At 42.4% G+C, this 102,792-nt stretch carries 73 protein-coding genes and 1 tRNA gene (1 of these 74 cut by a window edge); 20 read left to right on the top strand and 54 right to left on the bottom strand.

Annotated elements, in window-relative coordinates; translation table 11 throughout:
- Positions 1–209 precede the first annotated feature (209 nt).
- The 6 genes from mtaB to hisC form a co-directional block, all read right to left on the bottom strand.
- Positions 210–1,664, bottom strand: coding sequence for a tRNA (N(6)-L-threonylcarbamoyladenosine(37)-C(2))-methylthiotransferase MtaB (gene mtaB, locus Q0Q74_RS02545; protein WP_294428203.1), 1,455 nt, complete (start codon positions 1,662–1,664; stop codon positions 210–212).
- 6 nt (positions 1,665–1,670) lie between these two features.
- Entirely contained in the window at positions 1,671–2,291 is a 621-nt protein-coding gene (locus Q0Q74_RS02540) for a tetratricopeptide repeat protein (RefSeq protein ID WP_294428202.1), read from the bottom strand.
- Positions 2,288–2,656, bottom strand: a complete 369-nt coding sequence (locus Q0Q74_RS02535) for a polymer-forming cytoskeletal protein (RefSeq protein ID WP_294428200.1) — start codon at positions 2,654–2,656, stop codon at positions 2,288–2,290. Before Q0Q74_RS02535 ends, Q0Q74_RS02540 begins: the two co-directional genes overlap by 4 nt.
- Before the next feature lie 118 nt (positions 2,657–2,774).
- Entirely contained in the window at positions 2,775–6,791 is a 4,017-nt protein-coding gene (locus Q0Q74_RS02530; RefSeq protein ID WP_294428198.1) for an InlB B-repeat-containing protein, read from the bottom strand.
- Between the two features lie 11 nt (positions 6,792–6,802).
- On the bottom strand, positions 6,803–8,713 hold the full coding sequence (locus Q0Q74_RS02525) for a hypothetical protein (protein WP_294428197.1): 1,911 nt from the start codon (positions 8,711–8,713) through the stop codon (positions 6,803–6,805).
- A gap of 183 nt (positions 8,714–8,896) precedes the next feature.
- Complete coding sequence (gene hisC, locus Q0Q74_RS02520; protein WP_294428195.1) at positions 8,897–10,069, bottom strand: histidinol-phosphate transaminase; 1,173 nt, start codon at positions 10,067–10,069, stop codon at positions 8,897–8,899.
- A 68-nt stretch (positions 10,070–10,137) separates the two neighbouring features.
- Here hisC and Q0Q74_RS02515 point away from each other — a divergent pair, with 68 nt between their 5' ends.
- Both Q0Q74_RS02515 and Q0Q74_RS02510 read left to right on the top strand, forming a co-directional pair.
- Positions 10,138–12,075, top strand: coding sequence for a hypothetical protein (locus Q0Q74_RS02515; protein ID WP_294428193.1), 1,938 nt, complete (start codon positions 10,138–10,140; stop codon positions 12,073–12,075).
- A 343-nt stretch (positions 12,076–12,418) separates the two neighbouring features.
- Positions 12,419–12,874 (top strand): single-stranded DNA-binding protein, encoded by a 456-nt coding sequence (locus tag Q0Q74_RS02510; protein ID WP_294428191.1) that lies wholly within the window; start codon positions 12,419–12,421, stop codon positions 12,872–12,874.
- 165 nt (positions 12,875–13,039) lie between these two features.
- Here the strand turns inward: Q0Q74_RS02510 and Q0Q74_RS02505 are convergent, their stop codons facing one another.
- The 3 genes from Q0Q74_RS02505 to Q0Q74_RS02495 all read right to left on the bottom strand — a co-directional run bounded on the left by Q0Q74_RS02505 (position 13,040) and on the right by Q0Q74_RS02495 (position 17,446).
- Positions 13,040–15,361 (bottom strand): peptidase U32 family protein, encoded by a 2,322-nt coding sequence (locus Q0Q74_RS02505; protein WP_294428189.1) that lies wholly within the window; start codon positions 15,359–15,361, stop codon positions 13,040–13,042.
- A 35-nt stretch (positions 15,362–15,396) separates the two neighbouring features.
- Positions 15,397–16,581: a hypothetical protein gene (locus Q0Q74_RS02500; RefSeq protein ID WP_294428187.1), complete on the bottom strand. Its 1,185-nt coding sequence runs from the start codon at positions 16,579–16,581 to the stop codon at positions 15,397–15,399.
- 163 nt (positions 16,582–16,744) lie between these two features.
- Positions 16,745–17,446: a DUF2259 domain-containing protein gene (locus Q0Q74_RS02495; protein ID WP_294428186.1), complete on the bottom strand. Its 702-nt coding sequence runs from the start codon at positions 17,444–17,446 to the stop codon at positions 16,745–16,747.
- Between the two features lie 115 nt (positions 17,447–17,561).
- On the opposite strand from Q0Q74_RS02495, the gene Q0Q74_RS02490 reads away from it, so the two are divergent.
- Positions 17,562–18,386 carry a hypothetical protein gene (locus Q0Q74_RS02490; protein WP_294428183.1) on the top strand — a complete coding sequence of 275 codons (825 nt, stop codon included), beginning with the start codon at positions 17,562–17,564 and terminating at the stop codon, positions 18,384–18,386.
- Positions 18,387–18,392: 6 nt separating this feature from the next.
- Here the strand turns inward: Q0Q74_RS02490 and Q0Q74_RS02485 are convergent, their stop codons facing one another.
- The gene (locus tag Q0Q74_RS02485; RefSeq protein WP_294428181.1) at positions 18,393–19,010 is read right to left on the bottom strand and encodes a diacylglycerol/polyprenol kinase family protein; all 618 of its coding nucleotides are present in this window, start codon (positions 19,008–19,010) and stop codon (positions 18,393–18,395) included.
- The gene (locus Q0Q74_RS02480) at positions 19,010–22,777 is read right to left on the bottom strand and encodes a tetratricopeptide repeat protein (RefSeq protein WP_294428180.1); all 3,768 of its coding nucleotides are present in this window, start codon (positions 22,775–22,777) and stop codon (positions 19,010–19,012) included. The genes Q0Q74_RS02485 and Q0Q74_RS02480 overlap by 1 nt, the downstream gene beginning before the upstream one ends.
- Before the next feature lie 152 nt (positions 22,778–22,929).
- Here Q0Q74_RS02480 and Q0Q74_RS02475 point away from each other — a divergent pair, with 152 nt between their 5' ends.
- Positions 22,930–23,658 (top strand): isoamylase, encoded by a 729-nt coding sequence (locus tag Q0Q74_RS02475; RefSeq protein ID WP_294428177.1) that lies wholly within the window; start codon positions 22,930–22,932, stop codon positions 23,656–23,658.
- Here the strand turns inward: Q0Q74_RS02475 and ffh are convergent.
- From ffh to ndk, 3 genes are all read right to left on the bottom strand, one after another.
- Entirely contained in the window at positions 23,655–25,049 is a 1,395-nt protein-coding gene (gene ffh / locus Q0Q74_RS02470) for a signal recognition particle protein (protein ID WP_294428176.1), read from the bottom strand. The two genes, Q0Q74_RS02475 and ffh, sit on opposite strands and share 4 nt — an antisense overlap.
- A 13-nt stretch (positions 25,050–25,062) precedes the next feature.
- Positions 25,063–26,124 carry an NAD(P)H-dependent glycerol-3-phosphate dehydrogenase gene (locus tag Q0Q74_RS02465; protein ID WP_294428174.1) on the bottom strand — a complete coding sequence of 354 codons (1,062 nt, stop codon included), beginning with the start codon at positions 26,122–26,124 and terminating at the stop codon, positions 25,063–25,065.
- A gap of 64 nt (positions 26,125–26,188) precedes the next feature.
- A complete protein-coding gene (ndk, locus tag Q0Q74_RS02460) occupies positions 26,189–26,638 on the bottom strand; it encodes a nucleoside-diphosphate kinase (RefSeq protein WP_294428172.1) in 450 nt (149 codons plus the stop codon).
- Positions 26,639–26,775: 137 nt separating this feature from the next.
- Here ndk and Q0Q74_RS02455 point away from each other — a divergent pair, with 137 nt between their 5' ends.
- Positions 26,776–29,043, top strand: a complete 2,268-nt coding sequence (locus Q0Q74_RS02455) for a GGDEF domain-containing protein (RefSeq protein WP_294428170.1) — start codon at positions 26,776–26,778, stop codon at positions 29,041–29,043.
- Between the two features lie 31 nt (positions 29,044–29,074).
- Here Q0Q74_RS02455 and ispH read toward each other — a convergent pair whose 3' ends face one another.
- From ispH to Q0Q74_RS02425, 6 genes are all read right to left on the bottom strand, one after another.
- A complete protein-coding gene (ispH, locus tag Q0Q74_RS02450; RefSeq protein ID WP_294428168.1) occupies positions 29,075–29,989 on the bottom strand; it encodes a 4-hydroxy-3-methylbut-2-enyl diphosphate reductase in 915 nt (304 codons plus the stop codon).
- A 201-nt stretch (positions 29,990–30,190) separates the two neighbouring features.
- Positions 30,191–31,432, bottom strand: a complete 1,242-nt coding sequence (gene secF, locus Q0Q74_RS02445; RefSeq protein WP_294428167.1) for a protein translocase subunit SecF — start codon at positions 31,430–31,432, stop codon at positions 30,191–30,193.
- On the bottom strand, positions 31,432–33,222 hold the full coding sequence (gene secD, locus Q0Q74_RS02440; RefSeq protein ID WP_294428166.1) for a protein translocase subunit SecD: 1,791 nt from the start codon (positions 33,220–33,222) through the stop codon (positions 31,432–31,434). Before secD ends, secF begins: the two co-directional genes overlap by 1 nt.
- Positions 33,223–33,244: 22 nt before the next feature.
- Complete coding sequence (gene yajC / locus Q0Q74_RS02435) at positions 33,245–33,643, bottom strand: preprotein translocase subunit YajC (protein WP_294428164.1); 399 nt, start codon at positions 33,641–33,643, stop codon at positions 33,245–33,247.
- Positions 33,644–33,759: 116 nt separating this feature from the next.
- Positions 33,760–35,400 (bottom strand): tetratricopeptide repeat protein, encoded by a 1,641-nt coding sequence (locus tag Q0Q74_RS02430; RefSeq protein WP_294428163.1) that lies wholly within the window; start codon positions 35,398–35,400, stop codon positions 33,760–33,762.
- Positions 35,401–35,492: 92 nt separating this feature from the next.
- Positions 35,493–36,101: a hypothetical protein gene (locus Q0Q74_RS02425; protein ID WP_294428161.1), complete on the bottom strand. Its 609-nt coding sequence runs from the start codon at positions 36,099–36,101 to the stop codon at positions 35,493–35,495.
- 175 nt (positions 36,102–36,276) lie between these two features.
- On the opposite strand from Q0Q74_RS02425, the gene Q0Q74_RS02420 reads away from it, so the two are divergent.
- From Q0Q74_RS02420 to Q0Q74_RS02405, 4 genes are all read left to right on the top strand, one after another.
- A complete protein-coding gene (locus Q0Q74_RS02420; RefSeq protein WP_294428159.1) occupies positions 36,277–37,326 on the top strand; it encodes a tetratricopeptide repeat protein in 1,050 nt (349 codons plus the stop codon).
- The gene (locus tag Q0Q74_RS02415; RefSeq protein ID WP_294428158.1) at positions 37,313–38,359 is read left to right on the top strand and encodes a lytic transglycosylase domain-containing protein; all 1,047 of its coding nucleotides are present in this window, start codon (positions 37,313–37,315) and stop codon (positions 38,357–38,359) included. The genes Q0Q74_RS02420 and Q0Q74_RS02415 overlap by 14 nt, the downstream gene beginning before the upstream one ends.
- A gap of 132 nt (positions 38,360–38,491) precedes the next feature.
- Entirely contained in the window at positions 38,492–39,832 is a 1,341-nt protein-coding gene (locus Q0Q74_RS02410) for an OmpA family protein (protein ID WP_294428156.1), read from the top strand.
- Positions 39,833–39,843: 11 nt separating this feature from the next.
- Positions 39,844–41,067, top strand: coding sequence for a hypothetical protein (locus tag Q0Q74_RS02405; RefSeq protein WP_294428154.1), 1,224 nt, complete (start codon positions 39,844–39,846; stop codon positions 41,065–41,067).
- Positions 41,068–41,183: 116 nt separating this feature from the next.
- Here Q0Q74_RS02405 and Q0Q74_RS02400 read toward each other — a convergent pair whose 3' ends face one another.
- Both Q0Q74_RS02400 and Q0Q74_RS02395 read right to left on the bottom strand, forming a co-directional pair.
- Complete coding sequence (locus Q0Q74_RS02400) at positions 41,184–42,407, bottom strand: LL-diaminopimelate aminotransferase (RefSeq protein WP_294428152.1); 1,224 nt, start codon at positions 42,405–42,407, stop codon at positions 41,184–41,186.
- 90 nt (positions 42,408–42,497) lie between these two features.
- Positions 42,498–43,736: a SufS family cysteine desulfurase gene (locus tag Q0Q74_RS02395; protein ID WP_294428150.1), complete on the bottom strand. Its 1,239-nt coding sequence runs from the start codon at positions 43,734–43,736 to the stop codon at positions 42,498–42,500.
- A 125-nt stretch (positions 43,737–43,861) separates the two neighbouring features.
- Here Q0Q74_RS02395 and Q0Q74_RS02390 point away from each other — a divergent pair, with 125 nt between their 5' ends.
- On the top strand, positions 43,862–44,410 hold the full coding sequence (locus Q0Q74_RS02390) for a hypothetical protein (RefSeq protein WP_294428148.1): 549 nt from the start codon (positions 43,862–43,864) through the stop codon (positions 44,408–44,410).
- Between the two features lie 38 nt (positions 44,411–44,448).
- Here the strand turns inward: Q0Q74_RS02390 and Q0Q74_RS02385 are convergent, their stop codons facing one another.
- Positions 44,449–47,337 (bottom strand): hypothetical protein, encoded by a 2,889-nt coding sequence (locus Q0Q74_RS02385; RefSeq protein WP_294428145.1) that lies wholly within the window; start codon positions 47,335–47,337, stop codon positions 44,449–44,451.
- Positions 47,338–47,487: 150 nt separating this feature from the next.
- Between Q0Q74_RS02385 and Q0Q74_RS02380 the strand changes: the two genes are divergently transcribed.
- Entirely contained in the window at positions 47,488–49,578 is a 2,091-nt protein-coding gene (locus Q0Q74_RS02380) for an ATP-dependent helicase (protein WP_294428143.1), read from the top strand.
- Here the strand turns inward: Q0Q74_RS02380 and Q0Q74_RS02375 are convergent.
- The 7 genes from Q0Q74_RS02375 to ruvA form a co-directional block, all read right to left on the bottom strand.
- Positions 49,575–50,597, bottom strand: coding sequence for a glycosyl hydrolase family 18 protein (locus tag Q0Q74_RS02375; RefSeq protein ID WP_294428141.1), 1,023 nt, complete (start codon positions 50,595–50,597; stop codon positions 49,575–49,577). The two genes, Q0Q74_RS02380 and Q0Q74_RS02375, sit on opposite strands and share 4 nt — an antisense overlap.
- A 105-nt stretch (positions 50,598–50,702) precedes the next feature.
- Positions 50,703–51,350 carry a hypothetical protein gene (locus Q0Q74_RS02370; protein ID WP_294428139.1) on the bottom strand — a complete coding sequence of 216 codons (648 nt, stop codon included), beginning with the start codon at positions 51,348–51,350 and terminating at the stop codon, positions 50,703–50,705.
- An 86-nt stretch (positions 51,351–51,436) separates the two neighbouring features.
- Positions 51,437–51,511 (bottom strand) — tRNA-Arg (locus Q0Q74_RS02365).
- A gap of 46 nt (positions 51,512–51,557) precedes the next feature.
- On the bottom strand, positions 51,558–52,613 hold the full coding sequence (gene queA, locus Q0Q74_RS02360; protein ID WP_294428137.1) for a tRNA preQ1(34) S-adenosylmethionine ribosyltransferase-isomerase QueA: 1,056 nt from the start codon (positions 52,611–52,613) through the stop codon (positions 51,558–51,560).
- A gap of 47 nt (positions 52,614–52,660) precedes the next feature.
- Positions 52,661–54,748 (bottom strand): methyl-accepting chemotaxis protein, encoded by a 2,088-nt coding sequence (locus tag Q0Q74_RS02355; RefSeq protein ID WP_294428136.1) that lies wholly within the window; start codon positions 54,746–54,748, stop codon positions 52,661–52,663.
- A gap of 177 nt (positions 54,749–54,925) precedes the next feature.
- A complete protein-coding gene (ruvB, locus tag Q0Q74_RS02350; RefSeq protein WP_294428208.1) occupies positions 54,926–55,975 on the bottom strand; it encodes a Holliday junction branch migration DNA helicase RuvB in 1,050 nt (349 codons plus the stop codon).
- 81 nt (positions 55,976–56,056) lie between these two features.
- Positions 56,057–56,698 carry a Holliday junction branch migration protein RuvA gene (gene ruvA, locus Q0Q74_RS02345; RefSeq protein WP_294428134.1) on the bottom strand — a complete coding sequence of 214 codons (642 nt, stop codon included), beginning with the start codon at positions 56,696–56,698 and terminating at the stop codon, positions 56,057–56,059.
- Positions 56,699–56,858: 160 nt separating this feature from the next.
- Between ruvA and Q0Q74_RS02340 the strand changes: the two genes are divergently transcribed.
- A complete protein-coding gene (locus Q0Q74_RS02340; protein ID WP_294428133.1) occupies positions 56,859–57,026 on the top strand; it encodes a hypothetical protein in 168 nt (55 codons plus the stop codon).
- A gap of 18 nt (positions 57,027–57,044) precedes the next feature.
- On the opposite strand, the gene ruvC is transcribed toward Q0Q74_RS02340, so the two are convergent.
- The 6 genes from ruvC to rpsD all read right to left on the bottom strand — a co-directional run bounded on the left by ruvC (position 57,045) and on the right by rpsD (position 64,849).
- Complete coding sequence (ruvC, locus tag Q0Q74_RS02335) at positions 57,045–57,542, bottom strand: crossover junction endodeoxyribonuclease RuvC (RefSeq protein WP_294428131.1); 498 nt, start codon at positions 57,540–57,542, stop codon at positions 57,045–57,047.
- A gap of 125 nt (positions 57,543–57,667) precedes the next feature.
- The gene (locus Q0Q74_RS02330; protein WP_294428129.1) at positions 57,668–58,411 is read right to left on the bottom strand and encodes a YebC/PmpR family DNA-binding transcriptional regulator; all 744 of its coding nucleotides are present in this window, start codon (positions 58,409–58,411) and stop codon (positions 57,668–57,670) included.
- A 99-nt stretch (positions 58,412–58,510) separates the two neighbouring features.
- A complete protein-coding gene (locus Q0Q74_RS02325) occupies positions 58,511–60,799 on the bottom strand; it encodes a TIGR03545 family protein (RefSeq protein WP_294428127.1) in 2,289 nt (762 codons plus the stop codon).
- A 1-nt stretch (position 60,800) separates the two neighbouring features.
- A complete protein-coding gene (locus tag Q0Q74_RS02320) occupies positions 60,801–61,313 on the bottom strand; it encodes a TIGR03546 family protein (RefSeq protein WP_294428125.1) in 513 nt (170 codons plus the stop codon).
- 155 nt (positions 61,314–61,468) lie between these two features.
- Positions 61,469–64,063 (bottom strand): ATP-dependent chaperone ClpB, encoded by a 2,595-nt coding sequence (gene clpB, locus Q0Q74_RS02315; RefSeq protein WP_294428123.1) that lies wholly within the window; start codon positions 64,061–64,063, stop codon positions 61,469–61,471.
- Between the two features lie 192 nt (positions 64,064–64,255).
- Complete coding sequence (gene rpsD / locus Q0Q74_RS02310) at positions 64,256–64,849, bottom strand: 30S ribosomal protein S4 (protein ID WP_294428120.1); 594 nt, start codon at positions 64,847–64,849, stop codon at positions 64,256–64,258.
- Between the two features lie 236 nt (positions 64,850–65,085).
- Here rpsD and Q0Q74_RS02305 point away from each other — a divergent pair, with 236 nt between their 5' ends.
- The 7 genes from Q0Q74_RS02305 (at position 65,086) to Q0Q74_RS02275 (ending at position 73,790) form a co-directional block, all read left to right on the top strand.
- A complete protein-coding gene (locus Q0Q74_RS02305) occupies positions 65,086–66,099 on the top strand; it encodes a TRAP transporter substrate-binding protein (RefSeq protein ID WP_294428118.1) in 1,014 nt (337 codons plus the stop codon).
- Between the two features lie 72 nt (positions 66,100–66,171).
- A complete protein-coding gene (locus Q0Q74_RS02300) occupies positions 66,172–67,560 on the top strand; it encodes a GGDEF domain-containing protein (protein ID WP_294428117.1) in 1,389 nt (462 codons plus the stop codon).
- Entirely contained in the window at positions 67,544–69,046 is a 1,503-nt protein-coding gene (locus Q0Q74_RS02295) for a nucleoside-diphosphate sugar epimerase/dehydratase (protein WP_294428115.1), read from the top strand. The genes Q0Q74_RS02300 and Q0Q74_RS02295 overlap by 17 nt, the downstream gene beginning before the upstream one ends.
- Positions 69,047–69,109: 63 nt before the next feature.
- Entirely contained in the window at positions 69,110–70,300 is a 1,191-nt protein-coding gene (locus Q0Q74_RS02290) for a DegT/DnrJ/EryC1/StrS aminotransferase family protein (protein WP_294428113.1), read from the top strand.
- Positions 70,290–72,512 carry a xanthine dehydrogenase family protein gene (locus tag Q0Q74_RS02285; RefSeq protein WP_294428111.1) on the top strand — a complete coding sequence of 741 codons (2,223 nt, stop codon included), beginning with the start codon at positions 70,290–70,292 and terminating at the stop codon, positions 72,510–72,512. Before Q0Q74_RS02290 ends, Q0Q74_RS02285 begins: the two co-directional genes overlap by 11 nt.
- Positions 72,509–72,994 carry a (2Fe-2S)-binding protein gene (locus Q0Q74_RS02280; RefSeq protein ID WP_294428110.1) on the top strand — a complete coding sequence of 162 codons (486 nt, stop codon included), beginning with the start codon at positions 72,509–72,511 and terminating at the stop codon, positions 72,992–72,994. The genes Q0Q74_RS02285 and Q0Q74_RS02280 overlap by 4 nt, the downstream gene beginning before the upstream one ends.
- Positions 72,984–73,790, top strand: a complete 807-nt coding sequence (locus Q0Q74_RS02275; RefSeq protein WP_294428108.1) for an FAD binding domain-containing protein — start codon at positions 72,984–72,986, stop codon at positions 73,788–73,790. Before Q0Q74_RS02280 ends, Q0Q74_RS02275 begins: the two co-directional genes overlap by 11 nt.
- 96 nt (positions 73,791–73,886) lie before the next feature.
- Here the strand turns inward: Q0Q74_RS02275 and Q0Q74_RS02270 are convergent, their stop codons facing one another.
- From Q0Q74_RS02270 to Q0Q74_RS02230, 9 genes are all read right to left on the bottom strand, one after another.
- Positions 73,887–77,573 (bottom strand): alpha-amylase family glycosyl hydrolase, encoded by a 3,687-nt coding sequence (locus tag Q0Q74_RS02270; RefSeq protein WP_294428106.1) that lies wholly within the window; start codon positions 77,571–77,573, stop codon positions 73,887–73,889.
- A gap of 108 nt (positions 77,574–77,681) precedes the next feature.
- Positions 77,682–81,878 carry a hypothetical protein gene (locus Q0Q74_RS02265; RefSeq protein ID WP_294428104.1) on the bottom strand — a complete coding sequence of 1,399 codons (4,197 nt, stop codon included), beginning with the start codon at positions 81,876–81,878 and terminating at the stop codon, positions 77,682–77,684.
- Positions 81,879–82,006: 128 nt separating this feature from the next.
- Entirely contained in the window at positions 82,007–85,873 is a 3,867-nt protein-coding gene (locus Q0Q74_RS02260; RefSeq protein ID WP_294428103.1) for an alpha-amylase family glycosyl hydrolase, read from the bottom strand.
- 56 nt (positions 85,874–85,929) lie between these two features.
- A complete protein-coding gene (locus Q0Q74_RS02255; RefSeq protein ID WP_294428101.1) occupies positions 85,930–86,517 on the bottom strand; it encodes a hypothetical protein in 588 nt (195 codons plus the stop codon).
- A 209-nt stretch (positions 86,518–86,726) separates the two neighbouring features.
- Positions 86,727–87,320, bottom strand: a complete 594-nt coding sequence (locus Q0Q74_RS02250) for a hypothetical protein (protein WP_294428205.1) — start codon at positions 87,318–87,320, stop codon at positions 86,727–86,729.
- Positions 87,321–87,597: 277 nt separating this feature from the next.
- Complete coding sequence (locus tag Q0Q74_RS02245) at positions 87,598–90,315, bottom strand: valine--tRNA ligase (RefSeq protein WP_294428098.1); 2,718 nt, start codon at positions 90,313–90,315, stop codon at positions 87,598–87,600.
- Positions 90,316–90,445: 130 nt separating this feature from the next.
- Positions 90,446–90,766: a Trp family transcriptional regulator gene (locus tag Q0Q74_RS02240; RefSeq protein WP_294428096.1), complete on the bottom strand. Its 321-nt coding sequence runs from the start codon at positions 90,764–90,766 to the stop codon at positions 90,446–90,448.
- 96 nt (positions 90,767–90,862) lie between these two features.
- Positions 90,863–92,128, bottom strand: coding sequence for an argininosuccinate synthase (locus Q0Q74_RS02235; protein WP_294428094.1), 1,266 nt, complete (start codon positions 92,126–92,128; stop codon positions 90,863–90,865).
- Between the two features lie 111 nt (positions 92,129–92,239).
- The gene (locus Q0Q74_RS02230) at positions 92,240–93,484 is read right to left on the bottom strand and encodes an SLBB domain-containing protein (protein WP_294428092.1); all 1,245 of its coding nucleotides are present in this window, start codon (positions 93,482–93,484) and stop codon (positions 92,240–92,242) included.
- A gap of 95 nt (positions 93,485–93,579) precedes the next feature.
- Here Q0Q74_RS02230 and Q0Q74_RS02225 point away from each other — a divergent pair, with 95 nt between their 5' ends.
- Positions 93,580–93,978, top strand: coding sequence for a helix-turn-helix domain-containing protein (locus Q0Q74_RS02225; protein WP_294428089.1), 399 nt, complete (start codon positions 93,580–93,582; stop codon positions 93,976–93,978).
- Here the strand turns inward: Q0Q74_RS02225 and Q0Q74_RS02220 are convergent.
- The 9 genes from Q0Q74_RS02220 to Q0Q74_RS02180 all read right to left on the bottom strand — a co-directional run.
- Positions 93,956–94,540 (bottom strand): HD-GYP domain-containing protein, encoded by a 585-nt coding sequence (locus Q0Q74_RS02220; RefSeq protein ID WP_294428088.1) that lies wholly within the window; start codon positions 94,538–94,540, stop codon positions 93,956–93,958. The two genes, Q0Q74_RS02225 and Q0Q74_RS02220, sit on opposite strands and share 23 nt — an antisense overlap.
- Complete coding sequence (locus Q0Q74_RS02215; RefSeq protein ID WP_294428086.1) at positions 94,537–94,848, bottom strand: hypothetical protein; 312 nt, start codon at positions 94,846–94,848, stop codon at positions 94,537–94,539. The genes Q0Q74_RS02220 and Q0Q74_RS02215 overlap by 4 nt, the downstream gene beginning before the upstream one ends.
- A gap of 45 nt (positions 94,849–94,893) precedes the next feature.
- Positions 94,894–95,661, bottom strand: coding sequence for a hypothetical protein (locus Q0Q74_RS02210; RefSeq protein ID WP_294428083.1), 768 nt, complete (start codon positions 95,659–95,661; stop codon positions 94,894–94,896).
- 215 nt (positions 95,662–95,876) lie between these two features.
- On the bottom strand, positions 95,877–97,190 hold the full coding sequence (locus Q0Q74_RS02205) for an MATE family efflux transporter (RefSeq protein ID WP_294428081.1): 1,314 nt from the start codon (positions 97,188–97,190) through the stop codon (positions 95,877–95,879).
- Positions 97,191–97,307: 117 nt separating this feature from the next.
- On the bottom strand, positions 97,308–99,935 hold the full coding sequence (gene adhE, locus Q0Q74_RS02200; protein ID WP_294428079.1) for a bifunctional acetaldehyde-CoA/alcohol dehydrogenase: 2,628 nt from the start codon (positions 99,933–99,935) through the stop codon (positions 97,308–97,310).
- 42 nt (positions 99,936–99,977) lie between these two features.
- On the bottom strand, positions 99,978–100,901 hold the full coding sequence (locus tag Q0Q74_RS02195; protein ID WP_294428077.1) for a M28 family peptidase: 924 nt from the start codon (positions 100,899–100,901) through the stop codon (positions 99,978–99,980).
- Positions 100,902–101,110: 209 nt separating this feature from the next.
- On the bottom strand, positions 101,111–101,629 hold the full coding sequence (locus Q0Q74_RS02190) for a hypothetical protein (RefSeq protein ID WP_294428075.1): 519 nt from the start codon (positions 101,627–101,629) through the stop codon (positions 101,111–101,113).
- Positions 101,630–101,650: 21 nt separating this feature from the next.
- On the bottom strand, positions 101,651–102,148 hold the full coding sequence (locus Q0Q74_RS02185; RefSeq protein ID WP_294428073.1) for a hypothetical protein: 498 nt from the start codon (positions 102,146–102,148) through the stop codon (positions 101,651–101,653).
- A gap of 56 nt (positions 102,149–102,204) precedes the next feature.
- A protein-coding gene (locus Q0Q74_RS02180) for a zinc-ribbon domain-containing protein (RefSeq protein WP_294428071.1) crosses the window boundary here: on the bottom strand, positions 102,205–102,792 show its 3' portion. The gene runs 735 nt beyond the window's last position; only the last 588 of its 1,323 coding nucleotides appear in the window; its start codon lies off the right edge, out of view; it ends in the stop codon at positions 102,205–102,207.

Raw genomic sequence — 102,792 nt, 5'->3', positions numbered from 1 at the left:
TCCTTGATTGTCATTAGCGATTCTTTCAATGTCATTTTTCACCACCAGAAAGAATTCTAATGTTTTTTGAAATTTTTAAATACCATACATTTTAAAAGTCTTTAAAATGCGTTTGCCCTGCGTTCCCGCCGTAAACGGCGGTCGGGTCTTTCGGGGTTACGCGCTAATTGCGCTTCATTCTTTCGTTCCTTTCAGTCACTCCAGAACGGCTACGCCGCCCCTACACCCCCTAACGCAAGAACCGCTAGCGTATCACTCTCACCGGTTCTTTCCTTTTCTTCCAGAGGCCGGATTACCTTCACCAAAACAGAACTTCCGGCAACAGGAATATTTTTGTCATCCGGCGAAAATACGAGCTGGCAGTGCAGGAAATTTTCCGTAACTGCATGAATTATCACGCGGTCCTTTACAAGACGCGCTCTGTGTACGCTTTCACACACGGCAGGCAAAGTCTTTCCGACAAACGAATTTATGTAATCAGTCTTTGACTTTTTGTTGAATTCTTCAAGGCGGGCAATGCGCTTGTCCGTCTCATAATTCGGAACCATCGGACGCATTTTGAACGCCTCTGTTCCAGGACGCGGACTGAACGGAAAAGCATGAACATAGGTAAATCCACATTCAGAGAGCATCTTCATAGTCAAATCAAAATCTTCGTCCGTTTCACCAGGAAATCCGGCAATAATGTCACATGCAATGAACGGACTGCCCTTTGCCTTCCGTAACAGTTCTGTCGCCCGATAGACGGCTTCAATACGGTAGGGCCGTTTCATTCTTGCAAGCACCGAATCGCTTCCGCTCTGGACAGAAATATGGAAATACGGACAGACACGAGGATTTTCAAAAAGCCGCGCAAGATTTTCATCAACGATTTCAGGGTAAAGACTCGAAATTCTGATTTTAATCTTTTCGGTCTGCTCCAAAATCAAAGCCAGAAGTTCGGTAAAGCGGACTTTTTTTCCATTGTACTCACTTGAATACAGAGAAATGTTTACCGTCGTAATGACAACTTCGCTCTGCCCCGCTTTTTCCAATGCCTTTACCCGCTCCAAAACTTCGCTTGCCGCGAGAGAAACGGATTTGCCTCTTGCAAGACGAATTCGGCAGTAAGTGCACACACAGTTGCATCCGTCCTGAATTTTAAGCGAAGAGCGGGAATGATTCAAAAAAGTGTCGGTTGAAAGCCGGAACGGAGAAGTAATGACTCCTGGTACGGCAGAAGTATTTTCTTTATCAAAGAATTTCTGAATTTCAGAAGAAATCTTTTCACCGTCAGGATTTTCGCCAGATTCGAGGAGTTTTTTCAACAAAGGAGGCAGGTCGGCAAGAGAACCTTTGTGCTGACCGCCCAAAACACATACACGGCTATCAATCGCCATGATTTCTTTTTGATTAAGCTGAGCGTAACATCCAGTAACAGCTACGGCACAATTCGGACAGCTCTTCAAAAGCATACGAATGATTCTACGCGCTTTTTGCTCTGCTTTTGCCGTGACGGTACAAGTATTCACAATACAAAGCGCGACACTTTCATCAAAAGATTTTGCCGTAAATGGCTCCATACTGACAGGAAAACCTGCATCAGTAAAAAAACGGGCTGCCCCCTCACTCTCAACCTGATTGAGACGGCATCCCAATGTTTCAAAATGAATAGTTCTGTCCATCAGTTTTTATCGTAATCGGGCGGTAACACGCTCTTTTCCGCGTGCAGCATCAGCATTAGAAGATTTCAACTCAATTGCCTTGGAATAAGCGTCAAGTGCAGAAGCATAGCTGCCTGCCATTTCACGGGCATAACCACAACGAGTCCACCAGATATCAACGAGAGGTTCTGTATAAACGGCCGTAGTCATTGAAATGTCAGCATGCTGGTACTTTCCCTGACGGATGTAAATTTCACCCATATAATAGTAAGCATTTCCGATTCGGGCGGCATTTGAAGGGGCATTTGCGATGTAAGTTCTGAACATTTCAAGTGCCTCATTGTTTTTGCCCTGATAATATTTTGCTTCTGCAAGGATTTCCATAATGCGCACATCAGCAGGGGCAATTTTTCTGGCTTCATTAGCCCTCATTTCACCCTCGGCGTACTGCCTGTTTCGTACGAGCGACCAGCAGAGAACACAGTATGAGTCGATGTTTTTTGGATTTGAAATGATTTCCTGCTCACAGATTTTGATTGCCTCAGGATAATTGCCGTTGCGGTACAAAACGAGCGCATCCGGCTTTGACTGAGCAAAACTGAATGAAACAGAAAGAATGCAGGCAACAGTTAGGAATAGTTTTTTCATTTAGATTCTCCCGTCATAGTACATTTTCCTGAAAAATGAGCGCCAGGTTCAAGCACGACTTCTTTTGAAACAATGTCACCGTCAAGAGAGCCTGAAGCCGTAACGAAAACGACATCTTTCGCAAGGATATTTCCTTCTACTTTGCCGCGAACAAGCACTCTTGAAGCAGAAATTCCTGCATTTACAACAGCATTAGTGTCAACGACCAAATCGCTCGCAGCATCAATGGCACCAGTAATCGTACCACGAATCATGAACGGCTTTTTGACTTTTATATTTCCACGAAATTTAATATCCGGGGCGAGAATAGTATCAAAATCCTCTTCCTCGACATCAAAAAAATCCGAATCTTTAACATCAAACATATTCAAATATTCTACAGTCTATGGGATTTTTTTTCAATCATGTGATCTACAGCATAAAACTTGAAGCACATAAAAAAAACAGCACGGAACTAAGTCCATGCTGTTTTCATTTACTTTGTTAATCCTCCCACCACTTTAAGCCAAAGTGAACCTGAATGTAACCGTCATCGTCATGAATGCCCCAGCTGTGGTCATCAGTGCTGTTACTATACGGAATGCTATAGCTTTCGTCGCTACCACCAGGATTATGCCATTTGACATTCCAAGAGTTCGTTTTCGCAGAGTAATTGAAGTACATGGTGACAGTTCCCAGATGATCATCGCCAGAACCTACATCGTATTCCCATGCATCAAAGCCCAATGTGAAAGAATGATCTTTGGTAAGGCTGTATACTCCTTTGTATTCCTTACTGCAGCCACCGTATTTGCCAGGTTCGTTACGGTGGATGGTTTTCTCACCAAAGCAATAGAACTGCTCATCGTCAACATCAAAATCAGGACCTTTTGACCCCTGGTTGATTTCGTTTATTTTACTAAACATCGGTTCGGATGAGCTCCAGTTCCAGTAATACTGAGGATCACAGCTGCCGTCACAGTCCTCACAATCCTTTACAAAATGAGCCCAGAAATGCAGTGTTCCCGTGCTCTTCTTTTTTGTCGTGAATGTTTTTTGGGCAAGGCAAACCGATTTAAAGCTATCATACGAATTGCTACGGGTATATGCAAAGAGGAACATTGTGTACTCAGTTCTTGCAGCCAAATCCAAAGAAAGCCTTCCTTCATTAATCTTGTCCTGATCCAATTTAAGGTAAAATTCACTCTTTGAATCAAGATTAGCTGTTGAATCTGTTGCCTGTGCAAGATGTGTCTTGTCGAGTTCTTTTGACGAAATCGAGCCTTTAGAACCATACAGGATATAACCGCCGGCTTTTTCAGCTTTGGTTCGCTTATCTTCGTATGCGTTCCAAGAGACATAGGTTCTTCCGCCTTCATACTCTTTGTTCACAACATTTAAGCTGCCACTAAAATCCTTAAACTTAGACTCAATATGGAATTCATATTCCTTTTTAGTCGTTCCGTCAGGAGCCGTGCACTGAATATAGATAATATTTTCCCCGACATCAAGTTCAAACTCCGTTGACCTATCAAAATCAGAATATGACGGTCCTCCCCTCGTGCGGGAATATTTGACAGTGGCGAATGCAAGCTTAGGCTGAACATCAAGACAGACGGATTCTTTACAAGGAGTTTTTGTCGAATAGACCGTCTTGTTGCTGGATACATTGAAATCTGTAAGGCTTCCGCCGTTCTTCAAGGCATATTTTGCGACGCTCAGACTCGTGTCATTTTTCATTTTTGGCACGACAGGATCATTATCCCGCTTAGAGCTTGCAGAATCATAATCCAGCAAATCATCGCCATCGGAATCTTTGAGAACAGGATTTGAATAAACTTTATTCAAATTAGAATACTTTGACTCAAGTCCTATGCCGTCTTTGTACCAGCCGTAGATTTCCTCAAAATCACTAAGGCCGTCACCGTCATAATCAGTCTTGTCGTCACTTGTACCATAGATAAGCTCTTCGTTTAAAGGAACGCCGTCACCGTCATGATCTACGCTGAAGAAAATAGAAATCTCATCCCCCGCGCTTACTTTTATTTTATCCATAGACCAGTCATCGACATCTTCAGTATATGGAGCATACAGTGTCTGTTTGCGGGTACTGCCTTTTGTGAATTTATGAAGTATAAACCACGCCCCTTCGGTATATGAGCCTGTGTTTTCTACAGTCAGGAACTTTTGAAGACAGCCGTTTTTATTCAGAGTATAGTCCGTGCCTTTTGTATAATGGAGTACCGTCTGGAAGATATAATCCAATGTAGGGGTTTCATACAGTTCATCAATGCTCTGAGCACTGGTATTGTACTGGTTCTTTACCGAAACATTGAAAGTACGGGCTTTTATTCCGCTTGTGCTGCCCCAGTCAATATAGACAGCTGCCGTCTTTGACCTGACTTGCGTAAGAGCTTCCGTAAAATCATTTGCAGAACTGTCTTCTTTTTGCAGCGTGATTTTATAGCCGGAAACTTCAATCTCAAAACCGCTTGAATATTTTAAGAGTTCCTCTGTCTTAGCAATAGACAAATCAGCAGAAAGCTTAAAATCACCGCTTTCACTCTCAGCCTTAATTGTAAAAGCCTTGTCATTTGGAAGAGTCAGATTTGTTACAAAGCTCCTTGTTTCAGCCGAATTTGTTGGAAGACGATAGAGTGCAACCGTGACATGCTCTACAGTATAGGCAATATTGCTTGGATTCTTAAAACGAACGGGGATGGCAAGCGAACCGCCAGTTACAGTCCTGCCGTTTGACTTAGTGCTTGACTGACCGTTACTCCAGCTTTTTGACCAGCCTTCGCTTGCCGACTGTGAATAAGTGTAACTGTCACCGTTTGTAGTGCTTCCACTGTAGCCAGCCTCTCCGCTTATGGTGAGAGTGTTTTGATAGCCAGTACCAGTACCAAAACCATGCATAACACTGAAACCTGCTTTTGTACTCCAGCCGCTTGTTTCTGAATGGGTCTTGGTGTTTGAGCTTGTCGTTGATGAACTTCCTGTCCGACCGTCATTTTCGCTTACACTTACAGTATCGCTCGTAGTCGTTGTAACCTGATACTTGTAGCTGATGCCTGGCTTTCCAGTCATTCTTATTTCAAGCTGAGGTGTGTCTGCAATCAGAGGATTAAAGGTATTGCTGTTTGCATTGTACAAGCCTTTTACTTCCGTACCGTCATCCCAGCCGTCACCATCAGTGTCTTTGTTTGAAGGGTCTGTATAGTATTTGTGTATTTCATCCCAGTCCGTCAAACCGTCGCCATCAGTGTCGGTCGTGTCACCTGCACTTTGAGGATTTATGCTTGAAACACTCCAGATGGCAAACAATTTGAGGATTCGATCATTTACGGTAATGGCACCGCCGTCAGAGTATTCGACCTTGGTGGCATCGGCCTTTGTTGCCCATCCCAAGAAACTTCCCTTGCTGTTCTTAAGTTCAAGATCGCTTGCATAAATCAGATTTGATTCAACACCTTTTACAACAGTCTGGGTATTTGTTTTAATTTGAGCACCAGTAGCATTTGGCTCAAAGGTAATCGTTGCATTTTCAAGCCATCTTGCATAGAAAGTCTTGTTTCCAATACTTCCGCTACGGATTTCTGTGACAGCATTTCCTGTAAAGTCAGCCTTTTCATACCATCCGCCAAATGTACATTTTGATTTTGTGACATTTGTAGGAAGGGTAATTGTTTCGCACTGCCTTGTGTAGCTACCAGGAGCCGTAATGCCAGAATCAAAGGCTCCGCCGTCCAAATTGTATGTAATCGTGAAGAGGCTTCCCATATTTGAAAGAACACACTCACTCGAACTGGTCTTTTCGTTTACGATTGCGCAATATTCCCGGTAAGAGCCTCGAAGCTGAGTTTTCGCACTGTCCGCATAGAAATTAAAGACAAGAATGTAGTTTCCGCTTGGAACATTGTTTTTGACATAGCTTGAATTTCCGCCAGTGCCGATAGTAAGTTCTTCTTCTGCGTAACCTGGAACACGGTATCCTTCAATAGTATAAAGACAGCCGGTAACAGAAGCAATGCCGCTGTTATCATAACGAATGGCCACAGAAAGATTTCCTTTTCCATAGGGTTCAGTGTTGTCAAACTCAGACATTTTCGGAGTGAATTTGAGTGCATTTGCACCATTCTGAATCGTCACGGATTTTGTCTCACTAAAGACGATGTCATCGCTTGTAGCAGTAAGCGTAAAAGCGTAGGTTCCTGTCTTAAAGGAAATGGCAGCTTTTGCCATTTCTTCAGCACTTTCCCAGCTTCCGAGTGTGGTAAGCCACGAAAGTTCACCACCGTCTTCGTCTTTATCCTGATAGGAAAGATTTATATAGTTAAGGTCAGAAAGCTGAAATGACGGAAGGGCTGTTCGGCTTTCCTTTTCGTTGATGGCAACAGTAAGCGTAACTCCATCAGAAGGAGCCGCCACTGATTCTTCGCTGTTCTCTGTTATCTGAGAGCAGCCGGCAAACAAAATCAACGGTATTATTGTAAATAAGAAAATAGCTTTATTTTTCATAGCAAGCCCCCTTATTTTATGACAACTGTTATCTGGCTGGATACGATACCAAGTTCGGTGTCATACTCGTCATCCCCAGGAACATAAAGACGCACCATACAGAAAATCTGATAGGCATCTTTTCCGAATTCACTGTTTGTAAGCACAATGGCATTATTCGCACCCGAAGAAACTCCGCTGTACAAAGAAGCAGGGGCTTCATCAATAAGCCATGTAAATTCATACTTGCAGTCACCGCCTGAATAGTTAAAAATCGGAGTAATTGTAGTCAAGCCTTTTGAAGTCTTCTTTTTGAGAGTAAGAGTTCGCACGGTAAGGCCTTCAATCATGCTGCTTCCCTCTGTTGTCTGAGTACCAAGATTTGCATCTTCTACCGTTACGGCAAGAGGCTCACTTTCACGGACATAGCCTTTGGTAAGCGGCGTGCCTACAGAGCGTGCGCGAACGAGCATTCTGTCCCCGGATTTTGCCTGAAATGCCGTTTCAGGAATATCAGTGTATGTCGCACCATTGTTGAATGAAATTTCAAGATTAGTGTCGACTGATGTAAAATCAACGGTTCCGACAGCAAGAGAACTTGTAGCAGTCGAAAGTTCCGGCAAATCTTCCTGAGTGACAACAGCCTGCACATTTACAAAAATGTCTGCCGTTGCACTATAAAACTTCTCTTTTTCGCAGCTGACTCTAAAATACCCGGAAGCAATGGCTTTATAGCCGTCTTTTTCTTGGACTTCGTTAATTTTATTCCAGATAAAATCACCTGCATCATAAGAAGTTCCAAACTCATCAACAAGTGTTCCCCGGATTTTAGCAATTTCAAACTGTGAGCCCGCTTCAAGGAGTCCGTCATACCAGAGCGAACTTTTCTTTACATTGTGGTAGACAGGGTATGAAGAAGAATAAATGCTTTCCTGCACAGTTCCGCCAAATGTCTGCGTAATTTTTACACGCAGCGTTTTATCGACATAAGAATTGAACAGGTCCTTTGTAACAGAAAATGATTTTCCTGTCGCCCCTGCAATATCAGTATAATTCTCAGCGTCATCAGACACCTGCCACTGATAGTTTACCTTACCGCCAGCCGTTTCAACCACATCACGAATGTCATCTTCATTTTCTGCAAACAGACGGGCCTCAAATCGACCGTGATTATTTACGATGTGGGCACTTTTTGCCAGCACTTCAGGCTTACAGTTGAAAGCGACAAGCCCTTTACCTGCAAGCTCATCTTTTTCTTCTGCAGTTCCCTCAAAATTTGGAGTCGTGACAAACTCAGCCGTAACGATTTTTCCTACATTTGAAGAATCCGAGAAGAATTGAACCATGTCAGAAAAAGTCCAGCCAGAAGTATTTACATCGAGAGGTATGCGGGTTGCACTTTTTTTGTATGCCTCAGCATCATAGACAAGAAAGGTAAATGCCGTCGAAACATTTGATTCATCGTAATTCTTAAGCTCAAAAAACGGTTCTACAAAATCACTTGCCCCGCCTGCAAAAATGTTTTCTTCGTCCTCGCAGGAAATTTCCTGTACGACTTTAGGCCAGTAATCAATCTGAATTTTGCTGTCCTGATAGCCCGCTGCCGAAACCGTGAATGAATAAGATTTTCCGCCGATTATGCCTTCAAGAAGAGGCTTAACGAATGTAAGGGAAATTTCGTTGTCCAGGGCCACAGCAGATTCGCTGGCATTGTTGCCGCTGATTGTAACCGTCACTCCGTCATCTGCCGTTACACCGGCACTCAACTCACGGCTTACAGAATCAAAAAGCACATTCGAAACGGACAAAGATTTTTTGGCAGAATCAGGTGAATCAACTGAATCAGAAGAACCGCTGCTGCCAGAATCACCACATGAAATGCCTGTAAGACATAAAGCAAGGGATACTGCCAGAATCGCTGTGCATGGAGAAGATATTTTCATAAATCGACCTCCAAAAATAGGTTAGAAATGACTAAGCCTGTCTGAAACTCTTCAAACAGGCCTACTATGCTCTCGCACCCCCAAATACTTAACCTATTTTAAGTCGATTATAAGCATCTGTAAAGAAAAATTGTTATCCTACAAAAAAAAACTACCTGTAACTATCAATAAAATCACTACAGATTATGCAATTTCTTCTATCATATTGCGCAAAGTCTGCATCTGTTCGTGAGTTCCGACAGTGATTCTCAAATAGTCTTCAATGCCGGGAGTCGCAAAATGACGCACAAGAACGCCCTCTTCCTTGATTTTTTTGTAGGCTTCCTCGCCTTTCACACCGTCTTTGCGGCAGAAAATAAAGTTCGTCTGACTGTCAAGGACATACCATCCCTTTTCACGCAAGAAGTCAATGAATTCATCGCGCTCAAAGGCAACGCTCTGCGCACATTTGACATAATATCCGGCGTCCTTACAAGCGGCAATTCCGGCCTGCTGGGCAAGATAATCAATCGGGAAGTGATTAAGGGAATTCTTTACTGTTGTGACGGCCTGAACAAGCTCCCTGTTTGCGACAAGGAATCCGAGACGCTGACCGGCTCCGCACAAACTTTTTGATGTAGTCCTGATAATCACAAGATTCTGGAATTCAGCAAGCAGTGGAATGCAGCTTTCGCCGCCGAAATCGACATATGCTTCATCAACAACGAAAACCCTGTCTTTTGGAGCTGATTTTAACATTTCGCGCACTTCATCACGAGTAAGCCCCAGAGAAGTCGGTGCATTCGGATTTGCGAAAATTATGCCTGAATCTTCAGACTTTGCCATTTCAAGCATTTTCTCACGGTCAAGAGTCCAGTCCTCTTTTAAAGGGATTTTTGCAAGCGGAATATCATAAAATCCACCGTAAACAGGATAGAAAGAATAAGTGTGCTCAGGAAGAACAAGCTTGCGGTCAGAATCAAAAAAGGCATAGAAAACAAAACTCAAAACCTCATCTGAACCGTTACCTGCATAAATCATATCCGGGCTGACGACAAAAGGAATTTTGTCAAATTCAGAAGGAGAAACAAGTGCACCGCTCCCGTTTTTTTTGCCGCCAGAAAGATTTGCACGGCACAAAACGCCTCCAGATTTATTAAGCATATCTGCAATCGCTTCTTTGAGTTCATTTGAATCAGGATCAGGATAAAGGCCAAGTTTTTCAGGATGACTTGCGACCGCTTTCTGCAGTGCTTTCATTACATTTGGTGATGGAGGATAAGGATTTTCATTCGCGTTCAGCTTTATATAAACACGGTCTTTTGGCTGCTCACCCGGTACATAAGGATGAAGATTGGACATACGCTTTGATAACATTTTTAACTCCTACATTTTTTAAGAAAAAGTCTCTTTATCTTATGACAAATTACTGATAAAATAAAGACATGGCAACAACAACTAGCATATTAGTTTTATTAAAATTTTTCGCATCACGACAAAAAAATGCTGTAGTCAATTACACGGATTTCTGTGAATATCTTAAGCGTTATTCAGAACATCATCTTGCTGAACAGCCGAGTCTTGCCTGCTATCTGGAAGATCCAGTTCCAGCCCTTCAGAAAGAACTGGATAAATTGAGTGATTCACACCAAATCATGCTCGTAAACATCACTCCTGACAAACAGGGAATTCTTGTAATTCCTTTCTATATCGAGCGTTTTGCAGAGCGTTACAGAGACATTTCTGTCAATCCGTCACTTCCCTTTCCTTCAGAGGCCGATTTGCCAAAAGGTACTCCGCAGGAAATTCTTGTAAAAGAAAGTGCCGCTGACTTAATCGGAAAGCTCTTAAAACATCAGGAACTAAACGAAAAAACTCTTTACGGCCTGATTTTGCCGCACAATGCGCCTTCAATTCTTCTTCCGTCAACGATTTCCGTTGTTACGCTCATTGAAGATGCAGTTGGTAAAATCCAGAACATGCTCAAAAAAGAAGAGCATCACGATTACTTCCTCAAAAAGCTCACGGTTTCAAATCCTGGCCGCGAAATGATTGTAAAAAACTTCTTCAACGCATTCGTCGACAGACCTGATCATTCCCTCGAAACCCTGAGTCAGACAACCGAAAGTTTCTATCTCTGGAATCAGCTTTGCTTTTTCATCAAACAGGACTACGAAAAAATCAAGGACTACACGCAGGAAGATTTGTCTTGTCTACAGGCAGTCTACATTACCGAAGTTGGAGCAAACTATTTCAAAACCGAAGCTCAGGAACGGGCCAAAAAAGAAGGTGCTCTCAAAACCCTTGAATCACATCTTTTAAAACCGCCATATTACTTCACCTTCGATGAAATCATCAAATTCACTGACAACAAGGGAGTTCCGCTTCTCGGCCAGTACACAGAAGATGAATTAAAAGATTATCTTCACAAAAAAACACAGGAAGCGCCGGTTCAGGAACTTCCAGACCTGCTCGTTTTCAAAACCTATGACGACCAGCGTTATTTTATCTTCAAAAGCAAGGTTCTTCCGCTCATTCTCAGACTCTGTACAGACGCAAGAATTTCTGTTCTCGACGCAATCAAAACTCACTGGTCAGAAGTTCTCCGCCAGTTTGATGTCCTTCCCGAAATGAAGGATCCAAGGGCATTTGAAGACAGGCTTGAACGAGAAATCCGCATTCAGTCGCCGATTCTAAGCGCACTTTTGCACTCATCTTTCCTGCCGCTTTTAAGCTATGATGCTTCAGGCGGAGATGACACCAGCAAAATCAGTCTCTTTGTAAATGACCAGCTTTTGCCATATAGTGACATCCTTCTCATGAGCAGGCAGGAGCTTCTAAACGATGCAAAAATCATGCTTCCATTCTGGTATTCTATGCCGCTCATTGCATGGATTGCAAAAATGCTTCTTCGTCCGCCAAAGGCAAAACGAAACAAAACCCGAAAAACAAGGGCCGAAATTTATCACGAAGAAGAAGAGACAAAGCGCAAGGAAGACGAAACAACAGCCATGATTGCCCAGAATGCAACAATCTCAAAAAAGGTTGCATTGAGGGAAGCTGCAAGAAGCGTTGAACAAGCCTATGTTCCGGTTACATCAACCCTCAACCGAGAGCTTGATTCATACGAAAAAATGTGGAATCACCGTCTTGGTAAGGAAACTCACAACAACCTTACAGAAGATGTCAATTCCCTTATCCGGGATTACATCCGCCGAACGCTCCGCACAATGAAAACAGAAGGCTTCACAAAAGACCGCATTGAAAGTCTTGCCGAAAGCCTTATGACGGCACCGGGGCTTCAGAAAATCCGTGAGCGCGATGCACTGCTAATGTACATCAAGCTTTACATGGTCAAGCTCGTAAAAAACATTCCAATGTAACAAAAAATCACGCGGCAAAGGTTTTTCCTTTGCCCATTTTTTTTGCCCTAATCAAGAAGCAAAATCTCCAAAATCTCCATATTACTTTCAATTTCAACAATTAATTTGCTTTTTTTATGATTTTTTTCGCTTCAGATTGCCGAAATGTGCTTTTTTTTTCAAATAAATAAGTGAACGAAGAGAGAAGAAAGCCTGTTCGAAAAAATACGGTCAGGCAGCATCCTCTTGTTCAGCATGAAGGACTTCGGCCGGGTCTCTAAGTGCAAAAAGAAATTTCCAAAATCAAAGGAAAACATCCAGAGCAAGGAAATTTCAGAAATCTTATTTTTTTGGAGAAAAATGTATGAATCAGATGAATCAAGTTTTAATCGAGGGAAACATCGTTCGTGACCCGATTGTAAAAGAAACTCCGCGTGGAACAAAAGTTTGTGTCGTTCCAGTCGCAACAAATCATTATTATCGAGGGGCAAACGGAGAGGTTCAAAAAGATGCCGCTTTTTTCGATGTAGAGGCGTGGGGAGCGAATTTTTGCTCACGCGTCGAAAGAATGGCGAAAAAAGGTCGCGGTCTCCGTGTTGTAGGTCGGCTCAAGCAAGACAGATGGAAAACAGCGGATGGAAAGAATTCTTCAAAAATTTACATCATCGCAGAACATATTGATTTTCAGTATCCAAAAACTTCTGAAAAAACAGAGGAAGACGCAAAATCAATGGCAGCAACTGCAGCCGCCGGCATGATGGCAGAAAGCGATTATGAACCCAACAACGAATTTATGGACGGAGGTGAAACCGTTTTCTAAATAAAAAAATGCCGTCCAGGTTTGTTAAGCCCAGACGGCATATTTCGGCACAGATAAGGAAGGAAACGAGAGCCATTCTAATTTTAGAACACTCTATCGTTTTACCACATCCATAAAGATAAGCGAAGTCGTGATAAGTTCTCCTTTTGAATAGACCTTATTACCTTATTTGTGCCGTTTTTTTCTATCGGAATAAGAGCGTCGTTCATCGTTACGCGAAGCAGACCTTCCTCGCCTGTTAGAAGAATTTCTGCCCCTTCCAGCAAGTCCGGCTTCTTTTTCTGCAAGTGCTTTTTCATTCATCGCCTTGTAGATTTCGATTTTTTCTGGACTGTAAAAGCCATCCTTCCAGTTGAAGCGGGAAGTTTCAGGAACCGGCTGTTTTTTTATCATGGCATTGGTGACGGCTTTAAGTTCCTGCCGTGTAACTCTTGTTCTTGAAAAATCAAGAAGAATGCGCTTAAATCCGTTTGAATTTAAAGTTTCGGCCTTGTCCACGATTGAGAACGGAGCCTCAGGCATTACGACAGAGCCGTCAGCAGTAGAATTTACTTTAAATACCTGCTCTTCCTTGTCCATGAAATAAAGGAAATCGTAGCTTTCTGGAAGACGGAACCTCATTCTGAAAAGAGCCGGATATGCGTAAGCCGTAACAAGAACCCTGTCACGGACATTCTCTTCCCAGGTCATCTTCAGGTTATCCCATGAATTTTCAAGCGGTGTGATAAAGGCACCGATATTCTGATTTTCAAACCAGGAAGCGGCCCATCTGTTGAAGGTGTAGAGATAGGGGCCTGCAATAAGATTTACGCCTTTACCGCGAAGCATTGATATATGAGCGATATTGTTTACAACGAAAGTCTGATAGCCTTCGCTGATTAACTCAGTCAAATCGTTCAGGAGCTGCTCTTCTTTTGAGGCCGGACAGTATGGGTCAAGAGAAATAATGACTTGCTTTTTTGAGACAGGGAGTTTTGTCTTTTTTTCAAGCAAATCAACTTTGGACTCAGAATTGTATTCCAAAATCACGCGAACCGGATTCTTTGATATTGCCGTATGCAAATCGGAAACGGTTGAGACCTGAATGTAAAGCCCTTCAGGGAAATAAGTGAGTTCCTTTTTTTCGACAGGTGTCAAATCAAGCACAGGAAGCACTTCTGCGCCAGGCTGCTTTCGGAATTTGGAAAGGTCGTTCGGAAGCACACGCGGATAACGCTTTGACATTGATTTTGTCTGCAAGAGATAAACTGAATCACCGCGCTTAAAGCCACGCGGAATATCAATAAAACGGCGGCCCTCAGAATCAACGGAAACAGAACGAACTTTGTGGCTGACACGGCCTGTGTCATCCTGACGGTGAAGACGGATTGAATCACCCGGATCAGGGTCGTAGCTGCCACCAGAAAGATGAGCCATAGAAATCTGGAAATCAGCAAGCTGAGCTTCAGGATTTGACTCAAGAGCTTCTTCATAAGCCTTGTATGCCTTTTCCTTATCTTCATCACTGACTTCACCAAAACGGTCGATTTTTCCAAGGTAAATACCTGTACCGCCAGCCTGTTTTGGATTAAGAATCAAACTTCCGGCCTTTTCAACACCTTCTTCATTTGTCTTGAAATTATACCAGTAAGAGGTTTTTGCGCGGGCAAAATCAGTAGAAAGAAGGCGTTTTGCGGTAGCGACAGCACCTTTACGGTCTTTTTCCCAGTTATCCATAAGATAACGGTAAGCCGCAACGACAGAACCTACATATTCGGCACTCTTCATTCGGCCTTCAATCTTAAATGATTCAACGCCAAGCTGCATCAAATCAGGAATCTGCTCAATCAGCTGCAAATCGCATGGAGAAAAATAATAACCTTGCTGCTCACCAGCCGATGCTGAATCAACCGTATAGAAACGGCGGCATGCCTGTGTACACATTCCACGGTTGGCAGACTTTCCGCCCAGGAAACTTGAGAACAGACAAAGACCTGATTCACTTACACAAAGCGCACCGTGAACGAAAATTTCAAGTTCCGCATTTGAATGAGTCTTTATATATTTGATTTCTTCAAGGCCAAGTTCGCGCGCAACAACAACCCGCTTGAGACCTGAACGGCTCAAAAGATTGACTCCGGCCGCACTTTCGACATTCATCTGTGTAGAGCCATGGAGTTCCAGATTTGGGAAAAACTCCTGGCACATACGAATTACGCCGAAATCCTGCACGATAAGACCGTCAGGGCCGATTTTGTTTAAATAAGAAAGGAAGCGATAAAGACGCTCCAAATCCCGCTCTTCACTTACTGTATTTACAGTGACATAGATTTTTTTGTTCTGACGGTGAAGAGAAGAAACAGCCGCCTCAAACTGATTCCATGCAAAATTTGAGGAGCGGAGACGCGCATTAAAGCTTTTGAGACCAAGATATACTGCGTCCGCTCCTTCGCCGATAGCTGCATCAAGTGCTTCTACATTGCCGGCAGGTGCTAATAATTCAGACATTCTTTTATTTTAGCACACATCCCGGCGAATGCCAATCATTTTGCGGTAAACAGATTCGTACTGTTTTCAAAACCTGGTGTCGCACCTGAAACAGTGTTCTTCCCAGTTCCGCTTTTATCTGTAATACTCCAGTCTGAATTTGATGAAGAGATATACAATGGAAGCTCTTCACAGTCAGCATATTTCTGAGCAAGTTCGGCTGTGTTCATACGAGAAATTGAACGCATGAGCGAAGAAGTCATTCCGTCCGTGCACACAGCATTTTCCGGCTGATAACCGCCTTTCCACAAGCCTAGCGAAAAGACCGTATTCGCAAAATCCCGCATTGACTTTCTGGGCCATTCTGTTTTTCCGGATACACTGAGTAAAAGTGAATCCATGATGTTTCCGCTAGTTATGTCGCGAAGAATAAGAATGTCCGTATTTGAGGCGATTTTGTCATTTCCGCTCTTCCACAAATCCCTCGCAGTGTCACAACTTTCAACAGCAGAAGAAAGTGCCATATTCTCACCAGTTTCATCAAGTGCAGTTTCTTCCGTTCCATCGAAAATTCTTCCATGCAGAGTGATGTACTCGCCCTTCTTTACTTCCATCACCGGGAAAGAGTATTTTTTCGAATCTCCTCCGGCAAGACTCAAAAATTCAAGACCATAAGTGTTTCCATCGTTCAAAGCGAAAAATTCGACATATTCAGCAGCTTCTTTCGTCTTACTGAAAGTTGTCCTTACCTCATTTAATATGAGTCGGGCAGGCCTTTCATTAAAACCGTAAAATTTCTGGCTGAAAGTCATGCTGTTTCCTGTTGTGTCATAAACGATTCCAGAAAAGACATACGCCTTTCCGATTTCAGTTTTTTCAGAGAATTCAATTTCCGAAGATTTTCCATCTTCACTGTAAGTAATGACATTTGCAACGGCATAAGATGAAGAAGAATCAGTTTGAGCATAGAGCCAGTCATCCCCTTCTGCAAGTGAAGAATCAAGCTCGGTCAAGGTCAGCGAATCAAGCACGGCGGGTTCAGAAAAGTCAAGATAAACCGAATTCGCGCTTGTGACAGCAAACGATTCAATAAAGGGAGCCGTTGTGTCAGAAGGAAGGATTTCAATTCCCTCTTCTGTAAGACGGCATGAAGACGGTGCGACAAAAGCCAGCACCGCAGCCACGAGCGCACAGGTCATACTAAGATGACGGACAATTTGATTGTTAAAAAATTTTTTCATTCGATACCTCCATTTTTTTTCAATCTACATATTTATTTGAAAAAAAAATCACTTTTCGGCAATCTGTAATGAAAAAAATGCAAATTTTTTGAAAAAAAAGCAAAAAAAAATCCCTGTTTCAAGGCTTTTTACCTCTCAACAGGGATTTTTATCAGTTTATCGATTAAAGATGAATTGTTTCGACCATATAGCGGATTGAACTTCCGTTCACATCCATGAGCGTCTTTTCAACGACAAAAACGAGATTTCTTCCGCTTCTGTCTGAAAAGATTCTGTCAATTCTGTAATCAGTGACTTTCTTTCGCTTGATGTCCGGGGAACCTACCACATTTCGGCTAATCACATTTCCTGCGTCATCTTTTTTTTCAAGTGTGATGAAAAATGATGAACGAAGATTTTCGCCCTTTCCGTCAACTGTCTTTGCAAGCTTGATGTGATAATAAATGCCTCTTTCAACAGTTGAACCTTCAAAATCTTTGAAAACAATTTCACTTTCACCCGCTTTTTTGTCATCACGGACATAAAGCAAATTGTCGGTAAGTGCCGGCTTAAAATCATATTTCTTCAGCTTCCAGGCCGCTTTATCCTTGAGCTCATCAAACAAGGCCTTTCCGCTTTTAGATGTTGTATTTGCAGACGGATTTGTTCTGAACACCTCACCGTCCACAAAATCATTTTTTTCTATATCAACTGTGTAAATTTCAGCATAGCCCTGAAAAAGTTTATCGGTCTTTCCGTATTCACCAAAGGCATAAGTTTTACCATCGCTTGAAATTCCCAAATCAACGAAAGCGGCGGCATCACCTGCAAAAGAGCAAAGTCCAGCTGAAAGAAGCATAATTCCTGACAACAGAAGCTTTTTCATAATTCCTCCCAAAGAAAACAGAAGCCCGACTTTAAGGACTTCTCACTTCTATATTATTTTCGGATTAAAAAAATATACTCTTTACATATTTTTCTCTTCAGTTTAAGATTTTCACATGACTCTTCGCACTAGAAACAAATTCATAAAGTTCTTTCTGATTTCGAGCATTGTTTTTTTCAGTCTCATGCTTTTGACTTTCATATTTTCCATCATCAACCGTTCGCTTATCATTCCGCCGGATTTCAGGATTCCTGACTTCCTAAACCACATTCCTTTCATGAAGACCAGCTTCATCGCTCTCATGCTTTCATTTCTTGTTTTAGGGCTGTATGTAATCGCCTGCTTTTATCTTTTAATCAGATTTTTTGAAAACACGCAGACCACGGAAATCATTTTTTTCACAGGATTTTTGATTGCCTGCATGGCAGAATCTGCCCGTTTCATCACAATTTGTCTCGGTCTCTGGCAGACTTTTTCGAACATGCTGATTTTTGCAGGAAATGTCGTGCTTTTTGGAAGAACTCTCGCACCATTGAGTTTTTTATGCGCCGCACTTTTGAGCGAAACTACGCAAAGACAGGATATCGAGCGAAATTACATAATCATGGTTACGGTTTCAGTTGTTTTCGCAGCAATTATTCCGATGAACACAGCAAGAATTTCCTCGACAGGGCTTGTGACCGAAGGATTCATCATTTTAATCAATATATTCAGGGTTATGCTGCTTCTTACTTCAGTAATTTCTTTTTTCATTCAGGGAATTAAAAAGAATAGCAGCGAATACAAGCATATGGCATCTTCATTATGTGTACTGCTTTTAGGATACAGTATGCTCATGGATTGTGATAATTTTGTTTTCTTTGCACTGGGAACAGCGGGTATGCTTATTGGAACATACCGCTATCTTCTTTATATACACAAACTCTACATGTGGAGCTAATCAGCACTAGTACACAAAATTAACGATGCCGCCAAGCAGAACTGGAATCAAAAGGTTGTCGAAATCTTTTAATGGAAGAACTTCGATAAAGGCACCGACTGTTGCAACAATAAGCGCGACAAAGCAATCATTCGTCACAAAGAAAGTCGAACAAAAAATTGCGGCATAACAGGTCAGGCTGCCTTCGACAGTTTTTCCATGAGTATACGGAACCCGGATTTTACCAAAAGTTTTTCCAGCCAGACTTGCAAGCCCGTCTCCAAAAGCGAGTGCAAGAATGCCAACTGCGGCGGCATTTTCTCCCCAGAGTATTGAAGCGGCGACAATCCCGCAAACGAGAGTGACCGGCCCCAGAACGAATTTGTTTTCATCGCGTTTTCTTGCAGCGGCGGCAGTAATATCTGAAATCAGGGGAATTTCATGCCCGTTTGAACGAAGGCTTTCCGCAATGATATATAAGATTCCTGCGATACAAAGACAGAACAAAGTTCCTGCCCGCGAAAAATGCAGCATTAAAGGTACAAAAGCCGTACAGATATGAATGGTTTTGCGGAAAAATTCCTTTCGAAGAGAAATAAGCTGATTCTTAAACTCAATTCCTATCTGGTAGCAAAAATATTTCACTATTCAAGCCCTTTTTCCCCAGAAAGAATGCGGGGAATATCCGTGTAAATCGCAGGTTCAAAATCAGGGTACGGATGAGTGATGTACTTCGAGTTTTGAGCGGCAAGATTGCTGCCTTCCATGCGAATCATCGTCTTTGGATTTCGTGTAAGCGCATCCCATGCACGGATTGAATCTGAAAGACGGACAATTGCTTCGGCGTTCTTGCTGCTGTTTCCAGTCTGATGAGCAATTCTGTAAAGAGTAACGCCAAGATTATTGTTAGCCTTGAGATACAAATCAACGAGAGTGTAATCTTCATCATCTTCCTGTGGAAGAAGGATTTTCTGTTTTTCATGCGTGCCGTCAAGAACACGGAGCAAATCAGAATAATAACTTTCTGCCGCAAAATTATCTCCGCGCAAAGAAAGCACATTTCCAAGCGAAAGAAGAACATTTGCGTTTTTCGGCTCTTTTTCTGAAACCTTTATGAATGCTTCGAGAGCCTTGTCGTAATTCTTTCTGCCATAGTAAATTGAACCGACACGGAAATTGATTGAAGGAGTGTCATTCTTGATTTCGATTGCCTTTTCATAATTGTACAGTGCATCATCCAGCTCGCCAGAGACAAAATAATCAAGGTCGCCCATGTCTGCAAAAAGTTTTCCTGTATTTACATCACCTTCGAGGTCAGAACCTTCATGCTCCTCATTGTAAAGGTTGATTCCACGGGTGTAAATCGTCTGAGCCTTGAGATATTCGCGGTTTGAGGCATAAATCTCACCGAGAATGCGGGTTGCATTGATTTCGCGGTAGACATTTTTCTTTGAACGAACCAGCAGATTATCAAACAGATCAAGGCTTCGTTCAAATTCAATCTTTGCCTGCTCTGTATTTCCGTTATGGATGAAATAGCGGGCAAGATTGTATCTGGCCACAGGATTTGCAGGATCAGACTTGATGGCAAGATTCAGCATTTCAAGAACATCTTCTATTGAAGAGCGAAGATATTCATCATTTTTGCTCAAAACGCCATACAGTTTTTCGAGAAGATATCCACTGAGTTCCGTCCAGTCAGAAGCACAAAGTTTCTTGAGATTTTCCTTTTCATTTTTGCTCATGAAGAACATATTCTTATAGGTAAGAACATCCCTGAGTTTGTCCGTTCTGATATTATAGCGCAACATTCGTGAAAGATAGACATCATTTCCACCATAACGCTGAATCAAATCAAGATACTGCTGCTTTGCAAGCTCGTATTTTGAAGGCTCGACCTCTGCCCATTCCAGGAAAACATCACCGAGCATGAGGATTCCATCAGCATCGTTTATATGATAATCAAGAACTTCACGGCGAACGATTTCTTCTGCACGCTCGTAATTTGCCCTGTCAAAAAGCTCCATTTCCGCATATTCAAGACCAGCCTGCTTGTCATGATTGAAGAATCGAAGGATGTTTTTGTACATCTGACCGGCACGCTCAAACTGCTTCTTATTGCGGTAGCCCATTGCGTATTTAAAGAACCATTTTTTAACCGGACGATAGGAAACAGCCTCTTTAAATTCATCTTCGGACTGCGGGAATTCATTTGCCTCAATGAGAGTGTATCCCTGTTTATAATGAATATTTGCCATTACAGGCTTATAGATAAAGTATTCACCCGCCTTGAACAATCCGAAGCAGACGAAGGCAAGAATCAGGCCGACAATTGCAGCCGGAATGATTCGGTTTTTAAGCTGATATTGGAAAGACTGCTTGTATGCCTCATATTCTGCGAATGAACGGCGCTCAAAATCACGAGGAATATTGATTGAAATATCAAGGATTTTTTCAAGCTGAGTTGCAAGCTGCCGTGCAGAAGTCTTTTTGAGAACTTTTTCGATTATGTCAAAGACCGCATCATCAGTAAATTCATCGCGCGCAATGAAATCTTCGAGTGCGATACGGAGATTAAGCGGATAATTTGCAAGATTCTTCTTGAACTGAACATATTCTTCATCAGTGAGAGAATTTTTTGGACGCGCTTCCCTGCCCTTTGAAAAATCAATTGTATCAAGCAGAGGCTTCTTTTTGCCCATGTCGGCGGTTTCTGTATCAGAGAAGCCAGGAATCTCAAAATTTGAATCAAGGATGAAATCATCGTCATCGTTGTTCAGGCCTTCATCCGTTGCAGGAAATTCATCACCAGAAATCGGCTTTGAAGGACCAAAATCAACGCCGTCCATGTCGGAAGTATCATAGCTGTCGAGAGCAATTTCTTCAGTTTCGCCAGGTACGCTTTCCATTGCGTCCGGAACTTCCATGCCGGCATCAGGAATTTCTGAAGCTGAATCACCAAAGCTCTCATCACCGCCAGAAACCAAATCGTCAAAATCAATATTTCCAAGCGGGCTTGAAGAAGAATCATCGGAAGAACCTGACGAGCCAAAATCATCAAGGCTGTCCATGTCACTGAAAGCAGAAGCAAGGTCATCAGTTGAAGGAGCAGAATCAGAAGAATCAGTTGAAGGAGCAGAATCAGAAGAATCAGAAGAATCAGCTGAAGGAGCGGCAGCCCCAGAATCAGCATTTTCTGCATTGTCCAAAGCAAAATCAGCAGCCTCTGGTGCGGCGCTTATGTCATCAAGGGAATCTGCTTCAGGAAGAACGCTTTCACTTCCAGTTTCGGCCGTTAAATCATCAATACTAGAAAGTGAATCCAAATCAGAAGGAGCATTATCTGAAGCAACAGCATCTCCTGTTGAATCAAGAGAGAAACTGTCGATGTCAGGCATTGAAAGAGAATCAGAACCGCTTTCGGCATCAAGAGAATCAAGGTCTGACAAATCCTTCAAAGAATCAGAAGAGTCGCTTTCAGAAGAAGCAGTTTCAGCAGAAGCAGAATCTCCGCCAAGCGAAAAGCTGTCGATATCAGGCATTGAATCAATGTCAGCCAATGAGTCCAAATCAGAAGAATTTGAAGGGGTACTCTCAGAAGAAGCAGTTTCCCCACCAAGCGAGAAGCTGTCGATATCAGGCATTGAGTCCAAATCAGAAGAATCAGATGCTGCGCCTTCAGAAGAAGCAGTTTCCCCGCCAAGCGAGAAGCTGTCGATATCAGGCATTGAATCCAAATCAGAAGAATCAGATGCTGCGTCTTCAGAAGAAGCAGTTTCTCCGCCAAACGCAGCCAAATCATCCGCATCATCAAGTTTTGGCATATCTGCGAGATTGCTCAAATCGCCAAGTTCAGAAAAAACATCACCTGCGGCACTTGAATCAGCTGGCTGTGCAGGAGGCATTTCAGTGGCAAAATCAGGAAAATCCTGTGTATCAGAAGAATCATCTTTTGCAGGCTCAGCTTCAGGTTCACTTGGGCTAAGCAAAGATTCAAGATCCATGTCTTCAAGCGGAGTTGGTTCAGGTTCCTGAGCAGGAGCTGGTTCCAGAGAATCATTCAAAAAGTCTGCAAGGTCAGCTTCATCAGCATTAATCTGAGGGTCAAGGATAGAGTCAAGGGATGTGAGACTTTCAGAATCATTTTTAGAATCACCGGCAAGAATGTCATCAATTGAGCCCAGCTCTTCCATTGAGTCTTCAAAATTTGGTTTGGCAGCTTCGGTCTCAGCTTCATCCGATTTTTTTTCGGGGATACCGATGATAAAATCGTCCGAATCGTCATCTTCGGAAATTCCTTCTGGCAAAGGAACTGAAACAGGCTTTTCACCTCTCAAAGAGCGAATTCTTGTCTCGTCACCTAATTCGCGTATATCTTCGCTGAACTGTTTTAGCTGATTTAATCCTGGCATTTGACCCCACCTACTCGCAAGGAAAAGGAAATTTTTCCTTTTTCAAATATACTTTAATTTCGGCATTTTGAAAACAAGGCTTTATAACAAAAAATACTTATATAATCTTCAATATTTATTCATTTTTTTCTGAATATACCGATAAATAAAATATGAAAAAGACTTTGTTTTTGATGGGATTTTTTGCACTCTTTTCGGCACTTTCAAGCCCCGTTTTTGCAAAAGAAGTTGAGGCAAGTCCGGACACATACGAATATGATCTGGCACTTACAGAAATCGCAAAAATTCAGGCTCCTTACATCAGCAATAACTATATCGTTTTCACGGCACCTGTCACTTCAAATTCAATCGGTGTCGCTTTCGACTATGAAGAATTCAGAAAGATTCACTATTTTCAGCTCAGAAAAAATTACGGTTACGAAGGAGAATTGACCTCTTCATACTACTTTTACATCACGGAAATCCCAAAAAAAACACCAAGAGTATGCTACAGACTCATAATTGACGGACTTTGGACAATTGACCCGCAGAATCCGAATGTAATCTACAACGAAAAAGACAATTTTGCCCTTTCTTACATCGATATGCCGCCTGTAGAAACAGAAATCACAGAAAAACTCGACAACGGACTCACACACTTTATCTGCTATTCAGAAAGCGGTCAAAAAATCCGCCTCGGAGGCACCTTCACGAACTGGGACAGCTGGATTTACGAAATGAAAGAAACTGCTCCCGGAAAATACGAAATTGACATTCCGCTCCACGCAGGAACATATTATTACTCATACTACAACGGAATCACGCCATTTTTGGACGAAACCAATCCAAGCCGCGGCTATGCAAAAGACGGCCGGATTGTAAGCTGCATTACGATAAACTAGAATCCGCCGAATTTACCGGCAAGTTTTGACAAATCGCCGAGACCGCCCATACCGCCGTTCATTCCGCCAAGTTGCTGCATGAGTTTTGCCTGCATACCTTTGTTGCGGCTCAATTTCTTCATCGTGAGCTTAGTTTTTTCGAACTGTTTGAGCAGTTTGTTTACTTCGGCAACGCTTGTGCCACTTCCCTGCGCAATACGCTTTCGGCGGGCAGGCCCGATTATGAGGTGATTTGCACGCTCTTTTTTAGTCATCGACTGGATGATTGCCTTCTGCCGTTTGACTCCGCTCATGTCGAGCTTACTCGGATCTACCTGACCGGCAAGTCCAGGAATCATCTCCATAATAGAAGAAAGATTGCCCATTTTACCGACGCTTTCAAATTGAGTGAGCATATCGTCAAGAGTGAACTCATTGCGAGCCATCTTCTGTTCGAGTTTCTTTGCCTGCTCAATATCAACTGTTTCCTGAGCCTTTTCGACCAGAGAAACGATATCACCCATGCCCAAAATTCGGCTTGCAATTCGCTCTGGATGGAACGGCTCAAAATCTTCAGTTTTTTCGCCAGTACCGATGAAAAGAATCGGTTTGTCAGTAATCGATTTGAGAGAAAGGGCTGCACCACCTCGTGCGTCAGAGTCAAATTTTGTGAGGATTACACCAGAAAGGCCGAGCTGCTCATCAAAAGATTTTGCAATATCAACGGCATTCTGACCAGTCATTGAGTCAGCTACAAGAATTGTCTCAACCGGGTCAACTGCTTTTTTGACATCGACAAGCTCTTTCATCATCGCTTCGTCAATCTGCAGACGACCTGCAGTATCCACGATGATTGTGTCGATACCGTTCTTTTTTGCATAAGAAATCGCGTTCTTTGCGACTTTTACAGCATCTTTTGCGCCTTCCTCAAGATAGACAGGCACATTGATTTTTTCACCAAGCTGCTTTAACTGCTCTACGGCAGCAGGACGAACCAAGTCACAGGCAACAAGAAGCGGTTTTCGTCCGTTTTTTGCAAGTCGGGCGGCAAGTTTGTGTGCGGCCGTGGTTTTACCAGCACCCTGAAGACCAAGCAACAGGATTACTGACTGTGTATCAGGTCCTTTTAACTGCAAGTCAACCTTGGTATCACCAAGCATTTTCACGATTCGGTCATAGATGATTTTCGTGAACTGCTGGCCCGGATCTACTGCACGCAGAACCTTTTCGCCTTTAGCTTCTTCGATAGTAGCATTTACGAAACGGCGTACAACACGAAGGTTTACATCCGCCTCAAGCAATGCCATTTTTATCCGTTCAACAGTTTCTTCGATATTTTTTTCAGTGATTTTAGATTTTCCGCTCACAGAGCGCATAATGTCACTGAAAGTACTGGTAATTTTCTCAAGCATTTGTTAGTCCGTCCTACTCTGGTTTTCCCTGCATCATAAGTTCCTGAAGAAGAACTTGAGGTTCAATTTCTTTGTTAAGTATTCTGTAAAGACTGTCGCAAATCGGGAGTTTGAGATTGAATTTTTCTGCAATCTGATGAATAAATTTGCAGGCGACAGCACCTTCTGAAAGATACCCGATTTCACCAATGCGGGCAATTAAATCGTCCAAATCTTTGAATTTTGAAAGTATGTCAGTTTTGATAATATCCTGTCCAAAACGACGGTTTCGGCCGTATTTAGAGCGGCATGTTACATCCAAATCGCCTACACCAGCGATTGAAGTGAAAGTTTCAGCATGAGTAGCACCCATTGCAAAACCAATTGTCTGAATTTCGTTAAGTCCGGCCGCAAGAAGAAGACTTTCTGCATTGTCACCGAAAATGTCTGAATGTTCGCTGACAGCATCAAGCGCACCGTATACAACAGCCACGACATTTTTGGCAGCGGCACAAATCTGAACTCCGATTACATCAAGTGAAGAATAGACCATAAGACCTGGAACACGCAGAAGCTCACGGAATTTGATTGAGTTGAGGGCATGTTCACTCGCAGCAATAAGACCTGTGAGTTTACCCATGGCAACCTCTTCTGCATGGCTTGGTCCAGAAATATAAACGAGCGAGCTCTTGTAACATTCTGGAAGAACTTCTTCAAGTGTGTCAAGGATAAGACGCGGACCAGATTCAGATGCGACAAAGCCCTTCGTAAGGATTCCGATTACGGTCTCGCCGTTTTTAATAGAAGGAACATTGGCAATCTTTTTTGCTGTGCTCGCGATAAACAAAGAAGGAGAAGCAAGAATAAGATATTCTTTACCATTGGCGACTTCTTCAATATTTGTTGAAGCTGTAAGGTTTTCTGAAAGCGGAAAGCCCGGAAGATAGCGTTTATTCTCATGCTCATTGTTGATACTGTCAACAACATCGCTTTCCATAGCCCAAATTTGAACTTTATGACCGCCACGCGCGATTGCCTGAGCAAGACCAGACCCCCACGCACCAGCACCAATTACACCTACATTCTTCTGTTTCATTCTTATCCCCAATTTTTAACGGAAGGTGCTCGTAAAATTGAAATTTGCGAACACCTCTATTTTTTTAGAACCAGCACTCTGCTTCGTCTTTCCAGTCGATGATTTCTTCTGGTTTGAAAAAGAGATTGATTTCACGCTCAGCACTAGCATCGCTGTCCGAAGCATGAATGATATTATGGCTTGTGTGAGAACAGAAATCGCCACGGATTGTACCTGGGGCAGCCTCACTTGGTTTTGTAGCACCAACGACCTTGCGGACAAGTGCAACACAGTCTTCGTTATCCATCTGCCAGACCATGGCAACGACAGGAGCGCTTGTAATATAAGAAACAAGCTCGTCGTAGAAAGGCTTGCCCTGATGCTCGGCATAATGCTTAGAAGCAAGCTCTTTTGAAATGTTCATGAGTTTTAATCCAACCAATTTGAGGCCCTTATTCTCCAATCGAGTAATGACCTGACCAACAAGCCTGCGGTTAAGAACACCAGGCTTACACATAGCAAAACATCTTGTCATAATGCAAAGATTATACAGCAGGTTAAAGGATTTTACAACAGACAACGCCTTTTGGAAAAATCCCGCCAAATCGTCAAAAATCGCCGGAAATCAAAATTTTCCTTCACTTTTTTCTATTGTATGCTATCATAGTTCATATGGCTCTGATTTTAAGAAAACGAATAAGCCCTACCAAAGCAAAATTCATTTCGACACTTGCAGTCAGTGGTATTATTATGGCCATCGTTTTTCTTCTGACCAGCACAGTTATGCAAAAAAACCTCAACCGTGCCGAAAAGCAGTACATGAACAGCTGCACTCATGTTCTTGACGGATATGCCAACGCGATTCAGTTTTATCTCGAAAATTACCACACATCCCTTTCATCAATCTATCACAAAGAGCTTTTTCAAAAGGGCAACAAAAAAGCAATTCATGAATGGCTGATTCAAAACATTCCCTTTGTTCATGAAGATTTTAATCAGGTTTTCTATATCGACGCTACAACCAATGCGGCATATTTTTCAAACGGGAACATAGTAAATCTCACCGGGCAGGAATTCCTCGAAGAAGCTAAATTCGATGAAGAAAATTACTATGTAAGCAACCTGCAGCAGCTTGACTATTCGACCTCACCAATTTTCATCATTGAAGAGCCATATTTCGATTCAGAAAACAACTTAAAAGGCATTCTCTGTGCATCAATAAAAATCGAAGAGCTCAAAAGAATTTCAAGCGTCATCAAAATCGACAAAACAAGTTCCGTCTATGTCACCGACAGAAACGGCAACTTTCTGATTCATCCAATGAACGAATACATCGGAAAAATCTTTGTTCCCAAATCTGAAAAATATAAGGGCATCACATCAGTAAAAACAGCAAGTTCAGGTGACACAATCGTCGAAACCGAAAACGAAAAAGGTGAAGTTATCGATTTATTTTCCACCACAATCAAAAACTGCGGCTGGACTCTGGCGGTCGGTTTTCCAAAAGAAGAATTTAACAAAATCTACAAGCAGCAGACTTCAACCAAATTCGCGGTACTTTTCATATCAATTTTCTCACTAATCATACTTCTCACGATTGAATCAGCAATTTCCAACTACTTTTACAAAAATCAGCTGATTGAGGCTGTTTACGACCCGCTCACAAATCTCTGGACAAGACAAAAATTCGAAATGGAAGCGGAAAGACTTTTCAAAAAGAATCCTAAAGACAAATTTATTCTCCTAGAATCTGATATCAAAGGCTTCAAATTCATCAACCTGAATTACGGTGAAGAAGCCGCCGACAAAATGATTTTCTTCTATTCAACTCAAGTAAATAAAATCATAAAGGCACACAGGGGTATCATCGGTCACGGCTATGCAGATCATTTCTATTCACTCATCAGAACTCAGAATTTGAAACAGACACTGCAACAATTAAGTGAAGCACAGAAAGTTTTAAGTCAAAAAATCAAGGAATACGAAATTCCGTTCTTCCCTAAGTTCGGCCTGACTTTCCACAAACCGGCCAGACATCCCGATGTCACTATAAAAGAACTTATCGGTCAAGCATCATTTGCAAAAAGCACAATAAAAGAAAACATGCTCGTTCCATACGCATTCTACAAGGTCCGTCTTCTCGGCAAAATCAACGAAGAGCGTTATATCGAACACAGTATGGAAGATGCTCTCAAAAACAACGAATTTTTCGTCATGTACCAGCCCAAAATTCTTCTTGCAAACGACTCGGTGGTTGGTGCAGAAGCTCTTGTCCGATGGAAAACTGCGGAATTCGGCATGATTTATCCAAACAATTTTATCCCGCTTTTTGAGCGAAACGGATTCATAATCAAGCTGGATTTCTATGTCTACGAACAGGTTTTCAAATTCCTCGACACGCAAATAAAAGCAGGTAAGCCTGTCGTTCCGATATCAGTCAACATGAGCCGAAACCACAACAAACCTGAGCAGTTCATGAGCGAATTCATGGAACTTTTCAAAAAATATGATATTCCGCCGCATCTTATTCAGGTTGAGATTATCGAACGCTCCGTAATGGACAGCAACACTCTCTGCGAAATTACGAACAGGCTTCATCAGGAAGGTTTTTCAGTTGCAATGGATGATTTTGGAAGCGGAGAGTCATCACTAAACATGCTTACAAAAATCCCAGTTGATGTCCTAAAATTTGACCGTGAATTCCTTTTATCTTCAATGAACGAAAAAGGTGAACTTGAAGATAAATCAGCGAAATTCATTCAAAGTCTCATCGATTTGAGCAAAAGTCTTGATAAAGAGACAATTTTTGAAGGCGTTGAAACAGAAGCGCAGAGAGACTTCCTCAAATCAATTAAATGTGACCAGGTGCAAGGCTATTTTTACTCACGCCCGCTGATTGAAAGTGATTTTGTCAACTTTATCAATCAGCATGCACATTAAAAAGTTTACGACAATTTGACTGGACTACGGATTAATCGCGAGAATTATTCACTCCCCTAAGTTTTTCTTCTACGGCATCAATCGTATCATCAGGGGTACTCGCACCAGCCGTTATTCCGATTGTATCAAGATTCAGAAAATCTTCTGGAATTTCGTCTGGAGTTTCAATAAGCACGGCCTTTTTACACAAGTCCGCCGCCGTTTTATAAAGTCTGTTTGTATTCGCGCTGTTTTTCCCGCCAATCACGATTACGCCGTCAACTTTAGAACAGAGATTTACAAGGCTGTCCTGTCTTTCATGAGTCGCCGGACAAATAGAGTTTATGATTTTTGCTTCAGGAAAGTGTTTTTCAAGAGCAGACTGCATCTCATCGAATGTCTTAATACTGAATGTTGTCTGCGAAAGAAGAGCAACTTTTGAATCTGTGTTGAGGATATTCTTGTGAGAAAGATTTTTGATTGTCTCTTCCAGTTCATTTTCATTTTTAACAAGAAGAAAATTTAAATCGAGGCCAGCATTTTTCGCTGCTTTTCGTGCATATCCCTCAATACCGACAACTTCACCATGATTTTTATCACCTGCAAAGAAAATCACATATCCGTTGTGCGCATATTCCGCAGCAGTTTTCTGACTTTTTGTAACAAGAGGACAGGTTGCATTCAGAACTTTAGCACCTCGTTCAGAAAGTTTTTCTTCGATTTCCGGGGGAACACCATGAGCCCGAATCAGAACAATATCGTTTTCTTTTATAGAAGGAATTTCGCTCTCAGACAAGACTTTTAAATTTCGCTCAGCAAGTTTTTTTAATGCAACCGGATTGTGAATCAACGGTCCTAATGTATAAACTTGAGAAGAACCTCTCTCGTCAAGAGCTTTTTGAGCAGTAAGAACGGCACGCCTGACTCCAGCACAAAAACCAAGAATTTCTGCACGAATAACTTTCATAGCACCTCGAACATAAAGCACAGATTAAGGAAGTACGACTCACCCCTTATAAAGATTAATCGTTTTACATAAAAAAATAAACCACAGATGTCACAGATTATCACGGTTCTAAGGTAAAACCTGTGTCATCTGTAATCTGTGGTTAAATTTTGAATTAGAATTTATCGCATCAATCTGTATGATTTAGCGTTAATTTTCTAATTAGTCAACATTATCAGCTTCTTCGTCATCAGCCTTAAACTGAATAACATTTGAATTTGCAGCTGAAGTCTGGAATTTCTGATTTCTTCGAACTGCAAGGATGAATGCACCTGCGATGAAGATTGAAGAATAACATCCAGAAATCAAACCAACAGTCAAAGCCAATGAGAAGTCGTGGATTGTTCCTGTTGTGAAGAAGAACAATGCCAAAACTGCGAACAATGTTGTGAGTGTTGTAATAATAGAACGGCTCAATGTTGAAGAAAGAGCAGAGTTCAAGATTTCCTTGAAAGTCTTTGCTTCGATAACCTTGATGTCGCTTCGTACACGGTCAAGAATAACGACAGTTGCGTTGATTGAGTAACCGATGATTGTAAGGATAGCGGCCAAAGTTGTTGTACTGAATTCCATCTGAATGAACGAGATGAAAGATACCATAATCAAAGCGTCGTGAACGATAGCAATTACAGCTGCAAGAGCGAAATCCCAATGGAAGCGGATTGCAGAGTAAATGAAAATCAATACCAATGTTGCAAGAACAAGGATAATTGAATCACGAATCAATGTCTTTGAGAACTGAGCACCGATGAAGTCAGACTTTACGAAAGCGACTTTATCAGTTCCAAATTTCTCAGTGAGAGCCTTGTTTGCATCAGCCTGAATTGTTTTGCCCTCTTCACCAGTAACGCCCATACGAATCTGGAAGCTGCGGTCTGAATCAGTACCGAGAGCCTTAACATCAACATCGTTGAATGCACTGAGAGTCTCACGAATATCATCTGCTGTAACAGTAGCGTTCTCGTCTACAACGAAAAGGTTGAGAGCCTTTTCACCGAGATTCTTTGAAGAACCAGAGTTTACGAAAACACCTGCTTTTGGAAGTTCAATTTCTTTCTTAATGTGAGCAGAAACACCGTTAACAGCGTTCATTCTTGCAGCAAGTTCAGAAACAGTTTTTACCTCAGAATAAGGAATTGCCACTGTTCGGTTATCTTCACCGATACCGCTTACAACAAGTTCGATTCCATCATCAGAAGTTTCAAGAGAAACTGTTGCTGTTCCGTTATAAGTTACTTCAAGAACAGTATTTGCGATTTTGATTTCTTCAATCATACCTGGCTTGAAATCAAGACCAAAGTTGATTCCACGGGTTGCTGTAGAAACAATACCCAAAACAATGATTACTGCGCTCAAAACAACAGCAACAGGGAAAAATTTGCTAAACTGAATTATTTTTTTCATTATTTTACTCCCCAGCCGATGCTCATTGTCTTTCTGTTCATAACCTCAGTATTGAAGTCGAACATGAGGCGAGAGACGACGAGAGCTGTAAATACAGATGAACAAACACCGATTGCGAGTGAAACAGCGAAGCCCTGAATTGAGCCTGTACCCAATTTTGAAAGGAATGCTGCCGCAATGAATGTTGTGATGTTAGAGTCCATGATTGCCCAGAAAGCATTGTCGAAACCTGAGGCAACAGCCGCAGCGCGGCTCTTTCCGTTTTTGAGCTCCTCTTTGATACGCTCGAAGATGATTACATTGGCGTCTACAGACATACCAACTGTAAGAATCATACCTGCGATAGAAGAAAGTGTAAGGGTAAGATTGAAAGCGCTCAATACAGAGAACATGATGTACATATTCAAAACCTGAGCAACAACAGCATTAAATCCTGCACCAAGATAGTAAAGAATCATGAATACAAGAACGGCTGCCAAGCCCCATGTGAGAGCGTTCATACCCTGTTTGATAGCTGCTTCACCAAGAGAAGCACCAACAACCTGCTGGCTCTCAACTTCGAGAGGAACTTCAAGCCATGCAGTCTGCAAGACTTTCTGAATGTTCTGTGCTTCTTCAACACTAAATCCACCAGAAAGAGAAACCTGACCACCATTGATTGCCTGACGGATAGTTGCAGCAGACTTGATTTTGTTGTCACTTACGATTGCAAGACGCTCGTTAACATGTGCGCCTGTGAAATCTGCAAAAATCTGTGCGCCTTCTGAATCAAGAACGAAGTTGACCTCAGGCTGGTTAGTTGTCTGGTCAGCAGAAACCTGAGCAGATTTAACATGTTTACCGTCGAGAGCAATTTCTTTTTTAACAGCGATATATTCAGCACCACGGACAAGCTGGTCAAGACCGTAATCGTCTTTTTCGTAGTAGCCCATAACCTCACAATCTTCCGGAACAATAGAAGAATCAAGAAGTTTTCCGTCTGAATTGAACAAGATACCGTTTGCACGATAGTAGTTCATAACAGCAGCTGTAGCAGTTTCATCAACGAGACGGAAGTTCAAGATTCCCTTACCCATGATGATTGTATTGACGCTTTCTGAATCAGCAGCACCAGGAATTTCAATGTAAATGCGGTCTTCACCCTGCTGGCGGATAACCGGAGAAGTAAGACCGAATTTATCAATACGACCAGTGAGAGTCTCGATAGCCTGAGCCATAGCCTCTTTTCGGAACAAAGCTTCATCAGCTACTTCATTGTCCTTTTTCTGAGAAGCAAGAGCCGCATCCAAATCAGCATGAACGATAATATTCATACCGCCGCTCAAATCCAAACCGAGTTTTACAGAAGAATTGTAGCGTTTTTTTGCTGCGAGGATTTCATCACGGTATTTTCCTTCGATTACCGCACGGAAATCAGCAAGTGCCGAACTGCCTGTGAAAGAATCAAGGATAGCACCAACATTCATTACTGCTGGTACGGCAGGAGCCTGCATGCCGGCAGCCTTGTATGCCTTTGCGATTTCCTTGTAATTCTTTTTTGCAGCTTTTACAAGATAGTCATAAGAAGAATCAAGAACAGTCTCCGGGTTATTCTTTGCGATTGCAATGAGCTTGTCCGAATCCTCTTTTGCCTTTACTACTGTGTAGTCCTTGATTTTTTCAAGAGAACCAAGTGCAAGAGTCTGCTGGTCCTTTGGAGTGCGTGCATACCAACTGATTGACGGCCAGAGGAATGCAAAGCAGACAGCAAGAACTACCAGAATAATGATAAAACGACTTCGTTTGTTCATTTTTTTACTCCGGTATTTTTATTTATTCAGCTTTTTCTGAACCAGAAGATTCAGTTGAAGCGTTCGCCTCGCCCTTCTCTGTTGATTCATCAGCTTTTTTTGCATTTTTATTTTCAGGTTTTGCATCAGAGACAACGCCCGAAATTGCAGAACGATTGAATTCGATTTTTACATTTTCGTCAACTTTTACGATGACAGTCTTTTCTTTTGTAGAAGACACAACACCGTGAATTCCACCGATTGTAACAACCTTGTCACCTTTTTTGAGGGCATCAATCATTTTCTGAGTTTCTTTCTGTTTTTTATTCTGCGGACGAATAATGAAGAAATAGAAAATTGCGATGATGAGCAGGAACGGAACGACCGACATCAATGTCTGACCACCAGAAGGGCCTGCTGCCTGAAGTAATGATAAAAACATTTTTCACTCCTATAGAGATACCGCATAAGCGGCATTACATCCATTTTATTTAAAATGGTTCGAATAGGATAACATAGATTGTAGCTAAAATCAAGGCAGACACAAGAAAAATTAATTTAGTTTTTAAGAAGATTTTCCAGCTCACTGTTCAGACGAAGCAGACTGTCATCTTTTGGAGAAATTGCGACGACCTGTTTAAGATAATACTGAGCTTTACGGTATTCTTTTTTGTTGTAATAAATGCGGTAAAGGCGGAAAAGGGAATCTTTGTTTCTTGGATTCGCAGTCAGGCTTGAGCGAAGGTCTGCAAGCACAGCACTTTCGCCATCAGAAATAAAACTTCGCTCATAATATAGAAAACTTTTCATTTTTGCCGATGCCGCCGGCAGAAGCTGTGAAATCAATCTTGAAGCCTCTGACATTCGGGAAGTCGAAACCAGCACATCGATGTAGATTTGAAGGATTTCCTCACTGGAAGAATTTTCTGCATAAAGTCTGGATGCAAGCTGCCATGCCTCATCCTTTTTTCCTGCAGAAAGACAAATTTTTATATGCATATAAAGCACGGAATCTGAAACTTCCTCTCTGGAGACGAGCTGAGAACTTACCCGGTAAGCCTCCGCCCACTTTTGAAGGGCAACCATCGAGGCAATTTTTATCTGAAGCGCCGTAATATTTTCAGGCTCTCTTTCAAGAATCAGATTTGCAAGTTCCTCACCACTTTTTCCGTTGATTTTTGCACCAGTCTCAGCCGCAAGATTTGCCGCCTCAATGACAACCTGAAAATCATCGGGATAAAGAGAGAGTGCATTCTCAATCGTAGATGTAGCCGCCGATATATTTTTATTCCAGTTTTTCTGAACGGCAAATCGCAGAAGCAGATAATCACGGGAAGATGAATCACGGCGGGAATACGCATCCAAAAGTGAAGCCGCTCGTATATATTCACCTTTCTGCACCAAAATACGAGCACGGAAAAGAAGATAGTACGAATTTTCAGGCTCCATCTGCAAAACCCGGCCAACATAAAGTTCCGCACTGGAAGTATTTCCGGAAGCAAAAGAAGCTTCAGCACAAATTTTGAGAAGTTCCTTGTTCTGAGGATAAGATTGAAGCAGTTTTTCAGACAGGGCAAATGCTGAATCAGGATCAGAAAGCTTCATAAAACTCTCTGCAAAGGCAAGCGCGCATTCATAGCAGTTTGGCGACAAATCGTAAGCCCTGCCGAAATATTCATTTGCCTTTTTTAAGTCAGACATACGCCTGTAAAGAATTCCCGTCAGATAATTTGCAAAAACAGAATTTGGATTCAATTTTAATGCCGCAAGCAGGGATTTTTCAGCTTCTTCATAATAATCGCTGCGAGTATCTGATGCCGCAAGCACGAGAGCCGGAACAGCATAACCCAAAAAGTCCTGAGGATTTTGCGACGGATCATAAAATCCATTTTTTGAAGACGAAACTGCTCCCGTATAATCATTTTTTATGTCCTGAGCATTAGTGGTTTCCACGAAATTCTGTGACTTCCAGCACATCTGCATGATTGAAACAGCTATATAATGGAGGACTTTTTCGTTTTCACTCATTTCATCCTTGTTGCGCTTTAGCTGGCTGATTGCACTTCTGAGGCTGTCAGGCGAACCTTTTTCGACATTGGCCAGAATCTCTCGCTCAATACTGTTGAAATAAGAATAAGTCCTGCGTTCAGGCATGGCAAGTTTTGAAGCGTCCGAAGGATTGGCGACATAATCATCCACGGCCGCCGCATCAGTCTTTTTTTTGGCGGAGAAACACTGCAGAGAAAGAAAAGAAATAAATGCAAGCGCGGCAAATCTCCGCCAGAAGCAGCTCAAAGCCTGTTAGTCCCCGTAAAATTTTCCTCGTCAGTTAAATCAGAAAGCTCATCCTTGTCGTAAGGAAAGAAATCATTGAAATTACGCTGCCAGAAAAACACTACGACAAGGGCAGCCCCCGCAAAAATCAGGAAGAGAGGCCCCCATTTTGCCATAAAAGCAGAAAAGGAAATCTTTATCACTTTCATCGAAAACAGAAGGAAAAATACGCCTAAAAATTCTATTAACAAGGCCGGGAAAAAGTACACTCCGCGCACCTTTCGATGCTTGAAAACACAGGTAAGAATAAGACAGAGACCGCTCAAAAGAACAGTGATTGGCCACAAATGCTCAGGACCAAAGGGAAGTACATTCGTAAAAATGAAGGTCATGCAAAGACCGAGGAAGAAAACAAGAAGTCCCAGATAAAAAAACAAGGCCCAGTGAACAAGAGTCATTGCAATATAAAAAATTACGGCCCCGAAAATCATAAGGGAAATCGAACCGACAGGAAAATCTGCTACGAAACTGCCGTAAAAGCGCGAAACAAGAAGCAGCCCGATAATGATAAGAATCACTCCGGCGGCAAGAAGCATGTTCAGCACAGGAACAGTAATTTTTTTCATAAACAAAGCCCCCTAATTTTAACATTTAAAGAGAATAAATCAGAATAGGATACTATAAAAATCAATAAGATTCTAGACAGTCTTTTTCAGGCCAAATCCCGGCATTTTACCTTTTGAATTTTTATTCATTCCGATTGAGAAAGAGAGTTTTTTGTGCTATCGTTATTCAATCATTATGAAAAAGCGTCATTTTTTTTGCTTAAAGACATTTCTCTTCGTTATCACAGCGGCATTATTTTTCAGCTGCACAAAAACTTCTGAAGGCAAAAAGGAAAACGAAACTCTCTCACAGCTCACTTCCCTGCTTGAAGACCCCACAATTTCCGCACAGTCACGATATGCGGTCATCAACAGAATTGCAAATCTCTTCTATTCACAGGGCCGCACGGACGACATGGTTCTTTTTCTCACGGACTGGGTAGAAACTCATCCGGGAGACACATACGATTCATACTGGCTTTTCATGGTCGCATCAAATTACCTCAAAAGCGGGCAGGAACCTCTCGCCGAATATTACTACGAAAGAATCATCAACAACTTCCCGGATTTGCTTGTAAACGACGAATCAATTCACTTTACCTGCCTCCAGCACTTGATCCAAATCAGCAAAAGCTCTGAAAACCGAATCAATTACTTCAACCGAATCATCTTGAATTTTCCGCAGAAAGTAAGCATCACCGAAATGTACATAAGGCTCGCACTTGAATACGAAAATGCCGGAGAATGGGACATGGCTCTCAAATCTTACGCACTTTTTCTGGAGCAGCCCGATTCATCAACAATTCAGATTGCAGGCCTTCCAAACGCATACACAAAGGCCCGTCAGACCGTCGATTTTTCAAAATCAACAAAAGACTGGACTTTCAAAAGCCTGAGCGAGCTTGAATCCGCCGTCAAAAAAGCAATTTCTTCATATAACTGGCGTGCCCTTGACCGTTACCGTTCAAAAGTCAATTTCTTTGCGATGAGCTGGAAATCAAGCGAATCTGACCCGAACGCGCTCGAAAACTTCTCGATGCACAACTTCATGCTCGGAAACCGAATCCGCTACAACGCCGAGCTGGACGAAAGTTCCACACCAACCGAAGCATACCTTCGCACCTGGGGCTGGACTTCTTATGTAAATGTCTGGTATCTCTATTTCCGAAAAGTCGATTTCCCGGCCGACCCTGAAATTCACGGCCGCTGGGAATGGGCAGGAATTTACTTCGGTGAAAAGCTCTAAAGCCCTGTTTTTTCTCTCTACATTCATTTTTTCATCTTTTCTTCAGGCGCAATCCGTGCTCCCAGAAGATTTCGTTTCACTCTTTGAAAAAGTTGAACTGGAAGAGCTTCCTCCCGCAGATGAATATTACATCGACGACTCGCCCCTTCATCAGATTTTAAAACTTTTTGATGAAGAAGATTTTGAACGACAAAAGAGATTTCTGGAGCAAAAACAAAAAAAAATCATCAGGAACACCGGCGGAATCGAAATTCCGAACACAAAATACGCGCAGAACATGATTCATGATTATATCGCGCGTTACATGACGAATTTCGGAAAGCAGAATCTCTATAAAATTCTCGATGAAGGCGAAATTTATCGTCTGTATGTGCGGGAACAGCTTAAAAAACGGAATATGCCCGCCCTTCTCGAATATCTTCCTGTAGTCGAAAGCGAATACAAGGCGACCGCAAAATCAAGAAGCGGAGCAAGGGGAATGTGGCAATTCATGGAAAACTCCATGTCTCCTTTTCTTAAAAAAAATGAATGGTTCGATGAGAGGCTTGACCCTTGGAAGAGCACTGATGCGGCCCTTTCAAAGCTTCAGGACAATTTCCGCGTTTTCAAGGACTGGCCGCTCGCAATAGCCGCCTACAACTGCGGAGCCGGTGCAATGAAACGAGCGCTGGCAAAATCAAAAATAAAGACCTTCTGGTACCTCGCAGAGCACAAAATGATTCCCGAAGAGTCAATTCATTATGTTCCGAAACTTCTTGCGATTACAGAAATTTCAGAGCACGGAGATGAATACAAAGTAACACTCCCGGTCTTAAACGAAAGCCTGCATTCAACGCCATTCGATTATGTGACCACAAGAACAGAATTCTCGCTCGAAAGACTGGCCTCAGAAATCAGGCTCGACTATGAGGTTTTGCAAAAGCTCAACACTGCACTTCTAAAAGAAAAAACTCCTCCTTTTGAATATAAACTCCGGCTCCCGCAGAACATGAAGAATTCCACGGAAGACGCAATCATCGAAATTGGAAAATAACGCCTCATCCGAAACACGCGCCACAGAGCACAACTCGCTCACTCTTAACGATTTTTCTCACCTCATTTTTCAAGTTTCAATTTTTGTTTGCCGAAAATAAAAACGAAGAACTTTAAAAAAAGGAAGAGAATCGTGAGAAGTAAATTTTTATCTTCACTAATTTTATGTGCGACACTTGCAGGAAACAGTTTTGCCGCAAACAATGGAAAAATCATCTCTTCGAACAGTGTAATCGACTGGTCAAAATCCAGTTTTGTCTCTGAGGTAAGCCTCGATACAGAAAAGGCCGGAATCAGTATGCCGTCCGGAAAAAGGGCGGCCATCAATTTTGTTGAAGTCAAACTCCCGGAACTCATAAAAGACCCGCTTTTCTCGCTATATGTAAATTCAAGCCAGCAGCTCGGAGATTTGGTACTTCAGGACGCAATCACTCTGGATCAGCTCACAAAAATCATCGATGAAGGCAAGAAATCACCGGGATTCTTTACCGACGGAACTCTCACATTGAAAACAACGCACTCAATCAATTTGCATGAAATTTCATCATTAATGATTAAGCATCATTTTCCGTACAAAAATGCTAAACCGATTGAGAATGTCGCTTCACGCGCCTACACAGGAATCATAATCGACGCAAGGGGAGAGCTGGATGTGCACGGCGAATTCATGTCTGATTCAGCATATCCTTGTTTTTTCCCGCAGCTTTGGGATGAAAACATGAACTTAATCTACGAAAGAAACATGGGGAACCCTGAAGTCGAATTCAAAAACGGAATGCTTGGATATGACTGGCGTGACGATGAAAGTTATTATCGCAACAGAGTTGGTTCAGATCCGCTCAGAATAAAGGCCCGAAAAGTTTACGGTCATCTCAGAACGGACCCGGTAATCTCACGGGAAGATGCCCTTAAAATTCTCTCAGTGCCAGAAAACCTTAAACTTTTGCAGGAAGGCAAGGTTGTAATCCTTCTCAATGAAGAGAACCTCAAGTATTCGGTACAAAAAGAGCAGACCCGTCAGGATTATTACGCTCCATTCCTTGAAATCAAGAGCTATTTCCCTGATAACGAAGAAGCACCGATTATCCTTCCAAGAGGCGACAAAATCGAAATTCTCTACGATTTGAAATTCGTTGCGGACAGTTCACGGCTTCTCGAATCGGAACTTCCGAAAATGCAGAATCTCGCAGCAGCACTCAAAGCCTTCAACCGGGATGAAGCATACACGATTCTGATTGAAGGACACACGGCAGATGTAAATAAACCGCAAGGTCAGATGAATCTTTCAATCGCACGAGCAGAAACAATCGTGAACGAACTGATTAAAAACGGAATCAGTCGCTCAATACTCAGCTACAAAGGTTACGGCGGAACACAGCCTATCGCATCGAACGCAACCCCTGAAGGCAGGGCACAAAACCGTCGTGTAATAATTACGGCCCGCCCGAAAGCGACATACATTCAAAGATACTAGCGGGGCCGCCTATGAAGAAAATTCATTCATTTATACTGACCGCACTTCTCTCCCCTTCCCTCTTTGCCGCAACATTTTTCTCAGGCGAAACCGGCGGTGCAGCGACTTTATCAAACGAAGATTCCAGGGGCTTTGATCCGGCACTGTATCTAGATGGATTTTTTGCAGGCCAGCTCACAGTTTCAGACACATTTTCCGGCCGCGCAGAATTCTCTCTTTATACAGATGACATGTACAAAAACGGAATCACGCAGGAAGCAGAAGATTCAGTATTCCAAATTAACGAACTTTCTTTAACGGCAACTAAATCTTTCCTCGGAATGACACATACGCTCAGTTTTTTTCTCGGCCATTTTGAGACAATCGGAAGCCAGCAGTACATTACGAGACATCTTGGAATCAAAAGCTACTCATCAATGCTGACCGAAACATATCTCGGACAGACAGGAGCCATCATCTATCCCGCATACGGTCTTGGCGGATGCTACTCGGCAACCTTTAAGGACAAACCGGTCAGTGCGGCATTCATGTTCGCTAAAATCAAGAAGAATTTTGAAGATACAAAGCAGTTGAACGCAGATTTTAGATTTGCATGTGCATATCAAAATCTGAAACTAGACTGGCTTTTTGGAGCAGGCGCCCCTCTTTACACGATAGAAAATGAAGGCACTGAAAACGAACGGGAAGTATTCCTGCTGATTGACACGCTTTACTTTCACACAGGTTTCGACATGCTTCTCGGAAACGAAGACGCATTTTTTTCACTTTATTCACAATACGGACTGGAATATTACCCTGTCAGGAACACGGACAATGCGAAATATCCCGACATCAGCAAAATTCACATTCTTGCTGAACCAAGATTTAATTTCAAAAAATGCAAAATCCGCTTGACCGCATTCAATATGCCGGAAAAAAGGGCAAAAAAACTCATTTTTCTTGATGAGAAAGACACCTTTGGCGCAAACCTCTGTATTTTTTCAGACCGACAGCATACAAAAAAAACAAATTACAGCATCGGCGCAAATCTGACAGGAACCTTTGAGGAAAAGCACATAAATGACCTTGAAGACAAAGATTTGCTTGATTCATTCAGAATAAAACTCTGCCCGTTCGCAGACATTGAAGCAGGCGGCGGAAAACTGAAAATAATGCCACAGATTGGCTTTTCAAAGCTCGCAAAAAATGAACCCGATGCAGTAAAAATCCACATCGGGTATAAAAAAGAATTGTAATAATTGGGCGTAACCACCGCTTTTCAAGCGGCGGTCGGGCTATCCGGGGTTCCGTGCTAACCGCACTACATTGCTACGCAACGGCTTCGCCGCCCCTTCTATCCCTTACGCATTTACTACATCTCAAATTTACTGAGCCGCTTGCAGGCTTCTTCGATGTCGGCTTTGTGACCGAATGAGCTGAAACGGATGAAAGACTCCCCGGCAGGACCGAAACCACTGCCCGGTGTAGTTACGATGTGGCACTTGTCCAAAATTGCATCGAAAACTTCCCAGCTTTTCTTTCCAGGGAATTTTGCCCATACATACGGACCATTGCCTGTAAAGAATGCTTCGACGCCCATTTTCTTGAAATTCTCGCCGTCAAGTGTTTCCTTGATTTTGTGACCGTTGGCAAGGTAGTAATCAACCTGAGCCTTCATGTCCTGCAATCCCTGCTCATCCAAGGCTGCAAGACCGCCTGCCTGTGCGACATTTGAAGCACCATTGAAAAGCGTGGTCATTACGCGGTTCCAGTCTTTGTTTACGCTTGAACTGTCTTCAAATTTAAGCTCGTTCGGAACGATTGACCAGCCCAAACGGACACCAGTGAATCCTGCCGGCTTAGAGAATGAATTGACCTCGATTGCACAAGTTTTCGCACCTTCAATCTCGTAAATAGTTTTTGGAAGATTTTTGTCGCGAATGAACTCACAGTATGCGGCATCAAAAATGATGATACAGCCATTTTTATTCGCAAAATCAACGAGCTTTTTAAGCTGGTCTTTTGTTGCAACTGCACCAGTTGGATTGTTCGGTGAACAGAAATAAATGAGCGTATTTGGCTCAACTTTGCTCAAATCAGGGAAAAAGTCATTTTCTGGAGAACATGGAAGATAAGTGATTCCATTGTAACCTGTTCCGTTGTTTTCGCCGGCAGCCCCTACAACAACGCTTCCGTCAACATAGACAGGATAAGCCGGATCCTGAACAGCGACTTTTACTTCACGACCAAAAAGTGTCTGGATTCGTGCGATATCGCATTTTGCACCGTCAGAAATGAAAACCTCGCTTGCATCAACAAGGCCTGGATAAAAGACTTCAGCAATTCGTGCCCTTAAAGCAGAATTTCCCTGCTCATCTCCGTAGCCAGAGTAGCCTTCTGGAGTGGCAAGAGCAAGACAATATTCGCTCATTTTTGAAGCAATATGTTTTGAAAGAGGTTCAGTGGTGTTTCCAATTCCAAGGGAAATGATTTTTGCTTCAGGATGAGAAGCGACATATTCACGGCGGCGGCGGGCAATCTCCGGGAAGAGATAACCTGCGGTCAAATTTGCAAATCCAGTATTTCGTTTAATCATAGTAAGACTATTTTAACGAAATACAGAAAATTGTAAAAGGGGATTTTAAGGGTAGGGAGCGAGGAGAAGGCTTTCCCCTACGCTATTATTTCAATCTTTAAATCCGCTCCATTCACGAAGCTTTGCGACATTCTTAATCAGCGCGTCAATTTCTTCTTCTGTATTATAGAAGTAAAGGCTTGCGCGTGCGGTAGCTGTTTCGCCAAGATATGCTCCCAAAGGCTGGGCACAGTGATGACCTGCACGGATTGCGATGTTTTCTTCACTTAAAAGAGTTGCAATGTCATGTGGATGAACGCCGTCAACCGTAAAAGTGACGATTCCGCATCTCTTTGTGCCATCCTTGTTGCCGATGATGTTCACATGAGGGATTTTTTTGAATCCTTCGATGAGACGGACAGCAAGTGCGTTGTCGTGCTCGGTAATTGTTTCGAGTCCGACAGACTGAATGTAGCGGATTGCGCTAGCCATTCCAACGGCATCACCTGCGCTAACGGTTCCTGCCTCGAATTTATGAGGAACTTCAGCCCAGGTCGCGCTAGTTTCGGTAACATATTCAATCATCTCACCACCGCGAAGGAAAGGCGGCATTGCTTCCAAAAGCTCCATTTTTCCCCACACGGCACCAATTCCCATCGGACCGCAGAGTTTATGGCCGCTCATCGCAAAAAAATCTATGCCCAAATCCTGAACATCAACCTTAATATGAGGAGTTGACTGAGCACCGTCAACGACCATTACGGCTCCATTTTCGTGTGCAATTGCGGCAATCTTTTTAATCGGGTTTGTCGTTCCCAAGACATTTGAAACATGAGTCAGCGAAACGATTTTCGTTTTAGGCGTGATTTTTGCATATTCACTTTCTGGGATTTCGCCAGTTTCCTTATCGACATACATGAATTTTAAGGTCGCACCCTTAGTCTGGCACACGAACTGCCATGGAAGAATGTTTGAATGATGCTCCATAATCGAAATGACAATTTCATCGCCAGAGTTAACATTCGCCATGCCGTAGGTATTTGCAATGAGATTCAAGCCCTCGCTTGTATTTCGCGTAAAAATGATTTCTCGGCTTGACGGAGCATTGATGAATTTGGCAACGGTCTCTCGTGCATCCTCATAAGCCTTTGTTGCCCTCTCGCTCAAAGAATAAAGTCCGCGAAGAGGATTTGCGTTCTGAGTCGCATAAAAGTGAGTCATCGCATTTAAAACAAGGTAAGGCCGTTGAGCAGTAGCAGCCGTGTCGAGATATATTAGACCTGAGTTATCAGCAGAATTTTTTTCATCAATCGCCTTGAAAAGCGGAAAGTCATTTCGGTATTTATTCATAGAAACAATTATAGAATTTTTTGCCTAAATTGAGAAGTGGTTTTACCTACTATTTTACTATGTTTTTATAGAAAAACTAATATCTGCTCACTGCTACCTGCTAACTTTTTAACCGATAATTTAATATGAAGAAAATAATTTGCCTTCTTTCCGCACTGTTCTCTCTCACACTTCTTTATGCTGATTCTGATTTGACAAAACTCCGTCACAATCCCTGGGAGTTGATAATTTACCGACCTGAGAACAAGGAAGATTTCAATTATGTGCGATGTTATTTGCGTATTGAGGATAAAAACGGCAACGATGTAAGTAAAACTAAGGTCAAGGCGACTTACGAATGGGCAACGATTCCGAATATTGTGAATCATTATAAGAACCAGCCTTTTCTGGACGGCGGAATGGCAATGCATCTGAACCTGAAACCCGGAAAATATCGTTTTTCAGTCTATACACCGCCAGAAAGACAAAAAGGTTTCAAAGTCACTGAAGGAATCGCGAACAAAAATCAGTGGGAATCGAATGTTTTCGAATACGATACGGAAAATCCCGCAAAAGTAATCTTCGTTACGCCTGTAATCAACGACAACGGATTTTATACAGGCGAATGGCACATCGATTTCAAAGCCCCCCGATTTTTTAAGTGGAGTGAAGGGAAAATTAAAATTAGCAATTAGCAGTGTGCAGTGAGCAAGTAGCAGTTAGCAATGTGCAGTTAGAAGCTTGTTCCTGCTGAAATTCCGTACACAATCCGGTTTTCGTTTATTGACGGATTTGGGCGATAAATGACTTTGTATCCGACCGTGAATTGAAATCCGCTGTTTGCTAGGAATCCTGTGTTCGGAGAGAGATACAAATCGCCTGAGAACTGAATTGCGTCAGAATAATCTGATTTTTTTGAATTTTTGAAGATTTCTTCAGTCCGCTTTATATCCCACATTTCATCATGAGTATACGAAAGTTTTCCTGCGTAAGTCACGCTCAAAACAAATCGCTGCATGAAGAGCGAAACCGCCGGAATTCCCTTGTGAATCTCAAAATCAGCAAGGTAGGCCGTTACGCTTGTGGCAGCCGTATACTTGTGTGACGGGAAAATTTCTGCCGAAAACGAAAATGGAACTAAAATCGGGAATCGAAGCTGCAACGCCGCACCCGCATTCACATATTTGTCAGCAAAAATGCGCTTTTCTGTATCACGGTAAGAACAAAGCACAAATGGCTGCAAGGCAAATCCCGCATAATCAAACACGCCCGTAGAAATTTTGTGAATGTTTGAAAACTTAACGAAAGCAAGTCCGTCTGCACTTTTTCCAACAGAATCATCACGCCCCTTCTCAAGCTCCTCATCACAAATCTGCCTTCCGTAAAGGAACATTCCCTGAGTTCCTGCACCGAAATAGCTGACTTTTCCGCGCCAAAGATATTTCGTAAGCTGAATATTCTCAACGCTCTGCATGAATCCTTTTTTGTCAAAAAGACAAGTTCCGCTCAGTGAATAGCCGAAACTATCATCTCCGCCCGAAAGTCCAAGTTCAAGTCCGCCGTTAGAGTAAATTGGATCATAGCCCGCTGAAAAAGAAATCTGCCTGTCACCCCATGGATTTGTCGAAACAAAGGTCAGGCCGAAAATCGAATTCGAATCTGTCTTAAAATCATGACTATAAGAAGGAACAAAGCCCAAAAGCGGCAAAAAAACGCCCCGTTTGTAATATCTGAAAGGATTATAAGAAATTTCCTGATGAGATTTTTCCAAATTTTGCAAAGAATCAGAAGGATTTTCGCTTAAAGAATCGCTTGCAGAAGCCTGTACATTCCCTTGCCTTCCAGCGATTTTTACGGCTTCAAAATCATCAGCACGCATTTCGACACGATAGAGCGGAGTTTTTTCATATTCAGCGGCAACGAGATACACCCAAAAAGAGCGTTCTGCTTCATCAGAATCAGCTACCTCATCAAAAAGATTTACAACAGATTTTTCAACAAAGGCATCAATCACACCGGCAAAGGCATTTTCTTTTTGCAAAAATGCAGTCGCACCCATTGATTTCCGGTCAATTTTCAAAAATCCGGCACGAGAAAGCATCTTTCCGCCCATTCCAAGTTCTGCCCATGTAAAAGACAGGAAAATCGATTCAGAATCAGCCTTAACGCAGTGCAAATTATGCAGAATCAGATTCCGACTTTCATTCTCGCCCGGCAAATCAGAAAAATCATATTCAAAAAGAACATTTTCTGAATCAAACAGCCGGACTTTCCATTTGAGACTGTCCTTGATTATCGCTGCATAAAGATTGTTTTCGATTGAAATAGGACCGAAAGGAAGCTCGTCATTTTTAAGAAGAACGGCAGCATCGCCCTTTGCAAATCCACCTTCAATCTCAACGGAAGCGAGCTCCATTTTATCGTCTTTGAGCCTGAAATATCCGTCGCGGTGAGCATTCAAATCATATTCTTTATAACGGCCTTTTTTCAAATCATATTCGGCAAGCACACACTTTTCATTTTTCTTTAGAATCGTTCTGCTCAGGGCAAGTTTTTTGCCATCCGGAGAAAATGAAACGCGGCTAATTCCCGTGATTGCAAGCAGTTTTTTATTCTTTTTGACTTTACCATCACCGTCAATCGTCAAAAGCCTGAGAGAAGAAGAAGGCGTGTCAAAATAAGCGATTTTCAACTCGCCGTTTTCGCTGTCGGAATAAGAATCTAAAGCCGTAACCCGCGATTTTTTCTTTGAGAGAAGAGCGGCATTTTTTTTAGCGGCGGGAACACTCAAGGTCTTTTCAAAATTTTTCCAGACTTCAGTGATTTTGATTCCATAAGTCTTTTTGAACACACCGGCGACAAAACTCAACGAAAGGCTTGAACCGGCATTTTTCCAGAATTCGGCATATTTTGACATTCCGTAAGTTTCCTGAAGATAAGCGGCAAACATGGAGCCAAACATATACGCGTCAGTTCCGCCCGGGTAAGTGTCCCTGGTACCCGTAACATCGCGCCATGATGGAAAATGACCTTCAATCACGGACTGATTGACCATCTGCGTAGAAAAAGGGTCATTTAAGCGACCGCCCCTGCCCTTGCTCTCAAAAGAGACCGTCGCACCTTCAGCCCAGAATGTCGTAATTGAAAGCCATGCCGGAGTCACCATGTCGGAAATAAAGGAAAGCTTTTTCATGACTCTGCCCTTCATGTTATAAGTGACCGCATGAGTCAATTCATGGTAAAAAACTTTCTGAATCGTGTTCTCATACATATCAAGGCTTTCTTCTGGCAAAGTATCATAGAGAACGATACGATTGTAAGGAACAGCCGCATAATAGGCATTCAGGCTTTCGACCGAACGCGTGATTGTGACAGGAAACCGTTGATATGCTTCAGTTTCAAGAATCTTCGTAATTTCAAGATAATAGTCATCGCAGACAGCCTCAATTTTTTGAGCCGATTCGCGACATTCAGCCGGAAAAATGATGTCAAAAAACTCAGTGCGAATCACCTGAAGCGGCGAAGAAGAATCAGCAAGCGCTCCCCCCAAAGAAAAAGCAGGGATAACGCAAAAAATAAGAACAAAAATCGATAAAAAAAGCGAACGGAATCGATAAAACATAACTCAATTATAATGCTCAAAACCCCAGTTCGCAAGATTCAGCATAAGTCTCCAAATTCAACCAAATGAATATTCCGTTTTCCGTTTTCCGCTCTCCACTTTCCGTTTTCCACTTAATTTTTTTCTGCTTTCTGTTTATAATGTTTGGCCATGACCGATTTATCAGATTTGAAGAACGAACTGAACCCGGAGCAATACGAAGCCGTCATGACAATCAACGGCGCGATTCTTATCATTGCAGGGGCAGGAAGCGGAAAGACGCGCGTAATCACCTTCAGAATTGCACATATGCTTGACGCAGGAGTTCCGCAGAGTGCGATTCTTGCGCTCACATTTACGAATAAGGCCGCCCGCGAGATGGCCGAACGAATCAAGGAACTCACAGGTAAAAAACTTCCTCTTCTCACGGTGTCCACTTTCCATGCTTTTGGAGTACGCATTTTGCGTCAGGAAATCGGTCTTTTGGGCTACCGCGAGAATTTTTCAATTTACGATGAGACTGACCGGAATTCGCTGATTAAAGAAACTGGCCGCGAATTACGCTACTCCCCCGAAGCGCTTGATGTTTATCAGGTCGGAATTTTGATTTCTGACATAAAAACAGGCCGCAAGCACTGGACGAGCGAAAATGAAATGTACAAGGAACTTTACGAAGGATATCAGGAAGGGCTCAAACTTTACAATGCAGTTGATTTTGATGACCTGATTACGCTTCCAATCAAAATTTTCCGTGAATTCCCGGAAGTTCTCGAAAAATACAAGGACCGTTACAAATACATCATGGTTGATGAGTTTCAGGACACAAGCCATCAGCAGTACGAATTCATGCGTCTTCTAGCCGAAAACAACATTGCCGTAGTCGGTGACGATGACCAGTCAATTTATTCATGGCGAGGAGCTGACTATCAAAACATCATCAATTTCGAGAAAGATTTTAAGAATGTAAAGGAAATTCGTCTTGAACAAAATTACCGCTCAACAGGCACGATTCTGGCGGCGGCAAACGGCGTAATCAAGCACAACACCAACCGAAAGGACAAGGAGCTGTGGAGCGGAAACGGTGACGGAAAGCCGATTGAAATCTACATGCCCGACAACGAAACAGCCGAAGCAGCTTTCATAGTCGAATCGATTCAGGGAATCTGCATTTCAGAAAAGCGTAAATACGATGATTTCTGCGTGCTCATGAGGGCAAACACCCAGTCACGGGCAATCGAAGAAGCCTTTTTGGCCGAAAACATTCCATACACGATGAGCGGCGGAACTTCATTCTTCCAGCGAAAAGAAATCAAGGACATCATCTCTTACCTTCGCGTAATCTCAAACCATGATGATGATGTGAATCTCCTGCGAATTATCAACACACCGCGCCGTGGAATCGGACGGGCAACAATCGAAAAACTCAACGAAATCGCAAAGAATCTTTCGTGCTCGCTATGGGAAGCAATAAATGCCCTGCTTGATGTTGGCGACAACGAGGCCGATTTGTTCATGTCAGGCGGCACGATTTCTTCAGAAAGCAAATATTCCGACTTCGATGACGAGGATTTTTCAGAAGGCACAAAACAGAATCTCAAAGCCTTTGTCGATATAATTGAAGGAAACAAGTCGATGCTCGGCGGCCACGGTCTTTCCAAAAAGGTGCGGGCAATGGTTGACAGCATCCATTACATGGATTACCTGATTGGCGAAAATCCCAAATCAGAAAAAGCGGCACGATTCAAAATGCTGAATATCGAAAGCCTGATTGGCTCAATTGAGCGCTGGGAAAACAATCCAGATTCAGGTGATGCAACACTTTACAATTATCTCAACCGAATCACACTTTTGAGCCGTGACGACATGGACGATGATGAAAATCTTGGAAAAGTGAACCTGATGACGATTCACGCTTCAAAAGGACTGGAATTCCCGGTTGTGTTCATCGCAGGCACAGAAGAAGGTCTCATTCCGCACGGACGAGCTGTTGATGAAGGCGGAGATGCTGCGGTCGAAGAAGAGCGAAGGCTTTTTTATGTGGCAATCACGCGCGCCCGCGATAAACTTTTGATTTCAGCCTGCCGGAGCCGGAGAAGGCAAAATTCCACCGTCGAAAGCCAGCCTTCAAGATTTCTCGATGAAATTCCGCCGCATCTGGTTCAGTATCATGAACCTCAAAAAGAAGTCGATGCAGAAACCGCAATCGACATCTTGCAGCAGATGAAAAAACGCTTCACCGCCCCAAAAGTCCCAGGCTTTTAATTGCTAACTGCCAACTCGTTCCAGAAGGCGGGGATTTCTTGACCGACACGCCAGAACGCGAGGCTGCCGATTCCCAAGTCACGGTACATTTTGCACCGGGCGACAGTGGAATCAATCGTGTCATAAAAAACAGTAACTTTTGTCTTTTTGTCGAAGGAAAAACTCAGGTCGCCGTCAGAAGATTTTTTGAACGCAGTGACCTTGTTTTCTTTCAATATGTTGTCGATTTTGAACATTCTGTAAGCTTTGCGACCCACATCTTCATTATTCCATGCGCGGGCATAAAAATGGCAGCCCATGACCAGTTTTTCTTCAGGAATTACGCTCATTGAATAATCAGCAATACGCTTGCACCATGCCATTGATGCAACAGGTCCCGGCGCGCTCGTTGACCAATGTTCGTCATAAGCCATCACGATTATGCGGTCAACGATTTCTGACAGTTTTTCGTAATTATAGGCATCTTTTTCAAGTGTTTTTGTGCGGGCAGGAATTGCGACGGTCAGCATTTTTCCTTTGAGTTTTTTCTTCAAAGTCTTAAGGAACGACCAGAAATTCTCGTCATCATCTTTCATCACAAGTTCCCAATCAATCTGAACGCCATCATAGTCTTTGCTCTCATGCACCAGCTGCTTGATGATTTTATTTCTGAGCGGCAATTTCGGGTCAAGGAGAAGATGGGTCTGAGCTTTTGAATCAACGCTTGAAACGATGTGAATTCTGCCATTGAAATTTGGAAAGCGTTCCTGACGGTTCGGAACAGGAACGAACTCACTGAAATTATTGACGGCATTCACAAAATAGCCAAGATCAGTTATCGGGGTTTGTGCTGGCAAGGATTTTTCTTCGCCAATCATCACATAGCCCCAGATTTCCCGGAAGCGGAGCTTTGTGTCTTCTTCTAAAACTTGTATTTTCTGATTTTGGATTTCATCTTGAGTTGGAATGTTTGATGCAAAAAATAGTGCTGTTGTTCTGAATAAAAGGAAAAGGAATAATTTGTTTTTGTTCACCGACATAGCTTATTATCGGCTGATTTTGACTTAGTTTTGAAAGAAAAAAGGGGGCTGGGAAAAAAGAAAACTTTTGTAAAAGTTTGCGTTTTTCCCAGTTTGATTTAGATTTTACTTGCTCTTTTTGATAGAAATGTAGTCGATGGTCATGCCGCTCTGGCCGTTGTTTGCAGGATTTTTAAGGTCGTTCTGCTGAATCTTGAGAGTGACGGTAGTCGGCTGGTCAAGCGTAAAGCTCACGACTGAACGGGTTGTAAGCTCATACTTTGAGATTGGAGGCTCTGAACCGAACACAAGATATGAATCATTGTTGATGCAGACATTGAATTTTGAGTGCTCTGAATCTGGTGCGAGGACATTCACAACGCCTTCATAAGTTCCGGCAGGGAAATTGATTTCAGCAATCGCCCATGAAGAATCATTATTCAATTTGAGGGCATAAGATTTGGAAGCATTTGCGTCACCAACAAGGGTAAAACCGTCATAATACATTTCTTCAAGCTCGATTTTAAGGGAATCACCTGAAAAATCATATTTTGGTGCTTCGGTTGCCTTTGCAGGAGCAGCCGGAAGACGGGCACCGACAGTTTTAATTCCGCCTGAAGAAGGTGTCGCTTCGACTCCATCAAAATCCTCAACCGCAGGTTTTACAGGCTTTTTTGAGGTATCTTCGAGGCTGGCAGTTGAGCCGCACGAAAAAAGAAGAGCCGATACAGAAAAAGCGGCAATCATATTCAAAATATTCTTTGTTACTTTCATAAAAAACTCCTATACCCATATTAAAGCAAAAAAAAAGCACTTATTCAATAACATAAAAAAACGGTCCGCGCAAGACGAACCGTTTCTGAGACTGGCGTGATTCGAACACGCGACCCTCTGCTTAGAAGGCAGATGCTCTAATCCAACTGAGCTACAATCTCGTGGGAGATAATATAGCACATTGCAAAGGATTTTGCAAGAGAAACTTTACTTAATCAACATGCAGTCGCCGTATGAGAAGAAGTGGTATTTCTGCTCTACGGCTTTTTGGTAGGCGTTCAGGATATGCTCTCTTCCGGCAAAAGCACTTACCAGCATAATCAGAGTGCTTTCGGGGGTGTGGAAATTTGTAAACATCTGGTTGACGCACTTGAACTTGTAGCCAGGATACATGAATATGTGTGTGGCAGACGAGCCGCCTTTTACGAAACCGTTTTCATCGCTGGCACTCTCAAGAGTTCGCACGCTCGTTGTACCGACTGCAAGAATCGGACGGCCATCTCTCTTTGCCTGATTGATTTTTTCTGCGACATCAAAAGGAATCGTATACACTTCTTCGTGCATTTTGTGTTCTTCGATATTTTCGGTACGGACAGGCAAAAAAGTTCCCAAGCCTACATGAAGCGTTACAAAAACCCGCTCAATTCCCTTTTCATCAAGACGACGGAACATATCTTCGGTAAAGTGAAGCCCCGCTGTTGGACAGGCAGAACTTCCGGTTTCTTTGGCATACACCGTCTGGTAACGCTCACTGTCAGTGTCGTCATCTTCGCGACGGATGTATGGTGGAAGCGGAATGTGACCGTTACGGCCAAACCATTCATCATCAAGACGGGATTCGAACTCAATCGTGCGAAATTCGCTCCCCATGTCATTTTCATGCTCAATGATTGTGCCGATAGAACCATCGGTAAAACGATATTTGTTCCCTGATTTTACTTTTTTTGCACCTTTGACCATTGTGTGCCACAGATTTCCATCTGGAGTCATCTGATTGAGGAACATAAACTCCTGTTCCCTGCCGCCCTGACCAGGAGTTTCAGAAATTTTGATTCCATAACAGCGGCTTCTTCGAACTTTAGAATTATTGAACACCATGAGAGTGTCTGGAGAAATCAGATTTGGCAAATCATCCATGCTCAAATGTTCGACTTCCCCAGTCTCACGATGAAGGTACATAAGCCTGTCTTGGCCGCGGATTCCTGCCGGTTTCTGTGCAATAAGTTCCTCCGGCAAATCAAAATAAAAATCAGAAAGTTTCATAGTAAATTCCAGATTTTATTTTACCGATAAACAGGCTTTATTGCAATTTACACCTTGAACTGATCAATCTGCGAGCCGATTTCAGAAATCGATTCATTCATTTTTGAAGCAATTCCATTGAGGGCAGCACCAGTCTCATTGATTTTTCTCGCACCAATAGACATTTCTTCCATACCCTGAGTCATCGTCATGGCCGCATTCTGCAACATCTGAACCTCTTTGAGAATCATCTGGTTTCCTTCAGCCATTTCACTTGAAGCATTGCGTACTTCAACAGTGCTGTCATTCATATTATGCAGTGCATCAGTAATCTGCTTACTTCCCTCGTTCTGCTCTTCCATTGCAGACTTAATCTGCATGACAAGCGCATCGGTTTCTTCAAGTTTGCGAGAAACGGACTCAAAGGCCACGCTCGCTTCCCCAGAAGCCGAAACGACAGCACCGATTGAATCACGGATTTTATTGATTCCGTCACCAATTGTCTTTGACTGTGCAGTTGATGTTTCTGAAAGCTTGCGGATTTCGTCAGCTACAACAGCAAAGCCCTTTCCAGCTTCACCAGCATGAGCCGCCTCAATTGCCGCATTCATGGCAAGAAGGTTAGTCTGGCTTGCGATTGCAGAAATTGCCACATTTGCTTCCTGAAGCATCTGTGACTGACCTTCGATTTCATTGATTCGGTCATTGACGGCCTTCTGTTTTGAAATTCCGACCTGAGAATTTGACCGCAAATCACTGAATGAATGAGCCATTTTATCCATCGACATGTTTACTGAAGAAATATTGCCAATCATCTCTTCGACAGCAGCACTTGCCTCTGTTACGCCGCTTGACTGAGATTCAATCATGCGCTCCAAAGATTCAATATTCGAAGCAATCTCGTTAACAGCCCCGGCAGTCTGGCTTACCGACTGATTCTGACTGTCAATCTGTTTTTTCATGCTGTCAATATTTGCGATAATCTGAGTGATTGAACTTGCAGTATCATCAACGCTCGCACTCATGTCAGAACCAACACTTCCAAGATTTGAATTAGAATGTTTGACACTTGCAATTATATTCTGAAGTTTTTCAGTGAAGCTGTTGAATCCCTTAACGACATTTCCGATTTCATCATTAGTAGTAACCTTAATTCTTCGGGTCAAATCAGCATTTCCGCTCGCGATTTCAGTAATTGAATTTTCTACAGCTTTTAACGGTTTAAGACTGATTGAAATAATAAACGCACTGAGGGCAATGGCAATCACAAGAATCACTGCTACAGAAATGAGCATTGAAACAGACATTCTGGTAATTGAACCAAAGAATTCATCAGCAGGAGCCATACAGAAAACAGCCCAGTCACATCCGCCACCAACAGGCCTGAAAGAAGCGACCACATCTTTGTTGCGCCACGGCTCAAAGAAGATTCGATAATTAGTATCACCGCTCATTGCAGCCCGGATAGCCTCATTCATCGCACCCGTAGTTGCATCTTTAAGAACCTGACCTTCCTCAACATATTTAACATCAGCATCAGCAACAGTTTTGCCACTCTTCATATTGATTACAAAAGGATGACTTTCCTTACCGATGTAAATTTCTTTACACATATCAGAAAGCGTTGCGCCATGGAAAATAGAACAGATAACACCGATTATTTTTGTACGACTTTCATTATAAACAGGAACTGAATACATCATGAGCAAAAGATTGTTTACAGGACTGAAAACCGGGTCCGAAACATAATGCTCACCAGCAAAAGCGCGCTTGAAATACTCACGGTCAGACAAATCAACTTCCTGACCGTCGCTCGTGATGCTCATACCGTCTGCATCGTAATAGCCGATGTTTTCATATTTTTTATCGATTTTTGCAACTTTCAGCAGCATCTGGCTTTTTTCGGCAAGAGGAACATCCGGATCCTGCAGAATCGCCATGCTTGCAAGCGAATCAAGCATCTTGAATTCCCGCTCATTTCCCAAAGCCACCTGAGAAGCGATTTTCTCTGAAATCGTGGTGATTGTCTGCTCAACCGAAGCCTCAAGCGAAGATTTTGACATGGTATAGGCAATCAATCCCAAAACAACATTGGAAATCACGACAATTAAAAGCAAAAGAAGCAGCAACTTAGTTTTAAGACTGTTAAGTTTCATTTATTACCCCTTTGAAATTTCTCATTAAAAATTTCTGAGTAATATTATAAACCAGCCTTTAAAGATTTGCACGATTTTTTTTGCGCAAATCAACTGTCTGCCGCTGTTCCGCAGCTCACTCACGCTCGGCCGCTTCGCGTCTGGCTTCGCCACTGCTCCATAGCGGAGCGGCACTTTCTATTCAAACAAACTCGGCTGGCTGTTTGAGGCATTTGCCTTATAATCCAGTCCCAAATGCTGATATGCTTTAGCCGTCACGATTCTTCCCCTCGGTGTGCGTTGGATAAGCCCGCACTGAATCAGATAGGGCTCATAATAATCTTCAAGGGTGTCCTGTGCTTCCCCGATTGATATTGCGAGGGTTTCAGCACCCACCGGTCCGCCACCAAAATTGTTTATTATAGAAAGAAGAATTTCCCTGTCATAGCGCTCCAGGCCCAGAGAATCAATCTGAAGCTTTTTAAGACCGTCTTCCGTAATAGCCAAAGTGATTCTTCCGTCACCATAGAACTGGGCAAAATCCCTCATGCGACGCAAAACCCTGTTTGCCACGCGCGGAGTTCCACGACTGCTCCGAGCCATAAGCAATGCCGCATCATCATCAATCTTACAGTTAAGGATTGCTGCACTTCGCTTTATAATAGAAGAAAGTTCTTCATTTGTGTAAAAGTTGAACCGCTGAATAATTCCAAAACGAGTCTGAAGCGGTTTTGAAACCATGCCAGCCTTAGTCGTTGCCCCCACAAGCGTGAACTTCGGAATCGGAATACGCACAGTTCTGGCCGCCGCCCCCTGCCCGATTACCCAGTCAAGCTCAAAATCTTCCATTGCAATGTAAAGCATTTCTTCTATTGCGGGCTTGAGACGATGAATCTCATCGATAAAAAACACAGTTCCAGGAGAAATCGTGCTTAAGATGCCGGCCAAATCCTTAGGTTTGTCGAGTGCCGGTGCAGAAGTCACTTTAAAATCAGCACCAAGCTCATGAGCCGTAATTTCTGCAAGAGTCGTCTTGCCAAGACCAGGAGGCCCAATCAAAAAAAGATGGTCAAGCACTTCACGGCGTTCGCGTGCCGCCTGAATGAATACGGACAGATTCTCTTTAATCTCCTTTTGCCCCAAAAACTCATCGAGCATTTTCGGACGAAGAGAGCCATCCTGCGAATCTTCTTCACTGGGAACATCAGCCCTCACAATATTGAGGCTTCCAGCCGCCTGACTGGCCATATTTGCCTGCGATGCAAGCTGAGAAAATTCATTTATTTCGTTGTCAAAATTATCTTTCAATTTTTAACTTTCCGTTTTAATTTACTGAGCCAGTGCCACGATTGCCTTTCGGAAAAGAATTTCCTCTTTGGCATCGCGGGTTTTGTTTTTAAAAGGAACCTCACCTGCAGGAGCGAGCTCTTTGTTCAGTTCTTCGACAAGACTTGATATACAAGTTTCAACATCCCGTTTGTCATATCCCATATTCGCAAGTGCCGCAACAACATCAGCGTATTCTCCGCCTCGGTTTACAACAATTTTTGCACCTGGAAGTTCATCATCGAGCGTAAGTTTGCCTTTGAGGGTAAGAAGCATTTTCTGAGCAGTTTTTTTACCAAGTCCAGGGATTTTTTCGAGAGCAGCCAAATCACCATTTTCCAAAGAAGAAATAAGCTGATCGCGCTGAATGGAACTCATAATTTTGACAGCAGATTTTGGCCCTACTCCATCGACCTTATTCAAATCAAAAAACAAATCTCGGTCTTTTGAGGATGCAAAACCAAAAAGATTCATCGCGCTGTCCGTGTGCTGCAACCATGTAAAAACACGGGCTTTTTCGCCAAGCTTAGGCAAATCATCAAGAGTCGTGTCAGGAACAATTATGTCCCATTCGATTCCATTAACATCAAGAAAAAGTTTCTGAGGAAATTTGCCTGTAATCACACCTGACAGAGAATTGAACATATTAAAAATTGTATCACAAAGGAAAAAATTATGAAACTACTATTGACGGATGAATGAATAGTACTTATAATTTAAGTATAAAAAGTATCACTGCCCCTGATATAAACCATATACCGTCTTTCCGCCCACTCACGGAACAGGCAAAAAGGAGTATTAGCTTATGTCACCGACAAACAAAGAAATCACCATCCCGGAAAGCGTTTTCAAAGAGTGCTACAACATCTATAGCGATGTGCTCACCTATTCAAAACAGAAAATGCTCAGAAAGTTAATTCAGCACGCTTACATTGCAGGAACACAGCATAGCGAAGTTGAAGAAGAAAACTGACATAATTTCAGCATTTTCCTAAATAATATAATCAAGTCCAGCTGTTGAAAAAACATGAGTAATTGCGGCGGCAAGAGCGTCTGCCGCATGATCAGGTTTGGGTTCAGTCTCAAGATTAAGCAGAATTTTCACATACTGCTCGACAGTTTTTTTATCTGCGGTCTTTGTTCCCGTTACAGCGTGTTTGATTTGATTTGGTCTGTACATGTTTAATGGGATTGCGTGCTGCGCAAGGCACATCGTAACAACGCCCTTTGCCTCTGAAACAGATAGTGCACTCGTAACATTTCGTGCAAAATAAAGCTCTTCCATTGCCGCCTGTACAGGCCTGAATTCCTGAAGCACCGCAAGCAAGCGGTTGTAAATCGCAAGAAGGCGCGTACCATGCTCCTCATCTGGCGAAGTCTCAATCACGCCATAGCTCACGAGCCGAATATTATTACCAGTTGCATCAATCACGCCAAAACCTGTATGAGCAAGTCCCGGGTCAATACCAATTACACGCCTTTTCTGCATCTTTTTTATCAATTTGAATAGTACAAAAAAAATACCCCACAAGTGAATGTGGGGTTAAAGCAATCAGGTTGACTAACAAGAATCAACCATGCAGTCAAAAATTACAAGAAGTAATTCTGCCCGAATTATGCCTCTGGCTCGAAGTCATCCGGATATTCAACTGTTGTCCAAACATTCTGAACATCATCATCTTCTTCAAGACGATCGATGAGTTTCTGAACTTTAGCAGCTGTATCCTTATCGACTGCAGTATAAGCCTGTGGAACCATAGCAACTTCTGCAGAAAGTGAAGTCCAGCCTTTTGGTTCGAGAGCTTCAACAACAGCAGTGAAATCATTTGGAGCTGTTGTAACAGTGATGATTCCGTCTTCGCTCTCAACATCCTCTGCACCAGCCTCAAGAGCAGCTTCCATTACTTCATCTTCTGAAACAACTTCTGCATCGTACTCGATAACGCCTTTGCGGTCGAACATGCGGCTTACAGAACCTGATGTACCCAAGTTTCCGCCTGTTTTGTTGAAGATATTGCGGACATTTGCAGCAGCACGGTTATGGTTGTCAGTAAGAACCTCAACCAAAACAGCTACGCCACCTGCAGCGTATCCTTCGTAAACCAATTCTTCAAATGTTCCGCCACCAAGCTCACCAGTACCTTTTTTGACAGCTCGCTCAATATTGTCTTTTGGCATTGATGCAGCACGAGCTTTAACGATTGCAGCACGAAGACGAGGGTTAGCGTTTGGATCGCCACCACCCATGCTTGCAGCGATAGAAATTTCTTTAATCAACTTTGTGAACAATGCGCCGCGTTTTGCATCTGCTGCGCCCTTTGCATGTTTAATAGTAGACCATTTATTATGTCCAGACATGGAACACTCCTAAATAAAAAATTTGCAAAATGAATGATAAAGGATAGCATAAATCAGAATTTGTGTAAATATATTCAACAAATTCTATCTACAGCCAGCCTATCGTCCGAATTTTTTAAGCACATTACCGGCAGCTTTTTCAGCGGCCTTTCCTGCTGCAGAATTTCCGACGGCCTTTGAAGCAGCATCTTTAGCCGCATTCGTTGCAGCTCCAGTCAGCTGTTTCTGAAGTTCATCCTTCTTTGCCTCAAGCTGTTTGTTAAGTTCTTCAGTTGCTGATTTAGAATCTTTAAGCTTTGAAGCAATTTCAGTGAATTTTGCCACCTGTTCGTTGCTGGCACCTGTATATTCGGTAAGCTTTTCTTTGAGTTTTGCTTCAGCTTCAGCCTGAACTGTTCCAAGTTCCTTTTTAGCGGCTTCTTTGAGGGAAGCTGCAATAATTTTGTCAGCATCAGTTGAAATATCCAAATCAAGCCCGCTCTTTTCACTGAAGCCCACATTTGCTTTGACATTCAGCGATTTTACGGCAGCAAGCGCATTAGTATAAATTCGGTTTGCGATTTCAGAAGAAAGCGGCTGCGCAGTAAGTTTTACTGGATTCATAGCGAAACTTCCGCCGATTTTAAAACTGAAATCTGAGTCAGCAGAAAGATTTGCCGTAACCGATGTTGTTCCACTGAACGAAGGAAGTCCAGCCGAGCCGGTCTTTTCTGCCATATCAAGGAATATCGGGAAATTGTTTCCGGAATAGTCACCTGAAATAAGCGGAGCAGAACTTGAAGAACGGGCATCGACAGTGAATCCCGCATTGTGGGTGCGGCTTTTTGCCTTATAAACACCTTTTCCGACAATCGGTTTGCCGACTTTATCCATATCACTTGAAATGTTCGTAACACGCAAATCAAGCGAAGTTCCATCCGAACCGCTTCCACTACCATGAATGTTTTCAATCAGCAGTTTTGGCACGCGGTCTGCACGCCAATAAACATTGCGGCCTTCATAGCGTTTGGATTCAGCACGAGCCTGTTTTTTTGCCTTTTTGACAGCTTCTTTTTTAACATCCTCATCTTTTGAAGAAGAAGCCTTCATTGTTCCGGCATAAGCAAGCGCCTGTTTTAAGTACGGATAGTATTTTCCGAGTGTAGAATATGCGAATTCATCGAAAGTTCCAGAAACGAATCCTTTTGCTTCCTCAACTGACAAATCAGGAATGGCATTTTTAACCATGTCAGTGTCAGCTTTGACAGCATCTTCCAGTTTGTTTTTGAATCCATCGACCTTTTTGGCATCAGTTTCAAAAGAAGAAAGAGTTGAATCTACTCCACTCTTAACTTTTTTGCCGTTTTCAAGAGCATTCTGAATATCCTCGATTGCCTTTTTAATATCAGAAGGGGTCTTCAGATTTTTTGCATTGAGTTTTGTGAGTTTTTCTGCACTAGACCTGAAATTGTCCACATCATTCTGAATTTCAGCAGGTTTTGCCTTCCAGGACTCGACCATCGCCTTTACATCTTCTTCAACCTCTTTTGCGACAGTTTTTGTCTGGAGATTTTCATTGATGTTGGTCATTATGGTCTCAGGATTATATTCATTAAGCTTTTCGAGTATTGAATTCTTCGCATCTTCGGTTGCGGCACCAGTTTTTGATTTAAGTGCTTCATAAAATCCGGTCGAATCATTTTTTTCAGCCTTTTCTTTTGCTGATTTTGGTTTTACAGGAAGTTCACCGCTTGTTTTTCGTTCTGTGCCAAGTGCAATTCCTGAGATTTCAAGATTCTGAGCATTAAACCGTGCCCTCAAAAGCTGAGTAAGATTAAAATCCAAATCAAGCTTATCGAACTGGAACAGGTTTTTCATCGGCTCATCGGCATTTGCCTGCTCAAGATGATTGACCGTAATCTGAGCTCCAAAGATTTCGACATTTACACTTCCGATATCACACTTTGCCCCGAAAATTCCCTGCATTGCAGTCTGAATTCCCCATTTTACGGCGACATTTTTGAAGACCGTAACCGTGATTCCGATTCCTGAAATAAGAACCACGACAGCAATAAATGGAGCCAATTTGATGCGCGATTTGTTGTTCTTTATATCCTTCGCAAGCACCTTTAATTTTTTGACTTCATTCTTAGAGAATTTGGAATCGAGCGGAACCCGAAGCAATTCCTTTTTGCCTTTCGTGTATTTTTCAGAGAACAGTGCAATGAAATTTTGCTTGTCTTCTTCTATATAAATCTTTTTCAGAATCTTGTCTAATTTTTTCTGGCTGTAAGATTTTTTGAACAGCCCCGGCAATTTTTTGACAGGAAGCGTTTTTTCTGCCTTTGAACTCTTCTTTTTTCCCTTACCGACTATTTCATTCTCAATCTTCTCAAATTCGTTATCCATATTACTCACCTCCTACCATGCCGGCGATTTTAGAAAGCAGCGGAAGCTTTGCGATTGTCTTTGCAAGCTTTGTGTGCCGGATTGCCTGAGCGATATGTTTACGCCAGAGAAAGACAAGAACCCGCCCAAGAGCATACATTGGAATGTAAAGGATAAGCCCAACGATAAGAGAACCGATTACCACTGAATTATTGAACTTTGTAAACGCCACGAAAGGAATTTCAAGCAGCATTCCGAAGAAATCAGCAAGCGACGGAACCGTGAGCAGCGCATATCCGACATTATCAAACAGATTGTCCATGACAGGTGCGAAAGTTGAAGCAATCAGCACCATAATCAGATACATCGGTTTGTTGATTCGGATGAAGAAAATGAAAACGAAGACTATATACCAAAGAAGATTGTTTTTTGGCATGAAACCAAGCAGAATTCCGCATGAAAAAGCATGTGCTATTTCACCGGGATTGACATTAGCGTTCAACGCTTTGAACAGACTTACTATTTTATCTATCATACGGCCATTGTAGCACAGCAGACGCTTAAAGTAAAATGAATAATTACAGTAATTTGCTATTTTATATAGAAGAGATTTTACATATTCCCGCATCTGACGGCAAATCCACAATCAGACGCAGGAATATGCTGAATTCAAGGCAACAAGCAGAATTTTTATTCAAAGATTAATCCGCCGTTACCACCCTTCACATGAATCGTGCAGTCCTCCCCAAAACGACCGCCCAAAATCTCCTTTGCAAGAGGATTTTCAACATAGGTCTGAACCGCCCTTTTAACAGGTCGTGCGCCAAATGCCGGATCATAGCCAGTATCGCTGAGGAAGTCGATGGCACTCTGGTCGAATTCAAGAGTGATTCTGCGGTCAGCAAGACGAGATTTTACCCGCTCCAGCTGATTCTTTACGATTCCGCTGATGCAGTCCTTTGAGAGACGACCGAACATTACGATTTCGTCGATTCGGTTCAGGAACTCCGGGCGGAAAGTCTTTTTCAAAAGAGCATCCACTGCCGGTCGAACGGCTGTCATCTTATCAGGAGTGTCCGCATCCAGAATCAAGTCGCTTCCGAGATTACTTGTCATGATGATAATCGTGTTCTTAAAATCGACCACTCTGCCCTGACCGTCTGTAAGGCGGCCATCATCAAGCACCTGCAAAAGCACATTGAATACATCCGGGTGAGCCTTCTCAACTTCATCGAACAAAATTACGCTGTAAGGACGGCGACGAACGGCCTCTGTAAGCTGACCACCCTCGTCATAGCCAACATATCCCGGTGGAGCACCAATAAGGCGAGTCACACTGAATTTTTCCATGTATTCGGACATATCGATTCGGGTGAGAGCCTTTTCGTCGTTAAAAAGGAAGTCAGCCAGAGTTTTCGCAAGCTCCGTCTTTCCAACGCCTGTAGGTCCAATGAACATAAAACTTCCAAGCGGGCGGTTTGGGTCGTTTAGGCCTGCCCTGTTTCGGCGGATTGCGTCGCTTACAACGCTAACCGCCTCATCCTGGCCGATAACTCGCTTATGAAGAACATTTTCGAGCTGAATATACTTCTGCTTTTCGCTCGTAAGCATTTTTGCAATCGGGATTCCAGTCCATGTGCTTACGATGCGGGCAATATCTTCCTCAGTGACTTCCTGCCTTAAAAGGGAATCAGAAAGGCCATTGTCTTCTTTATTATGACGCTCCTCATCAGCTTTTTGAGAGGCAGCAAGTTCCTTTTCAAGAGCTGGAATCGTGCCGTACTTCAATTCAGCGGCTTTGTTAAAGTCTCCCTCGCGAGTGTATTTTTCTTCTTCAAAGCGGGCGGCTTCAAGTTTTTCTTTTAACTCGCGGCTCTTATTGATTTCTGCCTTTTCGTTCTGCCATTTAAGCCTCATAGCGTCACGGTTTGAAACGACTTCGGCAAGCTCTTTTTCAAGCTTCTGCAATCTTTCTTTTGAGGCGGCATCGTCTTCCTTTGAAAGAGACTGTTTTTCAATCTGGAGCTGGAGGATTTTTCGCTCAAGCTGGTCAAGCTCAGTAGGTTCGCTCTCAATTTCCATCTTAAGGCGGCTTGCGGCTTCATCAACCAGGTCAATGGCCTTATCAGGCAAAAATCTGTTCGTGATGTAGCGGTTACTCAGAGTTGCGGCGGCGACAAGGGCTTCATCGTTGATTTTAACGCCGTGATGTATCTCGTACTTGTCGCGCAAACCACGCAAAATCGCAATCGTGTCCTCGACATTCGGCTCAGCACAATAAACCTGCTGGAAACGACGCTCCAATGCTGCATCTTTTTCTATATACTTACGGTATTCGTTGAGAGTCGTAGCACCAATTGCCTTTAATTCACCGCGGGCAAGGGCAGGTTTGAGCAAATTGCTCGCGTCCATGCTGCCTTCGCTTGCTCCAGCCCCGACAATCGTATGAAGCTCATCAATGAAAAGAATTATCTGGCCTTCTGATTTTGTAACTTCTGTGATTACAGCCTTCAATCGCTCCTCAAACTCACCGCGGAATTTAGCACCCGCAACCAGGCTTCCCATATCGAGCGACAAAAGCCGTTTGTTTTTGAGGGATTCTGGAACATCGCCCTGTGCGATTCGGCGGGCAAGACCTTCAACAATCGCAGTCTTACCTACGCCAGGCTCACCAATCAAAACAGGATTGTTCTTTGTCCGGCGAACAAGAACCTGCATCACTCGGCGGATTTCTTCATCACGGCCGATTACCGGGTCAATTTTGTCCTGGCGAGCGCGAGCCGTCAAATCCGTGCAATATTTTTCGAGAGCTTGCATTTTGCTCTCAGGGTCGTTTGAATCAACTTTCTGGTTTCCGCGAACGCTTTTTAATGCTTCAAGAATCGTCTCTTTTGTGATTCCGTACTGGCGAAGAAGTTCCCCGGTGCGGCCGTCACTCTGAGCCATCGCAAGAAGAATGTGCTCCACCGAAAGAAACTGGTCTTTAAGAGCCGACATTTCCTTTTCGGCCTTTGCAAGAACCTTCTGAGCCTCGCCACTAAGCTGCATTTGAACATTGCCAGTGACACGCGGATATGTCTGAAGAAGATTTTTTGCCGCTTCAAGAAGGGCTTCTTTTTGAACACCAATCCGCTCGATTACAGGAACGGTGATTCCGTCCTTCTGCTCGAGCATGGCGACCAAAAGATGCGGCAAGCCAATTTCGCTATGATCATTCTGCTGTGCAAGCGCACTGGCCTCCTGCAAAGCGTCCTGTGTTTTCAAGGTAAACTGCTCGTAATTCATAGTATACCCCCTGTTTTTATCTTTCAATATGAAAATAATAAGAAATACATCAAACGGCAAGAAAAAAAGACGCGGATACACGCCGATTAACGCGGATAAAAAATAAAATCCGTGTGCATCTGCGTTCATCCGCGTCTAATAAACAAAAAAAAACCGCCCCGAATGGAGCGGCTTCTTGCTGTTCAGAAACTACTATTTGCTGTAGTATTCGACAACCATCTGGTCGTTGATCTGAACCGGGATTTCTGAACGGAGTGGAAGACGAGCAAGCTTACCAGAGAAGTTGTCATCATCACGCTCGAGGTAGTCAAGTTTTGCTCTGTTGTTTGAGAGGTATGTAGACTTGAACTGTTCGCTCTTTCTCATCTTCTCAACCAAAGAAAGTGTTGAACCAACTTTTACAGCGTATGAAGGGATGTTGATTACTTTTCCGTCAACTTCAATGTGCTTGTGGCTTACCATCTGGCGAGCCATGCGGATTGAAGAAGCGAATCCAAGTCGGTAAACGAGGTTATCAAGGCGAGTCTCAAGAGAAACCAAGAGAGCTGTACCTGTCATTTCCTTAGACTTTGCTGCCTTCTCGAAGTAGCGGCGAAGCTGTTTTTCGAGAATGTTGTAGTAAGCCTTTACCTTCTGTTTTTCAATTAAGTGCAAAGCATAATCAGAAGATTTCTTTGTTTTTTTGAAAGCTGGTGCACCAGCTCTGTCCATTGCCTTTGGGTGTCCACAAACATTAACACCAAGTCTTCGACATTCCTTGAAACGAGGATTGCGTCGTGTAGCCATTTTTAGCTCCTAAAAATAAATTTTAATCAAGGCAGATTCTAACAGCCGCGTAGAATCAGGTGCTTGATTTTTCAAAGTCACTGTCAGCAAAATAAGCGAACAGTGTTGGATATATTAACAGTTTTTTAGCATCGTATCAATAGGCCGAAACAATTCTACAAGAGATTACTGCAAAAATCTTTTTTATTTGACAATTTCAATTTTTACATTACAATCGGTTTAAGAGGGTTCGCACAATGCTTAGGAAACATTTATTATTATCTGCATCATTTCTTTCTATTATATCGCTCATTTCGTGCAACGAGAAAAATGCAAAAGACATCAAAGAAATCACTTTAGTAATGGCAGAAGTCAATCCGGACGATACAATCGCGGGGCAGATGGATCATGCCTTCAAAGAAAAGGTTGAAGAACTTTCAGGCGGCAAGATTAAAATCGACCTTCACTGCTCAGGCATTCTGGGTGATGTTGATTCTGTAATGGAACTCATGCTCAAGCCCAATTCCACCATTCAGATTCACCGTATGTCAGCCGTCAACATGGCGATGTACAACTGCAAAAAAACATCACTTCTTTCAGTTCCATTCACCTTCTCCAGCCGCAATCATTTCTGGAAGTTCGCTGATTCTGAAACTGCGGCAAAAATCCTAAATGAACCGCTTGAAGCCGGTCTTGGATTAAGGGGGCTTTTCTTCGGCGAAGAGGGATTCCGACACTTCTTCTCAACCAAAAAAATCACAAAAGTCGAAGATTTCAAAGGCCTCAATGTACGCGGCACGAACGACAAGGCAATGCAGGGAATGATTGCAGGTCTCCAGGCAAATTCCGTAGCCGTAAACTACGCTGACCTTTATCCAGCACTTCAGACAGGCCTGATTGACGCGGCAGAACAGCCAATCGCAAACTATCTTGCAAATTACTTCTATTCTGTAGCTCCATACATGATTCTTGACGGCCACACGCTCGGTGTAATGGAAACAATCATCACCGAAGAATGCTGGTCATCACTCTCAAAAGAACAGCAGCGTATCCTCATCGAAGCAGGAAAGTACGCCAGCGAATACTGCCGAAAAATCTCTCAGACCAAAGAAGACAAGGTTAAAAAAGAACTTCTTGCAGCAGGGGCAACACTCACAAGCGTGACCGACATCGAGCCATGGCAAAAGGCCTGTGAAAAAGTCATCAAGGAAGGCTCTGCACAAGATTTTGACCTTTACCGTGAAATTCTGAATTACGCAAAACACAAGTAATCTTTGCTTGCAAAATTCCGATACCTGCAATAAAATATTTAAGTTACTCATTGTAGGGAGATTTTATAAATCTTGCAGGACAAGCAGAATTCAGAAAAGCAACATTCCGTAACAGGAATCAACATTCAGTTTCTCGACATTTTTTTCATCGTTCTCACGGCAATTGTATTCGGTTTTATTCTTATTATCTCTGCTACAGTAAATTCCCGCTTCCATGCAGTTGAACATGCCATCGCCAAATTCGTAATCTGCGAGCAGAGTTCAGAACTCATCAAGGAAAGTTCAAATTACCTTACTGACAGGGCCAGGCTCTTTGTCGTTACGCACAAAGAAATGTACGCTCAGGATTATCTCGAAGAAATCAATATTGCCAAAAGGCAGGAAAAGGCTCTCGAAAATCTGGAAAAAGTCTGTTCCGAAAAAGACCTTGCACTGCAGCGTCTTAAAATCGCTATCGAACAGTGCAACAGCCTTATTAAAATGGAGCTTTACGCCATCCGACTGGCATATCAGGTTATCAACAGCGAAAACATTCCGCCACAAATCGCAGAAATTCCAATTCGTGGCATTGATGAAAACACAACTTCCAAACAACTTCAGGAAACAGCCCTCAACAACCTTTACAGCGAAGGCTACCTCATCTATAAAACACGAATCAACGAAAACTGCCGTCTCACAATTGCTGCTATCGAAAATCAAATCAAAGACGAGCTGAACATGAATGCTGACGAACTCGGTACAAACATTCAGCGACTCAGATTCCTTTTTCTTCTGCTCTTAATCGTAAATGTAATTCTTTTCATTTCATTCGCTTACCTCATAATTCTTCCTCTCGAAAATTTCAAGAATTCGATTAAGAACGATACAAAATTGAGCGTTATCGGTTCATTGGAATGCAAGCAGCTTGCCGAAAGTTACAACGAAATTTATGACCTTAAAGCACAGAACGAACAGTCACTTCTTAAAAAGGCAGAATATGACGCACTCACAGGCATTTTAAACAGACGGGCCTTTGACCAGATTTGCCAGACTTCCGCAGATAAAAAACAGCAGATTGCACTACTTCTCATCGATATGGATAATTTCAAGTGCATAAACGACAACTACGGTCACGCTGGCGGCGACATTGCACTTCAGGAGCTTTCACGCATTCTTACCGAAACTTTCCGAACTGATGATTATGTCGCAAGAATCGGTGGCGATGAATTCTCTGTAATCATGCCGCACTGTGGAAGACAGAGTGCATACATAATCAAGCAAAAAATTCTGAGTGTCAATGAAAAACTCCTCAACATCAAAGACGGAATAAAACCAGTTTCAATCAGCGTTGGCGTTGCATTTTCTAAAAACGGTTACAATGATGAATTATTTAAAAAAGCAGACAAAGCCCTGTACATCGTAAAAGAAAAAGGCAAACGCGGCTGCGAGATTTACGAAGAGAATTATGCTACAGAAGAGTGATTCACAGATTTACATAATCGGAGCCGGCTTTGCCGGTCAAATGATTGCAGAGGACTTGCGGCGCAAAAAAGTCTTCGGTACAGTTGCGGCATTTCTGGATGACGACAAGAATCTTATTGGAACGCAGATTGACGGAATCCCGGTTCTTGGAACGATTTCCGAAGTTGCAAAACTGCTTAGATGCGGCCCTCTTGATGAAGCAATAATTGCAATTCCATCCGCACCTACAGAAAAAATCCGTGAAATCTACGAGGTCTTAAAAAAGGGCGGTTTTGCCCATATCCGAATTCTCCCAAGCGTAAGCCAGATTATTGACGGAAAGGCGCATTTTGTACAGACCCGCGAAATTGACCCTCTCGACATTCTTGGCCGCACTCCAATCATCATTCCGCTGCATGAAAGCCTGCAATATCTTCGTGGAAAACGAGTTTTGATTACAGGCGCAGGCGGTTCAATCGGTTCAGAACTTTCGCGTCAGCTCCTTTCGGGTGGAGCAGAACGTCTCTATCTTTTTGGGCATGGAGAAAATTCAATCGTTCAGATTTACCGTGAACTTCATGTTTTACAACAGGAAGGTGTTGGCGAAGCGGCGACTGTTGTTCCAATCATCGGCGACATGAAAGACAGGGAATATGTTCGTTATATCATCAAAAAAACCCGCGCTGATGTTATTTTCCACTGTGCGGCCTACAAGCATGTTCCAATGATGGAAGAAAATCCTGTTGCCGTAATCGAAAACAATGTTTTTGGAACAAAAAATCTGCTTGATGCCGCTATTGAATGCGGAGTTCAGCGTTTCGTTTTGATTTCAACCGACAAGGCGGTAAGTCCTGTAAGCGTTTACGGTGCAAGCAAAATGCTCTGCGAAAAGCTTATCCTACAATATTCAAAAAAAGCCTCTTATGATCAGGATTTCATGTTCGTAAGGTTTGGCAATGTTCTTGGCTCACGAGGTTCAATTCTTCCTCTTTTCCAGCAGCAGATTAAAACCGGCGGACCTGTGACAGTAACTGACAAAGAAATGGAACGCTTTTTCATGACGATTCCAGAAGCATGTTCTCTCGTACTTGAAACCGGCGGTGTTGGTGAAAATGGAAAGTCCTATCTTCTTGATATGGGCGAGCCAATCAAAATAATCGATTTGGCTGAACAGATAATCAAATTCTCAGGGCACGAACCAGGTAAAGACATCGAAATTAAAATCATTGGTGCCAGAGAAGGCGAACGGATTTACGAGCCGCTTTGGCTTTCAGAAGAAAATCCGCAGAAGACCGACTATGAAAAGGTTCTGGTTCTTAAAAACATCGAATTCGGCGATGACAAGCTGGATATTCTTCTAAAAAAACTTGAGCCAATCTGCTGTTTCAATGGTGATGAAGAAAGTTTCCGCAACAAAGAAAAGCTCATTTCAATCCTCAGGGAAGCAGTTCCGACTCTGGACGAATACTACAAAGTAACGCAAAAAAACGACTCGATGAATCTGTAATCATCTGCGTTAATCCACGATTCTCTAGTTTCTCTTTTCTCCGCTTTGCGTTATAATATTTCTATGTCCGAGATAAAAGTTCCGTTTTTCAGACCTTCTTTTGATGATGAAGAAAAAAAAGCCGTATGCGATGTCATTGATTCACTCTGGCTCACGACAGGCAGTGTCACTCACGCTTTTGAACAGGAATTTGCCGCTTATGTAGGCTCAAAACATGCGCTCGCGGTCAACTCAAACACCAGCGGAATGATTCTTGCAATGGAAGCCTGCGGTGTCAGAGCGGGCAAAGCCGTCATTACAACGCCCTACACTTTTGTCTCTACAGCAGCCTGTGCAGTTCATTTGGGCGGAGATGTTTTTTTTGCCGATATCGAAAAAGATTCATACTCAATTTCGCCTTCAGAAATCGAAAAAATCTTAAAAAACGACACGGAGCATAAAATCTGCGCAATTGTTCCGGTTCATGTCGCAGGAAATCTTTGTGACATGGCAAAAATCAACGAGCTTGCGCAAAAATATTCCACTCCAGAAAACAAAATCTATGTCATCGAGGATGCGGCACATTCTTTCCCTTGTCCTACCGCAAATGGATTCGCGGGAACGCTTGGCGATGTCGGAGTCTTTTCGTTTTACGCCACAAAAACAATGACGACCGGTGAAGGCGGAATGCTGACTACAAACAATGACGCACTCGCCAAAAGAATGAGCCAGATGCGTCTGCATGGAATGAACAGAGACGCATGGGACCGCTACACAAATCCAAAAGCAAGCTGGGAATACGATATTATCGCCCCAGGTTTCAAATCAAATCTTCCGGACATTTTGAGTGCAATCGGCCGGGTTCAGCTCAAAAAGGCAAAATCATTTGACGAAAAACGCAAAAAAATCGTCAAAATCTACAATGAAGCATTCAAAGATTGTGATTATCTCACGCTTCCTCCAGATGGCGAAGGAAATTCATGGCATCTTTATCTGCTTCAGATAAATCCAGAAAAACTTGACTGCGACCGAAACACATTTGCCTCGGAACTTCAATCGCTTGGAATCGGAATTTCAATGCATTTTATCGCGCTGTTCCACTTTACTTATTGGAAAGAAAAATATCCTGATTTCAGGGCCGAAAATTTTCCGAACGCAGAAAGGCATACCGCAAACACAATCACTCTTCCTCTTTATCCTGACATGGGTGAAGAAAAGGCTAAAATCGTAATTGAAGCAGTAAAACAAGTTGGAGAAAAGCATCATGGCCGCTAAGAGAAAAGCAAGTGACAAAAAAAAGACCCTTTTCTCAGATGAATTTTACAGCGACATGACTGCGCCGGACATGCTTCATGCCATTTTAATCAGAAGTCCATTTTCCGACGGCGTGATTTCAACAATCTGCTTTGACCCAAAAATCAAAGTTCCCGAAGACTGCATTCTAATCACGCACAACGACCTTCCTCAAAAAAAATGGATTAATATTCTCGGAACCGACATTCCGATTCTCTGCTCAGGCAAAATTGTTTTCAAAGGGGAACCGGTAGCAATTCTGGCCGGCCCGGACAAAGAGACCTTGCTTGAACTGGAAAAATCAGTACAAATCACTCTTGATAAAAAAGATTTAGAGGAACATGAAGAAAAATTCGCTGATTCTGTCAAAAATCTTTCAACAATCACAGAGGAGCAAAAAAAGTCTTTGCAAGACCTTCCTGCTTTCCCCGCTCCATTACAACATTATTCAGAAAGCGACGGCAAAAGAATCATAGCACGAAGAAAATATACCGTCGGCAATCCAGGTGAAATTTTCGCCGATGAAGAAAAAGCGGCATACATAATCGAGGGGCTTTGGAAAAATCGGATTCACTATCGAACAAACAAAGAAACAGACGGCGTTCTCTGCTATCAAAAAGGCGGAAATCTTCACATTTTTACGCCTAGCCATTGGATTTCAGAATTACGGCAGACAGTTTCAGAAGTGACCGGCTTTCCAAAAGAAAAAATCATAGTCACCAGAACAAGAATTTCCGTAAAAACAACAAATTCGCTCTGGATTAACAGCATTTTCGCAGCCCTTACCGCACTCACCGCCCTCAAAACAGGAAAGGCCGTCAAATTCTCTCTTTCAAGAAAAGCGCATGAAGAACTTATCGAATTCCCGCCAGACATAACGATTTCGCATAAAACGGCTCTGGACAAAAACGGCATAATTTCGGCAATGGACATCTCAATCGAATTTGATGCCGGTTCCTGCAATCCTTTTGCCTCGGACATACTCGATCGCCTTGCAATCGCAAGCACAGGAATCTACAACTGTAGGAATGTGAAAGTTGACGCAAAAGCATACTCTAGCAGCAATCCGCCTTCTTCCCTGCACCTTTCGATGATTGATTCGCAGGCGTTTTTTGCAGTTGAAAATCAGATTCAGAAAATTGCTGACATAACGGGCTTTTCTCCAGTGGACTTGCGGCAAATGAACAAAGCCGGCGGCCTTCAGAAAATGACCAAACCGTTCAGTTTTTCATTCGGACGCTCAATTGACGCAATCAATGCAGTGGCAATTCGTAGTGACTTCAAACGAAAATTCGCCGTTGCAAGACTCGCAGGCAAAAATCGTTTCGAAAACGAAGGAAAATTGTCTTATTCACCGCCAATGCGCGGAATCGGGCTCGCCTGTGCTTACGACGGAAGCGGCTATCTGGGCACAAATTTTGAAAAATCAAACATCTCTGTCCAAATCTCCGTAACGGAAGACAAAAAAATCGTAGTCAACGAATATCCGCCATCACCTTCCATCAAAGAAATCTGGCTCAAAATCATCATGGAAGGCCTTGAACTCGAAAAGCGGAACATCGTCTTCACAAACGAAGCAAGCAACGAAAACGAAGGCAAGAAAAATCCGCCTGTCAAAATACCTGACACATTGATTGGAACTTCAAGCATAAAGACAATTCTCTTAAAAAAATGCGTTGAAGCCATCAAGCGAAAGAAGATCGACGGCACAGCATTTTCCGTAAAAAAAAGCCTCCCGGTTTCAAGAAAAAAAGCATGGAATCAGGAAGAATTCACAGGCGCACCATTTTACAACACGGCATTCGGAACCTGCACGGTTGAGCTTGAACTTGACACCTGCACTTTCCGTGAAAATCTTCGCAAAATCTGCGTAATTATTGACGGCGGAAAGATTTTATCACCGAAAGCGGCCGAAAATTCCGTATACCGGGCAATCCAGCGCTGTCTTTCAACGCTCGTTGACGAAGATACATTAAAATGTCCGTCAATTTCGGTGCAATTTACAAAATCCGAAGAAGAACCTAAGCAAATCGGCCATCTTGTCTATTCGATGCTCCCGGCGGCCTATACCTCTGCGCTCTCACAGGCACTTGCGGTTACGGTGAGCGAAGTTCCGCTTCAATCAGATTCACTTTTTAAAATCATGGAACCGCATGAACTTTCGAACAAAACAATTCCCGGAGACGAAAAATGAAAATTCCAGTAATACTGAACAGCGAAAAGCGAATTCTGGACGCAAAACCAACTGAGCCACTTCTCGATGTTTTAAGAAAAAATGGACTTCTCTCCGTAAAGGAAGGCTGCACAAAGGGTCTCTGCGGTTCATGCACCGTCCTTCTTGATGAAAAACCTGTCTCAAGCTGCATAATCCCGGTCGGAATCGTAAGAAATGCCACAATCGAAACGCTGGAATTTTTCCTCATGACAAAAGAAGGCGAAGACATTATCTCTGGATTCAAACAGGCCGGAGTAAACATGTGCGGTTACTGTAACAGTGCACGGGTTTTCTCAACTTACGCTCTGCTCAAAAAAGTCTACCGACCGACTTCAGAAGAACTTGAACAACTCGCTGACTGCATAAAATGCAACTGCACCGACCGAAAAACCTTCATCAACGGCGTAATTTACGCAACGGCAAACAGACACGAGCGGGAAGGAAGGAAAAATGGCATCTAAAAATTTTTTCTACGCAAAGAACCTGAGCGATGTTTTTTATCAGATGAAGACCATCTCAAACCTGACGATTGTTGCGGGCTGCACATCCTTTGTTGAAAAAGAACTTCCCGAAAATTCACTTTCCGTCCGTGACATAGCAGAGTTAAAAATAATCGACAAGCACGAACGATACATCGATTTTGGCTCTGCAGTAACGCTTTCCGAAATTGAAGATTTGGGTGAAGCGAACCTGCCACCCACAATGTACAGTGCAATCAAATCAATCGCGACACAAAACATCAGAAACATAGCGACAATCGGTGGCAACATAAGCATAAAAGATTTCTACAGCACCCTGTACGCCACACTGCTCGCTTTGGACGCGCGACTTGAATTCCAGACCGGAGATGAAATTTTCTTTCAGAACATAACAAGATTCGTCTCGATGCCAAGCAAAACGCTCCTTACAAAAGTGCGACTTCCGCTTGAAGAATGGGAGGTTTCTGTCTTCAAAAAGCTCTCCCTGCCAAACAAACTGAATAAGCTCTCCGCCAGTTTCGTTTTTCTTGCAAATTCACAGAAAAATCAGATTTCTGACCTTAGAATCGCCTTTGCGGGTTCCTTCAAATTCCGTGACATTGAACTGGAAAATAAACTGATTGGTGCGCACCTGCCCCTTTCGCAGACCGCAATCTCAACATTTCTGCTCGAAGCCGAAGATTCATTCAATAAAGCCGTTGAAAACGAAAATGTAGATTTGATTTTAAAAAGACAATTCTGGAATCTTGTGAAATATTCGCTTGAACAGTTGACATAAAAAAATGAGGGGGCCGTCTCCCCCTACGCCTCATCTAAAGAATCGGCTACCCCCTCTGCGGGGCAAAACTACCGTTTTTCCCCGCAACGCCCCTTTTTAGAAGGTTACACCGTAAGTAGCGGGATTCCTGTCAGAACAGAGAACAGGTGCACTTGTAGAAGCACTTGATTCACTGAATGCAGCAGAACCATTGCTTACAATTGCACTTTTTCCATCGTACCAGTTGTAGACGGTTGTGCCGTCTGAATAAGGCAAACCTGTAACAGTTTTAGATGTCAAACTAATAGCAACTTTATTTTCCCCAGCAGCACCAGAATATGTTCGTACATAAGTAGAACCACTAACTGTCTGAACACCAGCACCAACAGCAGGATTGTACTTACGGAAGTTACCAAGTTTACCCCAGTGTGCAACAAGTGAATCATTTGCAGTTCCGTTGCTTGCACTACCAGAAATACTTCCATCCGACCAGTTCATATCTCCACGGGTAGTCATATCGTTATCACCACAATCTGTAAATGCAGATCCTCTAAGAGACTCATCACCATAGTAAATTTGAATTCCACCCGGAAGAAGCACAAAATTCGTACCAACATCATACTGGTCACTAGGACGGCACAATGAAGTATCATGGCTTGAAAGATACATCAAAGAGTTATCCTTATTACCATTACCATCAGAATCTACATTGGCTGCATATGTTGCAGCATAAGTAGCCCAGTTCTCTGTACTTGGATACTTTGAATTTGTTGGTGTTGAATGATTTTCATTCATAGAAAAGTTGATCATTGAGTCAAACTTTCCCTGATCATTTGTACCAAAATATGTCGGATCACTTCGACCACCATTTGCATTGTAATATGTAAAACATTCACCTGTAGTCCAGAAACCTTCGTCCCAATCTTTTGCTCCAGACTCATCTATCTTATTAGAATCATTTCTCCATTTATCAAGAGCATCCTCACAGGCATCTTTCAACATTCCCCAATACTTAGGCTGAACATGCTTTGCTGTATCACAGCGGAAACCGTCAATACCAAATTCTCGAACCCAACCTGAAAGCCATACAATCTGATATTCTACAGGGCAGCCACATTTATTACCACGCCAGTCTCCAGTTTTGTTCCACCAGTCAACATCAGAAACAGAAGGCAATTTATAATCGCCATAGGTATGTTCAAGTGTATTACCTGTAGCTGCTGGAACAGTTGTTGCATCAGGTTCATTAGTCCACTTTGTCTGAAGGAATGTAGGAATATCTACGATTTCCTCCATTTCTGAACGAACATCAGGAAGTCCTGAATTGCCACATTTATCCCAATCACCATTACCAGTTAAACAGGTTGAGTAATTAAATGAACGAATCCATTTTCCCCACCATAAATCCCAGTTAGTACCAGACCAGTAACCATTTGAGTCGGAAGCATCAGGATTTGCACTCCAAGAACCTGTATTTTCACACCAGCCATGCCCCTTGGTAATCAAAGAGTAATTTCCGAAGTTATAACTAATCATATCTTCTACAGTATTGTAACCGGTATGATTCATAACAACGTCCATAACAACACGAATTCCGTTTGCATGACATGTCTGTACAAAAGTTCTGAACTCTTCAATAGTACCCATATTCTGATCCATATAGGTCCAATCCTGAGTATAATATCCATGGAACGCATAATGAGGGAAACCGTTACCGCCACCTGTACACCAACCGTGAGCCTGTTCATAAGGAGCAGTAATCCAAATTGCATTTACACCAAGTTTCTTGAAGTAATCCATTTTAGCGGTAAGCCCCTTAATATCGCCACCATGGAAAGTTGCAACATTATTATAACCGCTTGCAAGCGTTGCATTATTTGATGCATTCTGACGGTAATAACTATGGTCATTTCCAGTATCACCATTATAGAATCGGTCAGTAAGAACAAAGTAGCAGTTTACATTATCCCAAGTGAATGGGTCTTCCTTGGTTACTTTAGTTGTATAAGTTGCTTCTTTTGTAACAGATCCCTTGCTGTTTGTCAAAGTTGCACTTACTGTAATTGTCTTTCCAGCTTCTGTTTCATAATCAGAAACAAGGAATGTATTTACACCTTCAGAAAGTGTATGTTCAGTTCCGTTGATTGTTGCTGTTTTTACAGTAGCTGTATCGTAACCAAAGTTTGCCGTAATCTTAATAGAAGAACTTGTTCCGATTTCCTTTCCGCTTGCTGGAGTTATTTCCAATGTCGGTGCAACTGGCTCTGGAACGGTTGTCTGGTCAGAATCATAGTAAGCATTTGCAGAGCCCACTAGACCTGCGGCATCGTACCAGAAGGTTGTGGTTTTGGTAGATACAATATTGCTTCCAGAGTTTAGGATAAACGATATTGTCTCTGTATTGTTTGTATCAATCTTATCGGTATCCATTTCTGCAACATACCAGCCAGTATTATCGTTCAAATCTGTTGCAGCCGTCATTGTAACTCCAGGATAAGAAACCGCTGTAGTTATATTGTTGTAAGTGCTTGTCCATGCCCAAAGTGTTGGTGCACCGCTTGTACTGGAAACATAAATCTTTACAGCATCACCATGTGGGGTGGCACTGTTTACGGTAAGGGTAATTCCAGGTTCAGAAGGAACTTCTTCAAAGTTAGAAGCAACACTGCTTCCTGTAGTATCTTTTGTGCCTGCTTTTCCACCAATATAATTCCATTCACCTTCAGTAATCCAAAGGTCGTTCGTCTGGTTTGTACCCACAGTTGAACCAGCATTATTATTAAATATTATTTTACAAGCAGTCTGATTGATTGTGTAATCATAATTTGAGCCATTTAAAGTCATTTCTTTTCCAGGCCATGTACCACCAGTGTAATTAGTATTACCTGAAGTAGCCCATGCCCAAATATACTTATAGCCTAAAGATGAAGGCACATGAACAACAATTTTTCCAGTGACATTACTACCAGCATTATACTTCACATCCACGGTGCTGGTTTCGCCGGCAACTACGGTGATATCTTTTTCTGCTACTTTTGTACCAGTTGAATCCAGAACCCAAGCTTTCCAAGTTCCAGGAGCAGCTTTCAAGGTAAATGTATCGTCGGCACCAGAAATCGTTTTTACATCAGTTGCAGAATCAGTAATCTGTACTTTATATCCGGCAGCATTCGTTGTTGTTACACTTACGGTTCCAAAATCCAAAATGTAATCAACTGGATTCATTCCAGTTGAAATAAAGTTTGCAGTCTTAAAATCTTTGGCAAATTTCTCTGCATTAAACAAAGATGAACCTACATCAGGAATCTTAGAACTGAAAGAAGCAGAATCAATTCCAGCAACTTCTGAACAAGATTCTATAAGTTCATAATATACAGTTGCAATTTTTGTAGTTTCCCAGTTAACCGTACATGAAGTGGGTGTAGCAGAAGCCACGACATCCGCATATCCGCGAATAACAACACCAGTAACATTACTCTGAACAGTTACAACGCGACGACCAACAGGAATATTATCGATTGTCACACTTCCCTGACCACTAGAAATTGTAACATTATTCTTAACCATATCCTGCATTCCGTAACCACTTACAATTACAGTTGCACTCGTAATTGTACTTACATCAATCCGGCGGCTTTCAGAATCAGCAGTTTTCCCACCATTTATCGTAATCGAACCATATTCTGTAGAAGATTCTGCTACTCTATTTGACTCAATAAGATTGGCACAGGAAATGAAAGAAAAACTGAGTGCCGCAAAAATGCCTATTCCTGCTACCAATTTTCGAATACATGTTTTTTTCATAAACAAATCCTAAAAATTTGATAGAAAATTGGGAATCCCAAATAAAAATCAAGATTCCCAATGAAAAATCTCCACACAGCAAACCGCCGCATGGAGAAAGTGTTTTAATTAGTTAAAGTCGATTGTGATTCCACCAGAACCGTAGCTCGATGTAATCGTAATTTTCTGTGCAGTTATTTCATCAGAAGTTGCAGCAGTATCTGTGCCCACTGTATTTGTAATCTTTACAGTGTAAGAGTGTTCTCCGGCAGATACATAAGACGGAACTGTGTAAGTTGATTCAGTAGCACCTTCAATCGGATCCAAAGTTTCACCATCAACTTCATACCACTGATAAGTTAAAGTTCCTTCATCGCCGTCATCAGTTTGAGAATAGGTACAATTTGCTGTAAGAACGACCTGTTCAGTATCTCCAATCGTGTATGATGTTTTGTTAGCAGTAATAGCCGCAATAGGTTTCTTTGCTTTAAGCTGAGTTACAACAATCTTAGCTACAGTTGAAGTCGCAGTTGCAGAGTGTTTTGAACTGTCCGGATCAAGACCTCCTGTACCAGCAGGAACTGTATTTGTAGCAATACAATAGTAGTATGTTGTGCCCACACTTGCGATAGATGGTGTATAGGTTGCATCTGTTGCATTTGTAATTGCAGTTCCACCCTCTGTAGATTCTGTAGTATTGCTGTACCACTGATAAGAGATTTGTCCACCAACAGCCATTCCGCTTGAAGTAGCAGTTGCAGTTGCATCAAGAGCGGTTACAGTTTCACCCTGTTTGTAATTTGCAGATACAAGAGTCTTGATTACAGGAGTTGCAGCATACTTGTACTGAGAAATGACCTGAATATGGATTCGGCTAGACTCAGTTGTTGCAGTTCGCGTAACTTCTCCAATCTTAACAGTATTTGTAACTACAGCATAATAGTATGAATCATCTGCTGATGTAGTATCTGGTTTATAAGTTGCATTTCCAGCACCTGTTATAGCAGTTCCCTGAGCAGAAGCGTCTGCAGCCTTGTACCACTGATAAGTCAATGTACCACCGTCAGTTACAGTTGCAGAAACTTCAAGCGCTGTTGCATTTGCTTCACCCACATTGTAGTTCTTATCAGTTGAAGTTGTTTCAACAACAGGAGTTACTGCGTTCCAGTCAACAACTGTTACTGAAGCATTCTCAGAGGTATTCATGTTTACAGCCGTATAACTTCCGTTGTTTTTTCTTGCAGTTACCATACAATAGAAAGCATATGTTGTTGCTTCACTTGGTGTATATTTTAAAACAGAACTATTTGCACCATCAATAGTATTTTCATTTAGTTTCCAAGCATATGCTAAATCAGCATCTGAGTCGTAATTCTCAACTTGAGCTGTAAGTGTTACTTCAGAACCAAGCTTGATTGTTTGTGTACTTGGTACAACTGTTACAGGTGGTTCAGGAATTGTAAATGCAGTAACCACAACGCTGACTGTTTTAGACGGAACAGAAGCGGTCTTCTGTCCATTTACACTTGCGTTAGTGTTAGTTATAACAACATGATATCCTGTTGTTCCTGTTTCATTTGTATTAACTGTGTAAGAAGCAGAATCAGTTCCTACCTTTTCTGTTCCCTTATACCACTGATAGCTCAATGAACCACCGTCCTGAGATACAGCTGCTACAGTAAGTGTAAGAGCATCACCCTGAACATAAGATGATTTAACAGCCAAATCAGTATTAATTATAGGTGCCTTTGCATCGATTACAGGGATTGGATTTACAACAATTGTTGCAATCTTAGAATCTGCTGATGCAGTATTGTTACCAACATCTTCAGCTTCAGGAATAGTACTTATTGCGTGAACCTGATAAGTAAATTCGCCGACCTCAGTTACAATCGGTGTATAAGAAGCTCCATTAGCACCTGTAATAACTGCACCATTTTTGTACCAAACATAAGAGATTTCTGCATCTGCATCAGTTGAGGTAGCAGCAACTATAAGAGCAGCTACATTGCTTGCGCCAACTGTATACTCAACAGGATTTTCACTAAGATTTGTTGTAAATGTTGGAACAGCAGCATTTTTCTTGGCTGGATCAACAACTGTGATAATAGCAACTGAAGAAGTTTTTGTTGTTTTGCTTCCATTAGGAATTGTGTTTGTTACAACAACCTTATAATTGAATTCACCAGCTGTATCTGAAGATGGAGTATAAGAAGCAGATTTAGCACCTGAAATTTCAACACCGTTCTTATACCACTGATAAGTCAAAGTTCCGTTATCTGGAGAAGTTGCTGTTACTGAAAGAGCAGTAACTTCATCGTTCAGATTATACTGCTTAGAAGCCGGCTGTGAAGAAATTACAGGTTCTTTTGCAACAAGTGGTTCTGTTATAGTCACAACAATTTCTTTTTCTGCTTTTGCAGTTTTTTCACCATTTACATTTTCGTTAGTATTTGTAACTACAACTTTATAAAGAACAGATCCAACAGTAGTTGTAGCAGGTGTGTATTTTGCATTTGATTCACTATTCTCAGTAATTGCTTCCCATGTTGTTGTAAATTTGAACCACTGATAAGTGATTTTTCCATTATCTGTTACAGTTGCAGTTGCATCAATTACAGAAGCCTGTGCATTCTGTTCATAAGAAACATTATTTATTGTTGCTGTAATAACAGGTTCAGCAGCATTAACGATAAGCTCTGGATTTTTTACAACGAATGTATATACATTACTGTCAGTAGAAGCTGTATAAGTTTTGTTGTTTCTTTCTACTGTTACAGTTGCACGACAGAAGTACTTGAATGTTCCAGCAGTTTCACGAGAAAGAACATAGAATTTATTTGTTTGTCCAGCAAGGAGAACTTCAGAATCTTCAATCTTGTACCACTGGTATGTTGGAGTAGCATCAGAAGATTCAGCAGCAACGCTCAAAGTTACAACCTCATCAGCATCAACCAAGTATGTAGCTCCCATTGGAAGATTCTTAGTAAATACAGGTGCTTCAGGCTCATAAGGATTTACCGTAATAACAACAGTTTCTGAAGTAGCAGTTTCGCTTTTCTGTCCGCCGTCACCGTTATCTTCAATAGTATTTGTCACTACGACATAATATGTTGAAGTACCTTCAGCATCGACAGCTGGTTTATAAGAACTTTCATTTGCATCCACAATTACCGCATTGTTCTTATACCACTGATATGTCAATTTTCCGCCATCAGGAGAAGTTGCTGTTACAGAGAGAGCCACAACATTTTCATCACCTTCAGCGTACACGCCAGCAACAGGCTGTGTATTGATTACAGGAGCTTTTGCATTTACCTTAGAAGGATCAACAACAGTAATTATAACTGTCAAAGCAGATTCAGCTGTTGTTTTTCCAGTAGCACCTGCATTGTTGTTTGTAGCAACTACTTTATATGTGAATTTTCCAACTTTATTTACAGCAGGTATGAAGCTTTCTACATTACCAGCAACGGCAGTTTCATTTTCACCTTCGACCAGATACCATTTGTAAGTAATAAGACCACCATCAGTTACGACAGCTTTTGTTGAAAGTGGCTCAACAGATTCGGCATCAACATCATACTGTTTAGAAACAAGAACTTTTGTAAACACAGGAGTTTGTGCATCTTTCTTTTCAACATCAACAATTATAATCTCTTTTTCAAGAGATTTCGTATCTGAAGTTTCGTTCAATGTGTTTGTGACTTCAATCTTGTATGTATAAGTACCAGCAACATTTTCACATGCTTCATAAGTAAAAGAAGTTGCACCAGTAATTTTTACACCATTTTTATACCACTGATAAGACAAAGTTCCACCGTTAGCAGTACTTGCAGTTGCCACCAAAGAGAATGTAACATCTTTTGCATACACGCTCTTGTCAAAACTCAATACAAGATCCTTAATAGAAGCAGAAGCTGTAGTTTTTTCCGTAACAGTAACCGTCACTTTGTCTGATTCAACACTCGTTGATTCTTTTCCGAGAGTATTTGTAACCTTTACAAAATAAGTATAGTCACCAGCAAGCGATTCTTTCGAGGCATAAATATAGTCAGCAGCTCCCTCGATTTCGGTAGATTTTGTTTCTTCCCCTTCTTTAGTCACCTTGAACCACTGGTAGCTTATCTTTCCGTTACCATTTCCAGTTACAGTTGCGATGAGCGAAGAAGCATCACCAACAGTATAGCTAGATGGAGATGCAACGACTTTAACTTCAGGAACAGGAACTTTCGTTTCTTCTGAAGTTAAGCTCTCAACCATTGAATTGCTGCAGGATGCAAACAGCATTGCAAGCCCCGCAAACGCAATCAAAACTTTTTTCATATATTCCCCCTTTGGAATGTTTATATGTTTTTTCATTTTGTAGCCTCCTTTGATAAGGATAGCCTTAAATTAATAAGACTATCCTTTGATAAAAACTCTCCGTGCCACAACTTGAATGATGTGCTATTTTAATATCCAAAATATGGACTTTCACAGGCAACTTTGCCTGGAGCTTTTGTTGTAAGTCCGTTATGAACAAGTACAACCAAAGCAGCATCTGTACTGTCTCCGCCTGTTGCAGGAGTAAAACTTGCAGTTCCTCCGCTTACAGTTACTGATTTACCAGAAACAGCATCAATATAAGTACCATCCAAAACTCCTGTCCAAGTATGAGTTCCGCTACCAACACCAACAAGACAATAAGAATCGATTGCCTCTCCTGTAATCTTGTTTGTTCCTGTATAGCGTCTCTTATAACCAGCCCAACCACCAGAATGTCCTAAAGTTGAATACTGTCCCATCTGAAGTGCGGGAACAGCAAGACGAATCTTGTTCAAATCACGCAAATGTTTACACATATCTTTACTCAAAGTTTTTTCAACCTCTCCGCTAGCTGAATAAACTCCGAAGTCTGTTGCCCTAACAGTTCCTTCAAGATGAGCTCCGTAGTAAGCTCGTCCAGTCTTTTCGAGTGACATATTTACGCCATTACTTCCACCGCCAGGCCAGTCATTTGGCTTACCAGCTGCAAAACGAATTTCAGAGCCATAGTAAACGATAGGAATACCACGGAATGTAAAGAGCATTGACCATGCACCGGCAAAGTCTCCCTGCCAGCGAGTTTCCCCCTTATTAGGACCGTAATCGTGACTATCTGTATACCAAGTTAAATATGTCGCATCATTGTATTTACCATCATTTCCCAATGCCCGGCCATAAGCTCCGCCAACACCATCACAGAATCCATTATGAGCAATAATATCAATTGTAGAAACATGATAATCACTTGAAGGTTCTACCTTGTGAGAATAATCAGGCATTCGATACTCATTACCATTCAGTAAATGGTTGTTTGAAATATCATAAAGATCTGGCTCAACTGTATTATCCCATGTGTAATTAGGCTGGCGTAAAGGTTTTGGTTTATCACTAAGATTGTTCACAAAGTTTGCAACTTCACCAAAGATAAAGAAATCACCACCTCCGCGAGCAGCTTTTGCATTTGCTGTAGCGGCTTCTTCCATAAATGCAGGCCAGAAATGATCATTCAATGTTTTTTTATCAACATGCATAATTGTGTCAACACGGAACATATCAACACCCATATCGATATATCGCTTATATGCATTGATTACATATTCCTGAACTTCTGCGCTTTCTGTATTCAAATCAGGACAATCTTCATGCATTGTTCGCAAATTTGCATCAGGATACTTATCGAACATTCCGCTGTCATTAAATCCGTTACTCCAAGCATGAACATGCATTTCAGGAGAATTAACATACTGGTCATAAATATAATCGGAAGTTTTTCCTCCATTTACTTCACTAAAATTACCTGTATCAGCTGTTAACACATAAGTTTCAGTTGTTGGCCACTGGAATTTGCTGGCAGTCGTTCCATTCATAGCAAGCTGAGAATATTTCTGAATATCCATTGGAAGGAATGGACGAACATCACCAACGAATGATACATACGGAGGCATATCTGTTCCTCCAACATCTACATTTTCATTTCCGATTTTAATTGTATATCCAGCAGGATATTTTCCAGGGCTAGTTAAGCCATCATATTCCCACCCATTCGGGAATTTTTGAACACTAGTAACACCTGTTTTATTTGCCACTCTATATGCAGATTCATAAGCATCTTCATCATAAGTAAAATTTTCCCAGCCTACTGGAGTAGGATATGTAAGAGGGTCTCGGTTATATTTGTACTCAATGAAATCCTTAAGACCAAAGCGACCAGAATGCTGGAGTACAATATCAAGACAAATCTTCATTCCACGAGCATGTGCTTCATCTATTACTCTTTGGAAATCATATCCCGGAGAAACAAGGCGAGCATCCTCGCGGTACATATCCCATGCATGATATCCATGATAACAAAGCGGACTTCTGTTCTGAACTACAGGCGTAATCCAAATACAAGTGAAGCCAAGAGCCTTGATGTAATCCATTTTTTCAACAAGACCTTTAAAATCACCTCGCCATGAAACATCTTCTGGACCTGTAAATCCATCTTCAGAAGAAGGAATATTGTCATTTGCACGAGCTTCTGTCCAAGAACAGTTTTCATCACCGATAGAGTTTGAAGAATCACCATCAAACCAGCGAGCTGTTAAAAGGAAGTAAATTGATTCCTGTCTAGGATCCCAGCGAGTTGCTTCAGGTGTTTTTCCAACACTATAGTAATACACTCCCGTAGCCTTATTTCCTGCAGCATCCATAGCAAGAATTCGAATTGTAAGATTTGAATCCATTGCAACAGGAATTGCCGTTCCTGCCGTATATTTTGAAGAATTTGTATTTGGAGTAGAATTATCCGATGTGTAATAGGCAGTTACTCCACTTGCACCCTTATTATCTGTAAATGTGAATGAAACAGAAATTGCATCCTGATAACGGCCAGGCTCCTTTGCAGGAACAATCACAGGTGCTTCAAGGTCTGCATCTGCATCGATTACATAAGAAACAGAAAGAACTTCTCCCCACTGTGTTGCCGCATCTGCATTATAACCGATTGCCTTTAATGTACAGCTTGAAGAAATGATAATTGCAGTTTTATAAACAGAAGAAGAAGCGTTTGGCGTAGAACCGTCTGTTGTGTAATAAATTTTATCTGAACTATTTGAACTTGTAAGAGTTACAGACTGAGCAATGTTATAAATACCACCGGCAACAGAAGCCTTTACAACAGGTGTTGCAGGTCGCTCTGGATTGTAACCCGTCCAAGCACCATCTTTGTACCACCATTCGCCGGCTTCGCGAGAAAGGTCATAAGTCTGTCCGTCGCCATTGAAAATCAAATTAGAACTTGCTGCAGGTATTTCTACATCGTACCAGCCATCTCCATCACTGTCTTCCATAGCTTTTCCAGACCAAGCACCAAAATATTCAACCTTAGGAGTTGTAGTAGACCAAGTATATATTTTTGTATAACCGCTAGAAACTAGACAATGCACAATAATTCTGTCCGTAACAGTTCCCAAATTGCCGATGTTAGTTGTATTTCCTGATGCAACAGTTGCATAAGTTTTTACAACCTGCTGACCATTCTTTGTTACATAGACAGGCCATGTTCCTGGTGCAATACCGCTTAAAGTTCCTTCGCCAGAAACAACATTTTCAGAAATAGAAGAAACCGGATCGCCAACCTGAATTGTACAGTCGTCATAGTAGTTTTTAAAACTGATGGAACCTGTCCCAAGTTCATAAACCGATATATCAGTGTTAATTCCATTTGAAGTACGATAATCAGAAGCTATAGCAGTAGCATCATACAAAGACCAGTTCTTTGTTGCACCAGAAAGTTTTGAATTAACGGCAGTTTTATCAACATTAGAAAGATTTTCCCCAGCCACACGAAGTGCTTCAAAAACCTCACCAAGGAGAGTCGTCGATTTATCTACACTTACATCATTACCCCCCGCATTAATATCTGTTACCGCACGAATTCTGTAAATACAAGTTTTAGAATCATCATATGCATAAACCGTGACGATACGATTTTTTCCAACAGGAATATTTTCAATAGTTAATTCGCCTTTTCCTTTGCCATCTAATTCATATTCTTCATCAGATTCAGAGCATTTTGAAACAATTGGACTTTCGATTCCCGAACCAGTAACATACCCCTTGGCATATTTCATATCAGAAACATTAAGTGCACGATTCTTTCCTCCCCCATTGACCGTAATGCTTCCGACTTCAATCTTGGAATCGTTTCCAAAAGACTTTGAAGAATCCTCAATGGTCAGATTGCTGCATGAACTGAACAAAAGAACTGCAGAAATCGTACCCAGCATGATTGACTGTTTCATACGATTCATTTTTTTTAACTCCAAAACTTTTTCTGATAAACTCGTGAAAAATAAACTAAGGAAGGCTAGAATTTCCAACCGGCACTCAAAGTCGGAGACCAGAGGAATGGAACACCGAAGGAAATTGCCGGAGCGATGTAAACATGTTCACTCAAAGAGATGTTGGCACCTGCAGAAAGGGCAAAGTAAGCACCAGCCTGATGAGGACCTGCGACATCATCATCGTACAAGACATACATACCAAGATTTGCTTTCACAAAAGGAGATACAACTGCATCATTCATGATGAGCCACTCAAAATACCATGATGAATTTGCAGAATAGTTCTTTGAAGCAGCGGTAAAATCCATCTGCATACCGATTAAAATTCCTGCATTTGGGAAAACAAGTGAATCGGCATGAACACCGCCAACAAAAGCATAACCGTCAGCAGACTCCATGTTTGTTCCAAGCTGAGCACCAACCCTGTATTTGTAGTTTGAAGATTCATTAGATGAGCGGGAAACTTTTTTTTCTTGAACAGAATTTGATTCGTAATCAGAAGAAGTGGTAAAAGCATCACCAAGCGCTTCATTTTCAAAAACCTCACCGTTCTGCGAAAAAGCGAACGATGCCACAATAACAAACAACCCAATAAAAAGACCTTTTTTCATAATGATTTAATTTTACGATGTGAAAAAATGATTAAGCAAATTTTTTTTCGATAAAAAATCATTTTCGGAAATTCGTCATAAATTTTTAAGAAAAAATTACAAAATTTCCATTATTTTTGAAGTAAACAATGACAGAAAAAGCACAAAACCGCACTAAAAAAGAAAAAACCGTCATTATTGCAACGACGGTTTGTAAAAAATTCATTTGTTTATTTAGCCTTATCGCTTGAAGACCCCTTGTGACGATTGTCGAAATAACCGCCGTCTTCAAGGTATCGTCGGCGCGTACGAATAAGATCAATCAATTCCTGATACATGTTATAGTCAATTTCAAGAGCCATCGGCAAAAGGAAATATTCAGTCTCGTCACAATATCGCTCGATGAATTTCGGATCAGTAACAAATCCGAGCGAAATCATATTGGAAATTCGGTCAGCACATTTTAGAATTTTGGCTTTCTGGCTGCCCGTGTCGATTATTCTCCGCAAAAACTGAATTTTATCTTCATCTTCGCGGCGAGTTACTTCAAGCACCAGGTCAAGAACAGCCTGCCCCTCAGAATCAGCATTGATTATCTCGTTACGGTCAAAATTAGAAATATCCTCAACGGTATCATGAACAAGGGAGGCTTTTAGAAGAACAGAGTCAATATAACCGTAGTCAATCAGAATTCCCAGTGTGTCAATCTGGTGACGGAACATATTTCCGCCCGCATGACGACCTTTTCCGATAAGCCCAGTGGCAAGCTGCATATAAGGCGCAACAACGATATGTTTGAGCTGATGCATATGCTCCTTATCCATCTGATCCGGCTTATCAACCTTCATCTCATACTTACTAGCCATAAAAGCCTCCTGTTACACGAAAAAAATGAAAGTGGAAAATAGAAAGTTTCAGTTTTCTTTCTATACGCCAAATTTTATTTGCTGCCGCCCTTCCGCACTTCGGTAACCCTCATTCCTTCGCTTTGCTTCGGAACTGCCTTCGGCAGGTGCTACACGGCGGGGCGGCATTTTCGTAAAAACAAAACCAACTTATTCGCTGTTTTTAGCTTTCCGTTTTCCGTTCTCCGTATTCAATTTATTTCAACGCTTCAATATAAGTCCCCAGTTTTTCGATTCTTCGTTTTGTCTCGGCAAGTTTATCGCGCTCAGCCTGAACAACCTCTGCAGGTGCATGCTCTGCGAATTTGCCGTTAAGCTTAGCTTCTGTGCGCTCTGCATCTTTCTGGTCCTTTTCCAAGTCTTTCTGGAAATGAACGAGAAGCTGCTCTTTATTGATATTTTCATCCAGAATGATGAATGCCTCAAATCCAACACCAACTGTACCAATTGACTTGGTTGGTTTGGCATCAACGAACTCAACCTTTGAAAGACCTGCCAAAAGCTGAATCATCTCAACCTTTTCGCGGCAAACTTCTGCTGCACTGCCCTTTTCGATAAGAACGGCAAGGTTGATTTTATCAGCCGGATTTACGCCACATTCATTGCGCAATCCACGGACGCTTCGAATAAGGTCCTGCAAAGCACCGAATCTTTCTGTAATCGCATCATCCTCACGGTTAGAATCAAATTCCGGGTAAGGAGCAGCAACAAGAAGGTCAGAATATGTTTCGTTAGACATGATTTTCTGAGTTCCGGCCTTTTTGCGGTTTTCGATAATTTCTGCCAATGGCAATTTTGAGTAAATTTCTTCGGTAACGAATGGAATAAACGGATGCAAAAGCCGCAAAGATTCTTCAAGAACGTTGAGAAGAACTGAAACTGCGCGGTCTTTCTCGTGGTCATCGCCGTGCCAGAATGAAAGTTTTGTGGCCTCAACATACCAGTCACAGAAATTGTTCCAGAAGAATTCGTAAACTGTTGAAGCGGCATCGTTGTATCGGTAGCCGTCAAGGGCTGCGCGAGCGTCCTGAGCAGCCTTGTTCAATGCCGTGAAAATCCATTTATCAAGCTCGTTGAGGTCGCTGTCCTTTACAGGAATCAAATTGCGGCCTTCAAGGTTGCCCAAAATGTATCGGCTTGCGTTCCATACTTTGTTACAGAAACGGCTTCCCATTTTGAATGAGTCGTTGTCAACAAGAACGTCCTGTCCCTGTGCTGCAAGGTATGAGAGAGTGAATTTGAGGGCGTCTGAGCCGTACTGATCGATGATGTCCAGAGGGTCGATTCCGTTTCCGAGTGATTTTGACATTTTGCGGCCCTGTTTGTCGCGAACGAGACCGTGGATGTAAATGTCGTGGAAAGGAGCCTTGCCTGTGAATTCAAGACCAGCCATAATCATGCGGCTTACCCAGAAGAAGATGATGTCGTAAGCTGTTACGAGAGCTGTTGTCGGGTAAAATTTCTTCAAGTCTTCAGTCTCTGAAGGCCAGCCCAAAGTTGAGAACGGCCAGAGCCAAGAAGAGAACCATGTGTCAAGAACATCAGGATCCTGTTTGAGGTTTGTGCTTCCGCATTTCGGACATTTTTTAACGTCCTCACGGCTAACGATTGTCTCACCGCATTCACAGTACCATGCAGGAATTCTGTGGCCCCACCAGATCTGGCGGCTTACACACCAGTCACGGATGTTTTCCATCCAGTGAGTGTATGTGTTTTCCCATTTTCGAGGGTAGAATACGATTTCACCGTCTCGCCAGGCTTTGAGAGCCTTTTCGGCAAGCGGCTTCATTTTTACGAACCACTGATAGCTCAAATACGGCTCAACGACTGTCTTACAGCGGTAACAATGTCCGACTGAGTGAACCATCTTTTCTTCGCCCTTGTAAAGGCCAGCCTCGGTCAAATCTTCGATTACGAGCTTACGAGCCTGCTCACATTTGAGGCCGCGGTATTTTTCAGGAACATTGTCGTTCAAAGTGCCGTCTGGGTTCAAAAGATTTACGACTTCAAGATTGTGGCGCAAACCAACTTCCCAGTCGTTCGGGTCGTGTGCAGGTGTGATTTTTACCATACCCGTTCCGAATTCTTTATCTACATATGAATCTGCAATAATCGGGATTTCTTTGCCGGTAAGTGGCAGTTTGAGCATTTTGCCAACCAGGTCCTTGTAACGCTCGTCATCAGGGTTTACGGCAACGGCTGTATCACCAAAGAATGTCTCAGGGCGGGTTGTTGCAACTTCGATTTTTCCGCTTCCATCTGCATATTCATAATAAAGGTGATACATTGCGCCCTGTGTATCAACATGGTCAACTTCATCATCAGCAAGAGCAGTACCACAGCGAGGGCACCAGTTTACAAGACGCTGGCCCTTGTACATAAGTCCGCGCTCATACAAAGTTACGAAAACATCACGAACAGCTTTTGAAAGACCTTCGTCATAAGTAAATCGCTCGCGGCTCCAGTCAACAGAGTTTCCGAGCTTTTTCTGCTGCTTTACGATTGTGTCATGGTGCTCGTGGGTTACTTCCCAAGTGCGCTCAATGAACTTTTCGCGGCCCAGGTCATTTCGTGTCTTGCCTTCTTTTTTAAGGGCACGCTCAACGACATTCTGAGTAGCAATGCCCGCATGGTCAGTGCCTGGAACCCAGAGAGTGTCATCGCCCTTCATTCGGTGATAGCGGACAACGATATCCTGCAAAGTGTTGTTGAGACCGTGCCCCATGTGAAGAACGCCAGTTACATTTGGCGGCGGAATGACGACTGTATATTTGATGTTAGATTTTTTCTGAGAATGAACAGGAGAATCAGAATCGCTGGCAGGCTTGAAAAATCCCTTTTCAACCCACTGAGTGTAAATTCTGTCTTCAAAATCCTTTGGATTATAAGCTTTTTCCAATTCAATAGCGTGCATAAAAAAACGACCTCTAAAAAAATTATGAGGCTATTATATTGAAAAAATGAGTAATGAGCAATTAGAAGTTAGCAGATAGCAGTGTGCAGTGAGCAATTTTTTTTGCCACCTGCTCACTGCTACTTGCTAACTAAATACGGTCAGCACAATCAAGCAATTTTCGGAAAGCAGAATCTTCTTTTTTAAGTTCCCTTGAACCACGCGTAATCTTGCAGAGGGAAATATGGAATTTTTTAGCAATTTCACGCTGAGTCGTACCTTTGTCAATTTCACGAACAAGAAGCCAGCGTTTTGCAAAATCATTTAATTCTGCTGGAGTAAAAAGACATCCGAAAAAATCATAAATAAAAGAGGCGTCGTTGTTTTTTGAAAGAAGATTGCACATCTCGCGAAGAGAATTTTCCAAATCAGCGGCATCAAGCTCCTGATTTTCATTCATTTTTTCATTCATACCAGAATATTCTAGCACATTTTTCTATTGAAAGAAACAAGTTTTAAACAAAAATATCCGCAAAAAAAATCCCCGCACGGATGCGGGGAAATTGCTCTATTCAGTAGGGCGTTTCTTCAAGTTTTTGCTTTCTTTTACAGCCTGACCTTCACCTACTTTCTGCTCCATCATAGCGCGTACTTTGAGTGGCAAGCCGAACAATGTGATGAATCCCTGAGCGTCCTTGTGGTTGTAAAGTTCGCCAGTTGTGAATGAAGCGATGTCTTCATTGTAAAGACTGTATTTTGAGCCACTTCCTGCGGCACGAATCTGACCTTTTACGAGCTTGACTTTTGTCCAGCCTGTAACAGTCTGCTGAGTTGAGTCAACAAAAGCCATAAGAGCATCATAAAGCGGCGTGAAAACTTTTCCGTCATAAATCAATTCTGCAAGACGCAAAGAAACCTGCTGCTTGTAGTGATATGTGTCGCGGTCAAGACAAATGTGATCCATCATGCGGTGAGCGAAGTAAAGGATTGCTCCGCCCGGTGTCTCATAAACACCACGGCTCTTCATGCCGACGCAGCGATTCTCGCAGATGTCAACGAGACCAACGCCGTTTCTTCCGCCGATTTTGTTGAGTTCGGTCATAAGTTCAAGGCCGTTCATCTTTTTGCCGTTTACGCTTACAGGAATGCCTTTTTCCCATTCAATTGTTACATACTCGCCTTCATCAGAAGCCTTTTCTGGAACAACAGTATTTTTGAGCATATGAGGATAATTCGGCTCGTTCTCAGTCTTCTCAAGTTCAAGACCTTCGTGCGAAATGTGCCAGATGTTCTCGTCGCGTGAATAAGACTGGTCTTTCTTCATTGGAACTTCGAGACCACGGTCTTCAAGGAATTTAATCTCGGCATCGCGGCTGTCCATGTTCCATTTGTCGTCACGCCAAGCAGCGATTACACGCAAATCCGGAGCAAAAGCCTTGATTGCAAGCTCGAAACGAACCTGGTCATTGCCTTTTCCTGTAGCACCGTGACAGATTGCAACAGCACCTTCCTGACGAGCATATTCTACAAGGATTTTACCAATGAGAGGGCGCGCTGTAGAAGTTCCGAGCAAATATTCGTCTTCGTAAACAGCATTAGCCTTGAGGGCCGGCCAGATGTATTCTTCGATGTATTCCTGTCGTGCGTCAACGACATAGCAGGCAGAAGCGCCGGTTTTGAGGGCGCGGCCTTTGATAAGTTCCCAATCATCGCCCTGACCGACATCGATACAGACAGCGATTACATCATAATCATAGTTTTCTTTGAGCCACGGAATGATAACAGTCGTGTCCAAACCGCCTGAATAAGCAAGAATTACTTTGTCTTTAGCCATAAAAATGCCTCGCTAAAATATAAAAAAAATGAATATTTATGCAAAAATCATAGCGTTTTACGAAAAAATATGCAAGTCTCATGCAAGGCTGATGCAAGACCAGAATGCTGTTCAATTTGCAAACATCGGCAGATACGGCACGATTATGACATCGTTTTTTTCGACTTTATAAGGACTTTCAAAGTCAAAATCCTCCAAGATTTTATCCGCATCAAGTTTAAAAGTGACATCTTCTCTTTCAACATACATTTCCGCCAAATCAGAAAAATCAGTGAACATATTCCTGATTCGCCTGATAAGGGAAGCGTAACTTTCTTCTATATAAAAGTGTATTTTCGTCTTATACATTTTGTCGCTTTCGATTGCGTGTATATCAGAATCAGATTTCATCGTGAGCGGATTTTTTATGATTCCCTTTATCTCGACAACAGGCTGCTGCACGCTCCAATCGGGGATAAAAATTCTGTCTTTATCGTTAAGAACGAAATTATTTTCCAAATCTGCCTCTGAAAGGTAGAGAACTTTTTCAAGAACAATATCTTCATCACAAATTCGCACCAACTGAATTTTTGAGAGATTCGCGGTTTTCGTCGCATTGGAAGCATACGAAAACACCAAATCCCGTAAATTTTCACCATCAAGAAGTTCATAAACACCTGGTCGCTCAACAGAGCCGCTTATGCTGACTTTTCGGTCACACCGACCTACAAATATTTTATCTCCCGGCCGCAAATACGGATTTTGGGAGAAATCACCGCTCCGCGAAGCCTTGAACAAATCATAAATTCGTTTTTTGCCATCGGCTGAAATCACCGTGACAGAACGGTTCGAAGAATAAGAAGTCATGCTTGAAGCGATAAAAGCCGAAAGTCTCGTCAATGCCCATGCTTTTCGCTCCGAAGCCGTCCTAACCTCCCCGACAATGCTGACAAGAAAAACAGCAGGATTTTGAAGCACGAATTGAGTTCCTGCCATTGGATAATTTTGGCTTACGAGATATTCGACCTGCACCTTCAGCTGATTATAGGTAAGACCAGCACACTTTATGACACCAAGATTTGCGACACGAATCTTATAACTTGTATCGACAGGGATTGTATAATGAACAGGAGTCGCCCCAGCCGCAAATGCAAGACTGTAAACATCGCCCGCCGTGACAGGATAATTCGGAACTGACATGGCAAGTTGCGGGTCTGCAAGAAGCTGAACGGACTCATTCACACTTTCTTTGGATTTTGTTTCGTCCACTGTTACGGAAGTGACCGGCGGCGAGAATCCTTCCGCATGAGAGAAAGGTGTAAAAATCAGAATAAATAAGAAAATCGAAATATCTTTTTTAAGCGAATGAACCAGCATACAAAAACTACTAAAGATTCTAAAAACTACTGTAGTATATCACTACTATAGTAGCTAATCAAGTCCAAAAAACAACCATTGTTATAAACTTAATCATGGGTTTTTGGGCAAAAGTTGAACAGGAAAGAGAATATCAGGGTTTGTCTCGAAAAGAACTGGCATTCAAAGCAAATATTACATATCAGGGAATAGGACTTGGTTTAGAGCGAGACAGTATGCCAGGTGCGGACACGGCAATAAAAATCTCAAAAGTTTTGGATGTACCCATTGAATATCTAGTTGGCGAAGAAAAAACAAAGATACAGCTATCATTCTCAGAAGAAAACTCAGATGAGAACATCAAAATGAGAAGCATCAATCTTTACAAAAAAAATCAGCAGCTCATTGAAAATCTGGAAAAACTTCCGCTCTCCATTAAAGAACCGATAATTCAGATGGTAAAAAAACTTGCTGATAATCTTGAGCCTTCATCTACATTAAATCCGGGACATTAGGCACACATGTTTCAAGTTCTTCCTTGGGTATTTTGTTGAAGATTCTGACCAAATCCGCGTCCAGCTGACTTCCCGCCACCTCGTTGATAATTTTCATCGCAGTCTCGTGGCTCATGGGCTCCTTGTAAGAGCGGCGCATGGTGATTGCAGAATATGTGTCGCAGATTGAGATTATTTTTGCAGGCAGGGGAATTTGCTCCGCCGTCAAGCCGTAATAGCCCTTTCCGTCAATACGCTCGTGATGATACAAAATCCATGGCATTATATTGTCAAAAGAGTGTATGGGCGACATGAATTTTACGCCGAGATTGGGATGATCTTTCATTATCTTCCATTCCTCATCATCCAGCTTGCCCGGCTTGTTCAGCACTTTTTCCGGGATTCCAAGTTTTCCCACATCGTGCATGAGGGCGGCATATTCAAGACTCAGGGCATTGATGTTTTTTCGCATTTCGGCAGGAAGATATTTATAGAAGAGCATTGTAAGATTCTGCACATAGCGGCTGTGTCCGTTTAAGTTCGGGTCTCGTGACTCAATCATGCCGACCAGAGTTTCTGTCATGGAAAGACAGTTTCCTTTACGGTAAAGACAAGGCGGAAAAGCAAAGTGAGGATAATCGCGACAAAAATGCTGCCTCCGAAAAGCACGCCCGCCATCATCAAATCAGGATTGCTGAAAAATCCGATGAAAATATATCCGCCGAGGAAAAATATAAGCAGGATGAGGGCAGTAATTTTCAGAATCGACACATAGCCTTTGCCGCCGGTGAGGACATCCTTTAAACTCAATGAAAATCGGATATAGCGCACAATATTTGTGACCATTATGAGAACACCGCAAGCAATCATTGAATAAATAAGAAAAGTCATAAATAAAATTATAACACAGAAAGCGTAATGTTGACAGCAAAAAGACTATTTAAAGATTTCGTTTTTGTGAATCCGCCCCAGCTCATGTGCCGCTTCCAGAATTGTAAAATCGCTGTGTTCTTTTTTGAAATTATTCAAATCGATGGAAAAACGGTTCATGGAAAAGTGCTGAAAGACAAAAACTTTCTCCCAAGCCTTACTCTCGCCGTAAGATTTTTTCAGCTCGTCCCTGTATTCAAGGAAAAGCCCCTTCCCTTTAAGCTCCGCATAGCCTACAAGCCATACTTCCGGCTCGATTCCGCCTTCACGGGCCGCGGCACACAAATCTTTATGAAGCTGAGCCGTTTTTTGAGCCATGTAAATCTGACTTTCTGAGATGATTTTTGCGATTTTCTGGCCGCCATTTTTCAGAAGATATTTTAGGTGATTCGTCTTTGCCGTGTGAAGCGGAGTTTTGTTCAGGATAATGGCATTTTTTCGGAAATCAGTATTGAATTCAGGATTTTTCAGAAAGAAGCCTGAGGCAATCTTCCCGCTCTGACCCACGAGATACTTTTGATTATAGCTTCGTTGCTCGTCTTTTCCGGGGTTGTCGCCAATCACAATCAAGCGGATTTCGCTTTCCTGAGTGATTTCATCAAGGGAAGTGTTGTAAACCACGGGGGTTTCAATGGGGTATTCAGGCGTATCCTTTAAGCGGGCTGCAATCTGCAGGGGCCTTAAGTCTTCGCCGTAAGCAGAAGAAAGTTCATCGCAATAAGAGCGGAAAGAGCTTCGGAAATCAGAAAAAATCTTGAACTGGGCTGGAGTCATGGAAATATTATAGAAAAAAAAGTGAAAATTGAAAACCGAAACATGAAAAGCCAGGCTCCCGAATCTCAAATAAATCAGAGTCCGGCTTTTAGGGAAGTGCAGATTAACACTTGATGCGATTAATCCGCACTTCCCGTCAAATTGCCGTAACTTTCTGAGTTACGGACAATTTGCAACATTCAATGAGAACACTGATTAATTCTCTATTGAATTAATCAGTGTTTCCTTAAGAAAATCCTTCGATACATAAAAAATCCTGCCAGCGTGGTCAGGCTTTCCGTGACAGGAAATGTAAGCCAGAAATATTCCAGACCGAAGCGGGAAAAAATCCAGCCGAGAGGCACAAAAAGAATGACAGTCCTGATAATTGTCAGAAGGGAGCTTCGGACTGGAAGAGAAAGAGCCTGAAAAACGACAGGAAACATAAGGGAAGTCACCATGGGAAGAAAACTGACGCCGATAAAGTGAAAGCCCCAGCTGCCGATTTTTATGACTTCTTCATCGCTTGTAAAAAAGCGGAACATAGGACCTGGAATAAACTCGAAGCAGAGGGTTCCCACAGCCATGAGGGAAAGGCCAAAGATGATTGAGTCCCGGACGATTCTTTTGCAGCGGTCAAAATTCTCTGCCCCGAAATTGAAGCTCAAAATCGGGACGACACAAGTCTGCATGGCTCCAAGAGGAATGAAAAAGAAAGTCTGCCACTTGTAGTAAAGGCCCAGTGCCGTAACAGCCGCATCAGAAAATCCTTCAAGAATCAGGTTGAGGCCAAGAATATAGAAAGTATAGGCCGCCTGCATGAGCATATTGGGAAGCCCCAACTTAAAGACAAGAAAAGCATAAGGAGCAAAAAATTTGAGCAGGAGAGGTGGACGAAAGCCCTTTGGCATGACAAGGAGAGCCGCCGCAATCTGACCTGCCACCGTCGCAATTGCCGCCCCCTCGATTCCAAGACGGGGAAGGCCACAGAGCCCGAAAATCAAAAAAGGGTCCAGGACTATGTTTACAATGGCTCCGACAATCTGGGCAAGCATGGGAAGCCGCATGTTTCCGTAAGCCTGAATGACTTTAGTCCAGACGCTTTCAAAAAAAAGACCGAAACTGAAAATACAGCAGATTCGTCCGTAAATGATGACCTCGCCAATCACTTCTTCAGAGTCGGTAAAGAGTCTGGCATAAGAGGGCATGAATAAAAATCCCAGAATCGCGCACAAAAGCCAAAGAATAAAGGCAAGAGGAAGGGCGATTTGGGCAAATTTCTCACTTTCTTCCCTTCGTCCCCGCCCCATTTTCATAGCCATGGCCGTATTGATTCCAACTCCACTCCCAACCGCAAGCGCAATCATCAGAAGCTGAAAGGGGTAAATAATCGAAAGAGCCGTAAGCCCCGCAAGTCCGTTCCGGCCGATAAAAAAACTGTCAACGATATTGTAAAGAGCCTGAATCAGCTGGGCAAACATCACAGGAGGAGCGAGCCTGAAAAGCAGGCGACTGACCTTTTCCCGCCCAAAAAGTTCACTGGTTGTCATGGAATTCTCTTGGCAGGAAGTATAGTCTTTTTACAGAAAATGATAAAGGACAAAAAAACTCCGCCACCCTCACGAGCGACGGAGTTTCCCTAATCAGAGTTTGCTTTACATTACTCTTTAGTTCTTTGCGACAAACTCTTCAGTGTAGTAAGCGTCTGTGAGAATCTTCTTCATGTCCTCAACGAGTGGAACGCGTGGGTTAACTGGAGAACACTGATCCTCGTAAGCGAGGTAAGCGAGCTTCTCGACATTTGCGAGATACTCTTTTTCATCCAAGCCCTGTCCCTTGAAGTTCATGACGATGCCCAAGCGCATACCGAGCTCACCACAAGCCTTAGCATAAGACTCTACGCCCTCTTCTATTGTTTTTGCTGGGAGACCGAGCATACGAGCAAGCTCGCAGTATCGCTCAGCAGCCTTGAAGTAGTTGTATTTTGGCCATGTTGAGATCTTGTCTGGCTGTGTACCATTGTAACGGATTGTGAATGGCAAGAGGATAGCGTTAGCGCGTCCGTGTGGAACATGGAATTCACCACCAATCTTGTGAGCCATAGAGTGGTTCATACCGAGGAAGGCATTTGCGAATGCCATACCTGCGAGACAAGAAGCGTTGTGCATCTTCTCGCGAGCTTCTGTGTCGGCGCCGCCGTTGTTGTAAGAACGCTCGAGGTACTTGAACACCATCTTGATAGCCTGAATACAGAGACCGTCTGTATAGTCGTTAGCCATTGTTGAGACATAAGCCTCTGTTGCGTGTGTAAGAACGTCCATACCTGTATCGGCAACGATCTTCTTTGGCAAGCCATAAGTGAATGTTGGGTCAACGATAGCGATTGTCGGTGTGAGAGAGTAGTCAGCGAGAGGATATTTCTTGTGCTCTGTTTTGTCTGTGATAACTGCGAATGGAGTAACCTCAGAACCTGTACCAGATGTTGTCGGGATACAAACGAGCTGAGCTTTTTTGCCCAAGTCTGGATAGCGGAATGCACGCTTACGGATATCCATGAATTTCTGTTTGAGGTCGTTGAAGTCAACTTCTGGGTACTCGTAGAAGAGCCACATACCTTTAGCACAGTCCATAGAAGAACCACCACCAAGAGCGATGATTGTATCTGGAGCGAATGTGCGCATAAGCTCAACACCTTCGCGTACAGTCTGGATTGATGGATCCGGCTCAACATCGCAGAAGAGCTGATACTGTACAGGATCGCGGCGAAGTTTGAGCTGGTCAGTGATTTTGTCAACGAAGCCAAGCTCAACCATAGAGCGATCTGTTACGATGATAACTTTGTGAACATCCTTCATCTGGTGGATGTATTCGATTGAGTCACGCTCAAAGAAGATTTTTGACGGTACTTTGAACCACTGCATATTATTTCGTCTCCTACCCAATTTCTTAACGTTCAAGAGGTTAATTGCACTTACATTGTCGTCTGTAGAGTTGTGTCCATAAGAACCACAACCAAGTGTAAGTGACGGAATGAATGCATTGTAAACATTACCGATACCACCGAATGTTGAAGGAGAGTTCCAGATTACGCGGATAGCAGGAACGAGATCGCCGAATTTCTCTGCCAATTCTTTGTTAGAAGTGTGGATAGCAGCTGAGTGACCGAGACCACCGAATTCGAGGAACTGTTTTGCTTTGTTCATACCGTCTTCTGTGCTAGAAGCTTTGAGGACAGCGAGAACTGGAGAAAGTTTTTCGCGAGTGAGTGGCTCGTTAACGCCAACTTCTTTACACTCAGCGAGGATGATGCTTGTGCGCTCAGGAATGTCGAAACCTGCGTTCTTAGCAAGAACAACCGGATTCATACCTGGAACGATAGCATTGAGTTTAGCAACTGTTGGGTCGCCGTCTACGCCAAACATGTATTTCTCGAGCATTTTCTTTTCTTTGTCGTTACAAAGATATGCACGATATTCTTTGAATGTTTTGATTGCATCATTGTAGATTTCTTTATCGATGATTGCGCCCTGTTCAGAAGCACAAATCATACCATTATCGAATGCTTTTGACATTACGATATCATTGATAGCCTGCTTGAGGTTACAAGTTTTTTCAACATAAGCAGGAACATTGCCGGCACCAACACCGAGAGCTGGTTTACCCTGAGAGTAAGCAGCACGAACCATTGCGTTACCGCCAGTTGCAAGAATTGTTGCAACACCAGGATGACCAATGAGAAGGTTTGTTTTTTCGAGAGATGGCTCAACAATCCACTGAATACAATCTTTTGGAGCACCAGCAGCAACAGCAGCGTCATAGACAACTTTTGCAGCAGCGATAGAACACTGAATTGCGCTTGGGTGGAAAGAGAAGATGATTGGGTTACGAGTTTTCAAACAGATGAGAGATTTGAAAATTGCTGTTGAAGTCGGGTTTGTAACAGGAGTAAGACCAGCAACAACACCTACAGGCTCAGCGATTTTAACGACACCAGTTACATCGTTATCCTCAATAACACCAACAGTCTTGAGGTGGCGCATGTGGTTTACGACATACTCACAAGCAAAGAGGTTCTTTGTAGCCTTGTCTTCAAAGACACCACGTTTTGTCTCTTCTACTGCAAGTTTAGCAAGAACACCATGCTGATCGAGAGCAGCAACACTGGCTTTTGCTACGATGTAGTCAATCTTTTCCTGATCGTAAGAAGCATAAGCCTCCAACGCCTTCTGAGCTTTTGCAACAAGCTCATTGATTTCTTTCTGTGGTTCTGAAAGTTCAGTTGTTTCTTCAGCCATCTGAAATACTCCTTTGCATTTTTACAAAAAATTTACCATATCTTAGCACAAAATCTTTTCTTCTGCTATGGAATTTAGAATTTTCTTGCATAATTTTATACTATTCAGCGTTAAACTAAGGTAATTATCGTATTCTGTGTGAAAAAGCCGCCAGGTTTTGGGCATTTTTTCAAGATATTTGAACTTTTGGATTGAAAGGTCAGTCGCGCTAGTGCTTCCGCCTTCGATTTTACAGTTCATCACAGCCTTCTCAAGATTTTTGTCCGCCATGAGATTATTATAATAGAAAGAAACTTCATCTTTTGGCAAAAATGTAATCGCCACGGCAGGAATTCCGCAGGCAAGAAAGCCCGCATTGTCGCTGTATGGAACCGGGAGAGTCATCCACGAGTTAGGAAAGGCCTTTTTGAGAAGATTTTGAGTCCGCTCGTACAAATCCATGAACTTCTTTTTGAAAGCACCGCTTATTTTTGAATCAAGCCCAGCACGAGCAAGAACCGCCACTTCCCCACGGCCGCATGCGTCAAAGACATAGACATCATCATTCACGATTCCAAGTTTTCTGAACAAGTCGGCGAGCGCAAAAGCCCCCTGTGAAGAAACGCCCTCTGCCCCAAGTTCCTCGCCGTCCGTGAAAAAAATGCGGATATTGTGGACTTTCCTTGAATTGAAAAGCTCGGCCGCAAAGTCAGCAATCGCAAAATTCGCAAATGAATTGTCGTTCGCACCGGGACTGCCTTCCACACGGTCATAATGGGAAATTATCGTCTTGATTTTGAACATCGGATTGTAAGATGTGGAAGGAAAATTGACATAGATGTGCTTTTTTTCACCCAGAGGAATTACGGAAGTGCTCACTCCCCTTCTTGAAAGGTATTCCCGAAGAAAGCTAAGCCTGTCGCAATCCGGGGAAATGTATTTTTGAAAAGATTCGGTATCGAAAGAATGCTCTAAATCAGAAGACATGTTCACGATTTATTATCGGAAGGAATCGGGGAATTTTGAAATGGGATTCTGGAGAAAATGGAGGCTTCCCTCACTTGCGTTCGGGTCGGGTGTTCCGTACTTCGCTAACGCTCATTCTTCCGTTTCTCTCCAGAACGCCTTCGGCGGTACTCCATACCCTAGCCCATAAGTTCTGAGCATGGAGTGGAAAAAAATTACGATTCTCTATATTATTTCAAATATTTCTGCATGACATAATCACGACCTTTTGCGTTGTATGCACCTGCTATTTCAAACAAAAGCTCCAAATCAGAACAATCATATTCAATATGAATATATTTTTCTTTGCTGCGTGACTCCGATACTCCGTAATGAATTGATGTACAACAAGGTGCAATGTCACAAATATCTTTCATATCAGCAAGATATATCAAATCCATGCTAACATCAAAAAAAGTTTTGCTCGCCACAATTGCTTTAGAGTATTCGCTTGGACTTGTGAACCATTTAGACCAAATAAAATATGCAGTAGGCAGCGTTGAATCATAGAAAGTTACGCCATATTTATTTGTATTTTTGTTGTCTGCCATATACAGCAAAAGTCGGCATTTGTTTCCATCGCTATATTCTACAAGCTCAAAACTCTGACCGTATACACCACTTCGGTGTAAACTTTTGCTTGTTATTTCTTCTGCAAAAGAAAATCCCATGACAAACAAAAGCATAAAGCATGTGAATATTTTTCTCATAAAATTACCTTCAAAATTGGACTATCGGTAAAGATAGTATATGGTTGTTTTATATAAATCCTTACCAGGCAAATATTCATTGATTACGACATAATCAACATTTGTCTTGTAATTCTCTTTTGTGCAAAGCGTAACACTGATATTCGCTCCTCGCTGTTTCATCAATGCACGGACAGATGAAGCAAGTGCAGTATTAGGATTTGATACATGAATATTGTCATAGTCGATGACATACCCCATATTCTCAACCCACTTCGGAATAATCTTGTTGTAGATTTCAGAAGCATTGCCGTTATGATACGAAAGCGTATCATACAGCCAATAATGCAACTTCTCGCCAAGCACAAGTGCATAGCCATCCTGCTCGTTATAGGATTTTGAATAAAATGTAAAGTACTTTCCGTTTAGTTGGATTGAAGGCTCATAATACCATCCTTTCATAGGTGATTCCTCTGCTGCAAGTGGAAGAAATGATAGTAATGTAACTAATATCGCAAAAATTATTTTCTTATTTTTCATATTGGTCTCCATTTATTTTTTACCATATTTTTTGCAATCCATTTTGATTATCATCTTTATTTTTCATACACTCTGTGAATTGGAAGAACTGTAAATCCACCACCTTTCTGATTACATCCGCCGACATTCTGCCTTGAGGAATCAATGCTATAACAAAAATCCGTACAAACAGCTGCCCAAGATGTATTTTCTACTTGGTTGCAAGTCCAATAAAAAATATTTCCGGGGACGATTTTTATTTTTTTTCCGCCACATTGCATAAGAGATTGGTTCACTTTTTCCAAATTTATATATAGAAAATACAATTCATTAGCTGTCGGCAAATACCAATCTGTAAAACTCCCCGCAGAATAATTCTCTGCATACTCAAAAGCTGGATAGCTTCCTTTTTTTTGCCAATCATTCACAGAATTACATAATATTTTATAACCATCATGTCCATCAGTTAAATTTTGCAATCCTCTTATGCTTTTGTCATATCCTTGAGAGACAGTTGTTTTGCTATAACCTGGTTCAAAATCATAATGACAGCTAGCCCACTGTAATGAATCACTTTGTCTTAATGCTACACCCAATGCTGGTTGTCCACCTGATGCTTTCTTAAAAATCACAGCAATTGGAGTTCCGTTTTCTTGAATAACATC

The organism is uncultured Treponema sp., assembly GCF_946187725.1.
In the GTDB taxonomy this organism is placed as follows: domain Bacteria; phylum Spirochaetota; class Spirochaetia; order Treponematales; family Treponemataceae; genus Treponema_D.
The sequence above is the reverse complement of the archived record's forward strand: the minus strand, read 5'-3'. Positions and strand labels throughout refer to the sequence as shown.

What these genes read in the sequence shown, in the direction of transcription:
- Q0Q74_RS02425 (WP_294428161.1), bottom strand. Translation starts at nt 36,101, where the DNA reads ATGAAAAAAATTACTGTTCCTGTGCTGAACATGCTTCTTGCCGCCGGA.
- Q0Q74_RS02510 (WP_294428191.1), top strand. Translation starts at nt 12,419, where the DNA reads ATGAATCAGATGAATCAAGTTTTAATCGAGGGAAACATCGTTCGTGAC.
- hisC (WP_294428195.1), bottom strand. Translation starts at nt 10,069, where the DNA reads ATGTTATCAAAGCGTATGTCCAATCTTCATCCTTATGTACCGGGTGAG.
- Q0Q74_RS02285 (WP_294428111.1), top strand. Translation starts at nt 70,290, where the DNA reads ATGGCCGCTAAGAGAAAAGCAAGTGACAAAAAAAAGACCCTTTTCTCA.
- Q0Q74_RS02210 (WP_294428083.1), bottom strand. Translation starts at nt 95,661, where the DNA reads ATGACTCCAGCCCAGTTCAAGATTTTTTCTGATTTCCGAAGCTCTTTC.
- ispH (WP_294428168.1), bottom strand. Translation starts at nt 29,989, where the DNA reads ATGAAAGTTATTCGTGCAGAAATTCTTGGTTTTTGTGCTGGAGTCAGG.
- Q0Q74_RS02395 (WP_294428150.1), bottom strand. Translation starts at nt 43,736, where the DNA reads ATGAATAAATACCGAAATGACTTTCCGCTTTTCAAGGCGATTGATGAA.
- rpsD (WP_294428120.1), bottom strand. Translation starts at nt 64,849, where the DNA reads ATGGCTACACGACGCAATCCTCGTTTCAAGGAATGTCGAAGACTTGGT.
- adhE (WP_294428079.1), bottom strand. Translation starts at nt 99,935, where the DNA reads ATGGCTGAAGAAACAACTGAACTTTCAGAACCACAGAAAGAAATCAAT.
- Q0Q74_RS02235 (WP_294428094.1), bottom strand. Translation starts at nt 92,128, where the DNA reads ATGGCTAAAGACAAAGTAATTCTTGCTTATTCAGGCGGTTTGGACACG.
- Q0Q74_RS02465 (WP_294428174.1), bottom strand. Translation starts at nt 26,124, where the DNA reads ATGAAACAGAAGAATGTAGGTGTAATTGGTGCTGGTGCGTGGGGGTCT.
- Q0Q74_RS02195 (WP_294428077.1), bottom strand. Translation starts at nt 100,901, where the DNA reads ATGTCTTCTGATTTAGAGCATTCTTTCGATACCGAATCTTTTCAAAAA.
- Q0Q74_RS02215 (WP_294428086.1), bottom strand. Translation starts at nt 94,848, where the DNA reads ATGACTTTTCTTATTTATTCAATGATTGCTTGCGGTGTTCTCATAATG.
- Q0Q74_RS02325 (WP_294428127.1), bottom strand. Translation starts at nt 60,799, where the DNA reads ATGGATAACGAATTTGAGAAGATTGAGAATGAAATAGTCGGTAAGGGA.
- secD (WP_294428166.1), bottom strand. Translation starts at nt 33,222, where the DNA reads ATGAACAAACGAAGTCGTTTTATCATTATTCTGGTAGTTCTTGCTGTC.
- Q0Q74_RS02390 (WP_294428148.1), top strand. Translation starts at nt 43,862, where the DNA reads ATGAAGAAAATAATTTGCCTTCTTTCCGCACTGTTCTCTCTCACACTT.
- Q0Q74_RS02280 (WP_294428110.1), top strand. Translation starts at nt 72,509, where the DNA reads ATGAAAATTCCAGTAATACTGAACAGCGAAAAGCGAATTCTGGACGCA.
- Q0Q74_RS02275 (WP_294428108.1), top strand. Translation starts at nt 72,984, where the DNA reads ATGGCATCTAAAAATTTTTTCTACGCAAAGAACCTGAGCGATGTTTTT.
- Q0Q74_RS02245 (WP_294428098.1), bottom strand. Translation starts at nt 90,315, where the DNA reads ATGCACGCTATTGAATTGGAAAAAGCTTATAATCCAAAGGATTTTGAA.
- Q0Q74_RS02340 (WP_294428133.1), top strand. Translation starts at nt 56,859, where the DNA reads ATGTCACCGACAAACAAAGAAATCACCATCCCGGAAAGCGTTTTCAAA.
- Q0Q74_RS02495 (WP_294428186.1), bottom strand. Translation starts at nt 17,446, where the DNA reads ATGAAAAAGCTTCTGTTGTCAGGAATTATGCTTCTTTCAGCTGGACTT.
- Q0Q74_RS02475 (WP_294428177.1), top strand. Translation starts at nt 22,930, where the DNA reads ATGAAAAAGACTTTGTTTTTGATGGGATTTTTTGCACTCTTTTCGGCA.
- Q0Q74_RS02400 (WP_294428152.1), bottom strand. Translation starts at nt 42,407, where the DNA reads ATGATTAAACGAAATACTGGATTTGCAAATTTGACCGCAGGTTATCTC.
- Q0Q74_RS02490 (WP_294428183.1), top strand. Translation starts at nt 17,562, where the DNA reads ATGACTCTTCGCACTAGAAACAAATTCATAAAGTTCTTTCTGATTTCG.
- Q0Q74_RS02505 (WP_294428189.1), bottom strand. Translation starts at nt 15,361, where the DNA reads ATGTCTGAATTATTAGCACCTGCCGGCAATGTAGAAGCACTTGATGCA.
- ruvB (WP_294428208.1), bottom strand. Translation starts at nt 55,975, where the DNA reads ATGGCCAGTCAGGCGGCTGGAAGCCTCAATATTGTGAGGGCTGATGTT.
- Q0Q74_RS02260 (WP_294428103.1), bottom strand. Translation starts at nt 85,873, where the DNA reads ATGAATCGTATGAAACAGTCAATCATGCTGGGTACGATTTCTGCAGTT.
- clpB (WP_294428123.1), bottom strand. Translation starts at nt 64,063, where the DNA reads ATGAATTACGAGCAGTTTACCTTGAAAACACAGGACGCTTTGCAGGAG.
- Q0Q74_RS02290 (WP_294428113.1), top strand. Translation starts at nt 69,110, where the DNA reads ATGTCCGAGATAAAAGTTCCGTTTTTCAGACCTTCTTTTGATGATGAA.
- Q0Q74_RS02405 (WP_294428154.1), top strand. Translation starts at nt 39,844, where the DNA reads ATGAAGAAAATTCATTCATTTATACTGACCGCACTTCTCTCCCCTTCC.
- Q0Q74_RS02420 (WP_294428159.1), top strand. Translation starts at nt 36,277, where the DNA reads ATGAAAAAGCGTCATTTTTTTTGCTTAAAGACATTTCTCTTCGTTATC.
- Q0Q74_RS02185 (WP_294428073.1), bottom strand. Translation starts at nt 102,148, where the DNA reads ATGAAAAATAAGAAAATAATTTTTGCGATATTAGTTACATTACTATCA.
- Q0Q74_RS02385 (WP_294428145.1), bottom strand. Translation starts at nt 47,337, where the DNA reads ATGTTTTATCGATTCCGTTCGCTTTTTTTATCGATTTTTGTTCTTATT.
- secF (WP_294428167.1), bottom strand. Translation starts at nt 31,432, where the DNA reads ATGAAAAAAATAATTCAGTTTAGCAAATTTTTCCCTGTTGCTGTTGTT.
- Q0Q74_RS02380 (WP_294428143.1), top strand. Translation starts at nt 47,488, where the DNA reads ATGACCGATTTATCAGATTTGAAGAACGAACTGAACCCGGAGCAATAC.
- Q0Q74_RS02230 (WP_294428092.1), bottom strand. Translation starts at nt 93,484, where the DNA reads ATGCTGGTTCATTCGCTTAAAAAAGATATTTCGATTTTCTTATTTATT.
- Q0Q74_RS02525 (WP_294428197.1), bottom strand. Translation starts at nt 8,713, where the DNA reads ATGAAAATATCTTCTCCATGCACAGCGATTCTGGCAGTATCCCTTGCT.
- Q0Q74_RS02370 (WP_294428139.1), bottom strand. Translation starts at nt 51,350, where the DNA reads ATGAAAGTAACAAAGAATATTTTGAATATGATTGCCGCTTTTTCTGTA.
- ruvC (WP_294428131.1), bottom strand. Translation starts at nt 57,542, where the DNA reads ATGCAGAAAAGGCGTGTAATTGGTATTGACCCGGGACTTGCTCATACA.
- Q0Q74_RS02270 (WP_294428106.1), bottom strand. Translation starts at nt 77,573, where the DNA reads ATGAAAAAAACATGTATTCGAAAATTGGTAGCAGGAATAGGCATTTTT.
- Q0Q74_RS02480 (WP_294428180.1), bottom strand. Translation starts at nt 22,777, where the DNA reads ATGCCAGGATTAAATCAGCTAAAACAGTTCAGCGAAGATATACGCGAA.
- Q0Q74_RS02355 (WP_294428136.1), bottom strand. Translation starts at nt 54,748, where the DNA reads ATGAAACTTAACAGTCTTAAAACTAAGTTGCTGCTTCTTTTGCTTTTA.
- yajC (WP_294428164.1), bottom strand. Translation starts at nt 33,643, where the DNA reads ATGTTTTTATCATTACTTCAGGCAGCAGGCCCTTCTGGTGGTCAGACA.
- Q0Q74_RS02225 (WP_294428089.1), top strand. Translation starts at nt 93,580, where the DNA reads ATGGGTTTTTGGGCAAAAGTTGAACAGGAAAGAGAATATCAGGGTTTG.
- ndk (WP_294428172.1), bottom strand. Translation starts at nt 26,638, where the DNA reads ATGACAAGATGTTTTGCTATGTGTAAGCCTGGTGTTCTTAACCGCAGG.
- Q0Q74_RS02330 (WP_294428129.1), bottom strand. Translation starts at nt 58,411, where the DNA reads ATGTCTGGACATAATAAATGGTCTACTATTAAACATGCAAAGGGCGCA.
- mtaB (WP_294428203.1), bottom strand. Translation starts at nt 1,664, where the DNA reads ATGGACAGAACTATTCATTTTGAAACATTGGGATGCCGTCTCAATCAG.
- queA (WP_294428137.1), bottom strand. Translation starts at nt 52,613, where the DNA reads ATGAAACTTTCTGATTTTTATTTTGATTTGCCGGAGGAACTTATTGCA.
- ffh (WP_294428176.1), bottom strand. Translation starts at nt 25,049, where the DNA reads ATGCTTGAGAAAATTACCAGTACTTTCAGTGACATTATGCGCTCTGTG.
- Q0Q74_RS02265 (WP_294428104.1), bottom strand. Translation starts at nt 81,878, where the DNA reads ATGAAAAAAGTTTTGATTGCGTTTGCGGGGCTTGCAATGCTGTTTGCA.
- Q0Q74_RS02535 (WP_294428200.1), bottom strand. Translation starts at nt 2,656, where the DNA reads ATGTTTGATGTTAAAGATTCGGATTTTTTTGATGTCGAGGAAGAGGAT.
- ruvA (WP_294428134.1), bottom strand. Translation starts at nt 56,698, where the DNA reads ATGTTCAATTCTCTGTCAGGTGTGATTACAGGCAAATTTCCTCAGAAA.
- Q0Q74_RS02190 (WP_294428075.1), bottom strand. Translation starts at nt 101,629, where the DNA reads ATGAGAAAAATATTCACATGCTTTATGCTTTTGTTTGTCATGGGATTT.
- Q0Q74_RS02305 (WP_294428118.1), top strand. Translation starts at nt 65,086, where the DNA reads ATGCTTAGGAAACATTTATTATTATCTGCATCATTTCTTTCTATTATA.
- Q0Q74_RS02500 (WP_294428187.1), bottom strand. Translation starts at nt 16,581, where the DNA reads ATGAAAAAATTTTTTAACAATCAAATTGTCCGTCATCTTAGTATGACC.
- Q0Q74_RS02540 (WP_294428202.1), bottom strand. Translation starts at nt 2,291, where the DNA reads ATGAAAAAACTATTCCTAACTGTTGCCTGCATTCTTTCTGTTTCATTC.
- Q0Q74_RS02530 (WP_294428198.1), bottom strand. Translation starts at nt 6,791, where the DNA reads ATGAAAAATAAAGCTATTTTCTTATTTACAATAATACCGTTGATTTTG.
- Q0Q74_RS02320 (WP_294428125.1), bottom strand. Translation starts at nt 61,313, where the DNA reads ATGATAGATAAAATAGTAAGTCTGTTCAAAGCGTTGAACGCTAATGTC.
- Q0Q74_RS02295 (WP_294428115.1), top strand. Translation starts at nt 67,544, where the DNA reads ATGCTACAGAAGAGTGATTCACAGATTTACATAATCGGAGCCGGCTTT.
- Q0Q74_RS02515 (WP_294428193.1), top strand. Translation starts at nt 10,138, where the DNA reads ATGGCAACAACAACTAGCATATTAGTTTTATTAAAATTTTTCGCATCA.
- Q0Q74_RS02240 (WP_294428096.1), bottom strand. Translation starts at nt 90,766, where the DNA reads ATGAATGAAAAAATGAATGAAAATCAGGAGCTTGATGCCGCTGATTTG.
- Q0Q74_RS02250 (WP_294428205.1), bottom strand. Translation starts at nt 87,320, where the DNA reads ATGGATAAGGAGCATATGCATCAGCTCAAACATATCGTTGTTGCGCCT.
- Q0Q74_RS02220 (WP_294428088.1), bottom strand. Translation starts at nt 94,540, where the DNA reads ATGACAGAAACTCTGGTCGGCATGATTGAGTCACGAGACCCGAACTTA.
- Q0Q74_RS02205 (WP_294428081.1), bottom strand. Translation starts at nt 97,190, where the DNA reads ATGACAACCAGTGAACTTTTTGGGCGGGAAAAGGTCAGTCGCCTGCTT.
- Q0Q74_RS02375 (WP_294428141.1), bottom strand. Translation starts at nt 50,597, where the DNA reads ATGTCGGTGAACAAAAACAAATTATTCCTTTTCCTTTTATTCAGAACA.
- Q0Q74_RS02455 (WP_294428170.1), top strand. Translation starts at nt 26,776, where the DNA reads ATGGCTCTGATTTTAAGAAAACGAATAAGCCCTACCAAAGCAAAATTC.
- Q0Q74_RS02255 (WP_294428101.1), bottom strand. Translation starts at nt 86,517, where the DNA reads ATGAAAAAAGGTCTTTTTATTGGGTTGTTTGTTATTGTGGCATCGTTC.